This window comes from Pseudomonas artemisiae (assembly GCF_057128685.1).
This window is the reverse complement of record NZ_JBSKHS010000005.1, coordinates 114845-227920: the sequence shown is the minus strand read 5'-3', so window position 1 is coordinate 227920 and position 113076 is coordinate 114845. Positions and strand designations below refer to the sequence as shown.

Here is a 113076-nt window from a genome sequence, read left to right as displayed (position 1 = left end):
GAAGACCTCAAGGCCCTGTACCCAGAGGCCGCTGTATTGGTCCACCCTGAATCGCCCGAGGCGGTGATCGCCCTGGCTGACGCGGTAGGCTCAACCAGCCAGTTGATCGCCGCGGCCCAGCGCATGCCGAACTCTACCTTCATCGTGGCTACCGATAGAGGCATCTTTTACAAGATGCAGCAGCTGTGCCCGGACAAGGTGTTTATTGAAGCGCCCACCGCGGGTAACGGCGCGGCCTGCCGCAGTTGCGCACATTGCCCGTGGATGGCCATGAATACCCTGGAGCGCACCCTGGACTGCCTGCGCAATGGCAGTAACGAGATTTTCGTGGACCCGGCGCTGGTTCCCCAGGCCATTCGCCCCCTCAAGCGGATGCTGGACTTCACCCAGGCGGCGCGTTTGCGGTTGGCGGGTAACGCCTGAGGTAGTTACGCCCTAAAACACTGGCTTGTGAGTCAGGGCATCGCGTAGTTCTCGGGTTTGCTCCACCCAATAATGGGGCTTGCCGCTTATCAGCGCGGCCACGGGCACGCCGTCTTGGTACACCAGGCGGTTACCTGCCAGGGCGGGAACGCGGGTGCCGGGCAGTAAGGTGCCTATCAGGTTCAATGGGTCCACCGCAGACACCGCAACCAGGCTGCCATCCAGCGGGCGGCGCCGAACCTCTCGCAATAGAGGGATGGCTTCTGGTAAGGCGAACTGCTCGCCAGCCAAGCCGTCGATAAAGCGCCCGCCGCGGATTTCCCCCCGGGCTTCCAAGCGGTGGAGCGTGCGCAGCAGCTCGCGCCAGTTGGGCAGCCAGGCTGCCTCCCGCTCCAGCAGGCGCCAGAACACCACGCCATAGCGGCGCAGTAGGGTCATAACCACGTGTTCGATCAATGCTTCCTGGGCGGGGGGGCTTGCCGAGTGCCTTAACAGGGCCCAACGCCCGGCGTCCTGCATGCCACCGATGAACGCCCCCAGGCCCCGGCGGCTACTGCGCTGCTGGCGGCTGGTGGCCGGGGTTACCAGGGCGCGCAACCCAGCGAAACTGTCAGCGTTTACCAGCCCGGCGGCGACCAGCTCCGCCAAGGCGTTTTCCAACTCCGTTCGCAACAGCCGTGCGTGGTCTTGCAACTCGTCGAAGAACAGCGCCCCTTCTGCCTGTAAGGCATCACGGACCTTCCGCGCCCGGGGGCTGAGGGTGGCGTCCCCATCTTCATTGGCCAGGGCTTGCCACACGCTCAGCCGCTGCCGGGGCAGCAACATGATCGGGGTGGCGCGTAGGGTATTGCCAGCGTGTTTGCCAGCACTGGCTCGGCGCAACCACAGGGTTTTACCGGAGCGGCAGGCATCATCCAGCCAGGTCTGGCTGTAATGCTTGACCCGCGCAGGTAACAGGTCGGTTTCCCAGGCGCTGACCGGTGCGCTATAGCCCTCAAACTGGGCCAGCACCTGAGCAAGGGCCACACTGCCCTCCATGCGGGTAAGGTTGGACAGGTGCTGCCAGTCCAGCAGAAAACGCATGAAGTCCTGCAGCGAAACGGGTTCGATCTCTTTACGCAGGCGCTTGAGGGTGTACCGATGAATCCGTGACAGCAGGTGCCGCTCGCACCACTGCAAGCCGTCGAGCCCGGGATGAAACTGCCCGCGCAGCACATAGCCTTGGCCTTCCAGGCGGGCCAGGCTTTGCTCCACTAGCGCCCGTGGTAGTTGCAAGGCGGTGGCAATGTCCGCGGCGCGCACAGGCCCTGAACCGCCCAAGCGCCCACGAATCAGTTCCAGCTGTGCGGTTTCTTTGGGCTCGGCACGGTTAAAGCCGGGTAAGGGAGCGAAGGCGGGCGCCAGGGCGGCGCCTGGATAGACCACTTGCAGGTTGGCCAGGCGCTCGCGGGCATACCACAGCGGTGTGCCGTTGTCTGGGATAAGCGTGCCGGCCCGGCCGGTGTCGGCCAGGGCCTGTAGCCAGCCGAGCCAGCCGTCCTGGGCCTGTGCCTCGGCTTGGGTAATCACGCCCAGGCTCATGAGGGCTTCATGCATCTCGTCGGGGTTGCGCGGCAGCGGCCAGGCTTGCTCGATTACTGCCTCGATGGCGGCAGGATCAAGTGCGCCCAAGTCATCGGCGGACTCTGGGCCAGCCCAGCGGCGGTTGAGCACTGCTTGGGTACGCCGCTCTTCGAGGGGGGCGTCGTCCAAGAAGGCATAGGGCCTGGCGTTGAGAATGGCCGCGGCCAAGGGGGAGGGCGCCGGCAGGTCCCGGCTGACCAACCTTACCTGGCCTGCTTCGATTCGCCGCAACAGGCGCAGCCAACCCTCGCAATCCAGGGCGTCGTGCAGGCAATCCTCCAGCGTTTGGCGTACCAGCGGGTGCTCCGGCACCTCGCGCTCGCCCACGATGTTTTCAAGGCAGGCCAACTGGTCAGGGAACACATTGGCGATCAGGTCCTCGCTTTTCATCCGTTGCAGCTGCGGCGCGACCTTTCGCCCGCCGGTATAGCGCGGCAGGGCCAGGGCAGTGGCAGCGTTCCAGCGCCAACGCACGCCAAATAAAGGCGCATCTAGCAAAGCCTGCACCAGCACCTGTTGGGCGGTTTGGCTGTTCAGATAGCGCCACACGTCATCCAAGGCAAAACTGTGGGTGGTAGACAGCGACAGTACGATGGCGTCTTCGCTGGCGGCTGCTTGCAGTTCGAAATTGAAGGTGCGGCAAAAGCGTTTGCGCAGCGCCAGGCCCCAGGCACGGTTGATACGGCTACCAAAGGGCGTATGAATCACCAACTGGGTGCCGCCTGATTCATCAAAGAAGCGCTCCATTACCAGGGTATCGTGTGAGGGTAGGGCACCTAACGCCTGGCGGGTGCGAGCCAGGTAGTCAAGCAGTTGCTCGGCGCATGCCGCATCAAGCTTTAGGCTCTCGTTCAGCCAGGCCAGTACAGGGGGATGCTGGCCGCCACTGGCCTGCAGGCGCTTATCGATAGCCCCCTGCAGGCGCGCCACCGAGGCGGAGAGTTCGTCGCTGCGCCCTGGGGTTTCGCCCAACCAGAAGGGAATGTTCGGTGGCAGGCCCTTGGCGTCTTCCACCCGCACCCGGCCGCCTTCCACGCGGATGATCCGATAGGAGGTGTTACCCAGTTGAAATACATCGCCAGCGCTGCTTTCGACGGCAAAGTCTTCATTTACGCTGCCGATGTTCAGGCCCTGGGGCTCAAGCATCACACTGTAATCAGCGTTATCCGGGATGGTCCCGCCGCTGGTCACCGCCGTGAGCTTGCTACCCCGCCGGCCGCGCAGGGTACCGCTGACTGCATCCCGGTGCAGATAGGCCCCGCGCATGCCCTGGCGGGTGTTATAGCCTTGGGCAAGGGTATCGAGTAGCTCCCGGTAGTCAGCCTCAGCCAACTCAGCGTATGGCCGTGCCTGGCGGCACAGGCTAAGGAGTGCCTCTTCTTGCCATTCCTGGCAGCTCACCTCGGCGACGATCTGCTGGGCCAATACATCCAGTGGCGCCCGGGGAACGCGCAGCTCGTCCAGCTCGCCCTGGCGCACGCAGTCGAGCAGGGCCACGCACTCGATCAGGTCATCCCGAGACGTCGCGAACAAACGGCCCTTGGGGGTACCGCCTACCTGATGCCCAGACCGGCCCACCCGCTGCAGGAACGCGGCAATAGAGCGCGGTGCCTCGATCTGGCAGACCAAATCCACCTCGCCAATGTCAATGCCCAACTCAAGGGACGCCGTGGCCACCAGCACGCTCAGGGTGCCACTTTTTAGCCGTTGCTCAGCGCTCAGGCGTTGTTCGCGCGCCAGGCTGCCATGGTGCGCGGCCACGTGTTCGCGGCCCAGGCGGTCGCTCAGGTGGCGGGTGAGGCGTTCGGCCAGGCGCCGTGTGTTGACGAAAATCAGCGTGGTGCGATGGTCCCTGGCGAGCTCGGCCAGGCGGTCATACACCAATGTCCATACATCATTGGCCATGACCGGTCCCAGTGGCACCGGGGGCACCTCCAGCGCCAGGTCCCGAGGCCGAGCATGGCCAATGTCGACCACTTCACAGGCGCGCCCGTGCCCCGCTAAAAAGGCAGCGACGCGCTCGATGGGTTTTTGCGTGGCCGACAGGCCGATACGCCGCAAGGGCGCGCCAGTCAGCGCCTGCAAGCGTTCCAGGCTCAGGGACAAGTGGCTACCCCGCTTGCTGTCGGCCACCGCGTGGATTTCGTCCACGATGACCGTGTGCACCCCGGCCAGCATTCGCCGCCCACCGTCAGAGCCCAGCAGCACATACAACGATTCGGGTGTACTGACCAAGATATGTGGCGGCCGGCGACGCATGGTTGCCCGCTCGTTTTGTGGCGTATCACCGGTACGCACGGCTGTACGTACGCTCAGCGCTGGCAGGCCCATGGCCTGCAACTGCTCGCTGATGCCTTCCAAGGGCCTTTGCAGGTTGATCTGGATGTCATTGGACAATGCCTTGAGCGGCGACACATACAGCACCTGCGTCCCCTCGGCCAGCCCCGCGGGCGAAAGGGCCTGGTAAACCAACTCGTCCAGTACCGCAAGAAAGGCCGTCAGGGTTTTACCCGACCCTGTAGGCGCGGCGACCAGTACTGACTGCCCCGCCCTGATCAGGGGCCAAGCGGCGGCTTGGGCCGCGGTGGTGGTTGGAAAGCTCTGGCGAAACCAGTGGCTGATGGCTGGATGGAATGCATCCAGCGTAGCGTTTGAAGAGGGCAGGTTCATACGTTGCTTTATGCGGCCAGTACGCCTGGCTTGCAAGTGCCACCCAGCGCTTGGCCTCAGCGTACGGCGCTTACCCCATCAAGGGTAGCGAAAGAAGTGTCCTTGGCGGTCAGTAGAAAATCCCGCATGAAGGGGGCGTCGAGCATGTCGCCGCGAATGGCTGCATACAGGTTGGCGAACAAGCCTTTTTCCCCCAGCCTGCGGCCTTTTACATAGCCCCGAGCACTGTATTCATGCAGTGCCCAGTGGGGCATGCCACAGACCCCACGGCCGCTGGCGACCAATTGCATCATCATTACCGACAACTCAGCAGTGCGAACCCCGGCGGGCTCAATGTCCGCAGGTTCCAGAAAACGCGTGAAGATATCCAAACGGCCCCGCTCCACCGGGTAGGTGATCAGGGTCTGGTCCAGCAAGTCTTCCGGTTCGATCCAGGCTTTGCTCGCCAGGGGGTGCTGGTTGCCTACGGCTAACATGGCTTCGTAGGTGAACAAGGGCACGTAGGTGATGCCCGTCAGTTCCACGGGGTCTGAGGTCACTACCAGGTCCAAGTCGCCACGGGCCAGCGCGGGTAGCGGGGCAAAGGCAAAACCTGAGGCAAGGTCCAGCTCCACCTCTGGCCAGGCATCGCGGAATTGATCGATAGTCGGCATCAACCATTGAAAACAGCTGTGGCACTCGATGGCCATGTGCAGGCGCCCAGCGGTCCCCCCTGCCAGGCGCGCGATATCGCGCTCGGCGGCCCGCATCAGAGGCAGCGTGGCGTCGGCCAGTTGTAACAGGCGCAGGCCCGCGCTGGTAAAACGTACCGGTTTGGTTTTGCGCATGAATAGGGTCATGCCCAAGCGGTCTTCCAACTCCTTGAACTGATGCGAGAGGGCCGATTGGGTCAGGTGCAAGCGGTCGGCCGCCTCGACCAGGCTGCCAGCGTCCCGCAAGGCATGGAGCGTTTTTAGATGACGAATCTCAAGCAAGGCGCACCATGAGCCACTTTCCGAATAATTTAGTTAAACGTGAGTGTGGCTCATGGTGCGAGGGATGTCGATACAGCGCCAGGGATGCAAGTCTGACGCCAAAAGGGTTAGTTGAATAAAGGCCTGAATAACTTACCTGCTAGGCGCCGGCTGATTTCACCTCGCCAGATGGTCGTATCTCCCTGCTGAGGCCCGGCCAGCAAGCGCTGAGAGGGTGTTTTCAGATGAGCAGCCTCGAAGTTATCGAAGCGTGGGGTTTCCCTGCGATAGTGAAAGTGTGCGTAAGCCCACGGCTGGCCCGTGCGGCTGTCAATGACTTCATACTCCTGCAGCCAGTTACGCGTAGCAGGCGACGTGCCGGAGCGTTGCAACTCGCCCAGTTTGCGAATCTGCATTTCACCCACCTCGGCCAGGTACTCCAATTGCCCACCGGTGGGGTTAACCGACGCCTTGCACTGGGCGATGCGTGCTGAGCGACCTTCGAGCCGCAATTGGTCAGCTTCTCGCTGCAAGCGTTGGATAAGATGGCCATGACGGTGCTGGGTGTCCGCTTCATGTAGCTGCCTGATCCGATAGTCCAGCTCTTGGGACTCGCCCACGTAGAGGTCTTCCAGGTCCGCTGGCAGCATTCGTTGATAGGCATAACGTTGCAGCCGCTCGCGGAACTCGGGTAATTCGCGAAGCCGAGTTTCGGCATCGTTTACCAGTTCACGTAAGGGGCGTGGGCGCGGGGAAGGCACGGACGGGGTGGCTTGCACCCACCGACGCTCCGCGTTAAGGCTCCAGCGCTCGACCTGGTTGTTCACACGGGGAATGACCAGCGTATTTGCTTCGCCCGGGACGGGCTGCCCTACCAGCAACAATCCATCGGCCTCGAATACTCTTGGGAGGGACCGGCCCCGGCCAGAGGGCTGCCGCGCCGCTTGCATTCGGGGTACGCTCACACCCTCGTGCAATTTGCGCAGCTCTTCCAGCAAGCGTTCGGCCAGGGCCTTGTCAAACTGGTCAGGGTAGCTGGCCAGTAAACGCCGGAGGGTACGGATCAATGCTTTGCTTTGGTCCTTGAGTTGCGCGTCCAGACGTTGACGCTGCTGGGGGCTTAAGCTAATGGCTTCGCTGCTGAAGCGGGCGTGAGCCACGCGGTCGAAGCGTTCACGCGCTGGCGTGTAGAGGCGCCGCATGTATGTCCAGGAGACATGGCGTAAGTCATTGATCGGGGCGGCGTCCAACAACAGGCTTACCCGCAGGTAGGCCACCGGCTGTTTGGGAAACGCCTGGGCAATCGCTTCGTTAGTGCTGTTCAATGTAGCGCGGTGCTCACGCGCGGTTACCCGTGGGTCCCAGGTCGCCAGCCGCCCCAAGTTGTCATCGATTTGGTCATATTGCTTGAGAAGACTGAGCAAGGTTTCCCTAATTTCCTGCAATTTCGCTCTGACAACTGCAATGGACGAGTGATTAGACGTGGCATCATCTGGAATGGCCCGCGTCAATACTCTGACCTCGGCCTGTTGGGCCAACGCCAGGTTGAGCAGTCGCTCCGACTCTCTAAAGTAGAGTTTTATTTGCAACTGCGTTTTGTCACACACGGTGGCTGCGGCCCTGCTTTGGTCGAGGCTCGCTGCCGCGGCGCGTTGACCTCGGGCTAACGCCCGATATTCTTGCACGGTGCGATAAAAGCGTTCAGAGGCGGCGATCACGTCGTCGCTGTGGGCGATTACGGTCTGCCAAGATCCCTGGTTGCGGTTATAGGCCGCTAGCGAACGGGTCAAAACCGCTTCGCCCGTCACAGCGGCATTCCCTTGGGCAACGTACTGGCTAAACAGCTGCTGTTGGCGGCGAAAATGCGCATCAATCCACCAACGAGGAAGCAACCTGCGCAGAGCGTCTGGCCAGAGTGGGTCAAGACGGTCCGCCACATAGCTCTGTAGGCCACCGCCGCCGCGCAATCCTCCATCGACCAGGCTGCCGTAAAGGTGGCCATGGGTCTGCCACTGACCGGCTTCATTCAGGGCAATAGGTTGCCGATACGAACGGGTACGGGTGGCTGCCAGGCGCCAGGTGCGCAGGCCCTCGTCCCATTCCACGGCATAGGTATGACTGCCGCGCAGGATGAAGGCCCCTTGCGGCTCCTGATAGACGTTCTGCCAGCGGCCTTCGGTTCCAGGATGGGTGGTGAGGCGCAGAGGGCTTTCATAGCCCTGGAAGGCCTCGTTGGCACGACGCACGCTCCAACTGGACAACTGGCGCAAGCGGCCAGCGCCCTGCAAGCCTTGGCGAAGCTGGCGAGCCTTGGTGGTCGCCCTCAAGCTGGCGGAACTGGCGCCGATTGCCAACGCCGCTGGGCCGAAATCTAGAAACACATCGGCGATGGACAGCAGCACTGATTCCGTGGCTTCCAGGGCGGCAACGGTATCACCCTCAGAAAATGCATGGCCCAATTCGATCCCGGCCTGCACGGCATCTACGAGGGCGATAGCGCTACCCAGAAAAGGCACGAACCCCAGTGCGATACGTATATAGCCTACCGTTTCGCTGCCACTGCGTACTGCCGCGTGAAAGCGTTGATCGGCGTTGGACGTAGAACTGGCGCGGTGCGCGGCTACTTTGAGCCCAAGCTCGGCCAGGTATTGGTTGCGGGCCAGTGATTGGTGCGTAGGCCATGGCGCGCGCGCGTCGACCAAGTGCCTAAACCCCCGGATCAACGCTTGATCCACGAGGTTTTCCAGTTGGCGAGGATTGCCTTCCAAGGCCCGTTCACACAGGTAACCGCGCAATCGCTCATCAAGGAATAGATTGCCCAAGGCCTCGGTTGCCTCCACGAGGCTAGAGTACTGCTTAAAGGTTTGGCCATTAGGTGCCTGCGGCAGATACAACAACGTGGTGCCACTGGCGTGGTCTTCTATGAAACTGACACCCGCCAGGGTACTGCCCCGGCTGTGGGTTTGCGCATTGAACAAGGTCAGCGCCGCTGGACGCAGGGCCAGGCGAAATTCGCCGCTGTTCCAGGCTTCAGGCGTTTCTGCCTGGCAGGCCTGCATAAGCATGCGGCGGCCTCGAGCGTCTATGTGCCGCCGGGCGAGCGCAATGGTCCAGTGCATTTCCAGCATCAGCGCAAAGGGCTTGACCAGTATATTTTCATCTTCCGCGCCCGTGCGTGCCTCCCCGGCACGCAGGTATACATCGGTCAGCAAACGCTCGTAGGTTCCCGCTACATCCAGGTCGGTTACCAGCTTACGCAGCCAGACAACCGTGATACCTGCCGTCAGTGCTTCCCGTTGCGGGTGGCTGGGTGGATCGAGTTCAACCTCCATGAAGTTGAGTCGCTCCACCAGGCCATCATCCAGCTGGGCCAGTGCGAGGGTTTCGAGGTCGATCAGTTCGGTTTCCGAGGACGCGGTGGGCACCCGCTTCGAAGGTGTGCCCGGCGCGCCCGAGCCTGCTATAACGTCCCGCACATAGATCACCTGCTGGGGAACCTTCAGCCGTACCCGGCAGGGTTCGGTCAGGCTAAAGTCCGACTCCAGCCGCTCGCTGACCTCGCGCGAGGCATACGCTTGTCGGGTGGGCAGGTTTCGGCGAAGCAGCCGATCACTGGCTGCGATGGCCGCGGCGTAATCGGTGATCAAGCGCGCCAGCTGGCTCGCGGCCTCAGGCGGTAGATGCGATAGCCAGGGTTGGGCTTGTTCGCCAAGGCGCAAGGAGCGCCGCGTTTCTTCGATCCGTGCCAACGCTAGCAAGCGCGCGGGATTCACTGGTACGGTCAAGTCGTCCAGTGCCTGGATCAACAGTTGCTCACGCTCGGCTTGAGTCTGGGTTTGGGGGTGGGTTTGGGTCGAATCAGGTCGCAGCAAGGCCATTACCCGCTCATTCAAAACCGTTTCGAGCGACTTTTCCGCCGTGGGCTGCAAGGTCACTTGCTGATCAGGCAGCACCCCTAGAACCTGTGACGCTTCACTAAGCAGCGCCTCGGTGGAAGGGTGAGTACTCCAACCGCCTTCCAAACCGAAGCGGTACATCAATACACCTGTTGGGGCCGGCGGCTCCGCCAGTGGAGCGATAACCTGCATGACCACCGCGCCGTTCCACAAGCCGCGCTGTTCTTCGTGGCTTAATTCCAGCCGCATAAAACGATACGCTTGGGGCGGTTCCTGGTTGGCCAGCAAGGCATTCAGGCAATGCTCGATGGCTGTGCATTCGCCGGGGGTGAGCGTGCCGAGGTGTAGCTGTATGTGTGCGTCGGCCAACGCGCCAGCCAGATGCGCCTGTTGATAGGCGGCCGAGTCAAGGCTCTGAGTGAGGTCATTGGCCCGAGCGCACAGTTGGCGAACGTCGATACGGCTCTGTTCGTGCCAACTCTGCTGCAGCGCCAGGGCGGAAACCAGAGTCGGCCACACGGTACGGTCGCCGGTGCTAAGTTCACGTTCCAACTGTCGCTCCATCAAGCGCTGGTAGCGGTCTACTCTCGCCCACAGGGCGGTGGGCGTGGGTAAAGTATCAGGGTCGATGGGGTTGCCTGTGAAGCTAAAGCCGGTTTCGATAGGCGCGAGACTGGCCGCTGACGTAGAAGCAGTGACATCGGACGTAGGCATAAAGCAGGGTCTCCGTTTGCGGGAAACGCCATTCAATGCCTGAGGGCTGTAGCACTGGCATTACTTAAGGCTGCCGCTGACCCCTGTTAATACGGGTTCTGTAAGGCGGTATTTCTTCACTTTATCGAACACTGTGGTCTTGGCCATGCCTAGGTCGGCACTGGCCTGGGTGATATTGCCTGCGTTACGTTCCAGCGCCTGCTGTAGCAGGTTGCGTTCGAAGGCCTCCACGGCTTCGGTGAACGTTGGCCTGGGCCCTGGCAGGTTACCCTGGTTGAACAAGGGCAGGCCCAGGGCGAAGCGTTCGGCGGCATTGCGCAGCTCGCGCACGTTGCCAGGCCAATCATGATCGGTCAGGCGCCCATGCAAGGCAGTGTTCAGGGGAGGCGTTTCACGGCCGAAGCGCAGCGCGGCCTGGTGAAGAAAGTGTTTGAACAGCGGCTGGATGTCTTCGCGTCGCTCACGTAGCGGTGGGATTTGAAGGGTGACTACGTCCAGACGATAGAAAAAGTCGCTGCGAAGGGGCTGCTCAGCACCGCCTTGCCCCAGTTTTGCCTTGGTAGCCGCCAGGATTCGCACGTCAACCTCCACGGGCTGATTGGAGCCCAAGCGTTCCAAGGTACGCTCCTGTAGCACTCGTAACATCTTCACCTGAACACTTGGGGGCAGGCTTTCCACTTCGTCCAAAAAAAGCGTGCCGCCCTGTGCATGTTCGATCTTGCCCACTCGGCCGGTGGTTGCGCCTGCGAACGTGTTAGGTTCGTGGCCAAACATTTCGCTCTCGAACAATAGCTCAGGTAGCCCACCACAGTTGAGCGCCACGAAGGGTTGAGGTTGCCGCGCGCTGAAATCGTGCAGGCAACGCGCAACCAGCTCTTTGCCTACGCCCGTTTCCCCCGCGATCAGCACATTGGCGGAGGTGTCCGCCACGTTGGCGATTAACTGGCGCAGGTTACGCATAGGCGCGCTATCGCCAAGCAGGCGTTCTTCGAGGGTGCCACGCCCAGCCAGTTGGCGGCGTAAGGCTGTCACCTCCAGCGCCAGGCTGCGTTGTGCCAGCGCGCGCCGCGCGGCCTCTACCAACCGTTCCGGTGAGAAGGGCTTTTCCATGAAATCATAAGCACCCTGACGCATGGCGCTCACCGCCAGAGGAATGTCCCCATGGCCGGTGATCAAAATTACCGGCAAGGTCGGGTCCAAGGTTTTGACCCGCCCCATTAACTGCAAGCCGTCCATGCCGGGCAGGCGGATGTCGCTGATCACGATGCCTGGAAAGCCGGCGTGGAGGCGCTCCATGGCCAGCTCGGCGCTGGCTACGCCCTCGGCGGCGATATCTTCCAAGGCCAGGGCTTGCTGGCAACCGAGCAGTACATGGGGGTCGTCTTCGACGATCAGTACACTCAAAGGTGGGTTCAAGGCAGGTTACTCCCAGGGACGAGCGCGCACAGTGGCAGGGTCAATATGAAGGTGGCGCCTTGTTCGGGATTGCTGTCCAAGGTCAGCCGGCCCCCGGCGGCGGCCGCCAACTGGGCCGATAGGGTAAGGCCTAGCCCCAACCCCTGATCGCCCGGTTTGGTGGTGAAAAAAGGCTCGAACAACTGGCCCCGGCTATGGGCGTCCACGCCTGGGCCATTGTCGCGTACCCACAGCCGGTACTGGCCGTTTTCCGGTTGCCCCTGTACATCGATCAAGGGATTCTCGACAGTTTCCACCGCATCAAGGGCATTGCTCAGCAGGTTGATCAGGATTTGCTCCAGGCGGGTCTGCTCTATGGCCACCATTGCGGTGGACAGGTTGCGTTCGATACTTACCGGGCGGGTGTTTGTTCGTTGCTCCAGCACATCCAAGGCAGCGTCCACGGCCTTGGTAACCTCGGCGCTGCCCCTGTGTTCGCCGCCTCGGGCGAAGGCGCGCAGGCTGGAAATGATCCGGCCCATGCGTTCTACCAGATCGTTGATGGTGCGCAGATTGGTGCTGGCGGTGTCCAGGCGGCCCCGCTCAAGGAAACGCACGGTATTGCCGGACAGCGTGCGCAGCGCGGCCAAAGGTTGGTTCAGTTCATGGGCGATGCTGGTGGACATTTGCCCAATGGCCGCCAATTTGCCTGCCCGCACCAGCTCATCCTGGGCCTTGCGCAGGGTTTGCTCAGCGTTGCGCCGCTCGCGGATCTCGCTTTTGAGGCGATCGTTGCTGTTGCGCAGGTCTGCGGTGCGTTCAACGATACGCCGCTCCAGCAAGTCATTGGCGGCCTGCAACGCCTCCCGCGCCGATAGGCGGGCAGCGATCACCTTGCGGCGTTCGTTCCAGGCGATCAGGCCAATGGCCAACAACGCAAAGGCAACGGCAGCCAGTACCCCTTGGATGATAGCTTCGCGACGCTGGTCTTTGAGCGGCGTGAGCAAGGTCATGCGCCAGCGGGCGTCGTTGATGGCCATCGATTGTGCCAAGTAGCGTGCCGACCGTACGTGACCTTCGCCGTCGTCCTTGCCGAGGGTCAAGCGCTCCACGCCGTCGCTCAGGTGTTCACGGCTCTGGGGCTGCAGTTCGCTCAAAGGCGCCGCGAAATATTGCAGACTGCGTTTGAGGCGGTTGCGGCTATCAGCATCCAGAGGCCGGATGGACTTGAGCCGGCGAGAGTCGTCGCTGGACAAAATGATGATGCCGTTCTCATCGCTGACGAAGGTTTCCAGGCGTGCCTTCTGCCACCGTGCTTCAAGGGCATCCAGGCGTACCTTGACGACCGCCACACCGATGATTCGACCATTCTTGCGCAATCCATGGGCAATGAAGTAACCCGCCTCCCCAGTGGTGCTGCCCACGCCATAATAACGCCCTGGGCGGCCGTTGATTGCATCTTGAAAGTAGGGCCGGAAGGCCAGGTTCTCACCAATAAAGCTATCTCGTGCATGCCAGTTGCTGCTAGCCAGTACCTGACCATCGGGGGCCATGATGAAAATTGCCCGGCTGCCGCTGCGCGCTTGCAGGCCTTCCAGATAAGGGTTTACGCCGGTGGCATCGGCACCGCCGGGCCTGGCTAGCAGAGCATCGACCCCCTGGGCCAATTCCAGCAGGCTGGGTAGGTAAGTGTATTTATCCAGCTCGCTTTCCACAGCCCGCGCATGCAGCTCCAGTTGGCGGGCCCCGGCTTCGGCCTGAGTGCGCAACCCGAAACGTTCGCTAAGATAATAACCGGCCAGGCCAGGGCCAAGGGTTATCAAGCCGGCCAATGGCAATAACAGCCAGCGTCGAAGGAAAGGGATAGTCACGGTAAGGAAGGCAGCTATGGACAGGCGAGCGAATCGCCATTTCATCACAGCCGTGCGCCCCCGCCAATGGCAGGGGCGTACAACAGGCTTAACGGTTAGCCGCAGATTCGTTCAAGAAGATCACGCAGCCTGGGTATCGCCCTTTACAGCGGTAGCCTGTTCCAGGTAATGGGCCAGGGCCTGTTGTGCTTGAGCATCCAGGAACAATCCAAGCTTGGTCCGGCGCCACAGGATGTCCTGCGCGGAACGGGCCCATTCGGTTTGCACCAGGTAGTCTACTTCCCGAGCATACAGACCAGCACCAAAGCTTTCGCCCAAGTCTGCCAATTGTTGGCTGCCCTCAAGCAAGGTCCAGCTGCGGCTGCCGTAGGTGGTGGACCAGCGCAACGCCACCTGCGCCGGCAACCAGGGCGCCTTGCCCTGCAGTTCGGCCGCCAGTGCCTGAGGCGTGCTCATGCCTTCGCCGCCAGGTAGGGGTTGGGCCGCTGTCCAGCTTGGGCCCATGGCCGGGAAGAACGGTTTAAGCTGCGTCATGGCCGACTCGGCCAGCTTGCGGTACGTCGTCAGCTTACCGCCGAACACCGACAACAATGGCGCCTGGCCCTGTTCCTGAGTCAATGCCAGGGTGTAGTCGCGAGTGATTGCCGACGGGTTGTCCGACTCATCGTTACACAGTGGGCGTACACCGGAGTAGCTACGTACGATGTCGCTGCGGCTGAGCTGGTGTTTGAAGTGATCGTTCACCACTTTCAAGATGTAGTCGGTCTCTTCTTCGGTGATCTCCACCTTGGAAGGGTCGCCGGTGTACTCCCGATCGGTAGTACCGATGATGGTGAATTTTTCCAGATAGGGGATAGCGAAGACGATACGCTGATCGGTGTTTTGCAAGATGTAGGCGTTATCACCTTCGTACAGGCGTGGGACGATCAGGTGGCTGCCCTGGATCAAACGAATGCCATACGGGGATTTCAACTGCAAGTCTTCGCGGATGAAACGCGCCACCCAAGGGCCGGCCGCGTTCACCAGCGCTTTGGCACGCACGGTATAGCGTTCACCTGCTGGCCCTTCCAGTTGCACCTCCCACACGCCGTTGGCCCGTTGGGCGTTGACGCAGCGAGTATGGGTGCGTACCTGCGCGCCGTGCTCGCGAGCAGCCATGGCGTTTAGAGCCACCAGGCGAGCATCGTCGACCCAGCAGTCTGAGTACTCGAAGCCGCGAGTGATCTCTGCCTTGAGTGGGTTACGCGGGCCGAACTTAAGGCTACGTGAACCTGGGAGTTTTTCGCGCTTGCCCAAGTGGTCATACAGGAACAGGCCCGCGCGGATCATCCAGGCCGGGCGCAGATGAGGCCGGTGGGGCAGCACGAAGCGCATGGGTTTGACGATATGCGGCGCCTTGGCCAACAGCACCTCACGTTCAGCAAGGGCCTCGCGCACCAGGCGAAACTCGTGATGTTCCAGGTAGCGCAGGCCACCGTGGATCAACTTGCTACTGGCCGAGGAGGTATGGCTGGCCAGATCATCCTTTTCGCAGAGGAATACCGAAAGCCCACGCCCTGCCGCATCGGCTGCGATGCCCACGCCATTGATACCGCCGCCAATGACCGCGACGTCATAAAGGGTTTCGGGCAACTGCGAGGTATCGGGCATGAATGCCTCCGGATAGATTCGAATTGGAATCGAACATCAAATGTTCATTTTCGAAAATGGTAGCGCAACATGAGCGCGGCCGCCACCTGCCTTTTGATTGATTTTCTTCATAAGGCGAAAGAAAAAGAACAATTACGAAAATAACGAACCTTTGGTCATTTTTGCGGTATCGCGCCGCTTGGGTTTAAACGACTTCCAGGCGAACCTTGTGCTGATTCAAATGCTGTACCAGCGCAGGCGTGGGTGTGCTGTCGGTAACCAGCCGGTCTATAAGGCCTATGGAGCCGAGCCGGACCATGGCATTGCGGCCGAACTTGCTAGAGTCGGCAGCTAGAATGACTTGCCGGGCGTTGGCAATGATGGCCTGGGAGACCCGTACTTCCTGGTAATCGAAGTCCAACAGGCTGCCGTCGTCCTCATCGATGCCGCTGATGCCCACCAAGGCGAAATCCACCTTGAACTGGTTGATGAAGTCCACGCAGGCTTGGCCCACCACACCGCCGTCCCGGCGCACGTTGCCGCCAGCCAACAGCACCTCGAAATCCTCTTTGCCGCTGAGGATAGAGGCCACGTGCAGGTTGTTGGTGATGATCTTGAGCTGCTGGTGCCCTAGCAGGGCGCGAGCGATGGATTCAGTGGTCGTGCCGATATTGATGAACAGCGAGGCGTGGTCTGGAATATGTGTCGCGATGGCCTCGGCAATGCGCTGCTTTTCATCGCGCATCTGGTCGGCGCGCATGGCGTAAGCAGTGTTCTCGATACTGGAATCATAGGCCGCGCCACCGTGGTAGCGCCGGAGCAGCCCGCCTTCGGCGAGCTGATTGATATCCCGGCGGATGGTCTGTGGCGTGACCACGAACAGCTGAGCCATTTCTTCGATGCTGACGTAACCACGTTCGCGCACCAGATCAAGGATCTGCTGCTGACGGGGGGGCAGGGTCATGGGGAGTCCTTGTGCTTGTCGCAGAATTTTCCCATGATGCCGCAGCGCCCCCGGCTTTCGCTAGCCTAGTGGTAATCCGCCGTTAGCCCAGCCTTGCCTTGCGTTGAGCACTTGCCTTCACTGAGCCCAGCCGCGGGTTCTGTCCACTGCCTTCTGCCAGCCCCCGTACAGTGCCTGTCGTTTGTCGTCGTCTACCTGTGGGGTGAACTGGCGCTCGATTACAGCCTTGTTACGCAGCTCGTCCAGGCTGCCCCAGAAGCCTGATGCCAGACCTGCCAGGTAGGCAGCGCCCAGCGCGGTGGTTTCGCGCATTTGCGGGCGTTCCACTGGCGTGCCGAGAATATCGGCCTGGAATTGCATCAGGAAATTGTTCGCCACCGCGCCGCCATCGACCCGTAGCGTGCTCAAGCGCGCGCCGGCATCCTGCTGCATGGCATCCAGCACGTCCCGGGTCTGGTAGGCAATGGATTCCAAGGCGGCGCGAATGATGTGGTCTACCTTCACGCCACGGGTAAGGCCGAACAGCGCGCCACGGGCATAGGGGTCCCAGTAGGGAGCGCCAAGGCCGGTGAAGGCAGGCACCAGGTAGACGCCATTACTGTCCTTGACCTTGGTAGCGAAGTATTCGGTATCCAAGGCATCGTTGACCACCTTGAGCTCATCGCGCAGCCATTGCACGGTGGAGCCACCGTTGAACACCGCGCCTTCCAGTGCATACGCCACCTTGCCATGAGGGTCGCAGGCCAGGGTGGTTAGCAAACCATGGCTGGAGGCCACGGCTTTATCGCCGGTGTTCATCAGCAGGAAGCAGCCAGTGCCGTACGTGTTCTTCGCTTCGCCTGGGTTCACGCACATCTGGCCGAACAGCGCGGCTTGTTGATCACCGGCGATACCGGCGATGTCGATTCCGCTCTTGGTCTGACCGTACACCTCCGACGACGACCGTACCTGGGGCAGCATCTGCTCAGGGATGTCCAACACGTCCAGCAGGCGCTTGTCCCACTGCAGGGTATGGATATTAAACATCAGGGTGCGGGAGGCGTTGGTGTAATCGGTCACGTGCACCTTGCCACCGGTAAATTTCCAGATCAGCCAAGTGTCCACGGTGCCGAAGAGCAGTTCGCCACGGCGCGCCCGTTCGCGGCTGCCTTCTACATGGTCGAGAATCCACTTCACCTTGGTGCCGGAGAAATAGGGGTCAATGACCAGGCCCGTGGTTTCGCGGATGTAATCCTCGAAGCCATCACGCTTGAGCTGTTCGCAAATCTCGGTGCTGCGGCGGCATTGCCAGACCACGGCATTATGAATCGGCCGACCGGTGTTTTTATCCCATACCACTACGGTTTCCCGCTGGTTGGTGATACCCAGTGCCGCTACCTGGGCGTGGCTGATGCCGGCCTGTGCCAGGGCCTCGACCATGGTTGCGCTTTGTGTTGCGAAGATTTCCATCGGGTCGTGCTCTACCCAGCCCGGTTGCGGGTAGTGCTGGGCGAATTCTTTTTGCGCTGAGCACACCACATTGGCATCGCGGTCGAAGATGATCGCGCGGGAGCTGGTGGTACCTTGGTCAAGGGCGATGATGTAATTTTTATCGGTCATGGCGGTTGCCTTGAGGGTAGTGGTTGGGCTGATTACGGCGCAGGTTCAGGAGGCGCTCGCATCGGCCTCTTTGGCTGAGTCTTTGGCCTTGCTGGTGGTCTCGTCGGCCGCGATGCTCACGGGCAGGTGCCGGGCTACCAACAGACGATAGCTGGCGGCACCGAAGCAGGCGCCCAGTATCGGCGCGGCGATGGGGATCAGGAAATAGGGCACTTCTCGGCCACCGGTGAAGGCAATTTCACCCCAGCCAGCGAAGAAGGTCATCAGCTTAGGGCCAAAGTCCCGTGCCGGGTTCATGGCGAAGCCGGTCAGCGGGCCCATGGCACTGCCGATGACAGCGATCAACAGGCCGATCAGCAAGGGCGCCATCGGGCCCCGTGGCAGGCCGTTGTTGTCGTCGGTCAAGGCCATGATCACAGCCATGAGGATGGCGGTAATCACCGCTTCCACCAAGAACGCCTGGCCTTCACTGAGCGCCGGGTTCGGATAGGTGGAAAATACGCTGGCAAGCTGCAGGCTGGCTTCGCTGCCACGCACGATGTGGTGCGCCTGTTCGTAATCGAAAAACAAAGAGGTGTAAAGGGTGTAAACCAGCGCTGCGCCGCAGAATGCGCCGGCCACCTGGGCCAAGATGTAAAAGGGCAGTTTGCGCCGTTCGAAGTCACCGAACAGCCAGAGCGCGATGCTCACGGCCGGGTTGAGGTGCGCGCCGGACACCCCGGCGGTGAGGTAGATGGCCATGCTCACCCCGATGCCCCATATGACGCTGATTTCCCACAGGCCAAAGCTGGCGCCCGCGACCTTGAGCGCTGCAACACACCCCGTACCAAAGAAGATAAGCAGGGCGGTACCTAAAAACTCAGCCATGCACTGGCCAGACAACACAGGTTTGCTAAAGCCGTTTGACATCCGGGACCTCGATTTTTGTTGTTGTTTCATATATAACGCCGCCACGCTCAGGGGCTGCTTTTAAGCGCAACGGTATTACGGCGCAATGGACGAGCAATAACGCGAAAAGTTCGCGCTCGGCATTCGTAAACGAAAAAATATAACCATAAAATGAGTCTGTAAAGCTCAAAATCGAACCTTTGTGAGGCAGTCCATTCGTTTTTTCTTGTACGAAAAGTCCGGGTTGGTTTGCTTCTGTTGCGTTATCTCAACGCTTTGTCGATATGCTTGGCGTTTCCAACCTATATCGCTGCCTGCTTTCATGACTCCAGCCATAGACCTGCTTAAGAAACAACGCGCGGCTTTTCATGTGCACAGCTATGCACACGACCCCAACGCTTCCTCCTATGGCCTGGAGGCGGCCGAAAAACTCCAGCTGGCACCGGAGCGGGTGTTCAAAACCTTGCTGGCCAGCACCGAGCGCCAGGAACTGTTGGTGGCGATAGTCCCGGTGGTAGGCACCCTGGACCTAAAGGCCTTGGCCCTGACGGCGAAGGTAAAACGCTGTGAAATGGCCGATCCGGTGGCGGCCCAGCGCGCGACAGGCTATCTATTAGGGGGGATCAGCCCGCTTGGGCAGAAGAAGCGCCTGCGAACCTTTATCGACCTCAGCGCCCAAGGCTTCGAAACACTATTTGTAAGCGCGGGCCGTCGTGGCTTGGAAGTGGAGTTGGCCGCGGCCACTCTGGCAAGCCTCACAGGCGCGACCTTCGCCGCGCTCGCAAGGCCCTGAACGGGCGGGCATAGGTTGTATCGTTATAGTCGGGGTGTGCATGCCGCTTGAATATCACCAGGTTGATGTATTTTCTGACCGCCCCTTTGCCGGTAACCCGACGATGGTGTATCGACTGGGCCATTGGCTACCCGACGAGCTGCTTCAGCGTATTGCTGGGGAGCATAACCTTTCCCATACCGCGTTTCTGGTGCGGGAGGCCACAGGGTGGCATTTGCGCTGCTTTACACCTTTGGTTGAAGTGCCTGCCGCCGGCAATGCTGCGCTGGCCGCTGCCCATGTGCTACAGCTGATCTATGCCGAAGCCGCCGATAGAATCGACTTTATCAGCCGCGCCGGGCCAATTAGCGTTAGTCGGGAGCAGGGCCGTCTGTGGTTGGACCTCGCCGCCCAATACCCTGACGAGGAGGGCGTGAGCCTGGAGGTACAGCGGGCGTTGGGCGTGGATATCGTAGATGTGTTGGGCGCCAACGAGCTGTTCGTGGTGTTGGAGTCCGAGCAGGCCGTTCGCGAATGCCGCCCCGATCATGCCGCCTTGGCCGCGCTGATGTGGTTAGGGGTCGTCATTACCGCTCGGGGTGAACAGTACGACTATGTGTCGCGCTTCTTTGCGCCACGGCTGGGTATTGATGAAGGTGCGGCCAGCGCGGCGACCCATGCCAGCTTGGTGCCCTATTGGGCCAAACGCCTAGGCAAGTCCAGCTTGCGCGGCTATCAGTGTTCGCGGCGGGGTGGGGCGCTGGCCTGCCGCCTGGAGCGCGACCGCGTGCTGGTAGGTGGGCAGGTCACACTGGTTGCGTCTGGTCGGCTGTTGGCAGGGCTAGGCGGCGAATCGACCAGCGCCGGCGCGCCGCTGCCAGTCACTTCCAGTTAGCCCCGCGCGCGTTGTGCTTCTACGCCGCCGGAAACCTGGAACAGCACCAGGTGTTCGGCGGCTACCGCAACATTTACATTCTGCCCAAGCGCATAGTCAGCATGGCTGGGGAAGACGGCCTCGACCTGGTTTCCGGTAGGCAGCTGCAGTTGGTACAGCGTGGACGCCCCAAGAAAGCTTTTGCCGAGGATCTTGACCTGCAAACCACCACTACTCGCCAGAACGATATCATCCGGGCGCAACAGTACGTCCACCGCGCCGCCTATCGGCCAGGGATAGGCGCGGTTTCCGCATAACTCACCCAATTCGGTGCGCACGGTGGTTGGGCTGGTCAGTTCGCCTCGAATAAAGTACCCCTGGCCAATGAAACTGGCCACAAAGGGCGTTTGCGGTTCGTGATACAGGTTGTAGGGGGTATCCCACTGCACCAAGAGGCCATGGCGGAACACGCCAACCTTGTCACTCACGGCAAAGGCTTCTTCTTGATCGTGGGTAACCAGTATGGCGCTGGTTCCACGACTTTTGAGGATGTCTCGCACTTCGCGGCTCAAGCGTCGACGCAGCTCGACGTCCAAGTTGGAAAACGGCTCGTCCAACAACAGCAACTCAGGTTCGGGGGCCAGGGCGCGGGCCAGTGCCACCCGCTGCTGCTGACCACCGGACAGCTCGTGGGGGTAGCGGTCCCCGAGGCCTTGGAGCTTGACCAGCTCTAGCATCTCGGCCACTACCCGCGCGGCATCGTTACGCTTGCCCAGGCCGAAGGCGACGTTGGCCGCCACGGTCAGGTGTGGAAACAGCGCGTAGTCCTGAAAGACCATGCCGATTCGGCGCTTTTCCGGGGCCAGGGTATAGCCTGGGCGAGAGATAACCTGGCCGCTAAGCTGGATTTGGCCTTCATATACAGGCTCAAAGCCTGCAATGGCGCGCAGGGTAGTGGTTTTCCCGCAACCCGAGGCGCCCAATAGACAGCCGATTTCGCCGGGGGTCAGGTGCAGGTCGAGGTTCTGGACAATGCGCTGGTCGGCATAACCACAGGCCAGCGCGTTCAAGCTCAGGAGGGCGGAAGAATTCATTCGGCTCGGTAAGCAGGTTTGACGAGGTATTCAAGCAGCGCCTTTTGGGCGTGCAAACGGTTTTCAGCCTGGTCCCAAGCGACCGAGCGGGGATCGTCGAGCAGGTCGAGACTGATCTCTTCGCCGCGATGGGCGGGCAGGCAGTGCATGAATACCACGTCCGGTGCGGCCAGATCGAGCAATTCACGTGTGACCTGATAAGGCGCGAAGCGCGCCAGGCGGGCCTGAGCTTCCTCTTCTTGGCCCATGGACGTCCATACGTCGGTGCTGACCACGTGTGCGCCCTGTACTGCCTCGCGGGGATCACGAACCAAGGTCACCTGATCGCCTGCCAGGGCAAGGAATTCAGAGCCAGGCTCATAACCTTCGGGGCAGGCGACTCTCAAGTTGAAGCCAAACTGCACCGCCGCTTCTAGATAGCTGTTGCACATATTGTTACCGTCGCCAATCCATGCCACGGTTTTGCCTCTAATGGGGCCACGATGCTCTTCAAAGGTTTGCATGTCCGCAAGCAATTGGCAGGGGTGCAGGTCATCTGACAGGCCGTTGATCACAGGCACCCGCGAGTTGGCCGCAAAACCGGTAACGGTGGTGTGGGCGAAGGTGCGGATCATGATCGCGTCGAGCATGCTAGACATCACGATGGCGCTATCTTCCACCGGTTCGCCGCGCCCCAGCTGGGTATCCCTGGAGGACAGGAATACGGCCTGACCGCCAAGCTGGATCATCCCCGCTTCGAAAGATACCCGCGTACGGGTGGACGATTTTTCGAAGATCATCCCCAGTACGCGATTTTTCAAGGGCTCGTGCAGCACGCCACGGTTGCGCAAGGCTTTGAGTTCGATCCCGCGGCGAATCACCCCAAGGAGTTCGTCAGGGGTGAGATCCATCAGGGATAGAAAATGCCGGGCGCTCATATGACCTACCTTTTGCGTCGTGCCGGGGCCGTGTGTAACCGGCCAGGAAATAAAGAAAGACGCGATCTTATAAAAAAATGTCGCCTAATACCAAGGGGCGTTATAAATTTTCAACAGTTAAAGCTTTTCACCTGATTGCAGCACACCGTTCGTCCTGGTGAGGGTGAACCGTGGCAACCTGTGGTAGTCCGTTTCTTGAAGGGCGTCACAGCAATGAGCTGCATTGCGATGACGGCATTCCACAACGCTCTGCCGTGGGTGATAATGTTTTCCACGTGACACAGGGAGTCCCGAATGGAAGCGAAGGAAAAACAGCTGATGGAGTTGCTGGGCTTGACCGCCCGCACGCTGACCCATCTGACCGCATCGATCACGACCATGTCCTTCGAACTGCTACGCAGCGAGGACAAAGTGGCAAGAGACGCCGGGCGGCATATGATCGACCGCATGGCAACCATCAGCTCCGAACTGGATGCCCACTGGCAAATCATTGGTGAAATGACAGGCGTTCATGTCCCTCAGGACGAGGTAGAAACCATTACCGAGATCGAAATGCTTGGCCCTCCTTCGGGCACAGCCATGCAGTAAATCCACTGGTAGGGAAGGCCGAGCGCTATAGTCGGCTTTCCGTTACAATGGCCTCATGTGTCGACACGCAGGTGTCGAGTAGCCAAAGCCTGAGGTGCCCATGGATATCATCGAAACCATCAAAGACCAGATCGCCAACAACACCGTACTGCTGTACATGAAAGGCTCGCCGAATGCCCCGCAGTGTGGCTTCTCTTCGCGTGCCGTGCAGGCCATCATGGGGTGCGGTGAGAAATTCGCCTATGTGGACATCCTGCAAAACCCTGAAATCCGCGCTAACCTGCCCAAGTACGCTAACTGGCCGACCTTCCCGCAGCTGTGGGTAGCAGGCGAGCTTGTTGGCGGTAGCGACATCGTGGCCGAAATGGCAGCCAATGGCGAACTGCAAACCCTGATCAAGGGCGCGGTAGAGAATGCCAAAACGGCTGAAAGTAACGCAGGCGCTTGATGCTTGAGCACCGGCAATAAAAAGCCCCGCTTCGGCGGGGCTTTTTATTGCATGAGGTTTAGGCGTCTTCTTCGCCCATGCCTGACTGCAGGTAGTTTTCAATGCCGATCCTGTCGATCAGGCCAATCTGGGTTTCCAGCCAGTCGATATGCTCCTCCTCGGATTCAAGGATGTGCTCGAGCATGTCCCGGCTGCCGTAGTCCCCTACGGACTCGCAATGGGCGATGGCTGCGCGAAGGTCGGTGACGCCCTTTTTCTCGAGCCTCAGGTCGCACTCCAACATTTCCCGAGTGTGCTCCCCAATCAGCAATTTGCCCAATTCTTGGACATTGGGGATGCCTTCAAGGAAGAGGATGCGCTTGATCAGCTTATCGGCATGCTTCATTTCGTCGATGGATTCATCGTACTCATGCTTGCCGAGCTTGTTCAGGCCCCAATCTTCATACATGCGCGCATGAAGAAAATATTGATTGATGGCGATCAGCTCGTTGCCAAGAACGCGGTTCAGATGCTGTATGACGCTTACGTCACCCTTCATGGATTTAGGCCTGTTCATGCTACGGATGGCCGAAAGTGTGCGCGTCACAAAAGACGCTGTCAAACAGGCATTTGCAGCACAAACTATCGCGAATCGGAACCGGAATGGTTCAACTTTGCGTTATAGCTGAAGGAAGAAGACGAATCGTCCTCGTTACCAACTGTCAGGCGGCGGTGAACTCTACGGAGAAGGGGACAGCGGCGTGAGCAGAGCCCAGTTCGGTCAGCGTTTCGCGTACTACTTCCTTGGCCAGACAAGCGCATTTTCCACACTGGCTGGCAACACCGGTGGCCTGACGCACTTCACGATAACTGCAACAGCCTTCGTAAATGGCTTCGCGGATTTGGCCGTCGGTAACACCCTGGCAGAGGCAGACATACATATCGCTGGCACCGTCGCTGTGAGGCTGGGAATGCCAGGATACTAATGTTAATGAGAATGCGTGTCAAAACGCTTAGTGGTGTAAGGGGCCCGAGTCGATGAAAGGTCGCTTCGCCAGCTTGGCTGGCTCCTACCCTTCGAATTCGATCACAATTCATCGTGTAGGAGCTGGCGCCAGCCAGCGAAGGTGGCTTAGCCCTGTTCGCCAGCTAGCGCTAGCTCCTACGTCTTAAAAACGGTCAATCGTCGAAATCGCGCCAGCCGCCCATGTCTTTCCAGCGGTTGACGATACCGCAGAACAGCTCGGCGGTTTTTTCGGTGTCGTAGCGGGCCGAATGCGCCTCCCGGCCATCGAAGTCGATGTCAGCGCTCTGGCAAGCCTTGGCCAGTACCGTTTGGCCATAGGCCAACCCCGCCAGGGTAGCGGTGTCGAAGCTGGAGAACGGATGAAACGGGTTGCGCTTAAGGTCGTGGCGAGCAACCGCGGCATTAAGAAAACCCAAGTCGAAGCTGCTGTTATGGCCTACCAGAATCGCCCGCTTGCAGCCATTGGCTTTCAAGGCTTTGCGCACGCCACGGAAGATATCGGTCAAGGCGCTTTCTTCACTGACCGCCATGCGCAGCGGGTGGTCAAGCTTGATGCCTGTGAACTCCAAGGCTGCCGCCTCTATGTTAGCGCCGGCGAAAGGCTCTACCCGGAAGAACCAAGTGTGGTCCGGGAACACGAAGCCTTTTTCATCCATGCCAATGGTAGTGGCGGCGATTTCCAGCAGTGCATCGGTGGCGCTGTTGAAGCCACCGGTTTCTACGTCCACAACCACCGGCAGGTAGCCCCGAAAGCGGGCTGCCATAGGGTGGCGGCTACCTGCGCTAGAGGGGCCGTCCTGCTCGTCGTCGAAATGCTCGTCACTCATGCCGGTACCTCCGCCACACGCCATTGCAAGGTTTCGCCCGCGCGCAGCGGTACGACCTCATGCTCTCCAAAGGCCAGCGCCGAAGGCGCGACCCAGCTTTCTTTCACCAGCGTGATGCACTCCTGATTGACGGGCAAGCCATAGAAGTTTGGCCCGTGCAGGCTGGCAAAGCCTTCGAGCTTGTCGAGCGCGCCAGCTTGATCGAAGGCTTCGGCATACAGTTCAATGGCCGCATAGGCGGTGTAGCAGCCCGCACAGCCGCAAGCAGCCTCTTTGGCATGGCGTGGATGGGGCGCCGAGTCAGTGCCCAAGAAGAATTTGGCATTGCCGCTTGTAGCCGCCTCGATCAGCGCGGCCTGATGTAGGTTGCGCTTGAGAATAGGCAGGCAATAGAAATGCGGGCGAATGCCACCCACCAGCATGTGGTTGCGGTTATAGAGCAGATGGTGGGCCGTGATCGTCGCCGCGACGTTTTCACCCGCGCCATTGACGAAGGCCACTGCGTCGGCAGTAGTGATGTGCTCGAACACCACCTTAAGCCCCGGCACGCGGCTGACGATACGAGTCATATGCTCATCGATAAAGGCTTTTTCCCGATCGAACACGTCGACTTCGGCATGGGTGACCTCGCCATGCACCAGCAGCGGCAGGCCCGCCTCGGCCATGGCCTCGAGTACCGGGAACAACCCGTCGATGGAGGTCACGCCGGAATCAGAGTTAGTGGTAGCGCCAGCCGGGTACAGCTTGGCGGCGTGTACATAGCCACTGGCGAGCGCGGCGTGGATGTCTTCGGGGCGTGTGCGGTCGGTCAAGTACAGCACCATCAAGGGTTCGAAGCGACTGCCGGCCGGGCGGGCATCGAGAATGCGCTGGCGATAGGCGCCGGCTTGCTCGGCATTACGCACCGGCGGTACCAGGTTGGGCATGATGATCGCGCGAGCAAAGGTGCGCGCGGCGTCGGCCACGGTCTGGCCGAGGGCAGCGCCGTCGCGCAGGTGAATGTGCCAGTCATCTGGACGTAGCAGGGTAAGGCGGTCGGACATGGAGGGTACCAGGGGTAGAGCTCATGGGGCGCCGGCAGCAAAGCGTCGGCCGCGTAACGAGGCGGCCCGCTGCCTGTAGACGGACTTGCGCGAATCCTACCGTAAAAGCCTGCCTGGGGCATCCGCTTCAAGTTTGCGCGACCTCGACCGATACGCCTTGAGTACGCTGTCATCTTCTTCGGAGTTCGCCGTGGGCCCTCGTTACCTCGCCTGTTTATTCCTGATCGCTTGCAGCCTGGGCGCGGCCCCGGCGCTGGCCTTTACCTTCCAGACCCGTTTGGAAAATGTGGAGTGGAAGGTTGAAGGTGATGCCTTCGAGTGCCGGCTTACCCAGCCGGTGGCGGATTTTGGCGAGGCCCAGTTCATTCGGCGAGCAGGCGAAAAAGCCTTGTTTCGCTTGAGCACCAGCACCAACGCTCTAGGGACCGGCACGGCCAGCCTGATGTCCGCCGCCGCGCCCTGGCAGCCCGGGCGGGGCGACATCAGCTTGGGTTCGGCGCGGCTAAGCAGTGGTCCGACTGTACTGACCTCCAGCCAGGGTCAGGCCAGTGGCTTGATCAGCGGGCTGCTCGAAGGCCGTAGCGCCGTGGTGCGCGCCGTTTCCACTGACAGTGGCCAAGCCATGGACGTGCGCGTACTGCCGGTGAAGTTCAACAAAGCCTGGAGCGACTACCAGGCGTGCGCGGGCAAACTGTTGCCCATGAATTTCGAGCAGGTACGCATGGCTCAGATCCCGTTTCCAGGTACCGGTGTGGACTTGGATAACGCAGCCAAGGCCCGGTTGGATGTGATCCTGGCGTTTCTAAAGGCCGACCCTAGCGTCAACCATATCGAACTGGACGGCCACTCCGACAACAGTGGTAACCGCCTGACCAATCGGGAGCTGTCTCGCCGCCGTGCACTGTCCGTGGCTGATTACCTCAAGGCCCATGGCGTGCCCGAGGACCATATAGACGTGCGCTTCCATGGTGAGCAATACCCCGTGGCGCCTAACACGTCACCGGCCAATCGTGCGCGTAATCGCCGGGTGAATATCCAACTGGACAAGCGGCCGGTCATCGAGACCATTACCCCCACTTCGCAGGCACCTACGGCGCCCTTAACGACGCCTGCCACAGCGCCTGTGGCTGCACCGGCCATACCTGCTGCCGGGGCTTCAGCCGCTCCGACAAAACCCGCCGTGAAGAGCTGAACATACTGTCGCTAACGCTTGAACGCTGTCGCTTCACCAACACTTGCTGTCGCGCTACTGTAATTTAACGGCCATGGGCGGTAGAATCGGCGGCTTTAAGCAAAACCGGTGGAGTAATGGCATGGCGGACGTAAAAAAGGTCGTTCTGGCATATTCCGGCGGCCTGGACACCTCGGTGATCCTCAAGTGGCTGCAGGATACCTATAACTGTGAAGTGGTGACCTTCACCGCCGACCTAGGCCAGGGCGAGGAAGTCGAACCGGCTCGCGCCAAGGCTCAGGCCATGGGCGTGAAAGAGGTGTACATCGACGATCTACGCGAAGAATTCGTGCGCGATTTCGTATTTCCGATGTTCCGCGCCAATACCGTTTACGAAGGCGAGTACCTGTTGGGTACATCCATTGCCCGGCCCTTGATCGCTAAACGACTGATCGAAATCGCCAACGAAACCGGAGCCGACGCCATCAGCCATGGCGCTACCGGCAAAGGCAACGACCAAGTGCGTTTCGAGCTGGGTGCTTATGCGCTCAAGCCAGGCGTGAAAGTCATTGCCCCTTGGCGCGAGTGGGACCTGCTGTCCCGTGAAAAGCTCATGGACTACGCCGAGCAGCACGCCATCCCGATCGAGCGCCATGGCAAGAAGAAATCACCCTATTCCATGGACGCCAACCTGCTGCACATTTCTTATGAAGGCGGCGTGCTCGAGGACACCTGGGCTGAGCACGAAGAAGACATGTGGCGCTGGACGGTGTCGCCGGAAGCGGCGCCCAATACACCCACCTACCTTGAGCTCACCTACCGCAATGGCGACATCGTGGCCTTGGACGGCGTGGAAAAAAGCCCCGCCTCCGTGCTTGCCGAGCTGAACCGTATCGGCGGTGAGAACGGCATCGGGCGTCTGGATATCGTCGAAAACCGCTACGTGGGCATGAAATCCCGTGGCTGCTACGAGACGCCTGGCGGCACCATCATGCTCAAGGCGCACCGGGCGATCGAATCCATCACCCTGGACCGCGAAGTGGCTCACCTCAAGGACGAACTGATGCCGCGCTACGCCAGCCTGATCTATACCGGCTACTGGTGGAGCCCAGAGCGCCTGATGCTGCAGCAGATGATCGACGCCTCACAAGCCCATGTGAACGGGGTGGTGCGGTTGAAGCTGTACAAGGGAAATGTAATCGTCGTGGGCCGCAAGTCAGACGATTCGCTGTTCGATGCGAACATCGCCACCTTCGAGGAGGACGGTGGGGCTTACGATCAGGCAGACGCGGCAGGCTTCATCAAGCTCAACGCCTTGCGGATGCGCATCGCGGCCAACAAAGGCCGTCACCTGGGCTGATCCGCACAACCCTCCAAGACCGCGGCCCCGCCGCGGTTTTTTGCCTAGGCAGGCAGCACTAGCATGGCTGCCGTTCGCCCATTGGGGCGAGGCTGTGCCAGGGCACTGTCGGCCCAGGCCCGCATCCGCGGCTGTAGCTGCTGCCAGTCTTCTTCAGGGCCATACCTGAGAATGTGCAGGCACGCTACCGCCGTTGTTTGCGTGGCAGTAGAGGAGGGCGGCGGAACATCGGTCGTTTCAAGTGCCTGCGATGAAAGATGTTCCTCATGGGAGCTGTACGATGCGACCGTAGGCAGCGGCTCATCTGTTGTATGTTTAACGGCCTGAGTGCCTAGGGCCTTGCGATTGAAATTCAAGGTAATGAAAAACAGCAAGGTTAAAAAAGGTGGAAACCCCACCAAGAACCAGACAAATACGCCTTGGTTGCGGTGGTCCAGCAGTGGCAGGCTTGCCAGTGCGGAAGCTTCAGTGGTGGCGGCCAGTACAGCAATCAATGCAAGTGGGTTATCTATCGAGCGGGCCGGAATGCTCATGGTGACTCCTCGTCGTCCAAGCGACTTAAACGGTCTCGGCCCTAGAGTAGAAGCAACCCGCGCGGGCTCGCGTTAGATATGGCTGGCGTGGTCTTGAACCGCTTTAAACCATTTGATCCTGACCAATCAGTCTGTAACAGGTTGACAGGATAATTCCAGCGCTTGTAATTGATGAAACGCAAGCAGGTGTGTAACGTTTCCTCCCCGTATCCCCTCCGGATCAACAGTCAATTTTTTCCGTTTAGTTGTAGGATATTTCAATCGGCCATGTAAGGAGAATCTTACTCTGTACTAACCTGGCATTTCGGTAACACCTGCCACCGGAAACTGGGCTATGTTCCCCGCTTTAAAATAAACAGCAACAATCGGATTAGCTCATGAACAAAGTGCTCATCGTGGATGATCATCCCGTGATACGCCTGGCAGTACGTATGTTGATGGAACGCCACGGCTATGACGTGGTTGGCGAAACCGACAACGGTGCTGATGCGCTGCAGCTGGCAAGGGAATCGCAGCCTGATATCGTCATTCTAGATATCGGCATCCCCAAACTCGACGGCCTGGAGGTCATCGCCCGGCTTACGGCAGGCTCAATCTCGCACATGCGAGTACTGGTGCTCACCTCTCAGGCCCCTGGCCACTTTTCCATGCGCTGCATGCAGGCAGGGGCAGCGGGGTATGTGTGCAAGCAACAAGATCTTACCGAATTGCTCAGTGCCATTAAGGCTGTACTGTCCGGCTATAGCTATTTCCCCAACCAGGCTTTGCATCCAGTGCGTAACCATATGGGGAATGTCAGTGAGAAGGAGCTGGTTGAACGGCTTTCCAGCCGAGAGATGATGGTGTTGCAGCAGTTAGCCTCAGGGTATTCCAACAAGCAGATTGCCGAAACCATGTTGTTGAGCAACAAAACAGTGAGCACTTATAAAACGCGGTTGTTGATGAAGCTCAATGCAAAGTCACTCGTAGATCTGGTAGAGGTCGCTCAACGTAACGGAATTATATAACCGCACCTCGCCTGGGCCCCCGCACTATGGGGGCGCGCGGCGTTAAAAGTCATAATCGTAGTCGGCCAGTTGCCGTTGGAGACGTCGCTCTTCTAGCAGGTTATCGATGGTACGGCGTTTGATGAGGTTGGTTTTGTTCACTTCCGCGACCGGCTCGACCTCGTCGGCCTCGGCCTCTACTGCAACGAAGTCGTCGTCCACATCCAGCTCTTCTTTCTCTGTCGTCATTTTGAATCACTCCGGCCCACGGGCTCTCTGGGGCGCTGTTCGCGCACCTTATATCGGCTATTTGAGAGTGGGTAAAAGAGATTTTTTCAATCACAAGGATAGAGCCGCTACGCTTTGTCAATCGTCAGAGGTTTTCGCCTTGTACTCGCACAGATCCTCGATCCGGCAGCTACCACACCGGGGTTTACGCGCCTGGCAAACATAGCGCCCATGGAGGATCAGCCAATGGTGGGCATCGAGCAGATACGCCTTGGGCACATGCCGCAATAAAGCCATTTCTACCTCCACCACGTTTTTGCCAGGTGCGATGCGGGTGCGGTTGCTCACGCGGAAGATATGGGTATCCACCGCCATGGTGAGCTGGCGAAAGGCTGTGTTAAGCACCACGTTAGCGGTTTTACGACCTACGCCAGGCAGTGCTTCAAGCGCTTCACGGGTTTGTGGCACAACCCCGCCATGTTGTTCAACCAACCGACGGCAAGTTTCGATTACATTTCGGGCCTTGCTGTTATACAAACCGATGGTCTTGATGTAGTCGGACAAGCCCTCCACCCCCAACGCCAGAATCGCTTCTGGAGTATTGGCCACGGGGAACAGCTTGGCCGTAGCCTTGTTGACCCCTACGTCGGTGGATTGGGCGGACAATATCACCGCGATCAGCAGCTCGAACGCGTTGGTATAGGCCAGCTCCGTACGGGGCTCGGGGTTGTCTTCATGGAACCTGCGAAAGATTTCCAGACGTTTGGCGGCGTTCATGCGCGTGTTCCTAGAGGGCGTGCCTGCCGTGCTTTGCGCAACGGCAAGCGCGTGGAGCGTTACTTGATGCGTTGCCCTGGCTTGGCGCCAGCATCGGGGCTAAGCAGGAAGATCTCCGAGCCCCCAGGGCCTGCCGCCAGTACCATGCCTTCGGATAGACCGAAGCGCATTTTGCGTGGCTTAAGGTTGGCAATCATCATGGTTAGCCGCCCTTCAAGCTCGGCAGGGTTTGGGTAAGCGCTTTTGATGCCGGAAAAAACAGTGCGCTGCTCGCCACCTAAATCCAACGTCAGGCGCAGTAACTTGTCCGCGCCTTCCACGGGTTCTGCCTTTACGATCAGCGCTACTCGCAGGTCTACCGCGGCGAAGGCGTCGAAGTCGATTTCTGCCGCCAGGGGGTCAGCTTCCAGTTCCCCGTTCCCGCCAGGCTCATGGCTGGCCGCTGGAGCAGGGGCGAGGTTTTCCCGAGATGCCTCGACCATGGCTTGCACACGCGCAGGCTCGATACGGGTCATCAGAGGCTTGAAGGCATTGAGTGGGTGGTCAGCCAGCAGGGTTTGATGGTCATCCCAGCTCAGAGGCGGCACATTGAGGAACGCTTCGGCATCGGCCGCCAGGGTTGGCAGTACCGGCTTCAAGAATACTACCAGCAGGCGGAACAGGTTAACGCCCAGGGCACAGATGGCCTGAACGTCGTGCTGCTTGCCTTCCTGTTTGGCCAGGGCCCAAGGGGCCTTGTCGGCGATCCAGGCATTGGCACGGTCTGCCAGGGCCATGATCTCCCGCATGGCACGGGCGAAGTCCCGGTTTTCATAAGCATCGGCGATGCTTGGCGCGGCGGCCACGAAGGCTGCGGTCAGCTCGGGTTCGGCGTTGCCGGTTACCAGACGCCCACCATTGCCCTTGTGAATGAACCCCGCGCATCGGCTGGCAATATTGACTACTTTGCCGACCAGGTCTGAATTGACCTTCTGGGTGAAGTCGTCCAAGTTCATGTCTAGGTCGTCTACGCCACGGCCCAGCTTGGACGCATAGTAGTAGCGCAGGTATTCCGGCGACAGGTACTCCAGGTAGGTGCGTGCCTTGATGAAAGTCCCCCGGGACTTGGACATCTTCTGGCCATTTACCGTGAGGTAGCCGTGTACGTTCAGCGCGGTCGGCTTGCGATACCCAGCGCCTTCGAGCATGGCAGGCCAGAACAGCGCATGGAAATTGACGATGTCCTTGCCGATGAAATGGTACAGCTCGGCACTGGAATCCTTGCCCCAGAAGGCATCGAAATCCAGCTCGGGTCGGCGCGCGCAGAGGTTTTTGAAGCTGGCCATGTAACCGATGGGAGCATCTAGCCATACATAGAAGTATTTGCCTGGCTCGTCGGGAATCTCAAAGCCGAAGTAGGGCGCGTCCCGGGAAATGTCCCACTCGTGCAAGCCTGCGTCTAGCCATTCGGCCAGCTTGTTGGCCACTGCCTCCTGCAGGGTGCCGCTGCGGGTCCAGCGCTGCAGCATGGCCTGGAAGGTCGGCAGCTTGAAGAAGAAGTGCTTTGAATCGCGCAGTACCGGTGTTGCCCCTGAAATGGCGGATTTCGGTTCCTTCAGATCGGTGGGCTCGTAGGTGGCCCCGCATTTTTCGCAGTTGTCGCCGTATTGGTCGGGCGTATCGCACTTGGGGCAGGTGCCCTTGATAAAACGGTCGGCCAGGAACATTTGTTTTTCCGGGTCGAAGTATTGCGTGACCGAGCGCGTGGCGATATGCCCAGCGTCGCGAAGGCGGCAGTAGACCTGGCTGGACAGCTCCCGATTTTCCTCGGAATGAGTGGAGTGGAAATTATCGAACTCCACCAGGAAATCCGCGAAGTCCGCGCTGTGCTCGGCCTTGACCGTGTCGATCAACTGCTCGTTGGTCACGCCTTCTTTTTCAGCGCGCAGCATGATGGCCGAGCCGTGGGCATCGTCCGCGCACACGTAAATGCACTGGTTACCCCGAAGCTTCTGGTAACGCACCCACACGTCGGTCTGAATGTATTCGACCATATGGCCCAGGTGAATGGAGCCGTTGGCATAGGGCAGGGCGCTGGTGACGAGAATCTTGCGGGGCTCGGACATGGGGCTCGGCTACTTGGACTTGAACGAAGACCCAACACTATAAAGCGCCACGGTTTTTTTTTCATCCGCTGGCCGAACAGGTAGCATAGCTCGCCACCAAGCCGCTTAATTTTGGGAGTTGCCATGAGCCTCGTCACCCGCGCCGCCATCGAAGGCGTGCTGCGTCAGTATACAGACCCTTATCTTGAGCAAGACCCGGTCACGGCGGGCTGCCTGGAGGCTGTGCAGATAGACGGCGACAGGGTCGAAGTGGTACTTGGCCTGGGTTATGCGGCTGGCCTGTTCCAAGGCGGTTGGGCGCAAACCCTGCAAATCGCGCTCGAAGGGCTGGCCGGTGTGCGTGAGGCCAAGGTGACCGTGCGCAGTGACATACGCCCCTACAAAGCCCAGGCACAAGTGCCCGCCATGGCCAACGTCAAGAACATCATTGCCGTGGCATCTGGCAAGGGCGGTGTGGGCAAGTCCACGACCGCGGCGAACCTGGCCCTGGCGCTGGCCCGCGAAGGAGCCCAGGTGGGCATGCTGGATGCGGATATCTACGGCCCCAGTCAGGGCATCATGTTCGGTATCCCAGAAGGCACTCGCCCGCAGGTGAGGGACCAGAAGTGGTTCGTCCCCCTCAAGGCCCATGGCGTGGAAGTGATGAGCATGGCTTTTCTGACCGATGACAACACGCCTGTGGTGTGGCGAGGGCCGATGGTGTCCGGCGCGCTGATGCAACTGATCACCCAAACCGCCTGGGATAACCTTGATTACTTAGTGATCGACATGCCGCCAGGTACGGGTGACATTCAATTGACCCTGGCGCAAAAGGTACCAGTGGCCGGTTCGGTGATCGTGACAACGCCGCAAGACCTTGCCTTGCTCGATGCCCGCAAAGGCGTGGAGATGTTTCGCAAGGTACACATCCCTGTACTGGGCGTGGTAGAGAACATGGCTGTACACATTTGCTCAAACTGTGGCCATGCCGAACACCTGTTCGGCGAAGGTGGCGGGGCGAAGCTGGCTGGGCAGTACGGGGTAGAGTTGCTAGCCTCGCTGCCGCTGTCGATGACCATCCGCGAGCAGGCCGACAGCGGCAAGCCTACGGCCATCGCCGAACCAGACAGCCAGATCGCCATGATCTACCAGGACCTGGCCCGCCGGGTGGGCGCGCGCATCGCTCGGGAGCAGGCCGGTGCGGTGGCCATGCCTACCATTACCGTATCTGATGATTGAGTGCCAACCCGCTTTCGGCAAGCCAGGCGGGCCATCATCGCTTGCAGGAGCGAGCGCAGCTCGCGAACAGATTGCACAGGCAGGCAATAACGCACTGTTCGCCAGCTTTGCTGGCTCTTGCAACGAATGAACCATTGCCGCCACTCCCACTGCGAGATGAGGCCAAGCCTAGGCAATAAAAAACCCCGCCGAGGCGGGGTTCTTTTTGCACTCACCTAAGTGAGGCCAGAAGCCAAGTTAGATAACTTGTACTTCTTCGGCTTGCATGCCTTTCTGGCCGCGGGTAGCGACGAAGGATACAGCCTGACCTTCTTTCAGCGACTTGAAGCCATCGGACTGGATAGCTTTGAAGTGTACGAACAGGTCATCACCCGATTGAGGGGTGATAAAGCCGTAGCCCTTCTCGTCGTTGAACCACTTAACGGTGCCTTGTTGGCGATTGGACATGGGATGTCTCCTTGGACAAAGTTAACTGCGGCGCTGGAACAGCCCAGGCCGGAACTGAGTGCAAAGAGCATGAAAATTCTTCTTGATGATGAACATCCTGCAGTAATTCTCGGTGACAAAAGCAGCACAGTGGCGCCACGATAACCCTTTTTCACCGGCCTGCCAATGTACTTTTCAAAGGCGCTTGCGCGCAGCCCTCTCGCGCCCGCCAGGCCGCACTGCTTTGAACCCGGGCGCACGGCCCGGTAAGATGCACGGCACTTGTGTTAATCAGCCTTCAGGACACCCTAATGAGCATCAAATCGGATAAGTGGATCCGCCGCATGGCACAGGACCACGGCATGATCGAACCCTTCGTTGAGCGCCAGGTGCGTGGCGAGGGCGCCGACCGGGTGATCTCCTACGGCGTGTCCAGCTACGGCTACGACGTGCGCTGCGCCGATGAATTCAAGGTATTCACCAATATCAACTCGGCGACCGTGGACCCTAAGGCCTTCGATGCCAAAAGCTTCGTGGATATCAAAAGCGACGTATGCATTATTCCGCCGAACTCCTTTGCGTTGGCCCGCACGGTCGAATACTTCCGCATTCCGCGCAACGTGCTCACCATCTGCCTGGGTAAAAGCACCTACGCCCGTTGCGGCATCATTGTCAACGTGACCCCCCTGGAGCCGGAGTGGGAGGGGCATGTGACCCTGGAGTTTTCCAATACCACTACCTTGCCGGCAAAAATCTATGCCAATGAAGGCGTGGCGCAGATGCTGTTCCTAGAGTCGGATGAAGAATGCGAAGTGTCCTACAAGGACCGAGGTGGCAAATATCAAGGCCAGCGTGGCGTGACCCTGCCACGAACATGAAATCTGCCTTGGCTTAACGAGTCAGGGGGAATTCACCGTGGTTTTGCTACTCTATTGCTCGCACCCTTCGATTCTGTAAGTTTAATTCAAGGGCCACTGCTCAGGAGTGTCTATGAAAATCGACCCGAACATCAGTGCAACGCTGGACTCGCTACGGCCTAACCATGTCGGCCTGCTGGCCTGGTCGCTGCTAGCCAACCCCGGCTTGCTCGAAGCGGGGGGCGTTCCGGGGCAACCAGACCCTGATCCTGCTCCAGAACCCACCGAACCAGGCGAGCCCATGATCCCCGATCAGCCGCCACCCACCCCCATGGCGTGATATCCCCAGGCCAGTCAGTTAATCTGCGAGGGCTTCCAGGCGAAGCCCTCCTACTTCTACTGACAATAAAGGCCTGCCATGCGTGTTCACCTTTCGCCCAAGCGACTGCTTGCGTTCTGTGTCATCCCTTTCTGTTTTTCAGCGACGATTCAAGCCGCCGACCCTGCTCCCAGCCGCCTGCAGGTGGTTATTGACCGAGGTGTATTGAGAGTAGGCACGACAGGCGATTACAAACCGTTTAGTTATAAACAACCTGAAAACGGGCAGTTCGTTGGGTTAGACCTGGATGTTGCCCGCGGCTTGGCTGATTCGTTGGGCGTCAAGCTTGAGGTGGTGCCTACCAGTTGGCCGACCTTGATGGCAGACCTGGCCGCGGACAAGTACGACCTGGCTCTGTCGGGCGTGTCGGTGAGTCTGGAACGGCAAAAGAAGGCGTTCTTTTCCATTCCTTACCAGCGCGACGGCAAAACGCCGATCACCCTGTGCAAAAACCAGGATCGTTTTCAAAACCTTCAGCAAATTGACCAGCCGCAGGTCAAGGCCATTGTGAACCCGGGCGGTACTAATGAGAAGTTCGCTCGAGCTAACCTCAAGCATGCGCAGATCCTGATGCACCCGGACAATGTAACGATTTTCGAGCAGATCGTAGAGGGCAAGGCGGACCTGATGATGACGGACGCGGTAGAAACCCGCCTGCAGCAGAAGCTGCACCCTGAACTGTGCGCGGTACACCCGGATACGCCTTTTGATTTCTCCGAGAAAGCTGCGCTGTTGCCTCAGGATGTAGCCCTTAAGGCCTATGTTGACCAATGGCTACACCTGGATATCGCCAGCGGCAAATTCGAACAGCGTGTGCAACACTGGCTCGATTACCCCTGGCAGCCGGCCCTGTAGGAGCCAACGAAGTTGGCGAAAGGGTGCTGATTGGCCCGAGATGTAGGCCAATTCTCGAGCTATTGCTCGCTCCTACGGGGTGTTTGGTAGTGCCCAGACGTGGCCATCGCCCACCACGAACAACCTGACCCCAGGTTTGCGCTCCACGGCAAAACCACCGGTAAACGCGCCGAAGGCTGGCAGCAAAGTTACCTGCCGCCCCATGTGGAAGCAAGGCAGGCGCATGCGCTGGCGGCCTCGCCCATTGAGGAAGTACACCGGGTGAATGTGCCCGGCCAGTACATGCCGCTCTGGGTGAGGGTGGGGCTCGTGTTGCAGGGAGAACGGCCCCATTATTAGGGGCTCGGGTACCACCTCGATGGTTAGGTCCAGGGGCGGGTCGCCAGCGCGATGGTCGTGGTTGCCACGAATCAGTGTGATATGCAGCCCTGGATGCAGGCTGCGCCATTCCCTGAGCTGGTTCAGGGTACCAGGGGCATGTGAGCCGGGCCCATGTAGAAAGTCACCCAGAAAGATCAGCCGCTGGGCCGGGAAGCGCGCTAATAGTTGCTCAAGCACCCGTAGATTGGTGGCTGTCGTGCCGTGGGGCACGGGCTGGCCCAGGCTGCGGTAGGCTGCCGCTTTGCCAAAGTGCGCATCGGCGATCAACAGTACGTGCTGGGCGGGCCACCAGATAGCCTTTTCGCCAGTCAATACTAGCAGCTCGCCCTCAAGGACCCATTCGCAATCGCCGCTCATGGCTTGGCTCCACTGCCTGCGGCTTTTTCTAGATCGTTAACCATGCGGGCAATGCGGTCGGCGAGTTTTTCGGAACTCATACTCTCGCGAAGGCGTTCCACCAGCAACGGGAAGCCCAAGGGAGTAGGGCGCTTGACTGCGTGCAGGTCCAGTTTACGTTCGCCGATTCGGGTGAGGGTATGTTCAAGGCGGGCCACGTCCAGTTCTTGGCGCAATACCTCTTGCTGTGCCTGGGTCAGCAGCAGATTGCCCGCGTCGTACTGCTTGAACACTTCGAAAAACAGCCCGCTGGACGCTTGCACCTGGCGGGTACTTTTTTGAGCACCCGGGTACCCGCCGAATACCAGGCCAGAAATGCGTGCAATTTCCCGAAAGCGTCGCAGGGCCAGTTCACCGGCATTGAGGCTGGCCAGTACATCCTCCATCAAGGCGTCTGGCGACAGCACGCCACTGCTTAGCGCCTGGGCCCAGTCAACCTCGCTGGGGCTGAGCAATTCCAAACCATAGTCATTGACCGCGATAGAAAAGCTGATGGGGCGCTGCTGGGCCAGGCGCCAGGCCACCAGGCTGGCCAGGCCCAAATGCACCAACCGCCCGGCGAAGGGGTACAAAAACAGGTGCCAGCCCTCGCGGGATTTAAGGCTTTCGGCCAAGAGGGTGTGGCGGGTAGGCAAGGCCGACCATTGTTGTTGCACTTCAAGCAACGGGCGTACCGCGCGCATGGGAGCGCTGGCATAAATCCCTTGGCTGGCATCGTCCAGCTTGGCGACCAGCGCGTCGGCCAGTTCGCCGGACAAAGGCATACGCCCACCATTCCAACGCGGCACGGCCGGTTTCTTGCCACTGCCGCGTTTTACATACGCGGTCATGTTTTCCACCCGCACCAGCTCCAGCACCTTGCCCGCGAACAGAAAGGCCTCGCCTGGCCGCAGGCGGGCGATAAAGCCTTCTTCCACGCTGCCCAAGGAGCGGCCGCCGTCGCCCTTGGTCCAATATTTGAGGTGCAAACTGGCATCGCTGACAATGGTGCCGATGCCCATACGGTGGCGCCGACCCACCCGCGCATCCGGTACACGCCACACGCCTTCGGGGTCTGGTTCTACCCGGCGGTAATCCGGATAGGCCGTCAGGCTTGCGCCACCGTGGCGTACAAAGGCCAGCGCCCACGCCCATTCGTCATCGGTCAGGCCCCGGTAAGCCCAAGCGCTGCGTACTTCATCGAGCAGTGTTGCTGGTATAAAACCGCCACCCAAGGCGATGGTCACCAAGTGTTGCACCAGTACATCCAGGGGCTTGTCTGGGGACATGCGCGGCTCTATTTGCCGCGCCTGCAAGGCGTCGTGTGCAGCGGCGGCTTCTACCAGCTCCAGGCTATGGGTGGGCACCAGAGTGACCCGCGAAGGCCGCCCTGGCGCGTGGCCGGAACGCCCGGCGCGCTGAATCAACCGCGCCACGCCCTTGGCCGAGCCAATCTGCAGTACTCGCTCCACGGGCAGAAAATCCACGCCCAGGTCGAGGCTGGAGGTGCAGACCACGGCTTTGAGATGGCCTTCCTTAAGGGCCATCTCTACCCACTCGCGTACCTCCCGGGCCAACGACCCATGATGCAAAGCGATAACGCCTGCCCAATCAGGCCGTGCTTCGAGTATGGCCTGGTACCAGACCTCCGATTGCGCGCGGGTGTTGGTGAACACCAGGCTGCTTTGGCTTGTAGCCAGTTGCTCGACCACTTGATCCAGCATGCGCAGGCCCATATGGCCTGCCCAGGGAAAGCGTTCGATCGCTGGAGGCAGCAGCGTGTCTACCTCGATGACCTTTTTACTGCCCCCTTCTATACGCACACCGTCACCGGCAGGCAACAATACCCGTTGCGCGTGATCCAGGTTGCCCAGCGTGGCGGAAATGCCCCATACCCGCAACTGGGGTAACCATTGGCGCAAGCGCGCCAGGGCCAATTGCAGCTGCACGCCGCGTTTGTTGCCCAGCAGTTCATGCCACTCGTCCACCACCACCATGCCTAGACTGCTTAGCTCCTGCTGAGCGTTTTCCCGCGCGAGCATCAGGGTCAGGCTTTCAGGGGTGGTTACCAGGGTGCTGGGCAAGCGCCGGCCCTGGCGGGCACGTTCTGCGCCGCTGGTATCACCGGTGCGCAGGCCTACGGTCCAGTTCAGCTCCAGAGTGTCTACCGGCGCCAACAAGGCCCGCTGGGTGTCCGCGGCCAAGGCGCGCATGGGTGTGATCCACAGCACCCGCAACGGAGCCGGGGTAGGCTTGCGCTTGCCCGTTACTACCGGGCGGGGTTCGGCGAAGGCATTAAGGGCGGCGAACCAGACGGCGTAGGTTTTACCGGAGCCGGTGCTGGCGTGCAGCAGCCCCGACTCGCCCTTGGCGCTGGCAGCCCATAGAGCCTTTTGAAACGGGAAGGGCTTCCAGCCGCACGCGGTGAACCAGGCTTTAGCGTAATCGGGACGGCGGGGCATGGGGGACGGCTAAGCTCCGGGGCATTTCTTAAAAGACCACGCCGGAGCCCGCTTGGTTTAAACGCTACTTGAGATTCCCGCTCAGGAACTGCCGCAAGCGCTCGCTCTTGGGCGCGCCCAGTACGTCGGCGGGGGCGCCGTGTTCTTCCACCAGCCCTTGGTGCAGGAACATTACCTGGCTCGACACCTGACGGGCGAAGGCCATTTCGTGGGTCACCATGATCATGGTCCGCCCTTCCTCAGCCAGGCCCTGAATCACCTTCAGCACCTCGCCCACCAGTTCCGGGTCCAGGGCCGAGGTAGGTTCGTCGAACAACATCACCTCCGGCTCCATTGCCAGTGCCCGGGCAATGGCGACACGCTGCTGCTGGCCGCCGGACAAAAACGCGGGGTATTGGTCTGCTACCCGTGCCGGCAGGCCGACTTTATCCAGGTAAGCCCGCGCCCGCTGCTCGGCGTTTTGCTTACTGATGCCCAATACGCGGCGTGGCGCCAGCGTGATGTTATCCAGCACACTCATGTGGCTCCACAGGTTGAAGTGCTGGAACACCATGGCCAGGCGTGTGCGCAGGCGTTGCAGTTCGGCGGGGTCGGCCACGTGCAGGCCGTAGGCATCTTCACGCAGCGTAATCGCCTTGCCATCCAGGCTCATGGCGCCGGCATTGGGCGTTTCCAGAAAGTTGATGCAGCGCAGGAACGTGCTTTTGCCAGAACCACTGGCGCCAATCAGGCAGATCACGTCGCCGGTCTGCGCCTTTAGCGAAACGCCCTTGAGCACTTCATTGTCGCCGTAGCGCTTGTGTAGGCCCTCGATGGTAAGTTTGTACATGCGCGTAGCGCCCTCAAGGTGAAAGTAGGTAACCGCTGCGGTAGGCTTCGGCGCCGGCGATGCGCGCCACTACCATGCCGGCCGTGGCCATGCGCCGCAGGGAACGGGCGTAGAGCAGGCCCGGTTTTTCGTTATGCACTTGGGTCACCCGGTCGGTGATCGGGTCGATGATTTCAGCGATCAGTTGCCCGGCTTCCAAGTATTCCCCTGGCATGCAGCAAAACACCAATACACCGCCCAACGGGGTGCTGATCGGTTCTACGCCCGCCAATGGGGTAGCGGGATAGAGCAGTTCCGGCGGCGCCGCCGACGGGGCATCGGACCCGCTTTGGATGGCACCGTAGTGCTCCAGGTAGCTGATGATGGCCTGGGCGTCCCGGCTGGCCAGCGCATGGCTGACGTCGACCTGGCCGCGCAGTTCCACGGTCACCGAGAAACTGCCCTGAGGGATCGGGAAGCGGTCACCGAAGCGTACGCCAAGCTTGTGCCACAGCAGGCTGAAGCACTCGTCGAAGGACTGGCCGCCAGAGTCCGTGGCCAGCAGGTTGGCCTGGGAGCCCAGGTAGCGGGCCAGGGGCTCGACCTGTGGCCAGGCTTCGGGGGTGGTGTAGACATGTTCCACCGCTTCGAAGTCGCAGTGCAGGTCCAACACCATTTCGGCATCGCAGGCCAGCCGTTGCAAGGTCAGACGCAGAGATTGCAACTGGGTCAGCGGCTGTTCGGCTTCCAGGGCGCGGCGCAGTGCCTTACGAATCAGCGCGGCGTTGGCTTGAGCATCGCTACCCAGGGAAGCCTGGATGTCATCGCCCACCTGCTGGCTGAGGTCCACGAACCAGCGGTTGAAATTATCCCCGCTTTCCAGCTCATAGCGGCCCAGTGCGGTATCCATCAGGATCTGCTCCAGGCCCACCGGGTTGGCCACGGGTACCAGCACGACCTCACGGCGTAGCCGCCCGGCCTGTTCCAGTTCGGCCAGGCGCTGCTTCAAGTACCAGGCCACTAGCATGCCGGGAATTTCATCAGCGTGTAGCGATGCCTGGATGTAGACCTTGCCGGCGCCCTCGGGCCCGTAATGGAAGCTTTCCACGGCACGAGCGGTGCCGGGCAAGGGCGCGAGCAATTCATGACGATGCTGTTTCATCGAATCTCCTTATCGGGCGGGGCCAAGGAAGGCGAGCCAGCGGCGTTCGGCCAGGCGGAACAGCCCTACTAGCGTGAAGGTGATGGCCAGGTATAACAGGGCGGCGATCCCGAAGGACTCGAACGTCATGTACGTAGCGGAGTTGGCGTCTCGGGCGACCTTGAGGATGTCCGGCACCGTGGCGGTAAAGGCCACGGTGGTGGAATGCAGCATCAGGATTACCTCGTTGCTGTAGAACGGCAGCGAACGGCGCAGTACCGAAGGCATGATCACATGGGCATACAGCTTGAAGCCACTGAGCCCATAGGCTTTGGCCGCTTCGATCTCGCCGTGGGCCATGCTGCGAATGGCACCGGCAAAAATTTCGGTGGTGTAGGCGCAGGTGTTCAGGGCGAAGGCCAGGATGGTGCAGTTCATGGCGTTACGGAAAAACTCATTGAGCAGTGGCTGCTCACGTACCCCTTCCAGGCTGTAGATACCTGTGTAGCAGATCAGCAACTGGATATACAACGGCGTGCCGCGGAACACGTAGGTGTAGAACTGTACGGGCCAGCGAATCCAGAAGCGGCGGGACACCAGCGCGATAGACAGCGGGATGGAGCACAAAAAACCAATGGCAATAGAAGCGCTGAGCAGCCACAGGGTCATGGCCAGGCCGGTTACGTTCACGCCGTCGCTGTAGAGAAACGGCCGCCAGTATTCCCCCAGCAAGTCACCCAGGGGGCCAAGGTAGCCTTGGAATTGCTCGATCATCGCATGGCCTCCTGGGTGCCTACATTGAAGCGGCGTTCGAGCCTGCGCAGCACAAAGTTGGACGCGCTGGTGATCAGCAGGTAAATCAGCCCAGCGAGCATCAGGAAATAGAACAACTGGTAGGTGCTTTTACCGGCGTCCTGGGCAGCCTTTACCAAGTCTGCAAGGCCAATCAGCGACACAAGGGCAGTGGCCTTGAGCATGACCATCCAGTTATTGCCAATGCCCGGCAGGGCATAGCGCATCATTTGTGGAAACACCACGTAGCGAAACCGCTGCCCTCGGCTTAACCCGTACGCGGTGGCCGCTTCCTGCTGGCCACGGGGCACCGCCAGGATGGCGCCACGAAACGTTTCAGTAAAATACGCGCCATAGATGAACCCCAAGGTAATCACCCCAGCAGCAAAAGGGTTGATTTCGATGTAGTCCCATTCCAGGGCATCAGTGAACAGGGTCAGCCAGATTTGCAGGCTGTAGAAAATCAGCAGCATCAGCACCAGGTCGGGCACGCCGCGAATCAGCGTGGTGTACACCTGGGCAACTACCCGCAGGGCTTTGACGCCGGACAACTTAGCGCTGGCCCCTAGCAGGCCTAGCACCACGGCTACCAGTAATGACAGCAAGGAGAGCTTTACCGTCATCCAGGTGCCCTCCAGCAACAAGGGCCCAAAGCCTTTAAGGCTGAATGCCGAGAGCCCTAGGCTCTGCAACAGGTGATCAAGCATGTACCAACCCTTACAGTCGATAAAGGCGCCCGCTCACGCGTCACGCTGGCCCCAGCTTACACCTCTGGGCCAACGGACGATCACAGGGGGCGTTGTGTGGAGGAGCGCTTACTTACCGCTGTACAGGTTCAGGTCGCCGAAGTGCTTCTTCTGGATTTCAGCGTAGGTGCCGTCTTTGTGCATGGCCTCGATGCCTTTGTTAAGCAACGCCTGTAGCTCTTTGTTGCCTTTTTTGATGCCGATAGCGGTTTTGGCGGGCAGGTATTCGCTGTCCAGCGGCTCGCTTACCACGTAGTCAGTGCCCTGTGGCGACTTGAGAAAGCCCAGTTCGGCTTGCAGCATGTCCTGGATGGACGCGTCCAGGCGGCCCGATACCAAGTCGGCGTACACCTGATCCTGGTTCTGATAGGCCTGGGTTTTCACGCCGGCCTTGTCCAGTACGCCCTTGGCGTAGGCTTCCTGAATGGTACCTTGCTCGTAGCCTACGGTTTTGCCTTTCAGACCTTCAACGGTAAGGGTCAGGCCAGAGCCTTTCTTGCTCACGTAGGCGGTGGGGCCAGAGAACAGTTCGCTGGAGAAGTCGATGGCTTTTTCGCGGGGCGGGGTCACGGTCATGGACGAGATCACGCCGTCGAACTTATTGGCTTTAAGGCCTGGGATCATGCCGTCGAAGTCACTTTCTACCCACTTGCAGGTGACCTTCAATTCTTTGCAGATCGCATTGCCCAGGTCGATATCGAAACCGACCAGGCTGCCGTCGGCGGCCTTGGATTCGAAGGGGGCATAGGACGGGTCGACACCGAAGCGCAGCTCTTTGTAGTCCTTGGCCATTGCGCCCCCAGCGGACAAACAGAGCGCCAGGGCAGAGAGGGTCAGCCATGCTTTTTTCATTGTGCGGTCCTTAAAAGACGAAAGTTCAGGCAGTACAGCGTTACCGGCGGTTGCCAGATATCATGGTGATAGCAAAATTCGCACCATCGCCTGTGGGGGAAGCTTACCCAAGGCGCATGCCACTCCCTTTGCGTCGCAGATCTGACCGAACCGGCGGCCAGCCCCGTGATCAAGCCCTGCCCTTAAAAGAGGCACGGCCTTAGCGAAGCGCTATTGTGGTGCGAGGCGGGGTTCAACTCAACAGGTCATGTAACGTTGCGAGACTATCGGCTTCGTCCACGGGCTTATCGTGACGCCAGCGCAACATGCGGGGAAAACGCACTGCGATCCCGCTTTTATGACGCTTGGACAGCGCGATGCCTTCGAAACCCAGCTCGAATACCAGGGTGGGGGTAACACTTCGCACCGGGCCGAACTTCTCCACCGTAGTACGGCGGATAATGGCGTCCACTTGGCGCATTTCGGCATCGGTTAACCCTGAATACGCCTTGGCGAAGGGCACCAGGGTGCGCTCAGTGCCTGGCGCGCCGTCCCATACGGCGAAGGTGTAGTCGGTGTACAGGCTCGCCCGGCGCCCATGCCCGGCCTGGGCGTAAATCAACACCGCGTCCACCGTGAAGGGGTCGACTTTCCACTTCCACCAAACGCCCATATCCTTGGTTCGGCCCACGCCGTACAAGGCGTCCCGTGCCTTGAGCATCATGCCTTCCACGCCTAGGCTGCGGGAGGCTTGCCGTTGCTGGGCGAGGTCTTTCCAATCCTTGCCCTCAAGCAGGGGCGATGCCTGTAGCACAGGGCTAGCGGCCTCAGTGATCACGGCTTCGAGGGCTTTTCTACGGGCCTGTTGAGGCTGGCTGCGCCAGTCGTGGCCCTGATGCTCCAGCAGGTCATAGGCCAACAGCACCACGGGGATTTCATCAAGCAGCTTGCGGCTCAGGGTTTTACGGCCAATGCGCTGCTGAAGCAAGGCAAAGGGCTGTACCGAGGACGGGCTACCCGGGCTCTCCTCGGGGGCTTTCCAGACTACGATTTCGCCATCGATCACAGTGCCATCGGGCAGGTGACTCAAGCCCTGAAACTCAGGGAAGCGATCGGTTACCAGTTCTTCGCCCCGCGACCATACCCACAAGCGGCCATCGCGTTTGACGACCTGGGCGCGGATCCCGTCCCATTTCCATTCCACTTGCCAGTGTTGGCAAGGGCCTAGCAAGGTTTCGAACTGCTCTACCGGTTGCTGCAGGGCATGGGCCAGGAAGAACGGGTAGGGTTGCCCGCCACGCTGAGCATGCTCGTGCTCGCTTTCGGCGGCGATCAGCTTAAGGTAACCCTCGGGTGTGGGCCGGTGGGACAGGTCGGTATAGCCTACCAACCGCTGGGCCACGCGCTTGCTGTCGAGGTTGGCCATCTGCGCCAGGGCGCGGGTGACCAGCAGCTTGGACACGCCCACGCGAAAGCTGCCGGTGATCAGCTTCAGGCAGACCATCAGGCTTTGCCGATCCAACCGCAGCCATAGAGGCGGTAGCCGCTGTGCCAGGTCCTCCGGGGGCAAGCCACGCAATGGCAGCAGTTCGTGCTCCATCCACCAAGCCAGCCCCGCTTCGCTACTGTGCTCGGACTCCGGCAGCACCAGAGAAACGGTTTCAGCTAAATCGCCCACGGCCTGATAGCTTTCCTCGAACAACCATTCCGGCAGCCCAGACAACCCAATGGTCAGCTCCCGCAGCAACCGGGTCGGCACCAGCTGGCGGGGCCGGCCGCCAGAGAGGAAGTACACCGCCCAGGCGGCGTCCGCTGGCTCGGCCTGGCTGAAGTAGCCCTGGAGCGCTGCCAGCTTGGCATTGCTGGAGGTCGTGGCGTCGAGTTCGGCGTAGAGGGTGGCAAAGGCTTTCATCAGGCTCGGGCCTCCGCGGCAGACGCCGCACCGGGTTCTGTGCCAGGCTCGCTGGCGGCCTCGTCTTCGTCACCGTATTCGGTGGTAAAGCCTTGGGCATCGAGGCCCTGGTCGCGTAGGTAACGTACCAACACATTGACCGAGCCATGGGTCACCATCACCCGCTGCGCGCCGGTCTGCTCGATGGCCCAGAGCAGGCCCGGCCAGTCGGCGTGGTCGCTAAGCACAAAGCCCCGGTCCACGCCACGCCGGCGACGGGTGCCACGCAGGCGCATCCAGCCACTGGCGAACGCATCGCTGTACTCGCCGAAGCGGCGAACCCAGGTGCTGCCCCCCGCACTGGGCGGGGCGATGATCAGCGACGAGCGCAACAGGGGGTCGGTTTTCTTGAAGTCCCCCGCGTAATGAGTTTCCGGGATGTACACCCCAGCCTCCCGATATACCCGATTCAGGGGCTCCACCGAGCCATGGCTAAGGATAGGGCCGATGCTTGCGTCTATACCGTGCAGCAGCCGCTGGGCCTTGCCAAAGGCGTAGCAGAACAACACGCTGGCCTTGCCCTCGGCGGCGTTGGCGCGCCACCATTGGTTTACCTCATCGAAGATGTCAGCCTGGGGCTGCCAGCGATAAATAGGCAGGCCAAAGGTGGATTCGGTGATAAAGGTATGGCAGCGCACCGGCTCGAAAGGCGCGCAGGTGCCATCGGGCTCTACTTTGTAATCTCCAGACGCTACCCACACCTCGCCTTGATGCTCCAGCCTCACCTGGGCCGAGCCCAGTACATGGCCTGCGGGGTGCAAGCTGATGGTCACGCCGTTGTGTACCAGGCGTTCGCCATAGGTGAGGGTTTGCAGGTTGATATCCGCGCCTAGCCTGGCGCGCAAAATCCCCGCGCCTATGTCCGTTGCCAGGTAATGGCCATTCCCGACCCTGGCATGGTCGCCGTGGCCATGGGTGATGACCGAACGCGGCACCGGCTTCCAAGGGTCGATATAAAAATCACCAGCAGTGCAATAAAGGCCTTCGGGCCGGGCAATAACAAGGTCCATGGCGCGGTCGCTGACGGGGGGCTTGTTAATTCAGAGCTTGCGGCTTCGCTGGAAGTTGCACTTTTGGCGCGGTGGGGGGCTCGCGAACCAGGCAGGGCGCCTGTTCGCGAGCCTGTGGCGGCTACTGTTGCGGGACCAAGGTCAAGCGCTGGGTGCCATAGGCTTTGTCCAGGTTCTGCGGCTGCATTGGGAAGCTCTGGTACTGCCCCTTGAGCCAGTTCTGGATGCCGTCGGCGTAGTGCGGGCTGGCAGGGTTTCCGGACTGGCCGGTGCTGTTGAGGCCCATCATCGGTTCGGGCTGGCCAAAGTCCACCACGATGCGCATGGCCGGTACCAGCCACACGTCAAAGTTACTGCCCCAGTGCCAAGCGGCGGCGTTGAGGGTGGTGTGGTCGCCACCGGCGGGTACCGGGCCACGGTTGAGGTAGCTGTCCAACGCCGCCAGCCCTGCGCGCTGGGTAGTGTCCAGCCAAGGGGCGAGCTTGCTGCCCTCGGTGGTCCAGCGGTACTGGTGCAATGTGCCCCACTGCCAAGCCTTGCGATCACTGCCCAGCAACGCCTCGCCTGTGCTCACCGCGGCGGCCAGGCTGCGGGCCAGAATGGCAGGCTTGTCTTCCTTGCGCGGCGTGCGGGTGTCATCCCAGAACGGGCTGTCGTCGCGCCCCAGCAAATGGTCGGCCTGGGCTGAATAGGACTGGTCGGCGTTGGCCACGAAGGCCTTCCACGCGGGGCTGTCGTCGGGGCCGAGTTCGTCTAGGAAGGTTTGTCGGGCGCTTTCTTGCAGGAACAGCTCGTACAGCGCGGCATCGGCTGAGTCGGCGGCCAGGCGGCCGTCGAAGGCCATCAGGCGGGACAGCGCTTCGCGGGCCTTGCCACGGTCGGCCTCCGGCAAGGCCTCAATGGCTTGCTTGAGGGGCTGGGCCATGCCGGGCGCTTCGAACATACGCTTGAGCTTGGCGGCGAAGGTGGTGGTTTGGTCGTACTGCCAAGCGATCATGTCGCGGGCGCTTTGCTTGCCGTTGGCCGCCAGTTGCGCCATGCGTTCGCTGCGCTCCGGGTAATACCAGGAATTGGACAACTGCATGCCATAGCCCGGCTGGGCCGTGCGTTGGTTGGCGGTACCCAGCCAGCCGCTGACGGGGGTTTGGTCATACGGGTGCAGCATGGGGTCGGCGTACCCATCCCAGTCGAAGCGGCTATCCCAGCCAGGGGAGGGCACCAGGCCCTTGCCTTGGCGGCGGTTGGGGTAGCGCCCAGTGACCTGCCAACCGATGTCGTTGGCATCGGCGAACACCATATTCAAGGCAATGGCGCGGATCTCGCGGCTGCTATCAAAGGCACGCTCGACGCTTTGCGCCCTGGATAGATCAAAGAATGCATCCAAGGTTTTGTCGTCTTTGAGGTCGGGCGTTTGCAGCGCCAGGCCGTAACCACTGGCGAAGGGCTGAGGCTGTACCCCCAGGGTGCGCTCGCCCAAGGCGGGGTTGAGCAATGGCCCATGGCGGGTTTCGTAGATCACCTCGCGCAACGGCTTCTGCCCTTTGACGAAGAAGGTTTCATTGCGCGCCGTGGCCCGCAGCCACTTGCCATCGGCCTGGTAGAGCAGGGCGCCATTCTCACGCTTGACCCGCTCCAGGAACACATCCTGATTGTCGCCCATGACCATGGTCATACCCCAGGCAAGCTTGCCATTGAAACCTGCCACCACGGCAGGCACGCCCGCCAGCGACACCCCGGCGGCCTGGAACTTGGGCGAGCGCAACTGCACGAAATTCCAGGCGCTGGGCAGGCCGATAGGCAGATGGGTGTCATTGGCGAACAGGCTTTTACCGCTGCGGCTACGGGCAGGTGCCAGTGCCCAGTTGTTGGAGGCGGCTACGCCCAGTTGGCCCAGGCCAGCCAGTTGCTGGCTAACCGGGCCCAGGCTGGCGAAGGTACCAGCGAGGGTTAAGCCTTTGAGCTTAGCGGCTTCGTCGACGGGCAGTGGCTCATCGGGGTAAGTCGGCAGCAACCAGGCCAGATTGTCAGCCCCCACTTTTTGCGCCAGCACCAAGCTGTTGACCTCTTCCTGCAGGTTCATCTGCAGGCTGAAGTTCATCAGGCAGAAAACAAGCGCGGAGTCTTCACCCTTCCAGTATTCCAGCTGATAACCGCTTTGGGCCAGGTCCATGGGCAGCTTGTCGCGGTAGCGGAACAGCCAGGCGTTCACGCCCCGGGCGTAGATTTCAAAGAAATTGCGCAAGCGGGGCGAAGCACTGGCGTAGAGCTCCGCCGCCCGCCGCTTAAGGTCCACGGTGCGCATGAAACGGTCGGCTTCCAGCACACCAGGGCCGACCATTTCGGCCAGTCGCCCTTGGGCAAGCAGGCGCATGCTGACCATCTGGCTGATTCGGTCGCTGGCGTGTACATAACCCAAGGCAAAGAGCGCATCATGGAAGTTACTGCTTTCGATCAGCGGCATGCCCAGTGGGTTACGCCGCACGGACACGTTCTGGCCCAAGCCCTTGAGCGATTGCACGCCAAGGCTTGGCGGCAGGCTTTCGCTGTTATGGTCATCGACCCAGGCCTGGCACCCGGCCAGCCCCATGCTGGCAGCCATGGCGGCGGCCAGGCCAAAACGCGGAAGGAAGTGGCGGACAGCGGAAGACGCCATGACAGGCTCCTGGGTCAAGCATCGGAAAAGGCGCTAAAGGTAGTAAGCCTTCCTGTTAATCGCAAGCAGGCTAGAGGGTTTATTCGATACCCGGGTTGATAGCACTCAAGGCCTGGTCGAGCCACCGGCTGCACAGCCGAGCCTGGCCAAGGCCGGTTGAACGACCGGGGTAGCGGCCCGGTCAACTATTAGCAGGCTTTCGAAGGCTTGCTATACCTTCATGTATTCACGGCCCTAGGGAGATACCAATGAAAGAGTGGGAAATCACCTTCGTCGACCAGAAGGGCATCCCAAACAGCCTGACCCTGGCCTCCGATGGGCGCCCCAGCGACGAAGACGCAGCCTTGGCCATTCGCGCTCATTTGTTCGCGGTGAGCAAGGAGCTGGACCTTAACGATTTCGAAGGGCGTACCCAAGCGCCGACCGCCAAACTGCTCGAAGAACAGCACAGCGTTAAGATTACGGCCATCAACGAAGTGCCTTGAGCCTCATGCCGCTTGCTTGGTCGGCACTCTTGATTGCCGGCAACGCTAAATGTTTCCCGTTGAACGCTTCATGCAAGTGACCGCCCAGGCGGCCACACGGAGAGTCTATCCCTTGCTTTAGGAGGACGAGACATGAGCAATGCCTACCAGGAAGACATCAGCAGCGCACTGTTACGCCAGATGAAAGAAGGCGGGTTCGATTTCGCTAGCATCCACCCGATTGAGTTCTATGCGGTCTTTCCGGACGAATGCCGCGCGCGCGAGGCGGCAGGGCAGTTTCGCGGGGAGTCCCTCAACGCCCAGGTAATGGAACGCCCCGACGGCGCTTGGAACCTTGAGCTATCGAAGTTGATGTACGCCACGTATTCGGGCATAGGCGCGTTCGAGCACGATTTTGAGTGTGTGGTAGAGCTGCTGGGCGGCGAGATCGAAGGCTGGGGCGTAAAGCACCGGTTGCCGCGCCTGCACGCCTGAACCCTCCACGGGCCCTTCTTTTACCCTGCCCAAAAAAAGGCCACCGTTGGGGTGGCCTAATGGGAAGTTCAGGTGCCGGCAAATTTGGCCGGGCATGGCTTAATTGTGCCCACCCACCTCGGGTGCGTGAAATGGGTTATGGCTATTTGCTTAATAGCTAGAAACATCAGCATCGCCAGATCACTTATGCTGGTAAGTATGCGGATGTTTGGCCGAGCTCGGCTGTGGCCTGCGTAATGGGGCTTACTGGTGTCAGGCTATTGACCTGAAACAGGTTAACCGAAGACACGCCCTAGGTTGGGCAGGATCAGCAGCAAGGTCGTTGCGAAAACGATCAACCCTGCCTGACGGAACTTAGGATGCTTGAACATGACATCGAGCCTTTCTTGTTGTTGACCAGCGCCGTCCCCGTGGCCCAGAGCGGCTTCACTGCCTATTGGCTGGTCGCGGTGCACAGGCGATAGCCCCCGCGCAACCGGAACATTGTTAAATGTAGAAGCCACAGATGAACTGTCTAGAGCCATCTGGCAATTTTTGGCACATTTTTAAGCCAAACTACCCTGAAACTCATTGCCGTATCGTTTCAGTCGCCTGATGTAGACAGGCTGAGCAAGCGATTTATGTCTATGACCGTTCGTCCGCCAGTTGGCTTGCTTTAACAGCCAATCGGATGCAGGCTTGCGCCAAGCACTCCCGCTTGTTTCGAACCGAGACCGATCTTCATGCCGTTGCGTATCTGCATTCTCGAAACTGACCACATTCGCCCAGAGCTGGTCGAGCAGTACTCCGGTTACGGGGCCATGTTTAAAGCGCTGTTTTCCCGCCAGCCCATCGCTGCGGATTTCGAGGTGTTCAACGTGGTAGACGGTCACTACCCGGCTGAAGATGAGCGCTACGATGCGTATCTGGTCACGGGCAGCAAGGCGGACGCCTTCGGCGATGATCCCTGGATCGCGCCCCTTAAAGCCTTCCTGCTCGACCGCTATGCCCGGGGTGACAAGTTGTTGGGGGTATGCTTCGGGCATCAGTTGCTGGCCTTGCTGCTGGGCGGGAACGCGCAACGAGCGGAACAGGGCTGGGGTGTGGGGACTCACCGCTATCAGTTGCACGGCGAGGCGCCCTGGATGACGCCGCCAGCCGAAGGCTTGACCTTGCTGATCAGCCACCAAGACCAAGTCACCCGGTTGCCGGAAGGCGCCACCCTGGTAGCCTCTAGTGAGTTCTGCCAGTATGCCGCTTACCAGCTCAATGACCAGGTGCTGTGCTTCCAGGGCCACCCAGAGTTTGTCAGTGACTATTCCAAGGCATTGCTTGAGGTGCGCCGGCAGCACTTGGGTGACCAGGTGTACCAGGCTGCCTTCGATAGCCTGGCCCATAACCACGATGGCGCAACCGTGGCCGAATGGATGATGCGTTTCGTGGCGGCGCCGAAGGCCAACGTGGCGTGAAAGCCGCCTACAGCCAACCGGAGCGTTTGAAGCTCACGTACAGCCCGGTACAGCCAGCGGCGATCACCCCAAGCACGGCAAAATAGCCGTAATGCCAGTTCAGCTCGGGCATGTTCTGAAAGTTCATGCCGTAGATCCCGGCGATGGCCGTGGGGAAGGCCAGAATAGCCGCCCAGGCACCGAACTTGCGCTGAGTGACGCTCTGCCGGGCAGACTCCAGCAACATGCCGATCTCGATGGTTTGGCTAGCAATGTCACGAATGCCAGTAAGGTCTTCCATCTGGCGATTCACATGAATTTGCACGTCGCGAAAATACGGGCTCATGTTGTGGTCGATAAAGGGAAAATCCAGCCGTTGCAGTTCCTCACTGATCTCAACCATCGGCGCAAGGTAGCGACGCATCCGTAGCAGGTCTCGTCGCAGCCCATGCAAGCACTGAATGTCCTTTTCGTTCAGTGCCTGGCTCAGTACATTATGTTCCAGGGCTTCGATTTCCTGGTGAATGCTTTCGGTCACTGGCTGGTAGTTCTCGGTAACGAAATCCAGGATGGCGTACAGCACAAAGTCTTCGCCGTGCTCCAGCAGCAATGGCCGCGCCTCGCACCGTTGGCGTACCAGCGAGTAGGACGCGGAATGGCCGTTGCGGCACGTGATCACATAGCCTTCGCCCGCGAAGATATGGGTTTCGATAAACTCCAGCACCCCGCCTTGCCGCACCGGGGAGTAGGTCACGATAAACAGCGCATCACCGAAGGTTTCCAGCTTGGGCCGGCTATGCCGCTCCAGTGCGTCCTCGATGGCAAGTTCATGCAAGCCGAACTCGCTTTGAAGCAACGAGAGCGTGGCGGCGTCTGGTTCTTCCAGGCCAATCCAGACGAAATGGCCCGGCTGGCAGGCCCATTTGCGACCATCCTGGACCTTGATATCGGTAATTTTTTTGCCCGCGCTATACGCGGCTGCCGCAACGACTCGGCCCATGGTGGGTGGCTCTCGGCTGGTAACGCCTGATCAGAGTGGCGCCTGAGCCGGCAGTTCAGTGCCCGCCGATAGCTCGTCGATGCAGGCCTGCATGGCCTGCTGACAGTGCGCCATCAGCGCGGGAATATCCTGGGTGGTCAGGCCCTGGGTAGGGATCGGCGCCAGGGCTCTTACGCGAATGTTGCCGCTGTGCAAGCGGTTGAAGTTCAGGCTGTTCAGGTAGCGGCCCGTGCACACCGGCACGATGGGCACGCCGGCATCAATGGCCATGGTAAAGGCGCCCTTTTTAAAGGGCAGCAGGCGCTGGCCAGGGTTGCGCGTGCCTTCAGGGAAGATCCAGATGGAGGTGTGCTGGTCACGCAATACACGGCTGGTGGTTTGCAGCGCGCGCCGGGCCTGATAGGCGTTATCGCGGTTGAGCAACACATTGCCGCCCAGCCAGAACAGTTGGCCGAACAAGGGCACCCAGCCGAGGCTCTTCTTACCGATACATGCCATGCGTCGCGGCACGATGGAGCCTAGAAAGAACACATCGTAGTTCGATTGATGGTTGGCGATGATCACGAACCCAGGCGGTTGGTCATGCAGTGGCTCAACGTCCGCGTCTAGCCGCAGCCCGAACAATGCCAGGGCAGGGCGGCTATACAGGCGCGCGAAAATACGGTTGTTGTCTGAGTTGAAGGGCCGCGCCAGGCCCACCAGCAAGCCCAGCAGGCCAACCAGCAGAAAGTGCAGGCCCAGCAAGCCCATGCGAAGGATATACAGCATGCCCGACGACTCTCGATGCAAAGCCAGGCAGTTTACGATTGGGTTAACCCAGCGGCAAATGACATCGCTCACGTGGCCGCTTAGCCCACCTTGAATTGCTCACGGTCCAGGGCAATGGCTTGGTCCAGGGTGTCCAGCAGCGGCTTGCGTACCTTCAGCTTGGTGTTGCGGTGGGCCAGGGCGTTTAGGTTTTTGAGCCGCTGCGCGGCCTTTTCGATCGCCGCGGGCAATGTTTCCACGCTTACCACTTCATCCAGAAAACCTGCGCTCAGGGCCCCTTGAGGGTCGAACATTTCCGCGCAAATCACCGCCCGCTGGAAGGCGGAGCGACGTAGTCGGTCACGGGCCAACTCAATACCGGCCTGGTGCATGGTCATGCCGATCATCACCTCGTTCAGGCCAATGTGATAGGGGCCTTCCACGCCAATGCGGTAGTCCACTGCCAATAGCAGAAAGGCACCCTTGGCTACCGCATGGCCGCTACAGGCGACGATCACCGGCATAGGGTGAGCGAGCAAGCGGCGGGTAAGGGTTGAGCCTGCCGTAACCAGGTCCAGCGCCTGTTGTGGCCCGGCGGTCATAACTTTCAAGTCATAGCCGCCAGAGAGAATGCCCGGCTGACCGGTGATCACCACCACGGCATGGTCTGCCTCGGCCTGGTCCAGCGCGCGGTTGAACGCCTCGATCAACTCAGGGGAAATGGCATTGACCTTGCCGTTGTCGAGGGTCAGCGTGGCAACGCCATTGGCCAAGCGATAGTCGATCAAGTCAGGCATAAAGCAGTCTCTTAAAAGGGGCGAGGTGGCAAACGTTACCTAGCACCCCGCCTGCGGTAAAGGCTAATGGTTGACCGGCCGGTCACTTGCACAGGGCTTATTGAAGCGCGTCTATACGCCGTTTGGCTTAACCGCATGAAAACCATCAAAAAAAGCTTTGCCATCGAGAACGCTTTCGACTACATTAGCGCGCCTCGACACACTGACGGTGTGAAGAGCTTCGGTGAGGTGTCCGAGTGGTTGAAGGAGCACGCCTGGAAAGTGTGTATACAGGAAACTGTATCAAGGGTTCGAATCCCTTCCTCACCGCCACATACAGAAAGCCCCGTGACTGCCAGTAACTTGGTGCTCACGGGGTTTTTCGTTTGGGCTGCCGGCGCTTGAGCAAATAGGTATCCATGATCCAGCCCTTGGCCAGGCGAGCTTGAGCGCGAACCTGTTCAATCTCCCAGGCCACGTCTTCTAACCTGCCAGCGATCAGCACTTCATCTGCCGTGCCCAGGTAGGCGCCCCAGTAGATATCCAAGTCTCGGTCCACCCAGTGTTTGAAGGCCTGCTCAGCGTCCAGCATCACCACCACACTGTCTGCATTATCCGGCAGCTCTCGGGCCAGGCGGCGGCCTGTGGTGATTTCAATAGGCTGCCCGATCTGGTTAAGGGGCACCTTGTGCCGGGCGGCCAGGGTTTGAACGCTGGTGATTCCCGGGATGACCTCGTAGCTGAGCTGATGGCGCCCGCTCTCGATGATCGCGTTCATGATGCGAAGGGTGCTGTCGTATAACGAAGGGTCCCCCCACGCCAGAAACGCTCCGCACTCATTGTCCTTGAGCTCGTGCGTGATCAAGTGCTCGAACAGGCCCTGCTTTTCGGCGTTGAGGTGTTCGACCGTATTCAGGTAATCATCGCCCGCCCGCTGGCGCTCCGGGCTCGGGCTTTCCACAACGCGGTAGTTTTGATGGGTGATGTGTTGAGCGAGCAGGGTGTGGCGCAGCTGGTTTAGCGCCTGCTTGTGCGGGCCCTTATCCAACAGGAAGAACACGTCTACCTGGTTGAGTGCCTTTATGGCCTGGAGGGTAATGTGGTCTGGGTTGCCCGCGCCTATGCCAATGATCAGTATGGTTTTCATGCCCTGCAAGCCTTTGCAATGAGTGTGTTCAACTTTCTGTAGCTACCGCCCTGATCCTCATCGCACAAGCGAGCTAAGCGCGCGAGTGCCGGTCGCTGGCAAGCCAGGCTGTACGGTATGGCCTGTAGGTTCCCGTAGCAGCCGAGCTTGCTCGCGACCCGCTCAACACGATGCCGAGGCGGTCGCGGCAACGCGGTGGCGCCAAGGCCTGCTGCTACGTAAGGCCTCAACTGCGCTTGCGATTAGCACACCAGCGCGATGTAGTAATCCTGGGCCTTGCCCGCGACCGCCACGCTGATTTCATCACCCACGTGTTTGCCGACCAAGGCGCGGCCAAGGGGGGCATGCGGGGTAATGACCGTTACGGCGTGGCCTTGGGCATTGACCACCAGCCCCGCGGCATCCGGGCCAAGGAACAACGTGCGGGTTTGGCCTTCCGAGGTTTCCAGCTCGATATAGTCGCCAAGCTGAATGCCTCGTTCTGGCTGGTGGTTCGGTACAGAGAGTTCGCGCAGGCGATGCAACGCCTGGGCAATTTCCGCCATGCGCCGCGCCTGCCCGGTGGCCAGGTAAGAAGCTTCCAGGCCCAGGGTGTCGTACTTGTTTTCGGCGATATTCTCCTCGTGGGTCGCGGTTTCATAAGCCGTTTGTGCCGCCCGTTGAGCCACCTCCAAGTCCCGCTCCAGGGCCGCTACTATCAACCGGTGCAGCTGGGTTTTATCCATCATCGGCATAGCGTGGCCACCTGCTCGCGGCTGTGGTCGCTGGGCGCGGTTTGAGCCTGTTGTAGCCAGAACTGACAGGCGGCATTGCTTTGGTTGGCTGGATTGACACGAGCGGCGGCTTCGGCTTCGCGCTCGTCCTGTTGGCGTAGGTTTTGTTGGTATTGGTCGAACATCGGCGCGGTATCGGCACCTATAGGCTGTGCTGGGGCAGGGCTACGGGATGGCGCCGGTTCTGAGCGGCGTGGAGCTGCCTCAACCGTGGGGCCAGCGACCGTGACGGGCACCGTTATCGCGAACAAAGGTGGTGCGCCATAGCCATAGCGCCATATCAGCCAGCCACTGGCGAAGGTCAGCGCCAGCCCTAGCCATAGGCCCAAGGCGATAGACAGCACCAGCCCAAGGCTGGGCCTGGAAGAGGGCGGGGTATGGCGAGCAAGGGTGTCGGACATAATAAGGCTCCCGTGGCATAAGCCTATTGTGGCACAGCCGACAGGCTTTACCCGCGGGGGGTGCCCGCCCCACAATTCGCACCTTTGTCACAGGGCCGGTAGGCGCACCATGGACAGCGGTTGGGATATTTTTTGTAAGGTGGTAGACAACTTCGGCGATGCCGGGGTGACTTGGCGGTTGGCACGTCAACTGGTCAATGAACACGGCTTGCGGGTGCGGCTGTGGATTGACGACCTCACTGCCTTCGCACGCCTGTGCCCGCAAGCCGACCCTAGGGCTGATGCGCAATTGATCGAAGGCGTGAGCGTGCGCCACTGGCCCCAGGCCTGGGTCGAGCTTTCTACCGCCAGGGTGGTCATCGAAGCGTTCGGTTGCAAGTTGCCGGAGCCCTATGAAGCTGCCCTGGCTACGCGGCCTGCTCCGGCGCTGTGGATCAACCTCGAGTACCTGAGCGCAGAAGCATGGGTGGGCGGGTGTCATGGCTTGCCTTCGATAAAGTCCGGCAACGTGCGCAAATTTTTCTTTTTCCCTGGGTTTCGCGACGACACTGGCGGCTTGCTGAGGGAGCAGGGCCTATTGAGCGAGCGAGACAGCTTCCAGAGCAGCGCACAAGCCCGGCAGGATTTATGGCAGCAACTTGGGGTGCAGACCAGGCCCGAGGCGCGAGTGATTTCGCTGTTCGCCTACGAAAACCCTGGGTTGGCGGGGTGGTTGGACGCGTTGGCTGACAGCGCCCAGCCGACCCATATGCTGGTGCCCGAAGGGCGGGTGCTGGCTGACGTACAGGGGTGGGCTGGTACCCACTTGAGCGTAGGCGATACCTTCACGCGGCGGGCATTGACCCTCCAGGTGCTGCCGTTCATGCCCCAGAATACCTACGACAAGCTACTGTGGGCCTGCGATTTCAATGCGGTACGGGGCGAAGATTCGTTCGTACGGGCGCAATGGGCGGCACGGCCCATGCTCTGGCACATCTACACCCAGGATGACTATGCCCACTGGGAAAAACTCGAAGCCTTTCTTGAACTCTATACCCAGGATTTGCCACCCGCCGCTGGTGACGCGCTAACGGCTCTGTGGCGCGCCTGGAACATGAATGGGGACGTAGGCCTGGCGTGGGAAGGCCTTGAGCCACACTGGCGCGCTGTGGAGGCTCATGCCCGCCAATGGAGCGATAAGCTGGCCAATCGCCCGAACCTTGCCACGGCGCTGGTGCAGTTTTCCCGAAATTCGCTATGATACGCGGCTACGACACGTCACCACCTCTATTCGGAATTGCGTAATGAAAACTGGTAAAGAGCTCAAACCCGGTACCGTCCTGCGGATCGACAACGATCCTTGGCTGGTACAGAAGGCTGAATTCACCAAGTCTGGTCGTAACAGCGCGATCATGAAGACCAAGCTGAAAAACCTGCTGACCGGCTACAAGACCGAGACCGTGTACTCGGCCGACGACAAGCTGGACGACGTAATTTTGGACCGCAAGGAAGCCACCCTGTCCTTCATCAGTGGTGACAGCTACACCTTCATGGACACCACCGACTACACCATGTATGAGTTGAACGCTGAAGACATCGAGGCCGTTCTGCCGTTCATCGAAGAAGGCATGACCGACGTCTGCGAAGCGGTCTTCTTCGAAGGCCGTCTGGTATCCGTGGAGTTGCCGACCACTATCGTGCGTCAGGTGGATTACACCGAAGGCTCTGCTCGCGGTGATACCTCCGGCAAGGTCATGAAGCCAGCCAAGCTGAAGAACGGCACCGAGCTGTCGGTTGCGGACTTCATCGAAATCGGCGACCTGATTGAAATCGACACCCGTGATGGCGGTTCCTACAAAGGCCGTGCGAAGTAATCTTCGTACAGCGACGAAAAACCCGGCGCTTGCCGGGTTTTTTATGTGTAGCACTAGCTGGGCCTTACACCGATACGTGTAGGCGCACGTCGACGTTGTTACGGGTAGCGTTAGAGTACGGGCATACGTTATGTGCCGCGTCTGCCAGTGCTTGGGCCTCGGCTTGGGCCAACCCTGGCAGGCTGATCTTCAAGTCGATATCCAAACCAAAGCCGCCTTCGATCTGCCCAATGCCCACGTCTGCGGCAACGGTGGTGTCCGCTGGCAGGCTGCGTTTTTGCTGGCCAGCCACGAATTTCAAAGCGCCGATAAAGCAAGCCGAGTAGCCCGCCGCGAACAATTGCTCAGGGTTGGTACCGCTGCCACCCGCGCCGCCCAGGCCTTTCGGAGTGGACAGGCTGACATCCAGCGCGCCATCGCTGGAGGTAGAACGGCCGTCACGGCCGCCAGTGGAGGTGGCAGAAGCTACATAAAGCGTTTGCATGGTCATTACCTTTGTTTGAGTGCCTTTATTTAGTGTTCTAAATAAAATACCAGGGCAATCTAACGTCGTTGAGCCTTGGTTGCAAGGCAGGCTTTAGGCAGTCGATGAACGGCATTGCCATGTAAGAGTGGGCCCTGTTCAAGCGACCCAGTTTAAAGTCGCTGCTATACGTTATCCTGCAAACGCCCGCGCATTTCTAACAGTTGTGCCTGTAGGCCTTTCAGTTCAGGTGGCTCCAGCGCCAGGGCGCCAGAGACGCATGCGGGGATTGCCTGTGCTTCATTTTGAAGGCGACGCCCCTCAGCCGTGAGGTTGACGATGACTACACGCTCGTCTTCCTTGCTACGGGTGCGGCTGAGCAAGCCAATGCTTTCCAAACGCTTTAGCAACGGTGTGAGCGAGCCCGGGTCCGTTAGCAGTCGGGTGCTGATTTCCCCCACGGTCATGCCGTCACGCTCCCAGAGCACAAGCATCGCCAGGTATTGGGGGTAGGTCAGCCCGAGTTTGCTGAGTAAGGGCTTGTAAAGCTTGGTCATCAATAACGAGGTGGAGTACAAGGCGAAACAAAGCTGGTTATCCAGCAACAAGTGATCGCCGGAATCGGCCGCCTGTTTAGAAGAATGTTCGGCTTTCATGCTGATCCTTGATGTCGAATGACTAAAAAATAGTGGTGCTCGTGTATTTAGTGTGCCATTCAATCCATGCCGGCTTTAGGTTTTCATGTAGCAAGCAACCTAAAATTTCGAACCATGCGGGCATTCAGAAGTTCGTTAAATGTTCATTTGCCGTACGATGCAAAATTTTTAAGGGCGGTGCCATGCTGGAATGGGTGGGGTATATAGCCTTTGGCGCGGTATTAGGGACCTTGGGCGGGGTGTTCGGCATCGGAGGAGGGCTGATCGCCATACCGGCCCTGGGGTTGTTGTTCGGGCTGGACCAACAGCTGGCGCAGGGTACCGCCCTGGTCATGGTAGTGCCCAATGTGCTGTTGGCATTATGGCGCTACCACCAGCGCAACCGCATTGACCCTCGCAACGCCTTGGCCTTGGGTGCTGGCGGCCTGTTATGCGCCTGGCTGGGCTCTCTGCTGGCGGTGGGGCTGGACGCGGTGCTTATGCGCAAAGGGTTCGTAGGCTTTTTGCTGCTGATGGCGGGGCTTAACGTTGCTCGTCTGGTGGCCCGGCCCGCCACCCCGTCACCAGTGCTCAAACATGGCTGGCCCTGGCTCGGCGCCCTGGGCGGCTTCGCCGGGCTGATGGGGGGGTTGTTCGGGGTAGGTGGCGCGGTGGTAGCCACGCCTGTACTGACCGCAGTGTTTGGTGCCTCTCAAGTGGTTGCTCAAGGGTTGTCGCTGGCATTGGCGGCACCAAGCACCAGCATTACCTTGGTCACCTACGCGTTGCACCAGCATGTGAACTGGCCCATGGGGGCTGCCATGGCGGTGGGTGGGCTGCTCAGCATCAGTTGGGGCGTACGCATTGCCTATGCTTTGCCCGAGCGCACCCTGCGCCTGGCCTTCTGTGGTTTTCTGCTGCTGTGCGCGCTGTTGTTGGCATTGAAGGTGTGAAGAGGCCTGGCACTTCAGGTGCCAGGCAGGGGGCAAGGAGGCATCTAGCGGTCGCGACGCACGCCTTTGAGGGTTTCGGCGATCATAAACGCCAACTCCAGGGACTGATCGGCATTCATGCGCGGGTCGCAGTGGGTATGGTAGCGATCAGACAACCCGTCTTCGGTGATGGGCCGGGAGCCGCCGATGCATTCAGTGACATTCTGCCCGGTCATTTCGATATGAATGCCGCCGGCGTAGGTACCTTCTGCCTGATGGACCTGGAAGAAATCCTTCACCTCTTCGAGAATCTGCGCAAAATCCCGGGTCTTGTAGCCACTGCTGGCCTTGATCGTATTGCCATGCATCGGGTCGCAGCTCCACAGCACTTGCTTACCTTCGCGCTGCACGGTACGTAGCAGCCGAGGCAGATGATCGCCCACCTTACCCGCCCCCATGCGCACGATCAGGTTCAAGCGCCCAGGGTCGTTTTCAGGGTTGAGTATGTCAATCAGGCGGATCAGCTCCTCGCCGTCCATGCTCGGGCCTACCTTCACCCCGATAGGGTTGTTAACCCCACGCAGGAATTCAACATGGGCCCCGTCCAACTGCCGGGTGCGGTCGCCGATCCACAGCATATGGGCCGAGCAGTCATACCAGTCATTGGTCAGGCTGTCCCTACGCACGAAGGCCTGTTCGTAATTGAGCAGCAGGGCTTCGTGGGCGGTAAAGAAATTGGTTTCGCGCAGTTGCGGCAGATTATCCAGGCCGCACGCCCGCATAAAGCCCAGGCTTTCGTCGATACGGTCAGCCAGGCGGTGGTATTTGTCGCCTAACGCGGAGCCTGCGATGAAATCCAGGTTCCATTTGTGTACCTGGTGCAGGTCGGCAAAGCCGCCTTGGGCGAAGGCACGCAGCAGGTTGAGGCTGGCGGTGGACTGATGGTAGGCCTGCATCAGGCGCTCAGGGTCGGGCGTGCGGCTGGCGGCGTCGAAGCCGATGCCATTGACGATGTCGCCGCGGTAGGCGGGTAGGGTAAGGGCGCCCTGGGTCTCGTCATTGCCTGAGCGCGGCTTGGCGAACTGGCCGGCCATGCGCCCCACCTTTACCACCGGGCAACCTGCCGCGAAGGTCATGACCACTGCCATTTGCAGTAACACCTTAAAGGTGTCGCGGATCTTGGCGGCGGAAAACTCGGCGAAGCTTTCGGCGCAGTCGCCGCCCTGAAGCAAAAAGGCTCGGCCCTGGGTGACTTCGGCGAACTGTCGGCGCAGCTCACGGGCCTCGCCCGCGAATACCAAGGGCGGGAAACCCGCCAGGGTCTGCTCTACCCGTGCCAGGTGGTCAGCGTCAGGGTAGGTAGGCTGTTGTCGAATGGGCACCGTGCGCCAGCTGTCAGGGCTCCAGGGAGCGGGCATGAAGAACCTCAGGTCAGGTGTGCTAAAGAGGAGAATACTACCTCAGTGCTGGCACCTTCGCTGTGCTGGTCAATTGGCAAAGCGTGGTGGACAATCGCTGTTTCCCTCCAAGCGAACCCTGTGCCGTGGAAGAACCGACTCAAAACGCGCCCACCGATGAACGCCTGTTAGCGGAAACCACCGATGCCTTTGGCATTATCCGGATCTGGGAAGTGGGCGAGTATCGCTTCCTGGAGTTCGGTGCCGCCATCGAGCAGAGCTGCGTATTCATGCCCGACCCGGCTTGGCTGGAGTATGACTATACCCGCGCCATGCTGATCGGCGCCCTGTGTCATGCCCATCCCGAAACCGCGCTGTTCCTGGGCCTGGGGGCGGGCAACCTGACCCAGGCGTGCCTGGCCCACTTGCCCTTGGAAGACGTCGAGTGCATCGAACTGCGCCCAGACGTACCCCGGTTGGCCATGCAATACCTTGGGCTGACCGACGACCCTCGGCTGTACGTGCGTATTGGCGATGCCCTGGAGCTGTTACCCAGCGCTGAATCCGCTGACCTGGTGTTCGTGGACCTGTACACCGACCAGGGCCCGGGGGTGGCGCACCTGGCGTGGCGTTTCCTGGAGCAGTGCCAGCAACGCTTGAATCCCGGCGGCTGGCTAGTGATCAACCAGTGGGCAGGGGAGGACGGTAAGCCGTTGGGCGCCGCCTTGCTGCGTGGTTTGTACCACCGGCACTACTGGGAGCTACCGGTCAAAGAAGGCAACGTGATTGTGCTGGTGCCTGCCGACCTGGATCAGCACCTGGACCTTCCTGCCTTGCGCGAGCGTTGCGTCGCCTTGGCGCCGGCCTTGGGGTATTCGCTGGAGTACCTGCTCGCGGCCCTGCGGCCAGCGTCTTGAGTTCATAGCGCAAAGTACACGCGCCTTGCAGAACCGGCCACGACCAATGGCCGTAGGCGAGGCAGCGCTGTCTTGCCCATGAAAAAACTCACCCTGCCGTCAGCTTTTCAGGTATGATGCGCGCCGGCCATTTAACGGGCCACGTTTAGGTAGCACTCTCCGAAGACAGCTTCGGCTGACGTCCGCGCTAGCGGGCTCTCCTGACGATTCATTCATCAATCGTTTTCGCAAATCCCCGCCGCCAAAGTTGCCAGGGTGACTCTTGAAGTCTTACGGCATGCGCAGCTTTGGAGCATGGGTCTTTGCGGATGCACTTAGAGGCAGACCCATGACCCAGGAATCCGGCGGCTTCGCCGCGCTCGAACTACATCCAAGCATCGTTGCCGCAGTCATCGCCACAGGGTACGAAGAACCCTCCGCGATCCAGCAGCAATCGATTCCGATCATCCTCGCCGGTCATGACATGATCGGCCAGGCGCAGACCGGTACCGGCAAAACCGCCGCGTTCGCTCTGCCGATCTTGTCCCGTATCGACCCGAGCAAGCGCGAGCCGCAAGCCCTGATCCTGGCGCCAACCCGTGAGTTGGCGCTGCAAGTGGCTACCGCGTTCGAAACCTATGCCAAGCAGATGCCTGGCGTGAACGTCGTAGCTGTATACGGCGGTGCCCCCATGGGCCCGCAGCTCAAAGCCATTCGTAATGGCGCTCAGATCGTTGTAGCCACCCCTGGCCGCCTGTGCGACCACCTGCGCCGCGACGAAAAAGTACTGGCTACCGTCAACCACCTGGTGCTCGACGAGGCTGACGAAATGCTCAAGCTGGGCTTCATGGACGACCTCGAAGTGATCTTCGCGGCCATGCCTGAGACCCGTCAGACCGTGCTGTTCTCGGCCACCCTGCCTGCTTCCATCCGGGCCATCGCCGAGCGGCACCTCAAAGAGCCCAAGCACGTCAAGATCCAGAGCAAAACCCAGACCGTGTCTGCGATCGAGCAGGCTTACCTGCTGGTTCATGCCGATCAAAAGGTCCCGGCCGTGCTGCGCCTGCTGGAAGTCGAAGAGTTCGATGCACTGATCGCCTTCGTTCGTACCAAGCAAGCGACCCTGGACCTGGCCAGCGCCCTGGAAGCCAAAGGCTACAAGGCTGCCGCGCTTAACGGTGACATTGCCCAGAACCAACGCGAGCGAGTGATCGACTCCCTCAAGGACGGTCGCCTGGACATCGTGGTCGCCACCGACGTAGCCGCCCGTGGCCTGGACGTACCGCGCATCACCCACGTGTTCAACGTGGACATGCCGTACGATCCGGAATCCTACGTGCACCGCATCGGCCGTACCGGCCGTGCCGGCCGCGATGGTCGCGCGCTGCTGTTGGTGACCCCGCGTGAGCGCCGCATGCTGCAAGTGATCGAGCGTGTGACTGGGCAGAAGGTAACCGAGGTACGCCTGCCTAACGCCCAGGCTGTACTCGATGCCCGCATCAAGAAGCTGACCAACAGCCTCGCGCCTCTGGTGGCTGACGCCGAAGCCAGTCATGGCGAGCTGCTTGACCGCCTGACCGCAGACATCGGCTGCAGCCCGCAAGCCCTGGCCGCCGCGCTTCTGAGCAAGGCCACCAATGGCCAGGCGCTGGACCTGGCTACCGTCGAGCGTGATCAGCCGTTGGTACCCACCACCGCGCCACGTGAGCGTAGCAGCGAGCGCAGCGGCGAGCGTCATGAACGTCGTGCGCCAATGCCATTGGGTGAAGGCCGCGTACGCTGCCGTACCGCTCTGGGCGCCCGTGATGGTATCGCCGCCAAGAACCTGTTGGGAGCGATCCTCAACGAAGGTGGCCTGGTACGCGAAACCATCGGCCGCATCCAGGTGCGTGACAGCTTCAGCCTGGTAGAGCTGCCTGAAGACGGTCTCGACCGCCTGCTGGCCAAGCTCAAGGACACTCGCGTTGCCGGTAAGCAGCTCAAACTGCGTCGGTATCGGGAAGACTAAGCGTCAAGCCCGCTACTAAAAGCCCCCGCCTGAGCGATCAGAGCGGGGGCTTTTTTTAAGTCACATATACGGGTGTAGGAACCAGCGAAGCTGGCGAACGGTGCATTACGGTTTGAACTGTCCGGGATCTTCGCGAGCTTTTACTCGCTCTCATCAAACAAAACATAACCTATTGATTTAAAAATCTAAATTACACCGCTTTAACTGGCGCCATGCGCGGACGTGTCGGCCCTATTCGCCAGCTTCGCTGGCTCCTACACGATGACCTGCCCAACCTTCGGGTGCATCAGTGTGTGGCAGTGAGCGGTAGCTCGCGAAAGCTGCACCGCGAGGGTGGCTGTCAGGCGTCATACCCCTGTTTGCTGCGTGACAGCGCGGCGCCTTGGCGGCGGGGCGGCTCCTTCAGGCGATAGGTATGCATGCTTAACCCCGCTGGCGTAGGGCGGCGATACGCTCTTCCAGCGGTGGATGGCTCATCAGCAGGCCGGCCAGGCCATGTTTGAGGCCGCCGTTGATGCCGAAGGCGGTGAGGGAGTCCGGCATGCCTGCCGCACCCTGCTGTTCGGCACGCAGCCGTTGCAGGGCGTTAATCATGGCGCCGCTACCTGCAAGGCGGGCGCCAGCGTCATCGGCGCGGAATTCCCGGCGACGGGAGAACCACATCACGATAATACTGGCGAGAATGCCCAGCACCAGCTCGGCAACGATGGTTGCGATGTAGTAGGCCATGCCTTGGCCTTCTTCATTCTTGAAGATGACCTTGTCCACGAAGTTACCGATGATTCGGGCGAAGAACATCACAAAGGTGTTCACTACGCCTTGGATCAAGGCCAGGGTGACCATGTCGCCATTGGCCACATGGCCGATCTCATGGGCCAGCACCGCACGGACTTCGTCGGGCGAGAACCGCTCCAGCAGGCCCTGGCTAACTGCGACCAAGGCGTCGTTACGGTTCCAGCCGGTGGCGAAGGCGTTGGCTTCATAGGCTGGGAAAATACCGACCTCAGGCATTTTGATGCCTGCCTCTCGGGACAATTGTTCGACGGTTTGCAGCAGCCATTGCTCATGACGGGTACGCGGTTGGGTAATGACCTGGGTACCGGTGCTGACCCGCGCCATCCATTTGGAAATGAACAACGAGAAAATGGACCCGGCGAAACCGAATACCGTACAAAACACCAGCAGTTGACTCAGGTTGAGGTCTACTCCGTTTGCCGCCATGAAGCCGTTGAAGCCGAAGAGGCTCAGGGTAATGCTGGCGATGAGCACGACCGCAAGGTTGGTGGCCACGAACAGCAGAATGCGCATCATGGTGTTGAATTACTCCTGACGGATAAGTGTGAAGCGTAGTCGGGTATATAAGGCGCTCACGGGAGCGATTCAACCAAGCGACTATTTCAAACTGTGTCGTCAGACGTTTCCTACAAGCTTTGTGGGCATTGTCTTGAATAAGGTCGGCAAACAAATTGTTTCAGGGAAAGACAGGGGGTAGCGGGAGGCAGCGTGATCCCGGTTCACCGGCTGGCGCCAGCTCCTACAGCAGAAACGAGGAGCCGTCGCCAACATGGCTGCGATTCACTGGCGGTAGCTTCGCAGGAAGTTCCCGATGCGCCCGATGGCCTGTTCCAGGTCATCCACCCGGGGCAGGGTGACCACCCTGAAGTGATCGGGCCATGGCCAGTTGAAGGCAGTGCCTTGGACCACCAGCAGTTTTTCCGACAGCAGCAGGTCGAGCACGAACTTTTCGTCGTTGAGGATTGGGCACACCTTGGGGTCGATCCGGGGGAACGCATAAAGCGCGCCCATGGGCTTGACGCAGCTCACGCCAGGGATGTCGTTGAGCAGCTCCCAGGTACGGTTGCGTTGCTCCAGCAGCCTGCCCGGTGGCAGCACAAGATCATTGATGCTTTGGTAGCCACCTAGCGCCGTTTGAATGGCATGTTGGCTGGGCACGTTGGCGCACAAGCGCATGTTGGCCAGGATATCCAGGCCTTCGATATAGCTCTGGGCATTGTGCTTGGGCCCGGAGATGGCCAGCCAGCCGGAGCGAAAACCTGCCACCCGGTAGGATTTGGACAGCCCATTGAAGGTCAGGCAGAGCAAGTCTGGCGCCAGCGAGGCGCTGCTGATATGCACCGCTTCGTCGTAGAGAATCTTGTCGTAGATCTCGTCGGAGAACACCACCAGGTTGTGTCGGCGTGCCAGCTCCAGCATCCCTAGCAAGACCTCCTTGGCGTACACCGCACCGGTGGGGTTGTTAGGGTTGATGATCACCATGGCTTTGGTATTGGGGGTGATCTTGGCCTCGATATCGGCCAGGTCTGGCCACCAGTTGGCTTGCTCGTCACACAGGTAGTGCACCGCATGCCCCCCGGCAAGGCTTACCGCGGCGGTCCACAAGGGATAGTCGGGCGCTGGAATCAGCACCTCGTCGCCGTTATTGAGCAGCGCCTGCATGGACATCACGATCAACTCGGACACGCCGTTGCCCAGGTAGATGTCCTCGATGCCTACGCCTTCTACCTGCTTTTGCTGGTAGTACTGCATCACCGCCTTGCGGGCGCTGAACAGGCCCTTGGAGTCACTGTAGCCTTGAGCGGTAGGCAGGTTGCGGATTACGTCCTGGAGGATTTCCTCCGGGGCCTCGAAGCCGAAGGGTGCCGGGTTGCCAATGTTGAGCTTGAGGATGCGATGACCTTCCTCCTCCAGACGCTTGGCGTGCTTGAGTACCGGCCCGCGAATGTCGTAGCAGACGTTGGCGAGCTTGTTCGATTTGCTGAACTGCATGGTGAGGTCCCGAAGAGCGGCCGGGTAGGCGCCGGAAAAATGAGTTTGAACGAGCAAGGCGCGGGTGACAGACTGGCAGCGATCAAAGGCACAATCATACGTGCCGTCCCTATCACGGAAAAGCCACCGCCGGTGGTTTTTACGTCGCCGAGGTGAAGCCATGCAAAAGATTGAGAAAACCCTGGAAGAATGGCGGGCAATGCTCGACCCGGACCAATACAACGTCTGCCGCCTTGCCGGTACGGAGCGCCCGTTCAGCGGTAAGTACAATACCACCAAGACCCCCGGCATCTACCATTGCATCTGCTGCGACACGCCGCTGTTCGACTCCAAGAGCAAGTTCGATTCAGGCTGCGGCTGGCCGAGCTTCTACCAACCCATTGGCGAGCAAGCCATGGTCGAATTGCGCGATACCACCCATGGAATGATCCGCACGGAAGTACGTTGTGCTACCTGTAATGCCCATCTGGGGCATGTATTCCCAGACGGCCCACCGCCTACCGGCTTGCGATACTGCATCAACTCGGTATGCCTGCAATTGGTAACCGTGGACGGGGAGCGAGTTTGATGGCCACGCCCTTGGTGGACATTCCTTGCACCCTGATCAACGGTGACCAGCGCAGCCTCGCAGATTTCCCTGCCCGTGCGTACTTGGTGGTCAACACGGCCAGCAAATGTGGTTTTACCCCGCAATACCAAGGGCTGGAGCAGCTGTGGCAGCGTTACCGAGGGCAAGGGTTGGTGGTGCTGGGGTTTCCATGCAATCAGTTCGGTGGTCAAGAGCCGGGCACTGAAGCCGATATTTCGCAGTTTTGCGAAGTCAATTACGGTGTCACCTTCCCGCTGTTTCGCAAGGTAGAGGTCAACGGTGCCCAAGCGCATCCGCTGTTCACGGCGCTCAAGGGTCAGGCACCTGGGGTGATGGGCACCACGAGCATCAAGTGGAATTTCACTAAGTTCCTGTTCGATGCCAGTGGGCAGCGAGTGCAGCGCTTTGCGCCCAGCACCCGGCCAGACCAGCTACACGAAGCGGTCGAGGCGCTGCTCGTTTAAATGGGGCGCTCTGGCCCCCAGAGGTCGATCAGCCCCAGTAGGTCCTCGCGGCGAAAAGGCTTTGCCAGGTAATCGCTCATACCCGCAGCCTTGCAGCGCTCGCGCTCTTCCGGCATGGCGTTGGCGGTAAGCGCAATGATCGGCAAATGGGGCCAGCGCCCGTTCTGCCGTATACGGCGGGTGGCTTCATAGCCATCCATCACCGGCATATTGCAGTCCATCAATACCAAGTCGAATGCCTGATCCTCCAGTATTGCCACGGCCTGGGCACCGTTGACGGCCACCTCTACCTGGCAGCCGAGCTTGCTCAACATGCCCTTGGCGACCAGTTGGTTCACTGCGTTGTCTTCTACCAGTAGGATTTTCGCATGGTGCGTTGGCGCCTTTGTGCCCTGGGTTGTCGGTGGCATGCTTGCGCTACGTTCTTCCAAGTGGCTGCGTAGTACCTCCAGCAGCGCCCGGCGTGCCAGCGGCCGCGCCATTTGCTGGAGGGGCGCGAGGCGTTGGGCCTGCTCGGTGGGTAAGAAATTGCCATAGGCGGTGACCAGTAACAACGGCGCCGTTACCGTCATGCGTAACCGTTCCAGGCATTTTACGCAGTCGGTAATCAGCAGTGCTGGCAGAGGGTCGAGCGCTTCCACGGGCAGGTCCATGTCGTAGCGCTTATATTCAAGGCCCCAGCGTGGCAGGTAGTGCTCGAGCAGTTCGGCCAGGCCGCTCTGGGCTTCGATCATCGCTACCACGCGGCCTTGCAGGATGGGTGCAGGGGCGGCCTGGGCCTGAGCGGGCAGCGGAAGGTCAGCGTAAAAGCGGCTGCCAACCCCCGCCCGTGAGCTGATGCTTAGCCGGCCATGCATGGCGGTACAGAGGTTGCTGGTCAAGGCCAGGCCCAGGCCGGTGCCGCCGAACTGACGGCTGATGGCCGCGCCTGCCTGGGTAAACGGCTTGAAGATCTTGCTTTGCGCGTCATCGGGGATGCCGATACCGGTGTCGCGAACTTCGATGCGCACATACTCGCCCGCCATGGACAAGCCCACGTCCACACGGCCTGTGGCCGTGAATTTCAGCGCATTGGAGAGCAAGTTGCTCACCACCTGGCGAACCCGCATCGCATCGCCTATCACCAGTGTCGGAAAACCAGGCTGCACCAGGCACGTAAGCTCCACATCAAGGGCGGCGTTCTGAGACAACAGGCTGGCGGTGTCTTCTACCAGTACCGACAGGTCGAACGGCAATTGCTCCAACTCCAATTGCCCTGCGTCGAACTTGGACAGGTCAAGAATATCGTTGAGCAGCTCTACCAGCACTTTTCCAGAATGATGGGCGATGCTCAGTTGCTGACGTTGTTCGTTGCCCAGCGGGCTATCCAAGGTAAGGGCGATCATGCCCAGTAGGCCATTGAGCGGGGTGCGGATCTCATGGCTCATGTTCGCCAGAAAGGCGGACCGAGCCTGGGCCATTTCCAATGCGGTACGCCGAGCGTCGTCGAGCTCGTGGTTGGACTGGCTCAGCCGCTGGTTGCTGGCTTCCAGCTCCGTGGTGCGGGCCGATACGATGCTTTCCAACTCGTCCAGGTAAGCGGTCAAGCGGTCCTCGGCGGCGTGGCGATGGCGGATCTCCGCAGCCGTGCGGTCTAGTTGCTGATTGACAGCCTGCACCAGTACACCAATCTCATCGTGCTCGTGGCCAGGTGGATAGGTTAAATGCCGGGGCTGGGGTGTTTCCGGGCTAGCTTGGCTCAGGTGCTCCACCACGGTCACCAGCGGCTTGGTGAGCATGAAATAAAACATTACCAGTAAGATCGCGGTAAATAGCGTGGTGCGTAAAAACCCACTCACCAGGGTGACTTCCGCGCGCTCCATAAAGCGCCCACCAAGGGCTGCGGTGTCCACTGCCACTTGCAGGGTGCCCAGTTTTTCCGAAGGCAGGTGCTCAAGAAAGAGTGTGGTTTGAACTTCCAGGCTGCTGCCAAATAGCCGATCGGTGATGTAACGGTAGGGGCTTTCAGCCTGTGGCCGCTGGACCTGCGCAAGCAAGGTGCCGTCATTGTCGATCAGCCGGGCGCCGACGATCGATTCAGAACGCAATAGCCCTCGGGTCAGCTCCAGGGCCAGTTCTCGGTCAATGTTATAGGCAATGCGCGACGCCGGGTTCTGGCTGACTTCCAGCAGCGAGGCAATCTGGCTTTTGAGGAGGTCGCGGCTGCTGGCATAATCCAGGGATATCTGCACCATGCTCAACAGGGTGCCCAGGATCAAACCCACGATAACGGTCAGGCGCGCTTGCTTGTAGGACAGCCGCTGGTTGAACTTTATGCCCATGGGTATCGCGCTGTTTTCCGTGATGGTGCACCCCCAGCATAGTTCATGGGGCTATTTGACAACCCCGCGGCCCCAGTGGGGCCCATCCTGCATTTCTATATAGCGCTTGTAGGCGCCAAGGTGAAGTTGTGGATTCTCGTTTATATGCTTTTATCGAACGCGCCGACGCAATGCTTATGCGTCTGGAGCCTTTATTGCCGGCCCCTCGGCCCGTCATCGACTGGGGCATTAGCCTTGCCGGGCGCTGGCAGCGTGATGGCCGCGGCGGGTACCTACTGCCGGTGGACGTTAGCCTCGATATCCGCTTAGACGACCTTCAAGGGGTGGATAAACAACGCGAGCAGTTGCAGCGCAACACTCGGCAATTCCTTGAGGGCTTGCCAGCGAACCATGCTCTGCTGTGGGGCGCCCGTGGCACGGGGAAGTCTTCACTGGTCAGGGCGTTATTGGCCGAATATGCCGCGAGTGGGCTGCGCTTGATCGAGATCGAGCGGGACCATTTGGCCGACTTGCCAAGGGTGGTGGAGCAGGTACAAAACTTGCCTCAGCGCTTTGTGCTGTTTTGCGACGACTTATCTTTCGAAGCAGGGGAGGGCGATTACCGTATCCTTAAAAGCGTGCTTGATGGCTCGCTTGAGCAAGCAGCCGAGAACGTGTTGCTCTATGCGACGTCCAACCGCCGCCATTTGGTGCCGGAAAAACAAAGTGACAACGAAAATTGGGTGCGGTCCGAGGGTGAGCTTCACCCCAGCGAGGCGGTGGAGGACAAGATCGCGTTATCAGACCGCTTCGGCCTGTGGCTGTCGTTCTATCCCTTTACTCAGGCCCATTATCTGGACGTAGCCGAGCACTGGGTCAATCAACTGGCCCGCAAGGCCGGGTTGAACTGGCAGCGGGACTCAGCTTTCGAAGTGCTTGCCGTGCGCTTCGCCACCTCACGCGGCAACCGTAATGGGCGCTGCGCCTATCAATTCGCCCGCCAGTGGGTGGGCCTGCAAATGCTGGAAGCCAACCGATGATCGATCTGCAATCCACGGGTACTGGCCTGGGTGGTTATGCCCTGCTATGTGCTCAACTTGAAGCCCTCCTGGCCGGGGAGCGGGATTTTGTTGCCAATGCCGCGCAGCTGTCTGCGTTCCTGTTCAGTGAAATGCCCGGCCTGAATTGGGCAGGTTTTTACCTGAACCGCGAGGAAGAACTGGTGCTTGGCCCGTTCCAGGGCAAGGTGGCGTGCGTGCGTATCCCCTTCAGCAAAGGGGTATGCGGTGCCGCGGCGCACACCCGGCGCACGCAGCGGGTGGAAGATGTGCACGCGTTTCCAGGGCATATTGCCTGCGACAGTGCTTCAAACAGCGAACTGGTGGTGCCGCTGGTAAAGGATGGCCAACTGATCGGCGTGCTGGACCTGGACAGCCCCAGCATTGGGCGGTTTACCGAAGAGGATCAGGCAGGCGTGGAGCAGCTGGCGCAGATATTCCTGCAAGCTACGGATGTTAGCCGGTATTAAGCTGAGCGCTAGTGACAGGGGCAATGGCATCGAACAACGTGCCATTGCCCCGCCTAGTTGAGCCATGTGCCTCAGTCGTAGATGGCTTTTTTCTTCCACTCGGTTTGTTCTTCGGTGACCTTCAAACCTGCGGTCAGCTCATTCTGGTCGTCGTCACCGGCCTGGATTTTGTTAAGCACCAAGGCATCGGCGCGGGCGACCATCTTTTGCGCATAGGCCAGTTCTTCACTGTAGGCCGTTGGGTCGGGTTGTTTTTTCAGGTACTGCACCGCCCGCTCATAGGCCAGGCGAGCATGGCCAGGGTCGCTGTCTTCAAATGCTTGCTGGCCCAGGTTATTGAAGAACTCCAAGTGCAGTTTAACGAGCAGGCCGCGAATTACATTGGCCCAGTGACGAGGCTCGCCTGGCTTGAAAACCCCTTCCTGCGCGGCCCGTAGAATCTGATGGTGCAGCGCTTCGATAAGAAAGCTCGCCTCCTTGGCCTGAGCTTCGGTGGTCACGGGGGTGGCGGGGTTTTTGATTTCCACGCCCTTGCCTTCGCCGTTGCTGTCGTCTTCGCCTTTTTGCATGTCCAGTTCAAGCTCGGCCAGCCGCTCCTTGAGCGTAAGGTTCGACTTATTCAGCGACCAGGCCCGCTTGACCACATTATGTTCCAGGCGGTGCATGAGCATTTTCAGTTCAGGCGTCACGAATTGCCCTGGAAACCGCTCGTTGAGCTCGGCGCAGCGCCGCAGGCGGTCCTTGAGCTCGTGGCCCATGCGGATCTTCTCCGCCTTGTTGGCTTCTACCATATTGTTAAGGAAGCCGATGGCGATGAGTATCGCGATACCCGCTATCACTATTACGGCGATCATCGTATGCGTCACGGGGCAAACCTCATCCGTACTTTTATTCGAGTGTAGTGGCTGCCAGGGGAGGGTGCAGCGCAGCCTAGAGTGTCAGCGGGTAACGCCGCACGGGCTGATTATGCGCGTGGGCCGTAGCGCAGCATAGCCCCTGGCCATTTATGTAAACGCTCAGCGGGAGCGAAGCCCTTGATTTGAATAATTTTTTAGCCGGGGCTTGACGGGTATCAAAACCGCCCCTAGAATGCGCGCCACTTGCAGCGTAAAGCACTTAGCAGCACGCCGCGGGGAGTGAATGTTGTAGCGTGTCCCCTTCGTCTAGTGGCCTAGGACACCGCCCTTTCACGGCGGTAACAGGGGTTCGAGTCCCCTAGGGGACGCCATTGCGGGAATAGCTCAGTTGGTAGAGCACGACCTTGCCAAGGTCGGGGTCGCGAGTTCGAGTCTCGTTTCCCGCTCCAGTTTACAGTGGTATCGCCTTACGGCGGTGCGGGTAAAAACCGAGGCCTTCGCGGCAGCGGCTGTTGAAACGGCCAAGGTTGTTTCGGGTAGTTGTCCCCTTCGTCTAGTGGCCTAGGACACCGCCCTTTCACGGCGGTAACAGGGGTTCGAGTCCCCTAGGGGACGCCATTGCGGGAATAGCTCAGTTGGTAGAGCACGACCTTGCCAAGGTCGGGGTCGCGAGTTCGAGTCTCGTTTCCCGCTCCAAATATTAATTTACAGGTTTCCCACCGAAGTCTGTAAATACTTAAAAAAGACGCTTAGGCGTCTTTTTTCGTTTCAGTGCAGTATGCCTCGACCCCCCCCAGTTACCCACTTCAATCACAGCGATTTCGCGGGCTGTGCACTATCAATCGATGCCGAGGGCGACGAGCAGAGGCATGTCTGCGCTTCAACCTGTCATTCCAGCCACTGTTCATTCCCTACCTGGCTGTCTATCGGCCCAACGGCTATTCACCTCATTAAGCCAGGCTTCATCGTGCAGTACCTGGGCTCGGCGAGAGAGGTGTACCGCGGTCAGGGTGCGGAGCAACTGCGTATATAATGCGTAATTTATAAAGATATTTTCAAATGATTAGCTTTTGTTTTTATTTGATAGAGAACAGTACCTATCATTTTGTTAGGTGGGTGATAAAAGGATTAAAGAATATAGTGATTGCGCATAGTCTTGAGTAGAACAGCGATTATTTAAGGGGGCACCATGAGCAATCAAAATGCGATAGAGTTTCTTGAAGCTGAGCTGGGAAAAGCGAAAGCCCAGCAGTCGAGCGGCAAAGGAAAACTAAAACAGACCGCGGAAGGAAAGATCAAGCTCTACGAATCAGTTCTCAGGGCGATTGAGGGCAAGGCTACGGCAGAGGACATCGGTCTGCTTGATGCCCTGAACGATATCCTCCAAGAATGCACGCGCTCTGATTCCAAGGGGCCTTTGCTTGAGTCGAATGAGACCATAGTGAAAGTACTGGTACGGCATTTCGAGGCAGCCAAGGTGGCTGGCGCTAAATAAAATAGATTAGCTGAGGGCAGTCACCCAACAGGCGACCAACGTGCGCACTCGCATTCGCAAAAAGGCCAGGCTAACTATCGGCGTAGCGAAATCCGAGGGTTCGGCTTTAATAATATACCTAGCATTTCTGTTAGTTACGGCCGCCGCCAAAAGGGTTTAACAATTGTTCCATGGCGCTAACCAAAATGGAGCAATGAGCGATGTCTTACAACGCTGCTGACATTAATAAATACTTTACTCGGGGTGAGACCATTAGCCTCGACGGTGTGTCCGGCGCACTGATAAAAGCATCTGGGGCCACGGTATCGATTGGTACTTCGGATGACAGGCAGGAAAAAAAGATCGCCCTCAGTAATGTCACATTAATCAAAGAGTTTGACGATAAAAAAGGCGCTGGGAGCAACATCTGGAAAAACTGTTTAAAGCCGGTGCCGTGAAGGTCGAGCCTGAAAGATGGTCGAGCCTGACGCCTGAGCAAGGCGCGGTGTTAGTCGAGTTGAAGGAGAGCATCTCCCTCACGGATTCTTTTGCCCCGTTCTTTCTATTCGGCCCGGTTAGATGTGGAGATTTATACGGCGTTGCTAATTCGTTGAAATGTTTGCAATTTAAAGTCAGTCACGAATCAAAAGAGGCCTTCAACCGCCTCCAGGCGGTTTATGACCCACAAAGCAAATGGGGTTGCTATGACCCTTGTCAGGTAGTTATCGATAAAATCGCCAATGTCTATCTGTTGAACGCGGTGGAGGGCGCCTTAAAACAAGCCGAAGAGGCTCCCACGCACGTTTCTGGCGCAAAGCCCTTTACCGCGGTGCCGGTGAACGCTGCCAAACAGGCCTTCCCGGTGCCTTACCAGATCACCAATCTACCCGACGGCACCTTGCCCGACATGCAGGGCTTTGGTCTGGAGCGAGTGGGTAGTATCGAAGGTGGCTGGCACAGCCTCTGCCCGATCAAGGGTGGGCGGGACTTGGTCAAGGGTGAAGTGATCAGCGCCTGTCAGGTACGCGAGCGCGATGGCCAGATGTACAGGGTTGACTATACGGCCACCGAAGGCGCCCTAAAAAAGGACCAGTGGCCACAGGCATTCGCCCAGTACATTGTCGAGCACGGCAAGGGGTTGAGTGCGGGAGGGTGGAACGAGCAGGGCAGCCTGACGTGTGAGGGCAAGGAGCAACTTCGCTTGTGGTGCCGCAATGCCTTCAGGGCCTCCAGTACCGCGCCTTTCGCCAACAACTTGGTACAAGCGCTGGCGCGCGACGATCAGTACACGCTGGCGAATGGGCAGAGCCTGTGCTTACAGGTGCGAGACCTGGCTACCCAACATTTGTATGAGCACCATGTGTTCACGCCCTCCGCCACTCAGGCAGGTAAAGCCTGGTCCAAGGCGCTGTGCGAGCAAATCAATCGGGATAGCCAATTATTGCGTGCAGGTGGTAACGCCCAAGTTTGCGATTGTGGAAAGTGACGGCGTACAGAAACTGCTCACTGGCAACAACTATCAGCTGCTCACCGGTTGGCGGGCAAGGGTGTATGCCAAGGTCACGCAGCTACCGACATTCGTGCAGAAGATAGAAGAAACAGTGGATACGGCAATTGTTGGCTATGTCAAGTATGGGGCCGGAAACATGACAAGCGAACAGATAGGCTAGTTATTGTACTGTGCGGCGCGCGCTCGGTCATTCAATGCCCAGCGCGCTCAGCATTCAGGCAGGCGCCAGCAAAGCTGGCGAACAGGCTTATCAAGCAGCTTAGCTACCTACTATCGATCAGTGCCTAGGTCCACTTTCCGGCAGGGCCAGCAGCTGCTTTTCCTGAGTCCAGTCAAAAGGCTCATCGTTCTCTTCAGCCTGGTAGCGGCGCTCTTCGAGCTGCTGGTACAGGTCAATCTCGTCGTCGGGCATATAGTGCAGGCAGTCGCCCCCAAAGAACCACAGCAGGTCCCGAGGAACCAGGTGGGCGATTTGAGGGTAGCGGGTGATGACCTGGCAGAGCAGTTCCTGGCCCAGGTAAAGGCTTTCCTGATTGCCTTCGGCCAATGCCTCGATCAGCTCATCGAAACGCTCCACAAACAACGTGTGACTTTCCTCAGGCACCTGTTCGGCCTCGCCCAGGGCTACAAGAATGCTCCGCAGGTGGCGCAGCAACGCCAGGTGGTGTTCAAGAATCGAATGGGCCATGGCGAGTCTCCTGGTTAAAAGGCGCGGCAGTATAAGCGCCGTGGCTTGAATTGTCGTGGCCGGGTAGGGCGCGCGCCGAGCACGCGTGGGCAGCTCAGCGAAACTTAAACCTGTTGCGGCCTGTCGGTGACACAGAGCTCAATCACAATGGCCCCGCCGTGATAGTGACTATCGAGGGCAGTGACTGTACGCATGCTAGCGGTTTCTTCAGGATGAAACCCAACGCCAAAACATTGTAATTCACCTCGGCGGCCCTTAACGTTCGGCCACCTCTTCTATTGGTACAGATCTGACATGAGTTCCGCACTGTCCATCCGGCAGCTTACAAAGACCTATGGCAACGGTTTCCAGGCCCTTAAGGGGATCGATCTGGACGTCGCCGAAGGCGATTTCTTCGCATTGCTCGGCCCTAACGGCGCTGGCAAATCCACCACCATCGGGATTCTCTCGACCCTGGTCAATAAAACCAGCGGCAGCGTTAATGTATTCGGCCACGACTTGGACCGCGAACCAGCCAAGCTCAAGCGCCTGCTGGGCGTAGTGCCGCAAGAGTTCAACTTCAACCAGTTCGAAAAGACGTTCGACATTGTGGTCACTCAGGCCGGTTACTACGGTATTCCACTGAAAATCGCCAAGGAGCGGGCCGAGCAGTACCTGACCCAGTTGGGGCTGTGGGATAAACGTGATGCGCCTTCGCGGTCGTTGTCTGGCGGCATGAAGCGGCGGTTGATGATTGCCCGGGCGTTGATTCACGAGCCGCGGTTGTTGATTCTCGATGAGCCTACCGCGGGCGTGGACATCGAACTGCGCCGTTCGATGTGGACCTTCCTTACCGAACTTAACCGCAAGGGCATCACGATCATCCTCACTACCCACTACTTGGAAGAGGCCGAGCAACTGTGCCGCAACATCGGCATCATCGACCACGGTACCATCGCTGAGAACACCAGCATGCGTGCCTTGCTGGGCAAGCTGACGGTCGAAACCTTCGTGCTGGACCTTCGCCAAGACGTGACCACCGCGCCAGAGCTGGTGGGTTACCCCTGCCGGCTGCTCGACCCTCGCACGCTGGAAGTGCAGGTCGATAAAAACGCAGGCATCACCTCGCTATTCGGCCAGCTGGCAACGCGTAATATCGAAGTGCAAAGCCTGAGGAACAAAACCAACCGCCTGGAGGAGTTGTTCGTATCCCTGGTCGAGCAAAATCTGGAGAAAGTCGCCGTATGAACAGTGAGTTCTCGCCCAATAGGGTGGCGTTACAGACCATCGTTTATCGGGAAGTGCGCCGCTTCATGCGTATCTGGCCGCAAACCCTGTTGCCCCCCGCCATTACCATGGTGCTGTACTTCGTGATTTTCGGGAACCTGATTGGCCGTCAGATTGGCAACATGGGTGGGTTCACCTATATGCAGTACATCGTGCCGGGGCTGATCATGATGTCGGTGATCACCAACTCCTACGGCAACGTGGTATCGAGTTTCTTCGGCGCCAAGTTTCAGCGCTCCATCGAAGAGCTGATGGTGTCACCGGTGTCGCCCCATATCATTTTGATCGGCTATACCCTCGGTGGTGTATTGCGTGGCTTGGCCGTTGGCGTGATCGTAACGCTGCTCTCGCTGTTCTTCACGGACTTGCAGGTGCATCACTTGGGCGTAACCGTGGTCGTGGTATTGCTTACCGCTACCATTTTTTCGCTGCTGGGTTTTATCAACGCGGTCTTTGCGCGCAACTTCGATGATATTTCCATCATCCCAACCTTCGTGCTAACGCCGCTGACCTACCTGGGCGGGGTGTTCTATTCCATCAACCTGCTGCCGCCCATTTGGCAAACACTGTCATTGGCCAACCCTGTGTTGCATATGGTCAACTCCTTCCGTTACGGGATTCTCGGCGTGTCCGATATCCAGATCGGCACCGCGCTGACCTTTATGGTGGTTGCCACGGTAGTGCTGTACTTCGCTTGCGCCAAGCTGCTAGTCAGCGGTCGGGGCATGCGTACTTGACGGTTTAATACCCAGTAACAGCCTTCCTCCCCAGGGCTGGTGTCCCCGCACTATCCTTCCTGGCGACCAGGGAGGGTAGGGTATGCGTGGAGGACTGCTGGCGTTCGCGCTGGGTGTGATGAGTACGCGTTGGTGGCCGGGCCTGGCGCCTGGCTGGCTGATAGCGCTGGCTGGCTTGGCGGGGTTAGGTTTGGTGCTATGGGCGCCGCGCCCTGGGCCCTGGTTAGGCGTTGCCCTGATAGGGTTGAGCTGGGCGTTGCTCGCTGCTGCTCGCCTGAGCGAAGAGCGACTGTCGCCGCACTTGGATGGCCGCACGCTATGGGTTGAGGGGGAGATTACCGGCTTGCCCACGCGGTCAGCCCAGAGCGTGCAGTTCGGTTTGGCTAATGCCACCTCGCGCCGAGCGGCGCTGCCGTCGAACATCCGTATAAGTTGGCGCAACGGCCCGCCCGTGCGTAGTGGTGAACGTTGGCGCCTGGCGCTAAAACTTGCTGTACCTAGGGGCCAGGTGAACCCTGGCGGTTTCGATTATGAGGCGTGGTTGTTCGTTCGCGGGGCTGGCGCGACCGGCAGTGTGAAACACGGCTATCGCCTGGCCGAAGCGCCCCTGGGTATTCGCGATCAGGTGCGACAGCGGCTATTAGCCTCTAACGCACATCCCCATATGGGCTTATTAGTGGCACTGGTGCTGGGTGATGGTTCGGGCTTGGCACGGGAACAGTGGCAGGTTTTGCAAGCCACCGGAACCGTGCACTTATTTGTGATTTCTGGCCAGCATGTAGGGCTGTTGGCAGGCTTGCTTTATGCAGGGGTCGCCACCCTGGCGCGGCTGGGCGTGTGGCCGGCCCGCTGGCCGTGGTTGCCTTGTGCCTGTGTCCTGGCCGCGTTGGGCGCACTGGGCTATGGCGCGCTTGCCGGGTTTGGAGTGCCGGTGCAGCGCGCCTGCCTGATGATCATGGTCACCTTGCTGTGGCGTTGGCGGTTTCGCGGCTTGGGGGTATTCACCCCGTTGCTATTGGCATTGGCTAGCGTGCTGGCGGTCAACCCCAGGGTAACGGCTGGCCCTGGGTTCTGGCTGTCGTTCGCTGCGGTAGCCGTGCTACTGGCCAGCTTTGCCGGGCGCTTGGGGGGTTGGCCCTGGTGGCGGGCCTTGCTGCGGGCCCAGTGGCGTATAGCCTTGGCCATGGCGGTGGTGATGAGCGCCTTAGGGCTAGCCATCAGCTTCACTGGCCCGGTGGTGAACCTGGTCGCGGTGCCTTGGGTAAGCCTGGTGGTAGTGCCTTTGGCCCTGTTGGGTACCCTGGCGTTGTGGCTGCCGTGGGGGGCGCAGCCCCTGTTAGGGTTGGCGGGTTCGGCGCTGGAGGTATTGCTGGCAGTATTGACGCCAGCCGCTAACGCGGTGGCGCCCTGGCTTGGGCCCCGGCTGGCCTGGTGGGCGTGGCTACTGGCGGCGCTCGGGGCAGGCCTGTTATTGCTCCCCGCGGGGGTGCCCCTGCGCTTATTAGGCGTGCCCATGGTATTGCAACTGGGCATTGCTTCGCTGTCTAAACCTGATTGGGGCGAGGCCCAGGTGGTGCAGTTGGACGTGGGCCAGGGGTTAGCGATACTGGTGCGTACCCGCCAGCATGCACTGCTGTTCGACGCAGGGCCGGGCTATAGCGAAGGCGGCGCGGGTGACCGCATCGTGGTGCCTAGCCTCAGGCGCCTAGGTGTACGCCAGCTCGATACCCTGGTGTTGAGCCATGCCCATGCCGATCATACCGGTGGCGCCCAAGCCGTAATCAATGATCTACAACCTGGCCGGGTGCTTGCTGGCGAACCGCAAGACGCACCGGGGCGCTGGCAGGCACAGGCCTGCCAAGGGGCCGAGCCTTGGGTATGGGATAACGTACGTTTCGTGCCTTGGCGTTGGCCCGCTGCCCGGGACAGCAACCCGGCCTCCTGCGTACTGCTAGTGATCGCCAAGGGCGAGCGGCTGCTGCTGACAGGGGATATCGACGCCATGGCCGAGCGGGCGCTTCTGCGCGCCTGGCCAACCCTTGAAGTGGATTGGCTGCAAGTGCCGCACCATGGCAGCCGCACCTCAACCTCCGCAGCGTTCCTGAACACCCTGGCGCCTTCGGGCGTATTGATTTCCCGTGGTTGGAACAACCGCTTTGGCCATCCTCACGTCGAAGTGCTGGCGCGGCTGAGGTCGCACGGTATCGAACCGCTGGACAGTGCCGTGCATGGGGCGGTGGAGTTTCATTTAGGCCGTGGCCAGCCCGCCCGCTACGGGCGCCAGCGGCCAAGACCATGGCGGGCGACCAGCGGTGCCATGCAGCCCTAGCAGGGCGGGTTGGTTGCAAACGGGTGTGATAGAGTGGCGAATTTGTTCGGGAGGGGCGGTACTGTGTGGGAATTGGTCAAAGCTGGCGGCTGGATGATGTTTCCGATCATTTTGAGCTCCATCGCGGCCCTTGCCATCGTCGCGGAGCGCCTTTGGGCACTGCGCGCCAGCAGGGTGAGCCCACCGCATCTGGTGGCCCAGGTATGGAAGTGGATCAAAGACAAGCAACTGAATAACGAAAAACTCAAGGCGCTGCGGGCTGACTCCCCCTTGGGTGAAATTCTCGCCGCCGGGCTGGCCAACTCCCGCCATGGCCGCGACATCATGAAAGAGTGCATCGAGGAAGCGGCCAGCAGCGTGATTCACGAACTGGAGCGTTACGTCGGCGCCCTGGGCACCATCGCCGCCATGGCGCCGCTGCTGGGCCTGCTGGGCACGGTGCTGGGCATGATCGACATTTTCAGCGCCTTTAATTCAACCGGCAGCACTACCAACGCCACGGTATTGGCCGGCGGTATCTCCAAGGCGTTGATCACCACCGCGTCCGGCTTGATCGTGGCCATCCCGGCGGTATTTTTCCACCGCTTGTTGCAGCGCCGGATAGACGCGCTGGTGGTGCGCATGGAGCAAGATGCGATCAAGCTGGTGGAAGTGGTTCACGGTGACCGTGAAGTGGACATCGACGGAGGCAAAGCGTGAAATTCCGTCGCAGCCGCCGACGTCGGGAAGACATCGAAATCAACCTCACGTCGTTGATCGATGTGGTGTTCATCCTGTTGCTGTTCTTCGTCGTCACCACCACCTTCACCCGTGAAACCCAGCTGCAAGTGGACCTGCCAGAGGCCGTCAATGGCGCGCCAGACCAGAACCCACCCAAGCGGCTGGACATCGCCATCAGCGCCGACGGCAACTACGCCATCAACCGGCATGTATTGCCCAAGAGTGACCTCGATACCCTGATCACCGCCCTACGTGCCGAGTCCAATGGCGACACCACGCTGCCGCTGTCGATCAGTGCCGATGGCAAAACCCCGCACCAGGCGGTGATCACGGCCATGGATGCGGCCGGCAAGCTAGGCTTCAGCCGCTTGAGCATGACCACCATCGAGGCGCAGGCGGGTAACTGATGACATTCTCTGACCGCTTGCTGGCTGCCTGGTATCAGGGTCACCCCGCGCTTTCACTGCTGACGCCGCTTGAAGCCCTCTACAAACGCGTCGCGCAGCGCCGTCGGGCGGCGTTCAAGGGTGGCGACCCCGCTCCTTGGCAGGCTCCCGTGCCAGTCATAGTGGTAGGTAATATTACCGTCGGCGGTACCGGCAAAACCCCGATGATCCTGTGGCTGATCGAGCATTGCCGCCAAGCCGGCTTGCGCGTAGGCGTGATCAGCCGCGGGTATGGCGCCAGGCCACCAAGCTTTCCGTGGCTGGTATCCAGCCGTGACACCGCACACATTGCTGGCGACGAGCCCTTGTTGATCGTGCAACGCAGTGGCGTACCCTTGGCCATCGACCCAGATCGCCCCAAGGCCGCTCAGGCTCTGCTGGCCGCCCATGCGCTGGACCTTATCCTCTGTGACGATGGGCTACAGCATTACCGGTTGGGGCGCGACCTTGAACTGGTGCTGATCGACGCCACCCGTGGCTTGGGCAACCGCCGTTGCCTGCCTGCCGGGCCCTTACGCGAGCCGCCAGGGCGCCTGCTCGAAGTAGACGCGGTGCTCTACAACGGCCAGCCTGGCGATAGCGCAAAGGGTTATGGGATGACCGTGCAGCCCACCGGGCTGGTGAATCTGCTGTCGGGGGAGCGGGTAGGGCTGGGCCATTTCCCTGCTGGGCAGGCCGTGCACGCCGTGGCGGGCATCGGTAACCCACGGCGTTTCTTCTCCACCCTCGAAGGGTTAAACTGGCGCCCGACCGAGCATGCGTTCGCTGACCATGCCACTTACAGCGCGGCGAGCTTGGCGTTCACGCCAGCGCTTCCGGTCGTGATGACCGAGAAGGACGCCGTAAAATGCCGGGCCTTTGCCCAAGCGCATTGGTGGTACCTGGTGGTGGACGCGCAACCCTCACAGGCCTTCGCGACCTGGCTCGACGCTCGCCTGGCAACCCTGGTCAGTGCCCCTCGTGCCGGCCAGCTCCTCTGACCCAAGGACCCTCATGGATACCAAACTGCTCGACATTCTTGCCTGCCCCCTGTGCAAGGGCCCCCTTAAGCTCAGCGAAGACAAAACCGAACTGATCAGCAAGGGCGCTGGCGTGGCCTATCCCATTCGCGATGGCATTCCGGTGATGCTGGAAAGCGAAGCCCGTACCCTGACCGATGACGAGCGCCTGGATAAATGACCGCAGCGTTTACCGTAGTGATTCCCGCGCGCTATGGCTCCACGCGCTTTCCGGGTAAACCCCTGCAAATGATTGCAGGCAAGCCTATGATCGAGCATGTGTGGAACCAGGCTCGCCGCAGCGGGGCGGCCCGTGTGGTGGTCGCTACGGACGATGCGCGCATCCAGGCGGCTTGTACAGGCTTTGGCGCCGAGGCCGTGATGACCCGCGCCGACCATGAGTCCGGTACCGATAGGCTGGCGGAAGTAGCAGTAGCCCTTGGCCTGGCCGACGACGCCATTGTGGTGAACGTTCAAGGTGACGAGCCGCTGATCCCCCCCCAGGTCATCGACCTGGTTGCTGCTAACCTGGGCATAAACTCCCAGGCGCGCATGGCCACCCTTTGCGAACCGCTGACCGACGCACAGCACCTGTTCAACCCCAACGTGGTGAAGGTCGTAGCCGACTTGAACGGCTTGGCGCTGACCTTCAGCCGCGCGCCCTTGCCATGGGCCCGTGACGCGCTGGCTCAGCACCCAGGCAGTCTGCCCGAGGGTGTTCCTTATCGCAGGCATATCGGTATCTACGCCTACCGGGCCGGCTTTTTACGCGATTTCGTGCAGTGGGGCCCGTGCTGGCTGGAAAAAACCGAATCCCTGGAGCAGCTTCGTGCCTTGTGGCATGGAGAGCGCATTCATGTGGCCGATGCCCCGGTGGCCCTGCCGCCAGGGGTCGATACGCCCGAAGACCTGGAGCGGGTACGGCGCCTACTGGAGGCGGGATGACGCCGTTGATTCAACAGGGTGTGTCGCTCAAGCCCTTTAACACCTTTGGCGTAGAGGCCCAGGCGGCCCACTTCGCTGAGGTAACCGACGACCCGCAACTGATCGCGGCCCTGGCCCATGCCAGCGCCCACGATCTGGAAGTGCAACTGCTGGGCGGGGGCAGCAACGTGTTATTGGTGGGCAACCTGCCCGGGCTGGTGATCCGGATGGGTGGCCTTGGGCGACGTATACTCAGCCGCGAGGGCAGCCGTGTGCTGGTAGAGGCCGAAGCGGGCGAGCCCTGGCACCCATTCGTGTGCTGGACCCTAGAGCATGGCCTGGGTGGCATGGAGAACCTTAGCCTGATACCAGGAACGGTCGGTGCTTCGCCGGTGCAAAACGTTGGTGCTTATGGGGTAGAAATCAAAGACCTCTTTGCCGGGCTAACCGCCTTGGACCGGCACACTGATCAAATCGTCGATATAGGCCTGGGCGCCTGCCGCTTCGGCTACCGCGACAGCCTCTTCAAACAGCAACCGGGGCGCTGGGTCATTCTGCGCGTAAGGTTCTGGCTCAGCACCCAGGCGCCTTTGCATCTGGAGTATGGCCCAGTGCGCCAACGCCTGGCTCAGAAGGGCGTAGAACACCCCAGCGCCCTGGACGTGAGCCAAGCCATTTGTGACATTCGTCGTGAAAAACTGCCAGACCCGTCGGCCCTGGGTAACGCCGGCAGCTTTTTCAAAAACCCCCTGGTAAGCGCAGAGCAGGCGGCAGTATTGCGCGATCGTTGGCCAGCACTGGTGGCTTACCCGCAGGCCGATGGCCAGGCCAAGGTAGCGGCAGGCTGGCTGATCGACCAGGCCGGTTGGAGAGGGTACCGGCGGGGTGACGCGGCTGTGCATAAAGACCAGGCCTTGGTGCTGGTGAACTACGGCGCCGCTACCGGGGCGCAAATCCTTGCCTTGGCCCAGGATATTCAGGCCGATATCCAAGCCCGCTTTGGGGTTGCGCTAGAAATGGAGCCGAATCTACTGCCGGCGGCGTGAACCCTGGCGTGCGCTTGCCGTCCGATGCAGGGGCTTGGCCAAGGGCCAGCCAGCATCAGCGGAGAAGCAACCAATGGATAGCGTCGATCTTGGCGTATTGCGCGACCTACAGGCGTGGGTCGGTGAGGGGCGCACCGTCGTGCTGTACACCGTGGTGCAAACCTGGGGCAGCGCCCCGCGGCCGCCAGGCGCCATGCTGGCGCTGCGCGACGACGGGGTGGTCAGCGGTTCAGTCTCCGGTGGCTGCATCGAAGACGACCTCATCGCCCGTTTACACGACGGGCGCCTGCGGCGTGAGGGTAAAGAGGTCCAGTTGGTCACCTACGGCATTACGGTGGAGGAGGCCGCCCGTTTCGGCCTACCCTGTGGTGGCACTTTGCGCCTGACCGAAGAATGGGTCGGTGACCTAAGCTGGATCGACGACCTGCTCGAACGCTGTGCCCAGCAACAGATCGTGGCCCGAGACCTGGACCTGACCACGGGTACCGTGACCCTGAGCAGTGCCAGCGCCGATGCTACCCATTGTTTCGATGGCCAGTGCCTGCGCACCCTTTATGGCCCCCGCTGGCGGCTGCTGCTGATCGGCGCCGGGCAGTTGTCTCGTTACGTGGCCGAGCTAGCCAGGCTGTTGGATTTCGAAGTGCTGGTGTGTGACCCCCGTACCGAATTTACCCAAGGCTGGCGCCCGGAGCATGGGCGGTTTGTCGCTGGGATGCCCGACGACGCGGTGCTGGCCATCGGCCCGGATGCGCGCACCGCGATCGTGGCATTGACCCACGACCCGCGCCTGGACGATATGGCCCTGCTCACCGCCCTGGATTCCCAAGCCTTCTATGTAGGGGCATTGGGTTCACGGGTAAACAGTGAAAAGCGCAAGCACAACTTGGCGAGCCTGGGTCTAAGCCCATCGGCCCTGGCACGCCTGCATGGCCCAATCGGTTTACCCATTGGCAGCCATACCCCGGCTGAAATCGCCCTTTCACTGATGGCAGAAGTGGTAGCGCTAAAGAACCGAGCCCTGTGAGCCACCCCTGCGCGATTGTGCTGGGCGCAGGCTTCGGTCGTCGTTACGCCCAGGCCACCGGCACCGATAAGCTTATGGCCCCTTGCAAAGGCCTTGATGGCCTCGAGCGGCCGGTATTGGAACAGGCGCTTTTAGCCTTTGAGGGTTGGGCTGGCGAACGCTTGCTAGTGGTTCGAGAGGGGTCGCAAGCCCTGCAAGCGCTAGGCGCCCGGTATGGCTTTGACGTACAACTGATCACGACCGCTGGCATGGGTGATAGCCTAAGGGCTGCCGCGCGCGCGCGTCCTCATGCCTGCGGCTGGCTGGTGGCTTTGGGGGATATGCCTTGGGTGCAGCCCAGTACCCTCGCCAAGGTTGCGGCAGCCATGGCCCCTGACCGGGCCTGCGTGCCGACCTACGCAGGCCAATGGGGGCACCCGGTAGGGTTTGGCGCCCGTTACGGCTCAGCCCTGACCGCGCTGAGCGGCGATCAAGGCGGGCGACGTTTATTGCAAGAGGGGCCAGTTCATCAGGTAGAGGTAGAGGACCCTGGGATCCTGCGTGACGTAGACCTGCCTGAGGACCTGGTGCGAGCATAACTACACAGCACGGCCTTAACGTTCTCGACCATAAAAAAGCCCCTGTCACCGTTAGATGACAGGGGCTTTTTCATTTCAGAGGCTTAGGCCAGAGGCTTGGGCGTCTTGTTCTGCTCCTCGGTTTCATCCACCTGAGCAGCCACTTCAGCAGCGCTGCGCACGTTCTCATCAAGGATAGGCGCGGCGACCTGTTCAGCGCCGTGCTCAGATACCGGTTCGGACACCGGTTCGGCTATCGACATTAGCTGAGCGTGAGGCTCGATCTCGGCGGGTTCCACCACGATCGGTGCCTGCACGGCCACGTCCACCGGTGCTTCGACCTGGGCCAGCGCATTGGCGTTGGTCAAGCGGGCGGCCTCCTCGGCTTCACGGGCGGCGGCGGCGGCCAGTTCGGCTTCGCGCTTGCGACGGCGCACTTCACGTGGGTCGTTGGGCGCGCGGCCGTTCGCCAATGTCACAGGCGCCGGTGCCGGGGCCTCTGGTATGTCGCTGGCCGGCGTAGCCTCGGTGAAGGCGGCCTGAGGCTCGGTAGGTGCTTGCACGGGCTCGGCTGCTGCCGGGCTATGCACAGGCTGCTCGACCACGGGCGCTACTGGCAACTCCGCGGCTTCAGTGGCGGCGGGAACATCCACCTGCTGCACAGGTTGCTCCACTATCGGAGCCACGGTGGGCTCAGGCAGGGGGTCTGGGACAGCTTCTACGGCGAGCGGCTCGGCCAAACGCTCCAACGGCTCGGGCACGATAGACGCTGCCTGGTCCACTGGAGTCGCGACGATTTCCGGCGCGGCGGTTACTTGCGTTGGTGCTACGCTAGCGGTCGCGGCTTCAGCCTGCTCATGGGCCTGGGCCTCAGCGGCAGGGGTGATGGCACCTTCCGCGGTTGAGCCCTGGTCCATATGGGCATCGGCGCTGCTGGCCACGCCGCTAGCGGCTGCGATGGCGGCCGTGGCCAGGGCTACGGGCGCGGCGGATTCAGCAGAGGTGGAAGTTTCGCCAGCTTCGGTGCCGTTATCGATATCGGTATCGGTTCCAGTCTCGGCTTCGTCACCTTCACCGCCGATCAGGTCGCCATTGGCATCACGCTGACGCTCACGGCGGTTGCTGCGACGACGCTGGCCACGGGAGCGACGACGTGGGCGCTCGCCCTCATTGCCTTCCTGGTTATCATCGTGCTGTTCATCGTTGAGCAGGGCTTCTTCAGCGCTTTCGGCCTCTTCCTGTGGCAGCTCTTCACGTGGCGGACGGGGCTGGCGCTCTTCGCGAACAACACGTTCCTCGCGGGGTGCGCGGTCTTCGCGAGGCGCGCGTTCCTCACGGGCTACGCGTTCTTCACGCGGTGCGCGTTCCTCGCGTGGCGCACGTTCTTCACGTGCTACGCGTTCTTCACGCGGTGCACGCTCTTCGCGGGCAGGGCGCTCAGTGCGCTCTTCACGAGGCTGGCGTTCTTCACGGGCTTGAACGGGGGCGTCCAGGGGTTCACGCAGCTCGCGTACCGGGCGATCTTCCCTGGGGCGACGGTCCTCCCGGGGCGCACGGGCTTCCCGAGGCTGGCGCGGGGCGCGTTCCTCACGGGCCACCGGTGCGTCCTCGCGGGCTTCGCGTGGAGCGCGCTCTTCACGGTTGGCGCGGTCTTCACGGGAAGCCCGCTCTTCGCGCGGCTTACGCTCTTCGTCACGACGGCCATTACGGTTGCGGCTTTGTTGGCGGCCGTTACGGCGTTCTTCATTACGGCTAGTGCGCTCGGTAGCCGGTTTCGGCGCGGCGGCGGCGGCAGGGGCAACTGGGGCGCGTTCTTCCTTGTTGCCGGCGAACAGGCTAACCAAGGATTTCACCAGGCCCTTAAACAGGCTTGGCTCGGCGGTAGCCGGTGCGGCGCTTGGCTGCGGAGCTTGTGCCGGCACGGGCTCTTCGGAGGCGGGCATGGGAGCGTTAGCACGGGCTGGGGCGGTTTTCACTGCCGCTTCCTGGCGAACCAGCGTGCGGGTAGCGGCAACGGGTTGTACTTCTTCGGTTTCGGCGGCGGCGATTTCGTAGCTGGACTGGGCGCTTAGCACTTCAGGGTTATCGTCGCGCAAGCGCTGCACTTCGAAATGTGGCGTTTCCAGGTGGTCGTTCGGCAAGATGATGATTCGCGCACGGGTACGCAGCTCGATCTTGGTGATGGAGTTGCGCTTCTCGTTGAGCAGGAAGGCTGCTACCGGGATCGGTACTTGCGCACGTACTTCGGCGGTACGGTCCTTGAGGGCTTCTTCCTCGATCAGCCGCAGGATCGCTAGCGACAAGGATTCCACGTCGCGGATGATGCCGGTGCCGCTGCAGCGCGGGCAAACGATACCGCTGCTTTCACCCAGGGATGGGCGCAGGCGCTGGCGGGACATTTCCAGCAGGCCGAAGCGGGAGATGCGGCCAACCTGCACGCGGGCACGGTCGGCTTCCAGGCTTTCGCGGACCTTTTCTTCCACGGCGCGCTGGTTCTTGGCCGGGGTCATGTCGATGAAGTCGATCACGATCAGGCCGCCGATATCACGCAAGCGCAGCTGGCGAGCGATCTCTTCAGCCGCTTCCAAGTTGGTTTGCAGGGCGGTTTCTTCGATATCACTACCCTTGGTCGCCCGGGCGGAGTTGATGTCGATGGATACCAGGGCTTCGGTCGGGTCGATGACGATGGAGCCACCGGACGGCAGCTCGACCACGCGCTGGAAGGCGGTTTCAATCTGGCTTTCGATCTGGAAACGGTTGAACAGCGGTACGCTGTCTTCGTACAGTTTGATCTTGCTGGCGTACTGCGGCATCACCTGGCGGATGAAGGTGAGGGCCTCTTCCTGCGCTTCCACGCTATCGATCAAAACTTCGCCGATGTCCTGGCGCAGGTAGTCACGGATGGCGCGAATGATAACGTTGCTTTCCTGGTAGATCAGGAAGGGCGCGGAGCGGTCCAGGGAGGCTTCTTTAATGGCGGTCCACAGTTGCAGCAGGTAGTCGAGGTCCCACTGCATTTCCTCGCTGCTGCGGCCCAGGCCCGCGGTGCGCACGATCAGGCCCATGTCGGCCGGTGCCACCAGACCATTCAAGGCTTCGCGCAATTCGTTGCGCTCTTCGCCTTCGATCCGCCGCGAAATACCACCGGCGCGGGGGTTATTGGGCATCAATACCAGGTAACGGCCAGCCAGGCTGATGAAGGTGGTCAGGGCCGCGCCTTTGTTGCCACGCTCTTCTTTCTCGACCTGAACGATGACTTCCTGGCCTTCGTTTAATACTTCCTTGATGTTGACCCGGCCTTCGGGGGCCTTCTTGAAGTATTCGCGGGAGATTTCCTTGAGCGGCAGGAAGCCGTGGCGTTCGGAGCCGAAGTCCACGAAGGCGGCTTCAAGGCTGGGCTCGATACGGGTAATGCGACCTTTGTAGATGTTGGCTTTCTTTTGCTCTCGGGCACCGGATTCGATATCCAGGTCATAGAGCCGCTGGCCATCTACCAGGGCAACACGCAACTCTTCGGGTTGAGTTGCGTTAATCAGCATTCTTTTCATGTAGTACCGTCGGTTTCCGGGCTGCCGGAAACGGCGTTCGGCACACACGACTTCTCACGGTCGGTGTTCAGGTGCGAGGGAAGCCTGGGCTTCCCCGCCAGTGGCCAGGCTTGTTCGAGCCTGCGCCTTGGCAACGCGTCCTGCCTTTGTGTGGTGTCAAAAGCACTCAGTCAGGAGGAGGAATCAGGCGTTTGCCGCGGACGCCCGGCTGGGCATCTACGCGGTGCCTTACGGCACGCTACCTGTGCATCTCCACCCTACACGTATCCCTGATAATTCGGGTGCTGCCGCGCGCTGAATCCGCAACGGGTTGGCATTTATCACGACGCCTGATGGCAGTCGCACGCTAAAAACTAAGGCTTGTATTTCCGAAGCCTTCACCAATACCTGGCTCAACGGCTGCGCTGATGTAATAGCCGCAGGGTTCGAACAACAGGGCCTGATAATACCGCCCCGATACTGCTCGACTCGTTCATGCCCGGCCGCGCCCTGCGCGAATACCGGGTTGCCGCGTGGTGAAAACCCCGTCGGACGGCCTCGCGTCCTCTCTGAATACACTGGGTAAGCGGCGGTCGTTTACCGTCTGTCACTCCCCAGCCGCTTATGGCGGCGCTCGGGACTATAGCAGCAAACATTAAGTGCTTCAAATGGCTGAAAAATTGATATTATCCGCGCCATGACCACGACCTCTCCTCCAACTTCAGGCGTTCAGTTGCTTGAAGTTGCGCCGGAACTTGCCGGCCAACGCATCGACAATTTTCTTATTACCGCATTAAAGGGTGTACCACGCACGCTGGTATACCGCATCCTGCGCAAGGGTGAAGTTCGCGTTAATAAAGGCCGGATCAAACCGGAATACAAGCTTCAAGCCGGGGATGTCGTCCGCGTGCCGCCCTTGAGGCTGCCCGAGCGTGACGCGCCAGTGCCCGTCGCCCAAGGCTTGTTGCAGCGCCTGGAAGCGGCCATCGTCTACGAAGACAAAGGCCTGATCATCCTCAATAAGCCAGCGGGCATCGCCGTACATGGCGGCAGTGGCCTTAGTTTCGGCGTAATCGAGGCTTTCCGCCAGTTGCGCCCGGACGCCAAGGAGCTGGAACTGGTTCACCGGCTAGACCGGGACACCTCCGGCCTGTTGATGATCGCCAAGAAGCGCAGCATGTTGCGCCACCTTCACGAAGCCCTGCGTGGCGATGGCGTGGACAAGCGCTACATGGCCCTGGTGCGCGGCCATTGGCCTACCCGCACCAAGCAGGTCAACGCGCCGCTGCTCAAGAGCAACCTGCGCTCGGGCGAACGGATGGTCGAAGTGAACCCGGAAGGCAAGGAGGCGCTGACGATGTTCAAGGTGCTGCGCCGGTTCGGGGACTTCGCCACGCTGGTGGAGGCGCGCCCGGTGACAGGCCGTACCCATCAGATACGCGTGCATGCCCTGCACGCCGGCCATTGCATCGCGGGGGACGCCAAGTACGGCGACGAAACCTTTACCCGTGAGCTGCGCGACCTGGGCGGCAAGCGGCTGTTCCTGCATGCCTATGCCTTGTCGTTGACCTTGCCCGACGGCAGCCCGTTGAGCGTCGAGGCGCCGGTGGACGAACTCTGGTCCGCTGCCGTGGAGCGCCTGGCCAGTGCCTGATTATGACCTGCTGATCTTCGACTGGGATGGCACCCTGGCTGACTCCATTGGCCGGATTGTCGATGCCATGCAGGATGCCGCCGTGGGCTCAAGCTTGCCGCCCAGAAGTGCCACCCAGGTAAAAGGCATCATTGGGCTGGGTTTGCCAGAGGCGATCCTGTCGCTTTACCCCGACTTGAGTGAGCGGCAGGTGATAGCGTTCCGAGAGCGCTATGCTGAGCGTTACATTGCCTTGGAAGCTACGCCATCGCCGCTGTTCCCGGGTGCGCGCGAAGGCTTGGAGGCTTTTAGGCGGGTGGGTTATCGCCTGGCCGTGGCCACGGGCAAGGCGCGCCGCGGCCTGGATCGGGTATTGAAGGCCCATGGTTTGGAAACCTTCTTCGACATCACCCGCGCCGCCGATGAAACCCGCAGCAAGCCACACCCCTTGATGCTCGAAGAAATCCTGGCCCATTGTGAAGTGAGCGCGCCGCGCGCCCTGATGATTGGGGATTCGGCGTTTGACCTGCAAATGGCGCGCAATGCTGGCATGCCCTGCGTGGCGGTTGGCTACGGCGCCATCGAGTTGTCGGCGCTGATGGCCTACGAACCGGTATTGGCGGTGGACCGTTTCACGCAATTGACCGCCTGGCTGCAGCCAGGTGAATCGCCCTTAGCAAAAGGTGAGTAACCAGATGTCAGATCAATGGAAAGCCCCGTCCGCCGAAGACCGCCCTGGGCGCTCGGAAGACGACCGCAGCTGGAAACTCTTGGAAAAAACCCTGCTAGCCAGTGTGCAAGAACAACGCAGGGCACGGCGCTGGGGGATTTTCTTCAAGTGCCTGACCTTTCTTTACCTGCTCGGCATGCTTTTTCTGTTCGCGCCTTGGGGCAAGCTGGAAAAGGGTGCTGGCAAAGCAGGTAGCTACACGGCGTTGATCGATGTAAAAGGCGTGATCGCTGACAAGGAAGAGGCCAGTGCCGATAACATCGTTACCAGCCTGCGGGCGGCCTTCGACGACCCCAAGGTCAAGGGTGTGGTCATGCGCATCAATAGCCCAGGTGGCAGCCCGGTGCAGTCTGGTTATGTGTACGACGAGATCCGTCGCCTGCGTGGCTTGCACCCCGATGTGAAGGTATATGCCGTGATCGCCGACCTCGGCGCTTCGGGCGCCTATTACATCGCCAGTGCCGCGGACGAGATCTATGCCGACAAAGCCAGCCTGGTGGGTTCTATCGGCGTAACCGCCGCGGGGTATGGCTTTGTGGGCACCATGGAAAAACTCGGCGTGGAGCGCCGCCCGTATAGCTCGGGCGAACATAAGGCGTTCCTCGATCCCTTCCAGCCGGCCAAGGAATCTGAAACCCAATTCTGGCAGGGCGTGCTGGACACCACTCACCGCCAGTTCATTGCCCAGGTCAAAGCCGGCCGAGGCGAGCGGCTCAAGGATAAAGAACACCCTGAGCTGTTCTCCGGGCTGATCTGGTCGGGTGAGCAGGCATTGCAATTGGGCTTGATCGACGGCCTGGCCAGCAGCAGCTATGTGGCCCGGGAAGTGATCGGTGCGAAGGACCTGGTGGAATTCACCGTGGAGCAATCGCCATTGGACCGCTTCTCCAAGAAACTGGGCGCCAGCGTTGCCAGCGAAATGGCCCTGTGGATGGGCTTTGCCGGGCCGACGCTGCGCTAACGCTTTACGGCACCGGGATGCCCGCCGCCGCCAGCATGGTCACCAGCCGAATCAGCGGCAGGCCTACCAGGCTGGTGGCGTCCGGGCCTTCGGTGCTTTCGAACAGGCTAACGCCCAGGCCTTCAGCCTTGAAGCTGCCAGCGCAATCGTAGGGCTGCTCGGCGCGCAGGTAGCGTTCGATGGTAGCGGTATCAAGCAGGCGCAGGGTCACCGTAAAGGGTACAGCGTCCACTTGGCACTCGCCCGTGGCGGTATCGAGCAGGGCAAGGCCGGTCAGAAAGGTCACGCGCTGGCCGCTGCATGCCGTGAGCTGTGCGCGGGCCTGCTCGAAGCCACCAGGCTTGCCTAGCACCTGCTCATTACCGCTGCGCACCAGCACCGCCACTTGGTCCGAGCCTATGATCAAGTGGCCGGGGTAATGCTTGGTCAGTGCACGGGCTTTGGCTTGCGCCAGGCGCAATACCAGGGCCAGGGCGGTTTCCTGAGCTTGGCGTTGCTCGTCGATGGCGGGCGCGTGAGCGGTGAAAGGCACGCCCAGGCGGCTGAGCAGGGCCTGCCGGTAGGGTGAGCTGGAGGCTAGAATCAATGGCCGCATGGGTGGCTTCTCCTGATGAAAGCCCGTAATTCTACGCCCGTGCCGTTGGGTTGCCGACGGCCGAATTTCCTTTGACACAACCAGGGGGCATCCCTAGAATGTCGCGCCTATGTTGAATGACCCGATTCCACCTCACGTTGACCCGCGCAAATTGGCCGATCGCGGCGCTACCTTGGAAGGTAGCCTGCCACTTGCCAGTTTGGAGAGACTTTGCGACGTACTTGCCGATGATATCGGTACCGTCCAGGGTAAATTCATCTTCAAGCGAGACGAAGATCATGCTGTGGTCATTCACAGCCATCTGGATGTCGAAGTGAAGATGGTTTGCCAGCGCTGTCTTGAGCTGGTCACCCTTCCGATCCACAGCGAGTGTACGTACGCGGTGGTGAAGGAGGGTGCGAATACCCAATCGTTACCGAAAGGTTATGACGTGCTGGAACTGGGCGAAGATCCTTTGGATCTGCGGGGTGTAGTCGAGGATGAGCTGTTGCTCGCCTTGCCGATCATTCCCGCTCATCATCCGGAAGAATGCCAGCAGCCGGCCGGTCTCGAAGAGCCCGAGCCGAGCGAGGACGAGGTAACGCGGTCCAACCCGTTCAGTGTATTGGCGCAGTTAAAGCGTGACCCAAACGTTTAGGAGTTAATCAATTATGGCTGTTCAGCAGAACAAAAAATCCCGCTCTGCCCGCGACATGCGCCGTTCGCACGACGCACTCGAGCCGAACGCACTGTCCGTGGAAAAAACCACTGGCGAAGTTCACCTGCGCCACCACGTTTCGCCAGAAGGCGTTTACCGTGGCCGCAAAGTGATCGACAAGGGCGCTGACGAGTAATCCTTGTCCGCTCAGATCATCGCGATCGACGCAATGGGCGGGGACTTCGGTCCCCGCGGCATTGTTCAGGCCTGTGTGGCCTGCCTGTCTGAACACCCCTCGTTGCACCTGGCCCTGGTAGGGCAGCCCACCCCCCTTGAACACCTGCTCGCGGCCCATCCGGGTGTCGACCGCTCACGGCTGTCCGTCATGCCGGCGTCCGAGGTCATCGACATGAGCGATAAACCGGCCCAGGCCCTGCGCGGCAAACCTGACGCCTCCATGCGCGTGGCATTGCAAGCGCTACGGGACCGCAAGGTGCAGGCAGTGGTTAGCGCAGGTAACACCGGGGCGCTTATGGCGTTGTCCAGGCATGTGCTCAAAACCCTGCCGGGGGTGGACCGCCCTGCCATGGTGGCCGCCATTCCTACCCGTACAGGGCATTGCCAGCTGCTGGATTTGGGGGCCAACGTGGACTGCACCGCCGAGCACCTGTACCAGTTCGCCTTGATGGGCGTGGTGGTGGCTGAGGCCCAGGGCGTTTCGCGTCCTCGGGTAGCGCTACTGAATGTGGGTACCGAGGACATCAAGGGCAACCAGCAGGTCAAGGCTGCCGCGGTTCTTCTGGAGGCGGCGCAACTCAACTACATCGGGTTTGTAGAGGGTGACGGCCTGTACCGCGGCGAAGCTGACGTGGTGGTATGCGACGGCTTCGTGGGCAATGTACTGCTCAAGGCCAGCGAAGGGTTGGCCAGCATGATCGGTGAGCGCATCGAAGCTCAATTCTGCGGTGGGCTGGTTGCGCGCCTTGCGGGTTTGGTGGCCCTGCCCGTGCTGCGGCGGTTGCGCGAGGAGCTCGTGCCGGCACGGCATAACGGCGCCAGCTTCGTGGGCCTGCAAGGCATTGTCGTAAAAAGCCATGGCGCTGCAGGCGCGCAAGGCCTGCAAGTGGCCATAGAACGGGCTCGGCGGCAGGTGGCGGACGATCTCCCGCGCCAGCTGAGCCTTGGCCTGGCCACTAAGCTGCCCTCGCTACCTGGGCATGAGGGTAGAATGTGACCGGCCGGTTTCGGCTACCATCCAACACTGGGTTTTCGTTCCTGGCCTGGCCAGGGCATTTTCGACCACAGCATTAATAAGGGCGTGTTCAATGTCTGCATCCCTCGCATTCGTCTTTCCCGGGCAAGGCTCCCAGGCCGTGGGTATGCTTGCCGATCAAGCAAAGCAGCACCCCCTGATTGGCGAGGCCTTCAAGGAAGCGTCCGAGGCGCTTGGCTATGACCTGTGGGCCTTGACCCAGCAGGGGCCAGCCGAACAGCTGAACCAGACCGACAAAACCCAGCCTGCCATTCTTGCCGCGTCCGTGGCCCTGTGGCGCCTGTGGCAGTCCGAGGGCGGCGAAGCCCCGGCTTATGTGGCCGGTCACAGCCTGGGTGAGTACAGCGCGCTGGTAGCCGCCGGTAGCCTTGGCCTGGCCGATGCCGTGGGCCTGGTCGAGCGCCGTGGTCAATTGATGCAAGACGCCGTGCCAGCCGGGCAGGGCGGCATGGCCGCGATTTTAGGCCTGAAGGACGAAGACGTGATCGCTGCCTGTGCCGAAGCGGCCAATGGCGAAGTGGTAAGCGCGGTGAACTTCAACTCCCCAGGCCAGGTGGTGATCGCGGGCGCCAAGGCGGCCGTCGAGCGCGCCATCGAGGCGTGCAAGGCCAAGGGCGCCAAGCGCGCCATGCCGCTGCCGGTGAGCGTACCCTCCCACTGCGCGCTAATGAAGCCTGCCGCCGAGCGTTTTGCCGAGGCCGTGGCAGCCATTGCCTGGCGGGCACCCACTGTCCCTGTGGTGCAGAACGTTACCGCTACCGTGCCTGCGAGCCTGGACGACCTCAAGCAGAACCTGCTGGCACAGTTGTACATGCCGGTACGCTGGGTCGAATCCGTAGCCTTGCTGGCACAGCAGGGTGCCCATCGTTTGGTTGAGTGCGGCCCTGGCAAGGTGTTGTCCGGGCTGAACAAGCGCTGCGCGGATGGCATCGAGACTTTCAATCTAGATACACCCGAAGCCTTTGCCGCCGCCCGCGCGGCCTTGGCCTGAAACAGGAGAAGCTGGCATGAGCCTGCAAGGTAAAGTGGCACTGGTGACCGGTGCCAGTCGTGGCATTGGCCAGGCGATCGCCCTGGAACTCGGCCGCCAGGGTGCTGTGGTAATCGGCACCGCAACCAGCGCGTCAGGCGCGGAGCGCATCAGCGCCACCCTGAAAGAACACGGCATTGAAGGCCTGGGCCTTGAGCTTAATGTGTGCAACGACGAATCCGTCGCCGCCGCTCTGGCTGCCATCACCGAACGCTTCGGCGCGCCGGCGATTCTGGTGAATAACGCCGGTATTACCCGTGACAACCTGATGCTACGCATGAAAGACGACGAGTGGTTCGACGTGGTCGATACCAACCTGAACAGTCTGTTCCGCCTGTCCAAGGCTGTGTTGCGTGGCATGACCAAGGCGCGTTGGGGGCGGATTATCAGTATCGGCTCGGTGGTGGGTGCCATGGGCAACGCTGGGCAAGTAAACTACGCCGCGGCCAAGGCAGGCCTAGAAGGCTTCAGCCGTGCTCTGGCGCGTGAAGTCGGGTCGCGGGGCATCACGGTCAACTCGGTTACGCCAGGCTTCATCGACACCGACATGACTCGTGAGCTGCCTGAAGCGCAGCGTGAAGGCCTATTGACTCAGATCCCCCTGGGCCGTTTGGGTCAGGCTGAGGAAATCGCCAAGGTGGTAGGCTTCCTGGCCTCCGACGGCGCGGCTTACGTCACCGGCGCTACCGTTCCCGTGAACGGCGGCATGTACATGTGACCCAGCTCAATAGGGCGTTACAGAAAAAATGTCATACGTAGCGGCCGAAAATCCGTTATAAAGCTGCATCCAAATTATAGAGGTCGCTGGCCGGCGTTCAGTGGGGGTACGCATTCTGCTTGAAATGCGGGGTCCTTCCTATAAACTTACTCACCGGCCAGTTGCCAGACTATCCACTAGGAGTGAAAACTAGGTATGAGCACCATCGAAGAACGCGTCAAGAAAATTGTTGCCGAGCAACTGGGCGTCAAAGAGGAAGAAGTGGTCAACACGGCGAGCTTCGTCGAAGACCTGGGCGCCGATTCTCTTGACACCGTCGAGTTGGTAATGGCGCTGGAAGAAGAATTCGAAACCGAAATTCCAGACGAAGAAGCCGAAAAAATCACCACCGTTCAGGCTGCTATCGACTACGTCACTACCCACCAGGCCTGATTGTCGTACTCGACGCTTCTTGTTTAGGAGAAACCGCACTGCCTCAAAGGCGTGCGGTTTTTTCTTTAATGAGGCAAGAGGTTGAAACAAAGTATTAAGGAGAACACTGTGTCGCGTAGACGCGTCGTGGTCACTGGAATGGGCATGCTCTCGCCCCTGGGCGTTGACGTACCTGGCACCTGGCAGGGCATTCTGGCCGGCCAAAGCGGCATCGGTCCGATCGAACACACGGATTTGTCAGCGTTTTCCACCCGTTTTGGTGGCTCAGTCAAAAATTTCGATGTGGCGCAATACTTGTCGCCCAAAGAGGCGCGCAAGCTCGATCTGTTCATTCAGTACGGTTTGGCCGCAGGCTTTCAGGCCGTGCGCGACGCGGGTCTGGACATCACTGACGCTAATCGTGAGCGTATCGGTGTGGCCATGGGCTCCGGCATTGGCGGCCTGACCAACATCGAAGACACCTGCCATACCTTGCACGACCAAGGCCCACGGCGGATTTCGCCGTTCTTCGTGCCGGGTTCGATCATCAATATGATTTCCGGCTTTCTGTCCATTCACTTGGGTATCCAGGGGCCGAACTACGCCATCTCCACCGCATGCACCACCGGTACCCACTGCATTGGCATGGCGGCCCGTAACATCGCCTATGGCGAAGCCGATGTAATGATCGCGGGTGGTGCGGAAATGGCGGCCTGCGGCCTTGGCATGGGTGGTTTTGGCGCGGCCAGGGCACTGTCAACGCGCAACGACGAACCCACTCGGGCCAGCCGCCCGTGGGACAAGGGCCGGGATGGCTTCGTGCTGTCCGATGGCGCGGGTGCTCTGGTACTCGAAGAGTTCGAGTACGCACGGGCCCGAGGCGCGCGTATCTATGCCGAGCTGATAGGGTTTGGCACCAGTGGCGACGCCTTCCATATGACCTCGCCGCCTGAAGACGGTGCCGGCGCTGCCCGCTGCATGGTCAATGCCCTCAAGGACGCCAACGTCGCACCGAGCGACGTGCAGTACATCAATGCCCATGGCACCTCTACCTCGGCGGGGGACCTGGCCGAAGTACGCGCCATCAAGTCAGTGTTCGGCGAGCATGCCCATTCGCTTGCCGTAAGCTCCACCAAGTCCATGACCGGCCACTTGCTCGGCGCCGCGGGCGCGGTCGAGGCTATTTTCAGCGTGTTGGCGATCCGTGACCAGATCGCGCCGCCAACCATCAACCTGGATGAGCCCGACGACGATTGCGACCTGGACTTCGTGCCCCATGAAGCCCGGCGGATGCCCATTGACGTGGTGCTGTCCAACTCCTTTGGCTTTGGTGGGACCAACGGCTCTTTGGTGTTTCGTCGGTTCAGCGAGTAATGGACGCTTGGGTCGATGGCAGCCCCAGCGCCACGGTAGACGTGAGCAATCGTGGCCTGGCCTACGGCGATGGGCTGTTTGAAACCATTCGCGTAAAGGGCGGCAGGCTTACCCTTGTGCACCGCCACCTGGAGCGCTTGCGGCTTGGGTGCCAGCGGCTAGGCGTGAACCTCGACCAGGCTCAGCTCGAACAAGAGCTCGCCGCCTATGCCGCCGAGTTAGGGCAGGGCGTGCTCAAGCTGCTGGTCACCCGTGGCGACAGCGCCCGCGGCTACACGCCGGACCCTAACGCACCCGCCCGGCGCGTTCTGATGGGCGGGCCACTGCCCCAGTATCCCGCTGAACGGCAATCCGAAGGCGTGGCGCTTTATCCTTGCGCCACGCGGCTTGCCGAGCAGCCGGCGCTTGCCGGACTCAAGCACCTGAACCGGCTTGAGCAAGTAATGGCGCGGGCGGAGTGGGAAGGTACCGAACTGGCCGAGGGGTTGATGCGCGATACCCAGGGGCGGGTGGTCGAAGGGGTATTCAGCAATCTGTTTCTGGTCAAGGATGGCGTGCTCTGCACCCCCGACCTTAGCCGTTGCGGCGTAGCGGGCACCCTGCGTGCGGAGCTCTTGGCACGGCAGGCCGCGCAGGGGCAGCCGGTACGGGTCATGGAGGTGTCAATGGCCTACCTGGAAGCAGCCTCTGAGGTGTTTTTGTGCAACAGCGTTTATGGCATTTGGCCCGTACGCCGGTGCGGCGAACTGGCTTGGCCGGTAGGCCCTCACACCCGTAAACTTCAGCGCTTGGCCTGCGAACTTCTGGATATCTGACGGTGCTACGCAAATTTCTGCTTTTGCTTCAAACCCTGCTGCTGCTGGCCGCGTTGTCGATAGGGGCAGTGGCATGGCGCATTCATGCGGTGCTGGAGCAGCCCATAACCGTCCCGGCCGATACGCTGGTAGACGTCCCCTCAGGCGCGTCTCCAGGGGGTATGCTCAATCGGCTTGAAGATCAGGGTGCTCTGTATGGCGCGTTCTGGGCACGCCTGTATTGGCGCTTCAATCTTGAAGGCCAAGCCTTGCATACCGGGGAGTATCGAGTAGAGCCCAACACCACCTTGCGCCAGTTGCTGAGCCTCTGGCAGCGCGGGGAGGTCGTGCAATACAACCTGACCCTGGTCGAGGGCTGGACCTTCCGGCAAGTACGAGCCACCTTGGAGCGCCAGGAAAAGCTCAAGCAAACCCTGGCAGGCCTGAGCGATGAGGACGTGATGGCCAAGATCGGCCACCCTGGCGTGTTCCCTGAAGGGCGGTTTTTCCCTGATACCTACAGTTACGTCAAAGGTATGACCGACCTTCAGCTACTGGAGCAAGCCTATGCCCGTCTGGACGCGGTGCTCGCCCAAGAGTGGCGAGCCAAGGCCGACAACCTGCCTTACAGCGAACCCTACCAGGCGCTGATCATGGCCTCCTTGATCGAGAAGGAAACCGGCGTGCCTCAAGAGCGTGGGGAGATCGCTGGGGTGTTCGTGCGCAGGCTTGCCGCGGGCATGTTGCTGCAAACCGACCCGACGGTGATCTATGGCATGGGCGAGCGTTATACCGGGCGCATCACCCGCGCCGACCTGCGCGAGGCAAGCCCGTACAATACGTATCTGAACGCTGGCTTGCCGCCCACGCCGATTTCCATCGTGGGTCGCGAAGCCATCCGCGCCGCGCTTAACCCTGCCTCCGGCAGCAGCCTGTACTTCGTTGCCAAGGGCGACGGCAGCCACGTGTTCTCGGACGATATCGACGCCCACAACCGCGCGGTGCGCCAGTACCAACTCAAACGCCGCGCCGATTACCGCTCCAGCCCTGGGCCCACGCCTGAACCCGAGGCCCCTGATGCGCCTGTTGCACCGGCAACCCCCGAGCAGGCGCCGCAACAACCATGAGGAGTACCTGAGTGAGCGGTTTGTTCATTACCCTGGAAGGCCCGGAGGGTGCCGGCAAAAGCACCAACCGGGACTTCATCGCCGACCGTCTGCGCAGCGCGGGCCTGGACGTGCAGTTGACCCGTGAGCCTGGCGGTACCCCCCTGGCCGAGCGGATTCGCGAGCTGCTGCTGGCGCCCAGCGACGAGCCCATGGCCGTGGATACCGAGCTATTGTTGATGTTCGCCGCCAGGGCCCAGCATATCGAGCAGGTGATTCGCCCGGCATTGGCCAGGGGGGCGATTGTATTGTGCGATCGATTTACCGACGCCACCTACGCCTATCAAGGCGGCGGCCGAGGCGTGGCCCTGACGCGAATCGCCGAGCTGGAGGCGTTCGTACAAGGCACGCTTCGGCCACACCTTACCTTGATCTTCGACCTGCCCGTGGAAACCGGCCTGGCCCGCGCCGCTGCCCGCGGGCGCCTGGACCGGTTCGAGCAGGAGCCGCGAGGCTTCTTTGAGGCCGTACGCGGCGCGTACCTGGCGCGGGCCGAGGCGGCTCCGCAGCGTTACCGCATCATCGACGCCAGCCAGCCCTTGGCGCAGGTTCAAGCGCACCTTGGGCAAAGCCTGCCGCAGTGGCTGGAGCTTGCCCGTGGCTGAGCTGTACCCCTGGCAAACCGCGCTCTGGCAGCAGTTCAGCGGCCGCCGGGAGCATGCTCACGCCTACCTGTTGCATGGCCCTCAGGGGATCGGCAAACGGGCACTGGCCGAACGGCTAATGGCATTGTTGTTGTGCCAAGTGCCTGGCACCGACCCCTGTGGTGGGTGTAAAAGCTGCCTGTTGTTGAATGCTGGCAGCCACCCGGACAACTTTGTGCTCCAACCCGAAGAAGCCGACAAGGCCATCCTGGTAGACCAGGTTCGGCGGCTGGTTGAGTTCGTGGGCCAAACCGCCCAGTTGGGCGGGCGCAAGGTGGTGCTGATCGAGCCGGTAGAGGCCATGAACCTCAATGCCTCCAACGCGTTGCTCAAAAGCCTGGAAGAGCCCTCCGGCAATACCGTATTGCTGTTGGTGAGCCATCAACCCAGCCGCCTGTTGCCGACCCTCAGCAGCCGTTGTGTGCGGCAACCTTGCCCCTTGCCCACGCCCGCCGAGGCTGCCCAGTGGCTGGCCCAAATGCTGCCCGGCACTGCTGCCGAGGCTCAGGCAGACTTGCTGGCCCTCGCCCAAGGCTCTCCCCTTGCCGCCAGAGCGCTGCACGAGCAAGATGCGCTGGCTCAGCGGGCACAGGTGGTCGAAGGGGTCAAGCGGCTGCTTAAGCAACAGCAAAGCCCTACCCAACTGGCGGAAAGCTGGAACGCCCTGCCGTTGATCTGGCTGTTCGATTGGTTTTGTGACTGGTCACAGCGGGTGCTGCGGTTCCAGTTGACGCAAGATGAAAGCGCCCTAGGCTTGAACGATATGCGCAAGGTGTTGCAATACCTTGCGCAGAAGGCCCCCATCGGCAAGGTAGTGGCGGTGCAGGACTGGCTGTTGCAGCACCGCCAGATGGTGATGAGCAAAGCGAACCTCAACCGGGTGTTGTTACTCGAAACCTTGCTTGTGTCTTGGTTGGCATTGCCCAGTCAGGGTTAACCGGTGTTCTTCTGGCAGTAAGGATGATCCATGAACCAGCCGATCGCTCCGGGTCCGCGCAGCGGTATTCTGTCGCTGACCATCAAGGACAAGGCAGTACTGTATGCGGCCTATATGCCCTTTATCAAAAATGGTGGATTGTTCATTCCCACCGCCAAGAGCTATCGATTAGGCGACGAGCTGTTCATGCTGCTCAACTTGATGGATGAACCCGAGAAAATCCCGGTGGCGGGCAAGGTCGCATGGATTACCCCTCGCGGCGCCCAGGGCAACCGCGCCGCCGGTGTTGGCGTTCAGTTCAATGACGGTGACGCCACCGCGCGCAACAAGATCGAGACCTACCTTGCCGGTGCGCTCAAGTCGGACCGGCCGACTCATACCATGTAGATGCCCATGACCTCCAACGCACCACTGCTTATCGATTCTCACTGCCACCTTGACCGCCTTGACCTGAGCGCCCACGGCGGTTCCCTGGACGCCGCCCTGGAGGCGGCACGCGCTAGAGGCGTAGGCCATTTTCTCTGCATCGGAGTCAGTGCCAATAATGCCCAGGCCGTGCGCGAACTGGCAGAGCGCTATACCGATGTGGAGTGTTCGGTAGGGATTCACCCGCTGGACGTCAGCCCTGAGGGTATGCCAAGCCTGGGCTGGCTGTTAGGTGAACTGGACCACCCGCGGGTGGTGGCCATTGGCGAAACCGGCCTGGACTACCACTACGAGCCGGAGACCGCCGAGCAGCAGAAAGCCTCGTTCCGGTTGCACCTGGAGGCCGCCGGCGCCACGGGCAAGCCGGTGATTGTACATACCCGGGCAGCCCAGGCCGATACCTTGGCATTGCTGCGCGAGGCGGCGCTGCCCCAAGGCGGGGTGCTGCATTGTTTCACCGAGGATTGGGCCATGGCCAAGGCAGCCCTGGACTTGGGGTTCTATATTTCGCTCTCTGGCATCGTGACCTTCCGTAATGCCGAGGCACTGCGCGAGGTCGCGCGGCAGGTGCCAGCCGATCGCTTGCTGGTCGAAACCGACTCGCCCTATTTGGCGCCTATTCCCTACCGGGGCAAGCCCAATCTGCCGCAGTACGTGTACGAAGTGGCCGCCTTCCTGGCTCAGCTACGTGGCGAGGCCTTCGACGCCTTCGCGGCCCAGACCACCGCCAACTTCCGCCGCCTGTTCCCGCTTTCAAGGGCCTGAACACAGGCCAAAAAAAACCCGGCCTTTAGGGGAGCCGGGTTAAGACCATTAGGAGTAAAACAAAGGTGCGCGGTTCGTGGGCACCTTTATCGAAACGCCACTTGGGGGGTATGGTGTATCGACATTTTCAGTATTGGCCAGCCTGGCTATTCTTCCACTGAGAGTGTGATCACTTTTTAAACAGTTTTGGAATCAACACGAAGGCTTTGAAGCCTTATACGCTCAGTTGGCGAATAACCTCCAAGGCTTGAGCGATCGTTTGATCGCTGGTATAGAAATGCGGTGAAAGCCGCACGCCCTTGCCCCGAGGTATGCAAACCACGCCAGCGGCCATCAGGGCCTTATGCAACGCCAGGCTATCCTTGCCGGCCACGCTGAAGGACAAGATACCGGCCCTGCGTTCTGGCGACAGCGGCGAATGAATGCGCGCGCCAGGTATCTGTTCGATACCTTCGATCAGTTGTACGACCCGCTCTTCGATCAGTTGCGCCACTTGGGCCATGCCGACTTCTTCAAGCAGGCCGAGGCTGGCTTCCAGCGCCATGGTGCCTAAAATATTTGGGCTACCGCACTCAAAGCGCCGAGCGCTATGGGCTGGCTCCCAGCTTTCACGGGTGTAATCGCCCATGTGTTCGAGCATGTGCCAGCCAAATTCCTGCAACCGCAGGTGAGGGCGAAGCTCAGGGCGACAATAGAACACGCCCAGGCCTTCAGGGCCCAGCATCCACTTATGGCCGTCGGCCATGGCGAAGTCGCATTCATAAGCCTGCACATCGAAAGGGGCGGCCCCTAAGTGCTGAATGGCATCCACGCAAAACAAGACATCCAGCTCGCGGCAGCCTTGGCCCAGCTTGACCAAGTCCATCTTCAGGCCGCTGGCATATTGCACGGCGCTGATAGCCATCAACCGGGTGCGCGGGCCACAGGCGGCCAGCAGGGCGGCTTCAGGGTCTTCACCCGCCAAGCTGACCTTGATCACGTCTACGCCCTGGGGGGCCAGTGCTTCCCAGACGATCCGGTTGGACGGGAACTCTTCATCGCTGATGACCACTTGGTCGCCCGTTTTCCATTCAAGCCCGAACGCCACGAAGGACAGCGCCTCGGAGGTATTTTTCACCAAGGCGATATCGTCGCTGGACGCGGCGTTGAGCAACCGCTGCAAGCGCTCGCGCAAACGTTGCTCTACCTGTAGCCAGTCGGGGTAGTCTCGGGCCCCGGTGAGGACGTTCTCTTGGGCAAAACGCGCCACGGCGTCAGCGCTGCGCTTGGGCCATGGCGACACCGCCGCATGGTTGAGGTACAACAGGCCTGGGGCCTGGGGGAATTCCTCTAAAAACCTGGACATATGTGGTTGATCCGTGCAATTTGACGCCAATTAGGCATAATACCCGCTTCGATTGAGCCCGGTCCGTGTATGCAAAAAGAACCTCGAAAGGTCCGCGAATTTCGCCGTAGGGAACAGGAAATCCTCGACACGGCCCTCAAGCTGTTTCTGGAACAGGGCGAGGACAGCGTTACGGTGGAAATGATCGCCGATGCCGTGGGCATCGGCAAAGGGACGATTTACAAGCACTTTAAGTCCAAGGCGGAAATTTACCTGCGCCTGATGCTCGATTATGAGCGGGACCTGAATACCTTGTTACAGTCCTCGGACCTGGACCGTGACAAAGAAGCCTTGTCCCGGGCGTACTTCGAGTTTCGCATGCGCGACCCGCAGCGTTATCGACTGTTTGATCGCTTGGAAGAAAAAGTGGTCAAGGGCAGCCAGGTACCCGAACTGGTTACCGAATTGCATAGCATACGCGCTTCGAACTTTGACCGGCTGACCCAGCTGATCAAGGGCCGTATCGACGAAGGCAAGCTTGAAGACGTACCACCGTATTTCCACTATTGCGCCGCGTGGGCCTTGGTGCATGGCGCGGTTGCGCTGTATCACTCTCCGTTCTGGAGCAATGTGCTGGAAGACCAGGAAGGGTTTTTCCAATTCCTGATGGACATCGGCGTGCGCATGGGCAACAAGCGCAAGCGCGACGGGGATAGCCACTCGTAGGGGCGAGCACAAGCTCGCGAAGATACGACACAGGCAACCCATGACGCACGGTTCGTCAGCGTTACTGGCTTCTACAGCAAATGAAACATCACCACCGTGCCTACTAACAGAGCCCCAGCCGCTATAAGTTGCAAGCGCACATTTCTTTCCAGGCGCGCCGCCAAGCGGGTTTCCCCGGCATCGCGAGCCTGCTGCAACTCATTCAGGCGCAGCAGGCTGACCCGTGCCAGCAGTGCACCGGCGGCCACCGTTGCCCCAATCTGCCATTGCGCAAGCCGAGGCGCTGTTTCCAGGCCAGGGTAACGGGCCTTGAACTCCATTACCGTACACAGCACCAGCGCGCCTAGACACGCCCAAGCCACGCCGCATGCCCGCCGGGCCCTGGGCAGGTGACCGGTATTCGCAGCGCTAGCCCCCAACGCCAGGCAGCAGCCCAAGGCCGCCAGCGTGCTACCGTAAAGAAAAGTTATGGAGTTCATCGGGGTTTCGTTCGGCGCCTTTGGTAATAGGGGGTATGATAGCGACCTTCCTGAAACACTGATAATCCATCCAGCCCTTTTGGGCGCTCGGGCCACATGCTTAGCACTGAACTCAAATCCTCTATCCAGGGCGCGTATAGCCGTTTTCTCGAAGCCAAGGGGTTAAAAGCCCGTTATGGTCAGCGGCTGATGATCGCTGAAGTAGCCAGGGCCTTGGGCGCGGTGCCCTGCGACGAAGAGGGCAGGCGCACGGGTGACCCGGCTGTGGTCGCCGTTGAGGCCGGCACCGGTACCGGTAAAACGGTTGCCTACAGCCTGGCGGCCATTCCCGTGGCCAAGGCCGCGGGCAAGCGCTTGGTTATCGCCACCGCCACGGTCGCGCTGCAAGAACAGATCGTCCATAAAGACCTGCCCGACATCATGCGTAACGCAGGCCTGAACTTCAGCTTCGCCTTGGCCAAGGGCCGGGGTCGCTACCTGTGCCTGTCCAAGCTGGATGCCTTGCTGCAAGAAGGGCAGGCGCAGAACGCAACCGCACAGTTGTTCGAAGACGAAGGCTTTTCCATTGACGTGGACGAAGCCAGCCTCAAGCTGTTTACCAAGATGATCGAAAAGCTGGCGGGCAACCGCTGGGACGGGGACCGTGATAGCTGGCCAGAAGCCTTGGAAGACCCTACCTGGGCCCGGCTGACCACCGACCATAGCCAGTGCACCAACCGCCACTGCCCGAACTTCCAGCAGTGCGCGTTCTATCGAGCGCGGGAAGGCATGGGCAAGGTCGACGTGATCGTCACTAACCATGACATGGTACTGGCCGACCTCGCCCTCGGTGGCGGGGCCGTGCTGCCCGACCCCAGGGACACCCTGTACGTCTTCGACGAAGGCCATCACCTGCCGGATAAAGCCATCGGCCACTTCGCCCACTTTACCCGGTTGCGCTCCACCGCCGACTGGCTGGAGCAAACCGCCCGCAACCTCACCAAGCTGTTGGCTCAGCACCCGCTGCCCGGTGACCTGGGCAAGTTGATCGAGCAAGTGCCAGAGCTGGCCCGCGAGCTTAAGGCCCAGTTGCAGTTTATGTTCGGCGCCTGCGAGCAACTGGCCGATTTTCGCCCTGGCGAGGACATGGAAGGGCGCGAGCGGCCGCGGCATCGCTTTGTCGCTGGTGTGGTGCCAGAGCATATTCGCGAGATGGGTGCTGAGCTCAAACAAGGCTTTGCCCGCCTGACCGACCTCTATACCCGCCTGGCCGAACTGCTCAAGGAAGGCATGGAAGGGGAGAAGAACATCGGCATCGCCAGCCACCAGGCCGAGGAGTGGTACCCCCTGTTCGGCAGCCTGCTGGCCCGCGCCCAAGGTAGTTGGGAGTTATGGGTGGCCTTTACCGCTGAAGATCCCGAAGGCAGCCCGCCCATGGCCCGCTGGCTTACCCTGGTGGAAGTCGGCTCGATGCACGACCTGGAAGTCAACGCCAGCCCGATTCTTGCGGCGGAGATGCTGCGGCGCAACCTCTGGAATGTCGCTTTTGGCGCCCTGGTTACGTCTGCCACCCTGACCGCGCTTGGGCGTTTCGATCGTTTCCGCATGCGCGCCGGGCTGCCACGCGACGCGGTCACTGCCGTTGTTCCCAGCCCTTTTCACCATGCCGACGCCGGCGTGTTGCGGGTGCCAGACCTACGCGCCGACCCGCGGGACGCGCCGGCCCATACCGCGGCGATCATCCGCGACCTGCCAGGCTTGGTGGAGGGTTCACGCGGCTCACTGGTGCTGTTTTCGTCCCGGCGGCAGATGCAGGACGTATTCGACGGCCTCGACCGCGAATGGCGCCGCCAGGTGTTTATCCAAGGCAACCTGTCCAAGCAGGAAACCCTTAATAAGCACAAGGCTCGCGTGGATGGCGGCGAGAGTAGCGTGCTGTTCGGCCTGGCGAGCTTCGCCGAAGGCGTGGACCTGCCAGGGGCCTACTGCGAGCATGTGGTCATCGCCAAGATTCCCTTTGCGGTGCCAGACGATCCGGTAGAAGCGGCGCTGGCGGAATGGATCGAGGCCCGTGGCGGCAACCCGTTCATGGAAATCGCGGTGCCAGATGCCTCCTTGCGGCTGATCCAGGCCTGCGGTCGGTTGCTGCGCACCGAGCAGGACCGCGGCATGATCACCTTGCTGGATCGCCGCGTGGTCACTCAGCGTTACGGCAAGGCTATCCTGGATGCGTTGCCTCCGTTCCGCCGGGAGATCGGCTGAGGTGTTATCGCCGCCCGCCTGCATGGGCGGCTTCACAAAGCCGCTAATCGCTGAAACAATGCGCAGCAATTTTATCGCCCTCCGCTGGAGTAGCGCTTGCTGATACAAGGCCATTATTCCCTGGAATTCGAAGCGGTGCGTGATGCATTCGCCGCCCTGTTCGAGGATCGCCAAGAGCGCGGTGCGGCTTTGTGCGTGCAAGTCAATGGCGAAACGGTCATCGACGTGTGGGCCGGTACCCGGGACAAAGACGGCGCTGAGGCCTGGCACACCGATACGATCGTCAACCTGTTCTCGTGCACCAAAACCTTCACCGCGGTAGCCGTGTTGCAGCTTGCCGCCGAGGGCAAGTTAAGCCTGGATGCGCCCGTGGCTCGCTACTGGCCGGAGTTCGCCGCCAACGGCAAAACCTCGATCACCGTTCGGCAGTTGTTAAGTCATCGAGCGGGGTTGCCCGCGTTGCGTGAGCTGTTGCCCGCCGAAGCCCTTTATGACTGGGAGGCCATGACCACGGCGTTGGCCGCCGAACAGCCCTGGTGGGTGCCAGGTACCGCCCATGGTTACGCAGCCATGACCTACGGCTGGTTGTTGGGTGAGCTGATTCGCCGGGTCGACGGGCGCTCGCCAGGTCAAGCCATCGTCGAGCGGGTAGCGGCGCCCCTGGGGCTGGATTTTCATATAGGGCTGGCCGACAACGAATTTCATCGCGTGGCCCATGTGGCGCGAAGCAAAGGCAACCCAGGGGACGAAGCTGCCCAGCGGCTATTGCACGTGACCTTGCGCGAACCCCAGGCGCTTAGCACCCGTGCATTTACCAACCCGCCGTCGATTCTTACCAGTACCAACAAGCCTGAGTGGCGACGCATGGAGCAACCCGCCGCCAATGGGCATGGCAATGCGCGCAGCCTGGCGGGCTTCTACCAAGGGTTGCTGGACGGCGAATTGCTCGACGGCGAATGGCTCGATGAGCTGACCCGCGAGCATAGCCTTGGTGATGACCTGACGCTGCTTACGCCTACCCGCTTTGGCCTGGGCTGCATGCTGGATCAGCCCGCCCGTGCCAACGCCACGTTTGGCATGGCCGCGAGCGCGTTCGGGCACCCAGGCGCAGGTGGGTCGGTAGGCTTTGCCGACCCCTATCATGGCGTAGCCTTTGGTTTTGTGACCAATACCTTGGGGCCCTACGTTTTGATGGACCCCCGTGCCCAACGCCTGGCGCAGGCGGTAGCCAATTGTGTGTAGGAATCGGCAAACTGGCGCGACCGACGGTAATCCACTCAGCCTCGAATGTTCTACCATCCAATCAACAATTTAAGCGGGTTTGTTAACCCGATTTATTGACTTTACTTTCCGGATCGATCATGTACGCCAAGAAGACTCTCGCTTTCGCACTGTGCCTGGCTATCACCGGCTGTGCCCACACCTCGCAGGAAGCGCCGTCCAACCCTAATGCGGGCTGGTGGCCGTTCGGCGAGCCGTTCGGCAAGGAGGCCCCCGCCAAGGAGGTCGCCAAGGACAACAGCGTAGAGCAGGCTGTACAGGATCGCGTTGCCAAGGCCGATGCGGCGTCCGACGTTAAGGCGGGTAGCGAGGGCCGCTGGTGGTGGCCGTTCGGTAATAGCGACAAGCCAACCGCTGCGACCAACCCTAAAGGGGCACCGGCGTCTGCCATCGCCGCGGCGGCCAAGGTTGACCCGGCCGTCACCCAGGCTTGGATGGACGCCTATGAGCCGAAATTGCGTGAAGCGATTCGCGGCAGCAAATTCGAGCTGCAGCGCGGCGAAAGTATGTTCGTGGTCACCGCGCCGGTAGACGGCTCGTTCAACCCTGACCGCCCAGCCATGTTGTTGCCCGTATCCCTGGGGCCTATCACCAATGTGGCCAAGGCCCTGGAGGGCGACACCAAGACGTCCGTGCTGATTCTGGGACATGCCGATTCCTCCGGTGCGGCGGACCTGAACAAAAAGGTCAGCCTGGAGCGTGCGCAGTCCATCGCAGCGATTTTCCGCCTAAGTGGCTTGCAACGTAACCGCCTCAGCCTGCGTGGCATGGGCGCGGTCGTGCCTCGCGCGGCTAACGACAGCCCGGCTGGGCGCTCGCTCAATCGCCGCGTGGAAATGCTGGTGACCCCAGATAGCGGCATGGCTATGTTGATGGCCAAATATGACCAGCCCACGCCGGTAGCAGCGGCTTTGGTGGCGCTGCAGGATGTAAAAGCACTGCCAGATGTGCCTAAGGCTGCCCCTGCGTCACCTGCCAACAAAACCGCCGGCGCCAAGAAGGCTTCGAGCAAGCCTGCGACCGCCGCCAAAAAGAAAGCAGCGCCAGCCAAGAAAGTGGCAGCCAAAAAGCCCGCTGCTGACCAGCAAGCCAAGAACTGACCAGGCCGCCACCGATGAGCAAATCCCTGGCCGATATGCGCCGTGACTATACCCGTCATGGCCTTACCGAAAGCGAAGCGCCAGCGGACCCGCTGTTGCTGTTTCGACAATGGTTCAACGAGGCGGTAGAAACTGAGCAACTGCCGGTCGAAGCCAATGCCATGACCTTGGCTACGGTCGACAGCGAGGGGCGTCCGCATTGCCGGGTGCTACTGCTCAAGGGCCTGGATGACCAGGGCTTTACCTTCTTTACCAACTACGAAAGCGCAAAGGGCCAGCACCTGGCCTTGAACGCGTTCGCGGCCATGACCTTCTTCTGGCCCACCTTGGAGCGCCAGGTGCGCATCGAAGGGCGGGCGCTCAAGGTAGCGGCGGCGGAGTCCGAAGCCTATTACCAGGTGCGCCCT

The 113076-nt window shown here is 60.4% G+C and carries 107 protein-coding genes and 5 tRNA genes (2 of these 112 only partly in view); 64 read left to right on the top strand and 48 right to left on the bottom strand.

Going from position 1 to position 113076, the window contains the following annotated elements; genetic code table 11:
* Positions 1 to 423, top strand: the final stretch of a protein-coding gene (nadA, locus tag ACWKV4_RS08610) for a quinolinate synthase NadA (RefSeq protein ID WP_483831656.1). 636 nt of this gene lie to the left of the window's left edge; 423 of the gene's 1059 nt are visible here — the last part of the coding sequence; its start codon lies beyond the left edge, outside the window; the stop codon is at positions 421 to 423.
* Positions 424 to 435: 12 nt separating this feature from the next.
* On the opposite strand, the gene ACWKV4_RS08605 is transcribed toward nadA, so the two are convergent.
* The 9 genes from ACWKV4_RS08605 to ACWKV4_RS08565 all read right to left on the bottom strand — a co-directional run bounded on the left by ACWKV4_RS08605 (position 436) and on the right by ACWKV4_RS08565 (position 18646).
* Complete coding sequence (locus tag ACWKV4_RS08605) at positions 436 to 4716, bottom strand: DEAD/DEAH box helicase (protein WP_483831655.1); 4281 nt, start codon at positions 4714 to 4716, stop codon at positions 436 to 438.
* A 56-nt stretch (positions 4717 to 4772) separates the two neighbouring features.
* Positions 4773 to 5690, bottom strand: coding sequence for a transcriptional regulator MetR (gene metR, locus ACWKV4_RS08600; protein WP_483831654.1), 918 nt, complete (start codon positions 5688 to 5690; stop codon positions 4773 to 4775).
* 107 nt (positions 5691 to 5797) lie between these two features.
* Positions 5798 to 10279, bottom strand: coding sequence for a hypothetical protein (locus ACWKV4_RS08595; RefSeq protein WP_483831653.1), 4482 nt, complete (start codon positions 10277 to 10279; stop codon positions 5798 to 5800).
* Between the two features lie 60 nt (positions 10280 to 10339).
* Complete coding sequence (aauR, locus tag ACWKV4_RS08590) at positions 10340 to 11695, bottom strand: two-component response regulator AauR (protein ID WP_483831652.1); 1356 nt, start codon at positions 11693 to 11695, stop codon at positions 10340 to 10342.
* Positions 11692 to 13590 (bottom strand): sensor histidine kinase, encoded by a 1899-nt coding sequence (locus ACWKV4_RS08585; protein ID WP_483831651.1) that lies wholly within the window; start codon positions 13588 to 13590, stop codon positions 11692 to 11694. The genes aauR and ACWKV4_RS08585 overlap by 4 nt, the downstream gene beginning before the upstream one ends.
* Before the next feature lie 75 nt (positions 13591 to 13665).
* Positions 13666 to 15195: a glycerol-3-phosphate dehydrogenase gene (gene glpD, locus ACWKV4_RS08580; RefSeq protein ID WP_483831650.1), complete on the bottom strand. Its 1530-nt coding sequence runs from the start codon at positions 15193 to 15195 to the stop codon at positions 13666 to 13668.
* Positions 15196 to 15379: 184 nt separating this feature from the next.
* Positions 15380 to 16138: a DeoR family transcriptional regulator gene (locus ACWKV4_RS08575; RefSeq protein ID WP_483831649.1), complete on the bottom strand. Its 759-nt coding sequence runs from the start codon at positions 16136 to 16138 to the stop codon at positions 15380 to 15382.
* Positions 16139 to 16255: 117 nt separating this feature from the next.
* The gene (gene glpK / locus ACWKV4_RS08570) at positions 16256 to 17737 is read right to left on the bottom strand and encodes a glycerol kinase GlpK (RefSeq protein WP_483831648.1); all 1482 of its coding nucleotides are present in this window, start codon (positions 17735 to 17737) and stop codon (positions 16256 to 16258) included.
* Positions 17738 to 17782: 45 nt separating this feature from the next.
* Positions 17783 to 18646: an MIP/aquaporin family protein gene (locus tag ACWKV4_RS08565; protein ID WP_483831647.1), complete on the bottom strand. Its 864-nt coding sequence runs from the start codon at positions 18644 to 18646 to the stop codon at positions 17783 to 17785.
* Positions 18647 to 18947: 301 nt separating this feature from the next.
* Between ACWKV4_RS08565 and ybaK the strand changes: the two genes are divergently transcribed.
* Both ybaK and ACWKV4_RS08555 read left to right on the top strand, forming a co-directional pair.
* Positions 18948 to 19418 (top strand): Cys-tRNA(Pro) deacylase, encoded by a 471-nt coding sequence (gene ybaK, locus ACWKV4_RS08560; RefSeq protein WP_483831646.1) that lies wholly within the window; start codon positions 18948 to 18950, stop codon positions 19416 to 19418.
* 40 nt (positions 19419 to 19458) lie between these two features.
* Entirely contained in the window at positions 19459 to 20292 is an 834-nt protein-coding gene (locus ACWKV4_RS08555) for a PhzF family phenazine biosynthesis protein (protein ID WP_483831645.1), read from the top strand.
* Here ACWKV4_RS08555 and ACWKV4_RS08550 read toward each other — a convergent pair.
* Both ACWKV4_RS08550 and argF read right to left on the bottom strand, forming a co-directional pair.
* Entirely contained in the window at positions 20289 to 21365 is a 1077-nt protein-coding gene (locus ACWKV4_RS08550) for an ABC transporter ATP-binding protein (RefSeq protein ID WP_483831644.1), read from the bottom strand. The two genes, ACWKV4_RS08555 and ACWKV4_RS08550, sit on opposite strands and share 4 nt — an antisense overlap.
* On the bottom strand, positions 21362 to 22282 hold the full coding sequence (gene argF / locus ACWKV4_RS08545) for an ornithine carbamoyltransferase (protein WP_483831643.1): 921 nt from the start codon (positions 22280 to 22282) through the stop codon (positions 21362 to 21364). Before argF ends, ACWKV4_RS08550 begins: the two co-directional genes overlap by 4 nt.
* A gap of 294 nt (positions 22283 to 22576) precedes the next feature.
* Here argF and ACWKV4_RS08540 point away from each other — a divergent pair, with 294 nt between their 5' ends.
* Positions 22577 to 22870 carry a hypothetical protein gene (locus ACWKV4_RS08540; RefSeq protein WP_483831642.1) on the top strand — a complete coding sequence of 98 codons (294 nt, stop codon included), beginning with the start codon at positions 22577 to 22579 and terminating at the stop codon, positions 22868 to 22870.
* Between the two features lie 100 nt (positions 22871 to 22970).
* Complete coding sequence (grxD, locus tag ACWKV4_RS08535) at positions 22971 to 23318, top strand: Grx4 family monothiol glutaredoxin (RefSeq protein WP_483831641.1); 348 nt, start codon at positions 22971 to 22973, stop codon at positions 23316 to 23318.
* A 58-nt stretch (positions 23319 to 23376) separates the two neighbouring features.
* Here the strand turns inward: grxD and bfr are convergent, their stop codons facing one another.
* The 4 genes from bfr to pyrC all read right to left on the bottom strand — a co-directional run bounded on the left by bfr (position 23377) and on the right by pyrC (position 26194).
* Positions 23377 to 23856 carry a bacterioferritin gene (gene bfr, locus ACWKV4_RS08530; protein ID WP_483831730.1) on the bottom strand — a complete coding sequence of 160 codons (480 nt, stop codon included), beginning with the start codon at positions 23854 to 23856 and terminating at the stop codon, positions 23377 to 23379.
* A 163-nt stretch (positions 23857 to 24019) separates the two neighbouring features.
* Positions 24020 to 24238, bottom strand: coding sequence for a bacterioferritin-associated ferredoxin (locus tag ACWKV4_RS08525; protein WP_483831640.1), 219 nt, complete (start codon positions 24236 to 24238; stop codon positions 24020 to 24022).
* Between the two features lie 238 nt (positions 24239 to 24476).
* Positions 24477 to 25151 carry a ribonuclease T gene (rnt, locus tag ACWKV4_RS08520; RefSeq protein ID WP_483831639.1) on the bottom strand — a complete coding sequence of 225 codons (675 nt, stop codon included), beginning with the start codon at positions 25149 to 25151 and terminating at the stop codon, positions 24477 to 24479.
* Complete coding sequence (gene pyrC / locus ACWKV4_RS08515; protein WP_483831638.1) at positions 25148 to 26194, bottom strand: dihydroorotase; 1047 nt, start codon at positions 26192 to 26194, stop codon at positions 25148 to 25150. The genes rnt and pyrC overlap by 4 nt, the downstream gene beginning before the upstream one ends.
* Before the next feature lie 190 nt (positions 26195 to 26384).
* Here pyrC and ACWKV4_RS08510 point away from each other — a divergent pair, with 190 nt between their 5' ends.
* Both ACWKV4_RS08510 and ACWKV4_RS08505 read left to right on the top strand, forming a co-directional pair.
* Positions 26385 to 27386 (top strand): flagellar protein MotY, encoded by a 1002-nt coding sequence (locus tag ACWKV4_RS08510; RefSeq protein WP_483831729.1) that lies wholly within the window; start codon positions 26385 to 26387, stop codon positions 27384 to 27386.
* A 121-nt stretch (positions 27387 to 27507) separates the two neighbouring features.
* The gene (locus ACWKV4_RS08505) at positions 27508 to 28725 is read left to right on the top strand and encodes an argininosuccinate synthase (RefSeq protein ID WP_483831637.1); all 1218 of its coding nucleotides are present in this window, start codon (positions 27508 to 27510) and stop codon (positions 28723 to 28725) included.
* A gap of 44 nt (positions 28726 to 28769) precedes the next feature.
* On the opposite strand, the gene ACWKV4_RS08500 is transcribed toward ACWKV4_RS08505, so the two are convergent.
* Positions 28770 to 29258, bottom strand: a complete 489-nt coding sequence (locus ACWKV4_RS08500) for a hypothetical protein (RefSeq protein ID WP_483831636.1) — start codon at positions 29256 to 29258, stop codon at positions 28770 to 28772.
* Positions 29259 to 29635: 377 nt separating this feature from the next.
* Here ACWKV4_RS08500 and ACWKV4_RS08495 point away from each other — a divergent pair, with 377 nt between their 5' ends.
* Positions 29636 to 30265: a response regulator gene (locus tag ACWKV4_RS08495; protein WP_483831635.1), complete on the top strand. Its 630-nt coding sequence runs from the start codon at positions 29636 to 29638 to the stop codon at positions 30263 to 30265.
* 42 nt (positions 30266 to 30307) lie between these two features.
* On the opposite strand, the gene ACWKV4_RS08490 is transcribed toward ACWKV4_RS08495, so the two are convergent.
* The 3 genes from ACWKV4_RS08490 to metG form a co-directional block, all read right to left on the bottom strand.
* The gene (locus ACWKV4_RS08490; protein WP_483831634.1) at positions 30308 to 30493 is read right to left on the bottom strand and encodes a PA3496 family putative envelope integrity protein; all 186 of its coding nucleotides are present in this window, start codon (positions 30491 to 30493) and stop codon (positions 30308 to 30310) included.
* Positions 30494 to 30610: 117 nt separating this feature from the next.
* Complete coding sequence (gene nth, locus ACWKV4_RS08485) at positions 30611 to 31249, bottom strand: endonuclease III (protein ID WP_483831633.1); 639 nt, start codon at positions 31247 to 31249, stop codon at positions 30611 to 30613.
* A 59-nt stretch (positions 31250 to 31308) separates the two neighbouring features.
* Positions 31309 to 33354 carry a methionine--tRNA ligase gene (gene metG / locus ACWKV4_RS08480; RefSeq protein WP_483831632.1) on the bottom strand — a complete coding sequence of 682 codons (2046 nt, stop codon included), beginning with the start codon at positions 33352 to 33354 and terminating at the stop codon, positions 31309 to 31311.
* 123 nt (positions 33355 to 33477) lie between these two features.
* On the opposite strand from metG, the gene apbC reads away from it, so the two are divergent.
* Positions 33478 to 34572 carry an iron-sulfur cluster carrier protein ApbC gene (gene apbC, locus ACWKV4_RS08475; RefSeq protein WP_483831631.1) on the top strand — a complete coding sequence of 365 codons (1095 nt, stop codon included), beginning with the start codon at positions 33478 to 33480 and terminating at the stop codon, positions 34570 to 34572.
* 237 nt (positions 34573 to 34809) lie between these two features.
* Here apbC and ACWKV4_RS08470 read toward each other — a convergent pair whose 3' ends face one another.
* A complete protein-coding gene (locus ACWKV4_RS08470) occupies positions 34810 to 35019 on the bottom strand; it encodes a cold-shock protein (protein WP_483831630.1) in 210 nt (69 codons plus the stop codon).
* Between the two features lie 290 nt (positions 35020 to 35309).
* Here ACWKV4_RS08470 and dcd point away from each other — a divergent pair, with 290 nt between their 5' ends.
* The 3 genes from dcd (at position 35310) to ACWKV4_RS08455 (ending at position 37089) form a co-directional block, all read left to right on the top strand.
* Complete coding sequence (gene dcd / locus ACWKV4_RS08465; protein ID WP_483831629.1) at positions 35310 to 35876, top strand: dCTP deaminase; 567 nt, start codon at positions 35310 to 35312, stop codon at positions 35874 to 35876.
* Positions 35877 to 35988: 112 nt separating this feature from the next.
* Positions 35989 to 36195 (top strand): hypothetical protein, encoded by a 207-nt coding sequence (locus tag ACWKV4_RS08460; protein ID WP_483831628.1) that lies wholly within the window; start codon positions 35989 to 35991, stop codon positions 36193 to 36195.
* Between the two features lie 78 nt (positions 36196 to 36273).
* Complete coding sequence (locus tag ACWKV4_RS08455; RefSeq protein ID WP_483831627.1) at positions 36274 to 37089, top strand: transporter substrate-binding domain-containing protein; 816 nt, start codon at positions 36274 to 36276, stop codon at positions 37087 to 37089.
* 72 nt (positions 37090 to 37161) lie between these two features.
* On the opposite strand, the gene pdeM is transcribed toward ACWKV4_RS08455, so the two are convergent.
* The 10 genes from pdeM to ACWKV4_RS08405 all read right to left on the bottom strand — a co-directional run bounded on the left by pdeM (position 37162) and on the right by ACWKV4_RS08405 (position 50239).
* Positions 37162 to 37827: a ligase-associated DNA damage response endonuclease PdeM gene (pdeM, locus tag ACWKV4_RS08450; RefSeq protein ID WP_483831626.1), complete on the bottom strand. Its 666-nt coding sequence runs from the start codon at positions 37825 to 37827 to the stop codon at positions 37162 to 37164.
* Positions 37824 to 40307: a ligase-associated DNA damage response DEXH box helicase gene (locus ACWKV4_RS08445; RefSeq protein WP_483831625.1), complete on the bottom strand. Its 2484-nt coding sequence runs from the start codon at positions 40305 to 40307 to the stop codon at positions 37824 to 37826. Before ACWKV4_RS08445 ends, pdeM begins: the two co-directional genes overlap by 4 nt.
* Before the next feature lie 64 nt (positions 40308 to 40371).
* Complete coding sequence (locus tag ACWKV4_RS08440; protein WP_483831624.1) at positions 40372 to 41136, bottom strand: ABC transporter ATP-binding protein; 765 nt, start codon at positions 41134 to 41136, stop codon at positions 40372 to 40374.
* Between the two features lie 13 nt (positions 41137 to 41149).
* Complete coding sequence (locus ACWKV4_RS08435) at positions 41150 to 42277, bottom strand: succinylglutamate desuccinylase/aspartoacylase family protein (protein ID WP_483831623.1); 1128 nt, start codon at positions 42275 to 42277, stop codon at positions 41150 to 41152.
* A 9-nt stretch (positions 42278 to 42286) separates the two neighbouring features.
* Positions 42287 to 42997, bottom strand: a complete 711-nt coding sequence (locus ACWKV4_RS08430) for an ABC transporter permease (protein ID WP_483831728.1) — start codon at positions 42995 to 42997, stop codon at positions 42287 to 42289.
* Positions 42998 to 43026: 29 nt separating this feature from the next.
* Complete coding sequence (locus tag ACWKV4_RS08425) at positions 43027 to 43755, bottom strand: ABC transporter permease (RefSeq protein ID WP_483831622.1); 729 nt, start codon at positions 43753 to 43755, stop codon at positions 43027 to 43029.
* Positions 43756 to 43863: 108 nt separating this feature from the next.
* Positions 43864 to 44646: a transporter substrate-binding domain-containing protein gene (locus tag ACWKV4_RS08420; protein WP_483831621.1), complete on the bottom strand. Its 783-nt coding sequence runs from the start codon at positions 44644 to 44646 to the stop codon at positions 43864 to 43866.
* 232 nt (positions 44647 to 44878) lie between these two features.
* On the bottom strand, positions 44879 to 46537 hold the full coding sequence (locus ACWKV4_RS08415; RefSeq protein ID WP_483831620.1) for an ATP-dependent DNA ligase: 1659 nt from the start codon (positions 46535 to 46537) through the stop codon (positions 44879 to 44881).
* Positions 46537 to 47586 (bottom strand): ligase-associated DNA damage response exonuclease, encoded by a 1050-nt coding sequence (locus tag ACWKV4_RS08410; RefSeq protein WP_483831619.1) that lies wholly within the window; start codon positions 47584 to 47586, stop codon positions 46537 to 46539. The genes ACWKV4_RS08415 and ACWKV4_RS08410 overlap by 1 nt, the downstream gene beginning before the upstream one ends.
* A 121-nt stretch (positions 47587 to 47707) precedes the next feature.
* Positions 47708 to 50239 carry a penicillin acylase family protein gene (locus tag ACWKV4_RS08405; RefSeq protein WP_483831618.1) on the bottom strand — a complete coding sequence of 844 codons (2532 nt, stop codon included), beginning with the start codon at positions 50237 to 50239 and terminating at the stop codon, positions 47708 to 47710.
* 248 nt (positions 50240 to 50487) lie between these two features.
* Between ACWKV4_RS08405 and ACWKV4_RS08400 the strand changes: the two genes are divergently transcribed.
* From ACWKV4_RS08400 to ACWKV4_RS08390, 3 genes are all read left to right on the top strand, one after another.
* Entirely contained in the window at positions 50488 to 50724 is a 237-nt protein-coding gene (locus tag ACWKV4_RS08400; protein ID WP_483831617.1) for a hypothetical protein, read from the top strand.
* 132 nt (positions 50725 to 50856) lie between these two features.
* Positions 50857 to 51198: a ribonuclease E inhibitor RraB gene (locus ACWKV4_RS08395; RefSeq protein WP_483831616.1), complete on the top strand. Its 342-nt coding sequence runs from the start codon at positions 50857 to 50859 to the stop codon at positions 51196 to 51198.
* A gap of 722 nt (positions 51199 to 51920) precedes the next feature.
* The gene (locus tag ACWKV4_RS08390; RefSeq protein ID WP_483831615.1) at positions 51921 to 52646 is read left to right on the top strand and encodes an amidotransferase; all 726 of its coding nucleotides are present in this window, start codon (positions 51921 to 51923) and stop codon (positions 52644 to 52646) included.
* Between the two features lie 7 nt (positions 52647 to 52653).
* Here ACWKV4_RS08390 and ACWKV4_RS08385 read toward each other — a convergent pair whose 3' ends face one another.
* The 3 genes from ACWKV4_RS08385 to ACWKV4_RS08375 form a co-directional block, all read right to left on the bottom strand.
* On the bottom strand, positions 52654 to 53625 hold the full coding sequence (locus ACWKV4_RS08385) for a magnesium and cobalt transport protein CorA (RefSeq protein ID WP_483831614.1): 972 nt from the start codon (positions 53623 to 53625) through the stop codon (positions 52654 to 52656).
* A gap of 30 nt (positions 53626 to 53655) precedes the next feature.
* Positions 53656 to 54393 carry a lysophospholipid acyltransferase family protein gene (locus tag ACWKV4_RS08380; protein WP_483831613.1) on the bottom strand — a complete coding sequence of 246 codons (738 nt, stop codon included), beginning with the start codon at positions 54391 to 54393 and terminating at the stop codon, positions 53656 to 53658.
* A gap of 80 nt (positions 54394 to 54473) precedes the next feature.
* On the bottom strand, positions 54474 to 55169 hold the full coding sequence (locus ACWKV4_RS08375) for a crotonase/enoyl-CoA hydratase family protein (protein ID WP_483831612.1): 696 nt from the start codon (positions 55167 to 55169) through the stop codon (positions 54474 to 54476).
* A gap of 222 nt (positions 55170 to 55391) precedes the next feature.
* Between ACWKV4_RS08375 and ACWKV4_RS08370 the strand changes: the two genes are divergently transcribed.
* A tRNA-Ser gene (locus ACWKV4_RS08370) sits at positions 55392 to 55481 on the top strand.
* Positions 55482 to 55518: 37 nt separating this feature from the next.
* On the opposite strand, the gene cobF is transcribed toward ACWKV4_RS08370, so the two are convergent.
* The 3 genes from cobF to ACWKV4_RS08355 form a co-directional block, all read right to left on the bottom strand.
* Positions 55519 to 56295: a precorrin-6A synthase (deacetylating) gene (cobF, locus tag ACWKV4_RS08365; protein ID WP_483831611.1), complete on the bottom strand. Its 777-nt coding sequence runs from the start codon at positions 56293 to 56295 to the stop codon at positions 55519 to 55521.
* Between the two features lie 242 nt (positions 56296 to 56537).
* Positions 56538 to 57020, bottom strand: coding sequence for a GreA/GreB family elongation factor (locus ACWKV4_RS08360; RefSeq protein ID WP_483831727.1), 483 nt, complete (start codon positions 57018 to 57020; stop codon positions 56538 to 56540).
* Positions 57020 to 57469, bottom strand: coding sequence for a hypothetical protein (locus ACWKV4_RS08355; protein WP_483831610.1), 450 nt, complete (start codon positions 57467 to 57469; stop codon positions 57020 to 57022). The genes ACWKV4_RS08360 and ACWKV4_RS08355 overlap by 1 nt, the downstream gene beginning before the upstream one ends.
* Positions 57470 to 57578: 109 nt before the next feature.
* Here ACWKV4_RS08355 and earP point away from each other — a divergent pair, with 109 nt between their 5' ends.
* On the top strand, positions 57579 to 58709 hold the full coding sequence (gene earP, locus ACWKV4_RS08350; RefSeq protein WP_483831609.1) for an elongation factor P maturation arginine rhamnosyltransferase EarP: 1131 nt from the start codon (positions 57579 to 57581) through the stop codon (positions 58707 to 58709).
* Between the two features lie 43 nt (positions 58710 to 58752).
* Positions 58753 to 59322 (top strand): elongation factor P, encoded by a 570-nt coding sequence (locus ACWKV4_RS08345; protein WP_483831608.1) that lies wholly within the window; start codon positions 58753 to 58755, stop codon positions 59320 to 59322.
* A 64-nt stretch (positions 59323 to 59386) separates the two neighbouring features.
* Here the strand turns inward: ACWKV4_RS08345 and ACWKV4_RS08340 are convergent, their stop codons facing one another.
* Both ACWKV4_RS08340 and ACWKV4_RS08335 read right to left on the bottom strand, forming a co-directional pair.
* The gene (locus ACWKV4_RS08340; protein ID WP_483831607.1) at positions 59387 to 59806 is read right to left on the bottom strand and encodes an organic hydroperoxide resistance protein; all 420 of its coding nucleotides are present in this window, start codon (positions 59804 to 59806) and stop codon (positions 59387 to 59389) included.
* Between the two features lie 164 nt (positions 59807 to 59970).
* Positions 59971 to 60441 carry a MarR family winged helix-turn-helix transcriptional regulator gene (locus tag ACWKV4_RS08335; protein ID WP_483831606.1) on the bottom strand — a complete coding sequence of 157 codons (471 nt, stop codon included), beginning with the start codon at positions 60439 to 60441 and terminating at the stop codon, positions 59971 to 59973.
* A 182-nt stretch (positions 60442 to 60623) separates the two neighbouring features.
* Here ACWKV4_RS08335 and ACWKV4_RS08330 point away from each other — a divergent pair, with 182 nt between their 5' ends.
* Complete coding sequence (locus ACWKV4_RS08330) at positions 60624 to 61373, top strand: sulfite exporter TauE/SafE family protein (RefSeq protein WP_483831605.1); 750 nt, start codon at positions 60624 to 60626, stop codon at positions 61371 to 61373.
* A 44-nt stretch (positions 61374 to 61417) separates the two neighbouring features.
* On the opposite strand, the gene ACWKV4_RS08325 is transcribed toward ACWKV4_RS08330, so the two are convergent.
* Positions 61418 to 62770, bottom strand: a complete 1353-nt coding sequence (locus ACWKV4_RS08325) for a class II 3-deoxy-7-phosphoheptulonate synthase (protein WP_483831604.1) — start codon at positions 62768 to 62770, stop codon at positions 61418 to 61420.
* A 125-nt stretch (positions 62771 to 62895) separates the two neighbouring features.
* On the opposite strand from ACWKV4_RS08325, the gene ACWKV4_RS08320 reads away from it, so the two are divergent.
* On the top strand, positions 62896 to 63666 hold the full coding sequence (locus tag ACWKV4_RS08320) for a spermidine synthase (RefSeq protein WP_483831603.1): 771 nt from the start codon (positions 62896 to 62898) through the stop codon (positions 63664 to 63666).
* Positions 63667 to 63994: 328 nt separating this feature from the next.
* On the top strand, positions 63995 to 65653 hold the full coding sequence (locus ACWKV4_RS08315) for a DEAD/DEAH box helicase (RefSeq protein WP_483831602.1): 1659 nt from the start codon (positions 63995 to 63997) through the stop codon (positions 65651 to 65653).
* Between the two features lie 423 nt (positions 65654 to 66076).
* On the opposite strand, the gene htpX is transcribed toward ACWKV4_RS08315, so the two are convergent.
* Both htpX and ACWKV4_RS08305 read right to left on the bottom strand, forming a co-directional pair.
* Positions 66077 to 66964 carry a protease HtpX gene (gene htpX / locus ACWKV4_RS08310; RefSeq protein WP_483831601.1) on the bottom strand — a complete coding sequence of 296 codons (888 nt, stop codon included), beginning with the start codon at positions 66962 to 66964 and terminating at the stop codon, positions 66077 to 66079.
* Between the two features lie 264 nt (positions 66965 to 67228).
* Positions 67229 to 68440 (bottom strand): pyridoxal phosphate-dependent aminotransferase, encoded by a 1212-nt coding sequence (locus ACWKV4_RS08305; RefSeq protein WP_483831600.1) that lies wholly within the window; start codon positions 68438 to 68440, stop codon positions 67229 to 67231.
* Between the two features lie 160 nt (positions 68441 to 68600).
* Between ACWKV4_RS08305 and msrB the strand changes: the two genes are divergently transcribed.
* On the top strand, positions 68601 to 69008 hold the full coding sequence (msrB, locus tag ACWKV4_RS08300) for a peptide-methionine (R)-S-oxide reductase MsrB (RefSeq protein WP_483831599.1): 408 nt from the start codon (positions 68601 to 68603) through the stop codon (positions 69006 to 69008).
* Entirely contained in the window at positions 69008 to 69493 is a 486-nt protein-coding gene (locus ACWKV4_RS08295; RefSeq protein WP_483831598.1) for a glutathione peroxidase, read from the top strand. The genes msrB and ACWKV4_RS08295 overlap by 1 nt, the downstream gene beginning before the upstream one ends.
* Here the strand turns inward: ACWKV4_RS08295 and ACWKV4_RS08290 are convergent.
* On the bottom strand, positions 69490 to 71814 hold the full coding sequence (locus ACWKV4_RS08290) for a response regulator (RefSeq protein WP_483831597.1): 2325 nt from the start codon (positions 71812 to 71814) through the stop codon (positions 69490 to 69492). The genes ACWKV4_RS08295 and ACWKV4_RS08290 overlap by 4 nt on opposite strands.
* Positions 71815 to 71942: 128 nt before the next feature.
* Between ACWKV4_RS08290 and ACWKV4_RS08285 the strand changes: the two genes are divergently transcribed.
* Positions 71943 to 72833, top strand: coding sequence for an ATP-binding protein (locus ACWKV4_RS08285; RefSeq protein ID WP_483831596.1), 891 nt, complete (start codon positions 71943 to 71945; stop codon positions 72831 to 72833).
* On the top strand, positions 72830 to 73321 hold the full coding sequence (locus ACWKV4_RS08280; protein WP_483831595.1) for a GAF domain-containing protein: 492 nt from the start codon (positions 72830 to 72832) through the stop codon (positions 73319 to 73321). Before ACWKV4_RS08285 ends, ACWKV4_RS08280 begins: the two co-directional genes overlap by 4 nt.
* A 71-nt stretch (positions 73322 to 73392) precedes the next feature.
* On the opposite strand, the gene ACWKV4_RS08275 is transcribed toward ACWKV4_RS08280, so the two are convergent.
* Positions 73393 to 74187 carry a hypothetical protein gene (locus ACWKV4_RS08275; RefSeq protein WP_483831594.1) on the bottom strand — a complete coding sequence of 265 codons (795 nt, stop codon included), beginning with the start codon at positions 74185 to 74187 and terminating at the stop codon, positions 73393 to 73395.
* 286 nt (positions 74188 to 74473) lie between these two features.
* Between ACWKV4_RS08275 and ACWKV4_RS08270 the strand changes: the two genes are divergently transcribed.
* From ACWKV4_RS08270 to ACWKV4_RS08240, 7 genes are all read left to right on the top strand, one after another.
* Positions 74474 to 74549: transfer RNA gene (locus ACWKV4_RS08270), tRNA-Glu, on the top strand.
* A 2-nt stretch (positions 74550 to 74551) separates the two neighbouring features.
* A tRNA-Gly gene (locus tag ACWKV4_RS08265) sits at positions 74552 to 74627 on the top strand.
* Positions 74628 to 74720: 93 nt separating this feature from the next.
* A tRNA-Glu gene (locus ACWKV4_RS08260) sits at positions 74721 to 74796 on the top strand.
* Positions 74797 to 74798: 2 nt separating this feature from the next.
* Positions 74799 to 74874: transfer RNA gene (locus tag ACWKV4_RS08255), tRNA-Gly, on the top strand.
* Between the two features lie 493 nt (positions 74875 to 75367).
* Positions 75368 to 75673, top strand: coding sequence for a hypothetical protein (locus ACWKV4_RS08250; RefSeq protein ID WP_483831593.1), 306 nt, complete (start codon positions 75368 to 75370; stop codon positions 75671 to 75673).
* A gap of 200 nt (positions 75674 to 75873) precedes the next feature.
* Positions 75874 to 76110: a hypothetical protein gene (locus ACWKV4_RS08245; protein ID WP_483831592.1), complete on the top strand. Its 237-nt coding sequence runs from the start codon at positions 75874 to 75876 to the stop codon at positions 76108 to 76110.
* A gap of 377 nt (positions 76111 to 76487) precedes the next feature.
* Positions 76488 to 77138, top strand: a complete 651-nt coding sequence (locus tag ACWKV4_RS08240; RefSeq protein WP_483831591.1) for a hypothetical protein — start codon at positions 76488 to 76490, stop codon at positions 77136 to 77138.
* Positions 77139 to 77439: 301 nt separating this feature from the next.
* On the opposite strand, the gene ACWKV4_RS08235 is transcribed toward ACWKV4_RS08240, so the two are convergent.
* Positions 77440 to 77850 (bottom strand): PA2817 family protein, encoded by a 411-nt coding sequence (locus tag ACWKV4_RS08235; protein ID WP_483831590.1) that lies wholly within the window; start codon positions 77848 to 77850, stop codon positions 77440 to 77442.
* 294 nt (positions 77851 to 78144) lie between these two features.
* Between ACWKV4_RS08235 and ACWKV4_RS08230 the strand changes: the two genes are divergently transcribed.
* From ACWKV4_RS08230 to ACWKV4_RS08180, 11 genes are all read left to right on the top strand, one after another.
* Complete coding sequence (locus ACWKV4_RS08230; RefSeq protein WP_483831589.1) at positions 78145 to 79077, top strand: ABC transporter ATP-binding protein; 933 nt, start codon at positions 78145 to 78147, stop codon at positions 79075 to 79077.
* The gene (locus tag ACWKV4_RS08225; RefSeq protein WP_483831588.1) at positions 79074 to 79853 is read left to right on the top strand and encodes an ABC transporter permease; all 780 of its coding nucleotides are present in this window, start codon (positions 79074 to 79076) and stop codon (positions 79851 to 79853) included. Before ACWKV4_RS08230 ends, ACWKV4_RS08225 begins: the two co-directional genes overlap by 4 nt.
* Before the next feature lie 82 nt (positions 79854 to 79935).
* Complete coding sequence (locus ACWKV4_RS08220; RefSeq protein ID WP_483831587.1) at positions 79936 to 82182, top strand: DNA internalization-related competence protein ComEC/Rec2; 2247 nt, start codon at positions 79936 to 79938, stop codon at positions 82180 to 82182.
* A 63-nt stretch (positions 82183 to 82245) separates the two neighbouring features.
* Positions 82246 to 82881, top strand: a complete 636-nt coding sequence (locus tag ACWKV4_RS08215; protein WP_483831726.1) for a MotA/TolQ/ExbB proton channel family protein — start codon at positions 82246 to 82248, stop codon at positions 82879 to 82881.
* Positions 82878 to 83309 (top strand): ExbD/TolR family protein, encoded by a 432-nt coding sequence (locus ACWKV4_RS08210; RefSeq protein WP_483831586.1) that lies wholly within the window; start codon positions 82878 to 82880, stop codon positions 83307 to 83309. The genes ACWKV4_RS08215 and ACWKV4_RS08210 overlap by 4 nt, the downstream gene beginning before the upstream one ends.
* Positions 83309 to 84328: a tetraacyldisaccharide 4'-kinase gene (gene lpxK / locus ACWKV4_RS08205; protein ID WP_483831585.1), complete on the top strand. Its 1020-nt coding sequence runs from the start codon at positions 83309 to 83311 to the stop codon at positions 84326 to 84328. Before ACWKV4_RS08210 ends, lpxK begins: the two co-directional genes overlap by 1 nt.
* Before the next feature lie 13 nt (positions 84329 to 84341).
* A complete protein-coding gene (locus tag ACWKV4_RS08200; RefSeq protein WP_483831584.1) occupies positions 84342 to 84527 on the top strand; it encodes a Trm112 family protein in 186 nt (61 codons plus the stop codon).
* On the top strand, positions 84524 to 85291 hold the full coding sequence (kdsB, locus tag ACWKV4_RS08195; RefSeq protein ID WP_483831583.1) for a 3-deoxy-manno-octulosonate cytidylyltransferase: 768 nt from the start codon (positions 84524 to 84526) through the stop codon (positions 85289 to 85291). Before ACWKV4_RS08200 ends, kdsB begins: the two co-directional genes overlap by 4 nt.
* Positions 85288 to 86316, top strand: a complete 1029-nt coding sequence (gene murB / locus ACWKV4_RS08190; RefSeq protein ID WP_483831582.1) for a UDP-N-acetylmuramate dehydrogenase — start codon at positions 85288 to 85290, stop codon at positions 86314 to 86316. The genes kdsB and murB overlap by 4 nt, the downstream gene beginning before the upstream one ends.
* A gap of 73 nt (positions 86317 to 86389) precedes the next feature.
* A complete protein-coding gene (locus ACWKV4_RS08185; protein WP_483831581.1) occupies positions 86390 to 87340 on the top strand; it encodes an XdhC family protein in 951 nt (316 codons plus the stop codon).
* Complete coding sequence (locus ACWKV4_RS08180) at positions 87337 to 87918, top strand: nucleotidyltransferase family protein (protein ID WP_483831580.1); 582 nt, start codon at positions 87337 to 87339, stop codon at positions 87916 to 87918. The genes ACWKV4_RS08185 and ACWKV4_RS08180 overlap by 4 nt, the downstream gene beginning before the upstream one ends.
* A gap of 83 nt (positions 87919 to 88001) precedes the next feature.
* Here ACWKV4_RS08180 and rne read toward each other — a convergent pair whose 3' ends face one another.
* Positions 88002 to 91445: a ribonuclease E gene (rne, locus tag ACWKV4_RS08175; RefSeq protein ID WP_483831579.1), complete on the bottom strand. Its 3444-nt coding sequence runs from the start codon at positions 91443 to 91445 to the stop codon at positions 88002 to 88004.
* Between the two features lie 676 nt (positions 91446 to 92121).
* Here rne and rluC point away from each other — a divergent pair.
* Genes rluC through ACWKV4_RS08160 form a run of 3 tightly spaced genes read left to right on the top strand, consistent with a single transcriptional unit; the run spans position 92122 to position 94748 of the window.
* Positions 92122 to 93078, top strand: coding sequence for a 23S rRNA pseudouridine(955/2504/2580) synthase RluC (gene rluC, locus ACWKV4_RS08170; RefSeq protein ID WP_483831578.1), 957 nt, complete (start codon positions 92122 to 92124; stop codon positions 93076 to 93078).
* Positions 93071 to 93748, top strand: coding sequence for an HAD-IA family hydrolase (locus ACWKV4_RS08165; RefSeq protein WP_483831577.1), 678 nt, complete (start codon positions 93071 to 93073; stop codon positions 93746 to 93748). The genes rluC and ACWKV4_RS08165 overlap by 8 nt, the downstream gene beginning before the upstream one ends.
* A 4-nt stretch (positions 93749 to 93752) precedes the next feature.
* The gene (locus tag ACWKV4_RS08160) at positions 93753 to 94748 is read left to right on the top strand and encodes a S49 family peptidase (protein WP_483831576.1); all 996 of its coding nucleotides are present in this window, start codon (positions 93753 to 93755) and stop codon (positions 94746 to 94748) included.
* Between the two features lie 4 nt (positions 94749 to 94752).
* Here the strand turns inward: ACWKV4_RS08160 and ACWKV4_RS08155 are convergent, their stop codons facing one another.
* Positions 94753 to 95343: a Maf family protein gene (locus ACWKV4_RS08155; protein WP_483831575.1), complete on the bottom strand. Its 591-nt coding sequence runs from the start codon at positions 95341 to 95343 to the stop codon at positions 94753 to 94755.
* Between the two features lie 109 nt (positions 95344 to 95452).
* Between ACWKV4_RS08155 and ACWKV4_RS08150 the strand changes: the two genes are divergently transcribed.
* The 13 genes from ACWKV4_RS08150 (at position 95453) to ACWKV4_RS08090 (ending at position 105518) form a co-directional block, all read left to right on the top strand.
* Positions 95453 to 95980, top strand: a complete 528-nt coding sequence (locus ACWKV4_RS08150; RefSeq protein ID WP_483831574.1) for a YceD family protein — start codon at positions 95453 to 95455, stop codon at positions 95978 to 95980.
* 13 nt (positions 95981 to 95993) lie between these two features.
* A complete protein-coding gene (gene rpmF, locus ACWKV4_RS08145) occupies positions 95994 to 96176 on the top strand; it encodes a 50S ribosomal protein L32 (protein WP_168081858.1) in 183 nt (60 codons plus the stop codon).
* A 3-nt stretch (positions 96177 to 96179) separates the two neighbouring features.
* On the top strand, positions 96180 to 97214 hold the full coding sequence (gene plsX, locus ACWKV4_RS08140; protein ID WP_483831573.1) for a phosphate acyltransferase PlsX: 1035 nt from the start codon (positions 96180 to 96182) through the stop codon (positions 97212 to 97214).
* Positions 97215 to 97305: 91 nt separating this feature from the next.
* Positions 97306 to 98244, top strand: coding sequence for an ACP S-malonyltransferase (fabD, locus tag ACWKV4_RS08135; RefSeq protein WP_483831572.1), 939 nt, complete (start codon positions 97306 to 97308; stop codon positions 98242 to 98244).
* A 16-nt stretch (positions 98245 to 98260) separates the two neighbouring features.
* Entirely contained in the window at positions 98261 to 99001 is a 741-nt protein-coding gene (fabG, locus tag ACWKV4_RS08130) for a 3-oxoacyl-ACP reductase FabG (RefSeq protein ID WP_483831571.1), read from the top strand.
* A 195-nt stretch (positions 99002 to 99196) separates the two neighbouring features.
* Positions 99197 to 99433 (top strand): acyl carrier protein, encoded by a 237-nt coding sequence (acpP, locus tag ACWKV4_RS08125; protein ID WP_077047035.1) that lies wholly within the window; start codon positions 99197 to 99199, stop codon positions 99431 to 99433.
* Between the two features lie 108 nt (positions 99434 to 99541).
* Entirely contained in the window at positions 99542 to 100786 is a 1245-nt protein-coding gene (fabF, locus tag ACWKV4_RS08120) for a beta-ketoacyl-ACP synthase II (protein ID WP_483831570.1), read from the top strand.
* A complete protein-coding gene (gene pabC / locus ACWKV4_RS08115) occupies positions 100786 to 101601 on the top strand; it encodes an aminodeoxychorismate lyase (RefSeq protein ID WP_483831569.1) in 816 nt (271 codons plus the stop codon). The genes fabF and pabC overlap by 1 nt, the downstream gene beginning before the upstream one ends.
* Positions 101602 to 101603: 2 nt before the next feature.
* Entirely contained in the window at positions 101604 to 102707 is a 1104-nt protein-coding gene (mltG, locus tag ACWKV4_RS08110) for an endolytic transglycosylase MltG (RefSeq protein WP_483831568.1), read from the top strand.
* Positions 102708 to 102718: 11 nt separating this feature from the next.
* A complete protein-coding gene (gene tmk, locus ACWKV4_RS08105; RefSeq protein WP_483831567.1) occupies positions 102719 to 103351 on the top strand; it encodes a dTMP kinase in 633 nt (210 codons plus the stop codon).
* A complete protein-coding gene (locus ACWKV4_RS08100; RefSeq protein WP_483831566.1) occupies positions 103344 to 104327 on the top strand; it encodes a DNA polymerase III subunit delta' in 984 nt (327 codons plus the stop codon). Before tmk ends, ACWKV4_RS08100 begins: the two co-directional genes overlap by 8 nt.
* Positions 104328 to 104357: 30 nt before the next feature.
* Positions 104358 to 104714: a PilZ domain-containing protein gene (locus tag ACWKV4_RS08095; RefSeq protein ID WP_483831565.1), complete on the top strand. Its 357-nt coding sequence runs from the start codon at positions 104358 to 104360 to the stop codon at positions 104712 to 104714.
* A gap of 24 nt (positions 104715 to 104738) precedes the next feature.
* Positions 104739 to 105518, top strand: a complete 780-nt coding sequence (locus ACWKV4_RS08090) for a TatD family hydrolase (protein WP_483831725.1) — start codon at positions 104739 to 104741, stop codon at positions 105516 to 105518.
* Positions 105519 to 105732: 214 nt separating this feature from the next.
* Here ACWKV4_RS08090 and ACWKV4_RS08085 read toward each other — a convergent pair whose 3' ends face one another.
* Positions 105733 to 106863, bottom strand: coding sequence for an aminotransferase class V-fold PLP-dependent enzyme (locus tag ACWKV4_RS08085; RefSeq protein ID WP_483831564.1), 1131 nt, complete (start codon positions 106861 to 106863; stop codon positions 105733 to 105735).
* A 69-nt stretch (positions 106864 to 106932) separates the two neighbouring features.
* On the opposite strand from ACWKV4_RS08085, the gene ACWKV4_RS08080 reads away from it, so the two are divergent.
* The gene (locus ACWKV4_RS08080) at positions 106933 to 107568 is read left to right on the top strand and encodes a TetR/AcrR family transcriptional regulator (protein ID WP_483831563.1); all 636 of its coding nucleotides are present in this window, start codon (positions 106933 to 106935) and stop codon (positions 107566 to 107568) included.
* A 71-nt stretch (positions 107569 to 107639) separates the two neighbouring features.
* Here the strand turns inward: ACWKV4_RS08080 and ACWKV4_RS08075 are convergent, their stop codons facing one another.
* Entirely contained in the window at positions 107640 to 108047 is a 408-nt protein-coding gene (locus ACWKV4_RS08075) for a hypothetical protein (protein ID WP_483831562.1), read from the bottom strand.
* Positions 108048 to 108143: 96 nt separating this feature from the next.
* Between ACWKV4_RS08075 and dinG the strand changes: the two genes are divergently transcribed.
* From dinG to pdxH, 4 genes are all read left to right on the top strand, one after another.
* A complete protein-coding gene (gene dinG, locus ACWKV4_RS08070; RefSeq protein ID WP_483831561.1) occupies positions 108144 to 110288 on the top strand; it encodes an ATP-dependent DNA helicase DinG in 2145 nt (714 codons plus the stop codon).
* A 96-nt stretch (positions 110289 to 110384) separates the two neighbouring features.
* Positions 110385 to 111530, top strand: a complete 1146-nt coding sequence (locus ACWKV4_RS08065; protein ID WP_483831560.1) for a serine hydrolase domain-containing protein — start codon at positions 110385 to 110387, stop codon at positions 111528 to 111530.
* Between the two features lie 119 nt (positions 111531 to 111649).
* Entirely contained in the window at positions 111650 to 112669 is a 1020-nt protein-coding gene (locus ACWKV4_RS08060; RefSeq protein ID WP_483831559.1) for an OmpA family protein, read from the top strand.
* A gap of 14 nt (positions 112670 to 112683) precedes the next feature.
* Positions 112684 to 113076, top strand: partial view of a pyridoxamine 5'-phosphate oxidase gene (gene pdxH, locus ACWKV4_RS08055; RefSeq protein WP_483831558.1) — the 5' portion only. 255 nt of this gene lie beyond the right edge of the window; the window shows 393 of its 648 coding nt (coding positions 1-393); its start codon is at positions 112684 to 112686; its stop codon lies off the right edge, out of view.

Coding starts and splice junctions, on each gene's coding strand:
- argF (WP_483831643.1), bottom strand. CDS start 22,282: ATGAGCGCCCGGCATTTTCTATCCCTGATGGATCTCACCCCTGACGAA.
- nth (WP_483831633.1), bottom strand. CDS start 31,249: ATGAACGCCGCCAAACGTCTGGAAATCTTTCGCAGGTTCCATGAAGAC.
- ACWKV4_RS08575 (WP_483831649.1), bottom strand. CDS start 16,138: ATGACCCTGCCCCCCCGTCAGCAGCAGATCCTTGATCTGGTGCGCGAA.
- ACWKV4_RS08155 (WP_483831575.1), bottom strand. CDS start 95,343: ATGCGGCCATTGATTCTAGCCTCCAGCTCACCCTACCGGCAGGCCCTG.
- ACWKV4_RS08500 (WP_483831636.1), bottom strand. CDS start 29,258: ATGAGCATTCCGGCCCGCTCGATAGATAACCCACTTGCATTGATTGCT.
- pyrC (WP_483831638.1), bottom strand. CDS start 26,194: ATGTCCGACCGCCTTACCCTGCTACGTCCAGATGACTGGCACATTCAC.
- ACWKV4_RS08390 (WP_483831615.1), top strand. CDS start 51,921: ATGCCGTTGCGTATCTGCATTCTCGAAACTGACCACATTCGCCCAGAG.
- ACWKV4_RS08185 (WP_483831581.1), top strand. CDS start 86,390: ATGGATAGCGTCGATCTTGGCGTATTGCGCGACCTACAGGCGTGGGTC.
- ACWKV4_RS08505 (WP_483831637.1), top strand. CDS start 27,508: ATGGCGGACGTAAAAAAGGTCGTTCTGGCATATTCCGGCGGCCTGGAC.
- cobF (WP_483831611.1), bottom strand. CDS start 56,295: ATGAAAACCATACTGATCATTGGCATAGGCGCGGGCAACCCAGACCAC.
- glpD (WP_483831650.1), bottom strand. CDS start 15,195: ATGCCCGATACCTCGCAGTTGCCCGAAACCCTTTATGACGTCGCGGTC.
- ACWKV4_RS08280 (WP_483831595.1), top strand. CDS start 72,830: ATGATCGATCTGCAATCCACGGGTACTGGCCTGGGTGGTTATGCCCTG.
- ACWKV4_RS08555 (WP_483831645.1), top strand. CDS start 19,459: ATGCCGCTTGAATATCACCAGGTTGATGTATTTTCTGACCGCCCCTTT.
- ACWKV4_RS08335 (WP_483831606.1), bottom strand. CDS start 60,441: ATGAAAGCCGAACATTCTTCTAAACAGGCGGCCGATTCCGGCGATCAC.
- ACWKV4_RS08410 (WP_483831619.1), bottom strand. CDS start 47,586: ATGGACCTTGTTATTGCCCGGCCCGAAGGCCTTTATTGCACTGCTGGT.
- fabD (WP_483831572.1), top strand. CDS start 97,306: ATGTCTGCATCCCTCGCATTCGTCTTTCCCGGGCAAGGCTCCCAGGCC.
- ACWKV4_RS08220 (WP_483831587.1), top strand. CDS start 79,936: ATGCGTGGAGGACTGCTGGCGTTCGCGCTGGGTGTGATGAGTACGCGT.
- ACWKV4_RS08385 (WP_483831614.1), bottom strand. CDS start 53,625: ATGGGCCGAGTCGTTGCGGCAGCCGCGTATAGCGCGGGCAAAAAAATT.
- ACWKV4_RS08225 (WP_483831588.1), top strand. CDS start 79,074: ATGAACAGTGAGTTCTCGCCCAATAGGGTGGCGTTACAGACCATCGTT.
- lpxK (WP_483831585.1), top strand. CDS start 83,309: ATGACATTCTCTGACCGCTTGCTGGCTGCCTGGTATCAGGGTCACCCC.
- rnt (WP_483831639.1), bottom strand. CDS start 25,151: ATGAGTGACGAGCATTTCGACGACGAGCAGGACGGCCCCTCTAGCGCA.
- ACWKV4_RS08345 (WP_483831608.1), top strand. CDS start 58,753: ATGAAAACTGGTAAAGAGCTCAAACCCGGTACCGTCCTGCGGATCGAC.
- ACWKV4_RS08395 (WP_483831616.1), top strand. CDS start 50,857: ATGAGCAATGCCTACCAGGAAGACATCAGCAGCGCACTGTTACGCCAG.
- pdeM (WP_483831626.1), bottom strand. CDS start 37,827: ATGAGCGGCGATTGCGAATGGGTCCTTGAGGGCGAGCTGCTAGTATTG.
- ACWKV4_RS08075 (WP_483831562.1), bottom strand. CDS start 108,047: ATGAACTCCATAACTTTTCTTTACGGTAGCACGCTGGCGGCCTTGGGC.
- ACWKV4_RS08405 (WP_483831618.1), bottom strand. CDS start 50,239: ATGGCGTCTTCCGCTGTCCGCCACTTCCTTCCGCGTTTTGGCCTGGCC.
- ACWKV4_RS08400 (WP_483831617.1), top strand. CDS start 50,488: ATGAAAGAGTGGGAAATCACCTTCGTCGACCAGAAGGGCATCCCAAAC.
- bfr (WP_483831730.1), bottom strand. CDS start 23,856: ATGAAGGGTGACGTAAGCGTCATACAGCATCTGAACCGCGTTCTTGGC.
- ACWKV4_RS08095 (WP_483831565.1), top strand. CDS start 104,358: ATGAACCAGCCGATCGCTCCGGGTCCGCGCAGCGGTATTCTGTCGCTG.
- ACWKV4_RS08315 (WP_483831602.1), top strand. CDS start 63,995: ATGACCCAGGAATCCGGCGGCTTCGCCGCGCTCGAACTACATCCAAGC.
- ACWKV4_RS08550 (WP_483831644.1), bottom strand. CDS start 21,365: ATGAATTCTTCCGCCCTCCTGAGCTTGAACGCGCTGGCCTGTGGTTAT.
- ACWKV4_RS08200 (WP_483831584.1), top strand. CDS start 84,342: ATGGATACCAAACTGCTCGACATTCTTGCCTGCCCCCTGTGCAAGGGC.
- ACWKV4_RS08305 (WP_483831600.1), bottom strand. CDS start 68,440: ATGCAGTTCAGCAAATCGAACAAGCTCGCCAACGTCTGCTACGACATT.
- ACWKV4_RS08355 (WP_483831610.1), bottom strand. CDS start 57,469: ATGTCCGACACCCTTGCTCGCCATACCCCGCCCTCTTCCAGGCCCAGC.
- fabG (WP_483831571.1), top strand. CDS start 98,261: ATGAGCCTGCAAGGTAAAGTGGCACTGGTGACCGGTGCCAGTCGTGGC.
- ACWKV4_RS08495 (WP_483831635.1), top strand. CDS start 29,636: ATGAACAAAGTGCTCATCGTGGATGATCATCCCGTGATACGCCTGGCA.
- ACWKV4_RS08060 (WP_483831559.1), top strand. CDS start 111,650: ATGTACGCCAAGAAGACTCTCGCTTTCGCACTGTGCCTGGCTATCACC.
- dcd (WP_483831629.1), top strand. CDS start 35,310: ATGAGCATCAAATCGGATAAGTGGATCCGCCGCATGGCACAGGACCAC.
- grxD (WP_483831641.1), top strand. CDS start 22,971: ATGGATATCATCGAAACCATCAAAGACCAGATCGCCAACAACACCGTA.
- ACWKV4_RS08490 (WP_483831634.1), bottom strand. CDS start 30,493: ATGACGACAGAGAAAGAAGAGCTGGATGTGGACGACGACTTCGTTGCA.
- apbC (WP_483831631.1), top strand. CDS start 33,478: ATGAGCCTCGTCACCCGCGCCGCCATCGAAGGCGTGCTGCGTCAGTAT.
- htpX (WP_483831601.1), bottom strand. CDS start 66,964: ATGATGCGCATTCTGCTGTTCGTGGCCACCAACCTTGCGGTCGTGCTC.
- pabC (WP_483831569.1), top strand. CDS start 100,786: ATGGACGCTTGGGTCGATGGCAGCCCCAGCGCCACGGTAGACGTGAGC.
- metG (WP_483831632.1), bottom strand. CDS start 33,354: ATGTCCGAGCCCCGCAAGATTCTCGTCACCAGCGCCCTGCCCTATGCC.
- ACWKV4_RS08585 (WP_483831651.1), bottom strand. CDS start 13,590: ATGAAATGGCGATTCGCTCGCCTGTCCATAGCTGCCTTCCTTACCGTG.
- ACWKV4_RS08230 (WP_483831589.1), top strand. CDS start 78,145: ATGAGTTCCGCACTGTCCATCCGGCAGCTTACAAAGACCTATGGCAAC.
- msrB (WP_483831599.1), top strand. CDS start 68,601: ATGCAAAAGATTGAGAAAACCCTGGAAGAATGGCGGGCAATGCTCGAC.
- ACWKV4_RS08540 (WP_483831642.1), top strand. CDS start 22,577: ATGGAAGCGAAGGAAAAACAGCTGATGGAGTTGCTGGGCTTGACCGCC.
- ACWKV4_RS08425 (WP_483831622.1), bottom strand. CDS start 43,755: ATGCTTGATCACCTGTTGCAGAGCCTAGGGCTCTCGGCATTCAGCCTT.
- kdsB (WP_483831583.1), top strand. CDS start 84,524: ATGACCGCAGCGTTTACCGTAGTGATTCCCGCGCGCTATGGCTCCACG.
- ACWKV4_RS08460 (WP_483831628.1), top strand. CDS start 35,989: ATGAAAATCGACCCGAACATCAGTGCAACGCTGGACTCGCTACGGCCT.
- ACWKV4_RS08415 (WP_483831620.1), bottom strand. CDS start 46,537: ATGAAAGCCTTTGCCACCCTCTACGCCGAACTCGACGCCACGACCTCC.
- glpK (WP_483831648.1), bottom strand. CDS start 17,737: ATGACCGATAAAAATTACATCATCGCCCTTGACCAAGGTACCACCAGC.
- acpP (WP_077047035.1), top strand. CDS start 99,197: ATGAGCACCATCGAAGAACGCGTCAAGAAAATTGTTGCCGAGCAACTG.
- ACWKV4_RS08455 (WP_483831627.1), top strand. CDS start 36,274: ATGCGTGTTCACCTTTCGCCCAAGCGACTGCTTGCGTTCTGTGTCATC.
- ACWKV4_RS08440 (WP_483831624.1), bottom strand. CDS start 41,136: ATGTACAAACTTACCATCGAGGGCCTACACAAGCGCTACGGCGACAAT.
- ACWKV4_RS08445 (WP_483831625.1), bottom strand. CDS start 40,307: ATGCCCCGCCGTCCCGATTACGCTAAAGCCTGGTTCACCGCGTGCGGC.
- ACWKV4_RS08380 (WP_483831613.1), bottom strand. CDS start 54,393: ATGCTGTATATCCTTCGCATGGGCTTGCTGGGCCTGCACTTTCTGCTG.
- ybaK (WP_483831646.1), top strand. CDS start 18,948: ATGACTCCAGCCATAGACCTGCTTAAGAAACAACGCGCGGCTTTTCAT.
- ACWKV4_RS08080 (WP_483831563.1), top strand. CDS start 106,933: ATGCAAAAAGAACCTCGAAAGGTCCGCGAATTTCGCCGTAGGGAACAG.
- ACWKV4_RS08525 (WP_483831640.1), bottom strand. CDS start 24,238: ATGTATGTCTGCCTCTGCCAGGGTGTTACCGACGGCCAAATCCGCGAA.
- rne (WP_483831579.1), bottom strand. CDS start 91,445: ATGAAAAGAATGCTGATTAACGCAACTCAACCCGAAGAGTTGCGTGTT.
- ACWKV4_RS08435 (WP_483831623.1), bottom strand. CDS start 42,277: ATGAAACAGCATCGTCATGAATTGCTCGCGCCCTTGCCCGGCACCGCT.
- murB (WP_483831582.1), top strand. CDS start 85,288: ATGACGCCGTTGATTCAACAGGGTGTGTCGCTCAAGCCCTTTAACACC.
- ACWKV4_RS08085 (WP_483831564.1), bottom strand. CDS start 106,863: ATGTCCAGGTTTTTAGAGGAATTCCCCCAGGCCCCAGGCCTGTTGTAC.
- ACWKV4_RS08250 (WP_483831593.1), top strand. CDS start 75,368: ATGAGCAATCAAAATGCGATAGAGTTTCTTGAAGCTGAGCTGGGAAAA.
- ACWKV4_RS08150 (WP_483831574.1), top strand. CDS start 95,453: ATGTTGAATGACCCGATTCCACCTCACGTTGACCCGCGCAAATTGGCC.
- rluC (WP_483831578.1), top strand. CDS start 92,122: ATGACCACGACCTCTCCTCCAACTTCAGGCGTTCAGTTGCTTGAAGTT.
- ACWKV4_RS08330 (WP_483831605.1), top strand. CDS start 60,624: ATGCTGGAATGGGTGGGGTATATAGCCTTTGGCGCGGTATTAGGGACC.
- ACWKV4_RS08375 (WP_483831612.1), bottom strand. CDS start 55,169: ATGCCTGACTTGATCGACTATCGCTTGGCCAATGGCGTTGCCACGCTG.
- ACWKV4_RS08235 (WP_483831590.1), bottom strand. CDS start 77,850: ATGGCCCATTCGATTCTTGAACACCACCTGGCGTTGCTGCGCCACCTG.
- ACWKV4_RS08360 (WP_483831727.1), bottom strand. CDS start 57,020: ATGGATAAAACCCAGCTGCACCGGTTGATAGTAGCGGCCCTGGAGCGG.
- earP (WP_483831609.1), top strand. CDS start 57,579: ATGGACAGCGGTTGGGATATTTTTTGTAAGGTGGTAGACAACTTCGGC.
- ACWKV4_RS08340 (WP_483831607.1), bottom strand. CDS start 59,806: ATGCAAACGCTTTATGTAGCTTCTGCCACCTCCACTGGCGGCCGTGAC.
- ACWKV4_RS08565 (WP_483831647.1), bottom strand. CDS start 18,646: ATGTCAAACGGCTTTAGCAAACCTGTGTTGTCTGGCCAGTGCATGGCT.
- rpmF (WP_168081858.1), top strand. CDS start 95,994: ATGGCTGTTCAGCAGAACAAAAAATCCCGCTCTGCCCGCGACATGCGC.
- ACWKV4_RS08290 (WP_483831597.1), bottom strand. CDS start 71,814: ATGGGCATAAAGTTCAACCAGCGGCTGTCCTACAAGCAAGCGCGCCTG.
- ACWKV4_RS08420 (WP_483831621.1), bottom strand. CDS start 44,646: ATGAAAAAAGCATGGCTGACCCTCTCTGCCCTGGCGCTCTGTTTGTCC.
- ACWKV4_RS08295 (WP_483831598.1), top strand. CDS start 69,008: ATGGCCACGCCCTTGGTGGACATTCCTTGCACCCTGATCAACGGTGAC.
- ACWKV4_RS08160 (WP_483831576.1), top strand. CDS start 93,753: ATGTCAGATCAATGGAAAGCCCCGTCCGCCGAAGACCGCCCTGGGCGC.
- ACWKV4_RS08325 (WP_483831604.1), bottom strand. CDS start 62,770: ATGCCCGCTCCCTGGAGCCCTGACAGCTGGCGCACGGTGCCCATTCGA.
- ACWKV4_RS08470 (WP_483831630.1), bottom strand. CDS start 35,019: ATGTCCAATCGCCAACAAGGCACCGTTAAGTGGTTCAACGACGAGAAG.
- ACWKV4_RS08245 (WP_483831592.1), top strand. CDS start 75,874: ATGTCTTACAACGCTGCTGACATTAATAAATACTTTACTCGGGGTGAG.
- dinG (WP_483831561.1), top strand. CDS start 108,144: ATGCTTAGCACTGAACTCAAATCCTCTATCCAGGGCGCGTATAGCCGT.
- ACWKV4_RS08605 (WP_483831655.1), bottom strand. CDS start 4,716: ATGAACCTGCCCTCTTCAAACGCTACGCTGGATGCATTCCATCCAGCC.
- ACWKV4_RS08595 (WP_483831653.1), bottom strand. CDS start 10,279: ATGCCTACGTCCGATGTCACTGCTTCTACGTCAGCGGCCAGTCTCGCG.